The sequence below is a fragment of the Pseudoalteromonas sp. MB41 genome, from assembly GCF_020966275.1.
Taxonomy (GTDB): domain Bacteria; phylum Pseudomonadota; class Gammaproteobacteria; order Enterobacterales; family Alteromonadaceae; genus Pseudoalteromonas; species Pseudoalteromonas lipolytica.
In genome coordinates this window covers 1-115343 of record NZ_JAJJZF010000012.1, presented here as the reverse complement: position 1 = coordinate 115343, position 115343 = coordinate 1, and the positions used below count along the sequence as shown (strand labels likewise).

The window sequence follows — 115343 nt, the reverse complement described above, 5'->3', positions numbered from 1 at the left end:
AGCTTCGTTTATGTCCTGAATATTTTGAGCGCGGAGTTTATTGCTGGGTTTAGTATTAACAGGAATATTAGTTTGAAGACGCATTCTAATGTCTGGGATGACTTTTTCGGCTTCTTCAATGTGCTCATCACAAAGCTCCGTTAAATCTACGTTCTGAAACCATGTTGTAGCTAGTAAAACGGCTGCTGCTTGAAATACTCTCCCATCATTAATTTTTGAAGAGAGAGCTTTTACGGATTCTATTGTCTCAACGAGTAAGTCCATTAGAGACTGGTCTATCATCCAAAAATGCTTAGTACCAATCAAATTATGAACATTGTATGCACTGCAAAGTAGGTTTAGAACCGTGCTATTTTGGTTCGGATGTTCAAGTACTAATTCTTTGGCTAGATCGAGAGCTAGTTCTAACTCGCCAAGTCTTAAAGCACATCTTACATAAGAGCATAACGTTTGCTCTCTAATTCCAACAGTCCCTTTAGATATTTGCTCGTTAAGCTCTTCTATAGGGGCTAGCTTTTCAAAATAAGTTTCCCTAGATAAATTCGTAGCAACCTTACTCGATTTGTATCTCTTTATAGCTCTTTCCGAAGAAGTTTTACTTAAAAAGTGCAAATAAGAAGCTTCAACAATATCTTTAACAAGAGGAGTAGAGCGCTCACTTTCAATTAACTCCAAAAATAGTTCAGGAATTATATCGAAAGAATTGCCTTGAGCCGCGTGAAGTTTAAACTCAAGAACTTTGAGTAAATCTTTACATTCTGAATCTAACTTCTCTACAGTTTTTAAACTTTCTATAAAGTTTAAAGCTTTAGACCAACACCTATGAGTCACTAATCTAGAAAACTCTTTAATAAATGTTTCTAATCCATCTGAAGACAAACTAGTTATATGAAGATTTACAATTTCTACCGAAGAGCCATCTTCAGCAATTATGTTATGCCCTATTTCTGTTTTTTGATTTAGAGACCGCTCTTTAATCAATCAGCTATTTCCTTTATTGGCGACTACATCACCAATTCTTACATTACCACTTCCTGCACTGTAAACATTGTGGCCTGTATTGGTGCTTTGCGTAACATTAACAATATCGCCAGAGTATTCGATAGTTTTAAGAAACTCATTTAACTCTTGATGTTCTGTAATTTTTCGTTCAATGGCGTGAGGTGCTAAGTCTTCGTTAATACCTGCATCAATCAACAACTCCGCAATTTTTTCAATTTCAGAATCATCTATGAGCCAATTTTTTAATTTACGTTTTAATAAATCAAAACAAATAGAAGCGCCTTCCTTTACGCCATCATAAATTAGCCCAGATAGCGTCGAAGCAGTTAAAAATCCCATCTTTTTCCTTAATAAATTCTAGTTATTCTTAGCTTAACTAACTGTTAAGTATACATTACAATACATATGTACCAATTAATCAAATTCAAAAATCAATTATTAATCGACCAGATTACCTTTAAACATTTCCGGGAAGTTTATTCTTGCCTCAACAATTATGTCCATAACCAGTCCTCGCTCAAAACCCTCTAGATTAACTCAGGGTTTTCCTATAATTGGTTAGAATCTACTTCAGCCTTAGCACAAAGCAGAGTGTCACCTAAATCGTTTTGGAGCAAAGGCGAGTTATATTTATAACTCGTCGATGGACAAAAATGAGTTAGAGCCGACCAGTGGCTCTGTGTCATAAGCGTACTTGATACAAAACAAAGGCACCTCATGCATGTATCAAAAAGTGCCTTTTAATTGATTAAAAGTCGTTTTTATTTTTAACCGCTAATACTTGACCGTTTTTTGCAATTTGGAAGTAAAGCTTATCTTCGTTGCTAGCATTAGATGCACTAACTACATAGAAATTGTCTTCAACGCTAGCAATCGAAAGTTGCGACTTATCAATATTTTTCCATGACTCATCTAACTTACCGACTTCAAAGCCAGCGTCTTTAAACGTCATCTTTTGAATATGTGTTGCAGCGATGCTAACAGCTTTCTGACCGCTGATGACACTATGATCTCCATGTGCCTGTACATTACTAGTTAGCAAGGCACCACAAAGCGCAACGATTGATATTAGTTTGTTCATTTTAGTCTCCATTTGGTATGAAATTCGTAAAGTTAAATTCGTTATTGTTTAAGGCCAATAACTTCGTATTGCCCTTTAACCAGTAGCTGTACTGACACAGGTTTATCTGATTTGTTTTTCCAATACCAACCATGAGAACCAGCAAATGGCGTGGTATAGCTGCCTTTCATTTCATTAGTTGTAGCAATAGCATAGCTTTCAAAATATCCCGTTGTGTCACCTTCAGGCTCACCATGTAAATCGAAGTACAATGGAGCACCATCGGTTAACCATTCATAAGACATTTTTTCATGCTGCTTCATATAAAATTTATATTCGATGCCGCGTCCCGCAGGGACTGTCACTTCTATTGTTTGAAACTCATCCGTGCCTTTAGTTGTCTCTAATGACGTTGTTTCCATTTCAACCGCTTGTGCAAGTTCTGTTAAACCTAACTTGTTGCCAATACCTGTCGGATCGATGTTGTACTCTGCTGGTAAGATAAAGGTAACCAGTGCAATAGCCGCGACAACGACTGCTGAAATACTCGCTTTAACGAGTGTTTTGGTACTAACTGTATGTTGCATAAAATTCTCTTTTATTTCTGTATTTCTATAAGTTAAAAATCGATTAAATAGTGAAGTAACCAGTAAGTTGTAAGCCCATCAACATCACACCAGCACTCATTAGTGCAGTATTCGTGACTGTCGAAAAACGTTGAAATGACGGCAGTTTTCTCCATGCATTTATCATGATCAAAATAAGTGCGAGCGCAGCAAATTGACCAAGTTCAACACCTAAGTTAAAAGCAATCAGGTTGGTAATAAGACCTTCATCAGCTAGGCTAAATTCTTGTAATTTGGTAGCTAAACCAAAGCCATGAAACAGACCGAAAATCAGCACCGCCCACTGGGTATTAGGCTGCCAATTAAAGCAACGCTTAAAGCCTCCTAGATTATCGAAGCCCTTATAAATTACGGAAAAACCGATTATGGCATCAATTAAATAAGCGTTGACTTGTATGTCACTTAACACACCAAATAACAGGGTTGTACTATGCCCAATAGTAAACATGGTGACGTACAACAGTACGTCACGGCTACGATATAAAAAGAAGATAACACCGACTAAAAACAGCAAGTGGTCATAGCCCGTTATCATATGCTTAGCGCCTATATATAAAAACGGGATAAACTGTACTCCATTATTTTGCTCTAAAAATGCTCTGGTTTTATCATCGACTCCGTGAGCAAAAGCTTCGATACTGAGAAGCGCTAACAGCGCAATCGTCAGATAGGTCAGTACTTTAATCATGTTACTTGGCATCTTGAGACTCCAATACTTCAACATCAGTCAAAATAGACTCCTTTTCTTTATGTAAAATTCTGTATAAGGCAGGAATGACAAACAGAGTCAAAATCGTTGACGAAATAATGCCACCAATGACTACTGTTGCCAGAGGTCGCTGAACCTCCGATCCTATGCCTGTGTTTAACGCCATAGGAATGAAACCTAATGAAGCAACCAGTGCGGTTGTTAACACAGGGCGAAGACGCGTCATCGCACCATCAAAGATTGCATTATCAAGTGCTAAGCCACCTTTACGCAGCTCTCTAATAAACGACACCATAACCAGTCCATTAAGGATAGCGATGCCCGATAAGGCAATAAAGCCAACTGCTGCCGAAATTGAGAATGGAATATCACGTAATAACAGCGCAGCAATACCACCAGTTAATGCAAGTGGAACACCCGTAAAGATGATCATGGCATCTTTAAATGAGTTAAGCGCGAGGATTAACAAACCAACAATCATGATTAAAGTGACAGGCACAACGATACTCAGACGCTCTGAAGCGGATTGCAGTTTTTGGTAAGTGCCGCCATATTCCACCCAATAACCAGCAGGTACTTCAACGTTTTCATTAATAGCTGCTTGTATGTCTGCAACAAAACTACCTAAGTCCCTACCACGAACATTGGCAGTTACTACCACTCTACGTTTACCATTTTCACGATTTATTTGGTTAGCACCCGATATCAGCTCAATATCAACCAATTCTTTAAGTGGTACTGTATGTCCATCAGCCAAAGTTATCGGTAAATAAGGTATTGAATCGATATCATTACGTTTGGACTCTGTGAGCCTTACTACAATATCTGAGCGCACATCGCCTTGATAAAACTTACCTGCAACTGTACCACCCATAGCTGTTGCCACTTGAGACTGTACTTGGCTAATACTAATACCAAACTGCATCAGTTTTTCACGATTTGGCACAAGATTAAGCATAGGTAACCCTGTCGTTTGCTCAACTTGTATATCTACGGCACCTTCAACTTGAGAAATTGCACCCTCTATCTCACTGCCTAAAGTAGTCAACGTATCAAAGTCATCACCAAACACTTTTATCGCAAGTTCAGCTCTCACCCCAGCTAACAATTCGTTAAAACGCATTTGTATTGGCTGTAAAAACTCATATCGGTTTCCCGGAATTGGCTGTACTAGCGCGGCTAACTCTTCTACAACTTGAGTTTTTGTCTTATCTGGATCAGGCCACAACTCGCGAGGTTTCAGGATAATGAAGTTATCTGCGACACTTGGCGGAACGGCATCTGTTGCAACGTCGGCAGTGCCTATTTTGGCAAAGACGCGTTCAACTTCTGGCATTTGTTTAATTTTATCTTCTAAAGACTCCTGAAGCGCGATTGCTTGAGACAATGACGTACCCGGAATTCGCAGCGCGTGCATGGCAATATCACCTTCATCCAAATTAGGCGCAAATTCACTGCCTAACTTAGTTGCCTGATAACCTGTAAAGCCAACTAATACTGTTGCGACTACAATAACTAACCAGCGGGCTTTTAATACATAGCTCAAAGCGGGCTTGTAAAGAACAGCAGCACCACGAATTATTGGGCTATGTTTTTCTTTCACGGGCTTTTTAAATAACAAGGCAACCATAGCTGGTACAAAGGTAACCGATAACACCATAGCACTAAGTAACGCGATAACCACGGTGATCGCCATCGGGTGGAACATTTTGCCTTCAACGCCTTCTAAGGCAAAAATTGGTAAGTAAACAGCGGTGATAATAAACACGCCAAATAGAGCTGGGCGTATAACTTCTTTTGTTGCTTCGAACACGAGTTCCATGCGTTCTTTTAGCGGCAGAGGATTGTTTCCTGCTTGACTTAGCCTGCGAAGACAATTCTCTACAATGATAATGGCACCATCGACTAACAAGCCAAAATCTAACGCGCCTAAACTCATCAGGTTTGCACTCACGCGAGTTTGTACCATACCTGTCACTGTCATTAACATGGCAAAAGGAATCACTAAAGCCGTTAAGAATGCGGCTCGGAAATTCCCTAATAAGACAAAAAGTACAACGATAACCAGAACCGCCCCTTCGGTCAGGTTAAGCTGAACCGTTTGCAGGGTTTTATCAACTAATTTAGTGCGATCATAAACAGCGGTTGCGACAATCCCTTCTGGTAAAGTGGCGTTAATTTCTTTGAGCTTTTCTCCCACGGCATGGGCAACGGTGCGGCTGTTTTCGCCAATAAGCATAAATACCGTACTCATCACCACTTCACGACCATTTTGTGTAGCAGCACCAGTTCTTAGCCCTTTGCCGTTTTCAATATCGGCTACGTCTTTTATAAAAATTGATGAACCATCAAGCGACTTAAGCGGAATATTACCAATGGCAGTCATATCAGTAATCTGACCGGGCAGCCTTAACAACCACTGTGCGCCATTTTGCTCAATAAAGCCTGCACCTTGGTTTTGGTTGTTTTGCGAAATTGCATCAACCACATCGGCTTGTGACAGCCCAAAAGCAAGTAACTTTTCAGGTTTGAAAGCGACTAATATTTCACGCTCAAATCCGCCTATCGGGTTCACTTCAACTACACCCGGCACCCGCATTAACTGTGGTCTTATTGTCCAGTCATGTACGGTTCGTAAATCCGTTGGTGTAATAGGCGTGCCATCAGCATGCGTAGCATCAGGCTCAGCATCAACGGTGAACATGAATATTTCACCAAGACCTGTCGCAATTGGCCCAAGTTGAGGCTCTAAGCCCAGCGGTAATTCAGCGCGTGCCGCTGATAAACGCTCATTAACAAGCTGACGGGCAAAATAGACATCAGTATCATCACTGAATATTGCAACCACTTGAGATAGACCATAACGAGAAACTGAGCGGGTATAGGTTAACCCCGGTAAACCCGACAACGCGGTCTCTAACGGAAAAGTTACCCTTTGCTCAACTTCTAATGGCGTAAACCCAGCCGCTTCGGTATTGATCATTACCTGTACATTAGTGATATCGGGCACTGCATCAATCGGTAGTTTGGTAAAATTCCATATCCCCAAACCTGACACAGCTAACACCATCACCATAACAAGGAATTTGCGCTTTATTGAAAAGCGTAAAATTGACTCCAACATTTATACGCTCCTAGTGATCGTGTGATGCGCCAGACTTTTCAATGTCGGCTTTTAAAATATAGCTATTGTCGGTCACGTATTCGGTTCCCGCTTTTAGGCCACCTAATACTTCAATCCATTCGCCTCCAGCGCTGCCCAACTCAAGCATACGAACTTCATACTGCTCACCCACTTTGGCGTAAACAACAGTAAAGTCTCTAAAACCTTGTAAGCCAACACGCTTTACAGCCAGTGGCACATCAATGGTTGCAACGTCAATGTCAGCTTTTACAAAACTTCCTTCGGCAAGGTTACTATCTTCTAATTCGACCCAAACAATTCTTGCCTGATCATCTCTCACGCTAGGCTCAATAAATGACACCTTACCTGCAAAGCTTTCCTCATGACCTTCAACGTTTAACGATACTGGCGTTTCCAGTTTAACCTTGGAATAATCCGAAGGATAAACCGCTAATTTGGCAATATGGCGATTAAAATTAGTAATGGTGAGTAAGGTTTTACCATTAGTTTGCTCACCCGCGTTTGCGAATAACTGGGTAATAACACCGTTAATGGGCGCTTTAATAACGTAGGGCTTAAGACTTTCATTACTTTCTACTGTGAATAGCGTTTGCCCTTTTTTAACAATTTCACCGTAATTGACGTGTAATTTGGTGATTTCACCATCGAAACGCGCAGCAATGTTTCGCTTAGCGTCCACAGGTAAACTTAATTTTCCATAAGCGGGTATGGTTTGATGAATTGTCGCAGGGCCTGCGATTTCAGTGTTGATTTCCATTGCATCAGCAACTGCCTGTTCAATTGTGGTGCGACCCTCGAAGTTGTCATATCGCCAATTGTACTTTTTACCCTGATAAGTTGCTTCAATGGCTACAACAAAAGAGTGAGGCTCATAAATCACCATATCACCGCGAAGAAAGTCACCTTGAGCATTGAAGTTAATATCATCAGTGCCATCGCCTAGGCGAATTAATTTTACGTTTAAATCGACATTCTTTGGGTCTATAGGTTGTCCATCATTTGTCGCCCAAACACGAAACTCTGGTGGCACACCAGTTTCAAAAATAGAGAGTTCAATGGCAAAATCACCATCTCGTAACATGCGCCCACGGTGTGGACCTTTCTCTGGTTCAGCTTGCTCTGCCGCAGGTGTTGATGCTGCAATAGCATTAGGTGCGACGACACCTGTGAATGAGATAATAATCGCCAAGCTTAATGACGACAGAATATTTTTATTTTTCATAAGTTTACTCATGGTTTTACTCGCTATCACTAACGGGCACGCCAGTTAGGCGTTGAATTTCAATATGTTGTAAATGCAAAGATTGATAAGCATCAAGTAACTGATTTTGGGCGCTGAGCAGCTCTCTACGTATATCACTCCACTGGTTGTAGCTAAGCTTACCGATATCAAATGCTTGACCGGCTTCCGTCAACGCGTTTTCTAGTACGGGAATTATTTCTAATTGAATCGTTTCAATGACATGATGGGAATGTGCCATTTCTTGCAATAGCACATAGAGCTGCGCATCGAGTTTCTGCATTAGGGCTTGTTGCTGACTTGCCAGAACATCTTGTTTTGCGCGTAAGGCAGCCATTGTTCCTGCATTTCTATTTTCACTTCCCCAAGGAATAGAGACACCCGCCACTAAACCAAAATCATCGGTCGTTTCATATCGTCTTAGTCCAGCAGTGAATTGCCACTGAGGTTTGGCTTCAATACGTGCAAGTTCCATTTGAGACTGGGCGATACGTTGTTCATTAGCGAACTGCTGTATTTGCGGGATTTGCTTAAGCTTGTTTAGCTGGCTTTCTACAGATGGAATTTCCGGCTTAAGCATTAAATTTCCCGTTAACTTAAGTTCAGCCTGAGGCTTACCCCATAAGGATGACAGTTGATAATGGCTGGCTTTTAATTCGTGCTCTAAATCTTCAACAGCTAGATTTCTTCGAACCAACTCAGCTTGAGCCAAGCGCATTTCGACATTAGAACTTTTGCCTGCTTTTACTCTTTTGACAATAGCGTCAACCACTTCCTGTGCCTGAGATACCGCTAATTGATTGAGTTTCAAGCGCTCTTGCTTTATCAAGATTTCAACAAACTGTTTAGCAACAGTCGCAGATAAATCGAGGGCTTTTATTTTTTGCTCTACTATTACTGCATTTGCTTGGCTTTTTGCCGCATTAACTCTGCCATCAATTTGATCTTGTTGAAGCAACCAAGAGTATGTGAGCGTTGATTGCATACTTTGTAATGCGCTATGCTCACCTGTCCCTAACGCATCTTCAATCATTAAACCTATTTGAGGACGCTCTCCAATGCCAGCTTGTTCGATATTACCTTGCCACACAGCTTCTTGAGCTATCAAGGCTTTTAGCTCAGGATGACTTTCTAGAGTCATGGTCACAGCCTTGCTTAAATTTATAACCTGATGTGATGACTGTGATTGCTGCTGGATTTGCGCGTTTGCCAAAGAGGGGGTTGATGTTACTAAACTAACCCCCGTTGTTAAAACTAGACCAACAGCCAAAAACCGATTGCCGATCGGTTTTTTTCTGTTGCTTTTATAAAGATTAAATCTCATTCCATATCCTTAATTAATGGATGAAAAAAGTTTCGATAAAGTGATGAAAACTATCGACAGTGGATGCCGCTAGTACTGGCATAGTTGCCAATAATGCTAGAGTAATGATGATAGTAGTAAGTGACGGTTTATTAATTGGATTCAATAACCCCTCAACACGAAGACTCGTGTAATCATGTCCGAAGTAGCTAACAGACGCCTGATCGCAATCCGTAGGAAGTGCTTTTTGAAGTCTAGCGACATCAATTAATGTCTGTGCGATATCAAGATGGTCGTATTCTTTAGTGACCTCATTGTCGGCTATCTTTTCCGTCATTAAGACATATTGCTCGATTAGGGTTTGTTTTATACGTGACGGATAGAAGCTGGCAAGTGCCGTGAAAAGCACTTTAAATAACGGATCTCTTGCCGTTACATGGGCCAGTTCATGATTAACGATGATATTAAGTTGTTCATCGCTAACTTGGGTTTGTAGTCCGGTTGATACATATATCTTGGGAGATATAAAACCTGTAGTAAAGGCAACAGGCACTTTAACAGGCATCAATAAATATTGATTGCCATTAGTCGTCCTAGCATCTTGTGCATCAGTAAAGCTTAGTAAACTCGACAATGCGATGGACTGTTTGGTTCTAACAAAGGTAGTCTTAGTTACGCGCCAAGCTAAATAGATTAGTGCTAAAAGTAAGGTTAACGCGTGCCAACTTGAAAAGCTAAAAATATCGATATGGTGCCAATGGGCAAAATCTTCGAACCAGCTTATGTTAAAAACTTTATCAAACCCTAACGAGTAAGGCATAAAGTAACCAATACAAGAAAAGGCTATCCACCAAGGTGCACTCACTAGTGACCACAATATAAACTTTTGACTATTAAAACTGACTTGTTTGAGTCTGAACAACACAAAACGAGATACGACAGCAACAGTTGCAATACCGATCACAAATGCAAGCACTGAAACACTGAGCAAATTTAGAACGATTGCCATATCTCCAACTAACATAATTAAGCCCGCTCCTTTCTAAGCTGGCGTTGTTTCTCGATCATTTTTTCTAATGTATCGAGTTGTTCGTCATTAAGCTGTGCCGAAGCAGAACTGAACGCAGCAATTAAGCTATTTTCACCATCATCAACAAAGTCACTGGTAACATTTGAAATAAGTTGAGCAATTAAGCCTTCACGATCGACTCTGGCTGAATAACAATACGCATGGCCTTGTTTAGTGCGTTTAAGTAATTCTTTTTTAAATAACCTATCAAGCGTACTTTGGATAGTATTTAACGAATTACCACGAGCTAACCCCAGTACTTTATGTACTTGCTTTGCATCCGCTTCTTTCACATTCCAGAAATGTTGAAGCACTAACTTTTCTAGTTCACCTAACTGCATAACACTTTACTCTATTTAATTCGTTGGCTATATTGTCACAACAAAAACCGATAGGCAATCGGTTTTTTCATTTAAGGACATTATATGGGTTGGCTAATAACTAAGTATTTGATCACCGCTACGGTCATTGTCGCGGCATCAGAGCTAGCAAAACGAAATGATAAACTAGGCGCACTAATAGTGGCCTTACCGACAGTCACAATTTTAGCCATGATTTGGTTATATGTTGAAAAGCAGCCGTCAGAGAAAATAGCCAATCATGCTTGGTACACTTTTTGGTATGTACTTCCCACATTGCCCATGTTTTTACTTTTCCCCATGCTGATGCAGCGCTACAGTTTTTGGCTATCGTTACTCATCAGCTCATTAATAACTGTAATTTGCTTTTGGCTGTTTTCTTTATTGCTGAAGCAGTTTGGGATTGATTTGCTTCCTTGAGGTTAGCAGCAAGGTCCGTTGTTCGCCCCCACAACTGCCATTAGAGTATTTACGTTAACGCGTAATGGGACAAAGTCGAGTTATATACATAACCCGCCTCTGGACAAAAGCGTTTTAGATCGTCGGCTATTAGGTTAATTTCGCATAAAAGTTTCTGTGGCTTAACGCCGCATTAAGGTGTGAGCGACGCTTGGCTATACTTGAGCGAAGCGAATTGCGAATCACTCTTAAATGCCTTGTTATGTGTTTGATTCCAAGTTTCTGTTTACTTCCTCAACAAGGGCTTGATTTATAGGCGCAAGCTTACCTTCTGGACTGACCCACTCGTTCAAACTTTCGATCGTACCATCGGGAACATCTACTCTATCTGTAAGGCTAAAATTCTTAAGCCTAAACCCTCTCTTTGAGTACATGACAATTTCACCATCACGAACATAGCCAACATTTAGGTACAGTTCATCTATATGAGGAAGGCTTTCTACACACTTTGTCTTTAAATCACTATCTGAATAGTCAAAACTAAACTGCATATAAAACTTAGCGACACTCATTGCTATTTTTGCGTTACTACCGTGGCGATCTTTCGCTAAAGCCTCTGAAGCCTTAATGCTATCAAGCCTGTCTCCCGCATAAAGAAAAGCACTGTATGTACCCCCTTGCTCCCGAACAACACTAAAGGAAATGTTCTCAGATAGGTCAATGACCTTGCCATAATTCCATGCTTTCAACATATTATACGCATCTTTAGCTACGTGCTTATATTTGAAAATGACGACAATACCTAAGCCTTCCATTGTTTCAGTGTTATTTGTTACCCATGAAGTCCCAAGTCTATGAACTAACATGTCATTAGTCGGCATAGGCATTAAATGTAGCACTTTATAACGAAACGCAAACCTATCGAGGATGAGTGGAATGATAGTGATCAGGACTGCCAATGGTAATGATAAAACTAAAGGAAGGCTAAGAAAGGCAGTAGCAATACTTAATATAGGGAATACAACCAACAAAACCTTAACTAACTTTTTATACTTTGAATTTATTTCAATTTTCAAATAACACTCCAAAACCCATAATTGGCATTGTAAGTTGATAAAAACACATAACATTTTAGTATTTATGCGACACGCAGTTTGTGTTGCATAATCGCTTGTTGGACTGAGCCGCTACCTGCTCGGTGTGTCAGAGTTGGTGTTGTATATGCTATGGGAGTTTGCTTTTTGGTGCTCCTCACTTTCTTAGCTAGTGTTATGTAAGCTTTCCCTGCATTGCTCAGCGCTTATTATGTACTCATTACACCTAAATTTGCCTTAATAAGCAATTATATTTTTTAAACGGAAAGAGGACGTTAGCCTAAGGAGTTAAGCAGGTTAACTAATTGATTTTAAGCAGCTACCTAGCTGCTAACTCGTTCGCTCTACTTTAATCGTTGTAATATCTAACTTGAATACGCCAATAAACCGCAAGATACCTGTCTTACAATGCTGGCAAGGCTAATGCGGTACAGTGTTACGTTTTCTGGATTTGTCTTCTCCACTTTACCTGTGTGTGATTATTGTGATCTTATTTATGCTAACGTTCACCACCCGCTGGAGTGATATAACTGTAATTAAGTGTTGATCTTTATTAAGTTAATATTAAATATGATAGACACTGAGACCTCTTTTACTGAATATCTTTTTATCCTAACCTACGCTTAAAGCGTAGGATATGACAATTTTTCGTTATGATGTTGAGCATCGTCTTCCCATATGATGCGAACAACATGTTTACGTTTTGTCTGCGCATGAACAGAGGCAATCAATTCGACTGATTGATGCTTCTCTAGACTTTCCATTGGAAACTTATCATTAAGTTCAGAATCAACAATTACATCATTTCCTTCTGGAAATTCAATTTTTACATTTCTAGCTATAGCAGAGCCTTTGTTCCATATTTTTAAACGATATTTACTGCTGCCCAATTTAATGAAAGATGCCCCTAGGTCTGCTCTTTTTTCTCTTACTGCATCTTCATTTTCTTTTTCCAAAAGTAGGTTATTAAGCTTTTCTTGGCTTTCAACAAGCGTTTTTTGTTTCTTGTTAAAGCTAACTGTTTGCCAAGTAGCATAGCTTGATAACAAAAATGCTAAACCAGCAATAATATCTCCAGCATCAATCGTCAAAGACATTACTTAAACCTTATATTTTTGTTACTAGAGAATGCTTTTCTAAGCGATTTACGAATTTCGTCAGTGAAATCTTTAGTAACTTCTTTCTTTATTTCTGAAAGGTGTTCGTCAATATTTTCACTATTCTCATGGATTAGCTCATCTTTATTAAATGTTCTCTCGCATGAAGCACAAGTCATTATCTGAATTGTTTCGTCTACACCTTCATCATATGAAAAATCAGGACATCCACACGTTGGGCACATTAATCTTATTGTTCTGTTATATTTTTCAGGGTTCATCCAATTCCTCCAATTAAAATAAAGAGCTATCCCAGCGCTACCATCTTAGTTATCGCTATTAGAGCAATCAATGACAAGTAGAACCCCCATACTGAAAAAGATTTACATGCCTCTATTTGCAACTTATTAATATCTCCAGAAGGATTTACTGAAAATAGGTCAGCCTCTTTAAGCTTTTTTTTATGCACTTTTGAAATAAATTCGTTGTAAGAATTTCTAAACGCTTTTTCTAAAGCCAAATAGTAAGCATCCAACGCACCAAATACAAAGGTAGGGAGTAATGCTATCCATGCATATTCTGGCTTTCCTTTATCAGCTACAATTACTAACACTGCTGACACTAGAGTAACGCACCAAGCCTTACAACTGCCACTATTGGCTGACATTCTTTGAATCACATTTTGTATAATATTTAGATGAGCCTGAATTGATACTGATTCTGGTTCTATATTGATATATTCATCAGGCATGTATTAATTCCTTTTATTCGCAATAGCTGAATTTATCCATCCATTAATATTGGCTGCAATATCTGCGTATGCAGTGATAGGATTTGGATCATAACAAGGAATTACAGAAGATAATCGACTTCCATCGTTGAAAGTAAAGTTGTCAAAAGGGTTAGCACCCTTCCTCGATGTCCCACTTCTTGGACATCTAAGATTGTGAATATAAATACCTAGTAATGCTTTGCCATCCTCCCAAGCTTTTTTGATTTCATACTCAACCCAAGGGCGTGTAGATGTATCGGAACCTATCAGAACAATGACACAGCGCTTGTATTTCATGTTATTGTCAATCCAAGCTTTGACTGCACTGTCACCCGTTCTTTTTAATCGCTCCCATTCATTAGGAGTTGTTGGCGAGTTCCCTTCAATGGAGCCTATATTCCTAACTTGCTGAACGCGCATTACGTCATTATTAAAATGAAAACTGTAGAATACTGGTATTTTCGCCATGTTAATTGCTCTTTAAATATATTTTATCCATTTCCCTGAGGCAGTACCTGCATCAAAGACTCCTATAATGTCTCTTCCTGTAAGATTATGCTTACCTTCATCTAAACGCTTATATAATTGAAGATATTCATTCCCATACCAATTGCCATTATCTTCCATTGTGGGGACAATTATTATGTTTTCATAACCCTTTAACTGATCTGCAACTCCAATCTCCCACGGACACCAACGAGAACGTGTTGAGTTGTTAGTTGCTAAAAAGAAAAATAAATCACTTTCATTAATTTTATTTTTTATTTGATCTGCCGTTGCATTGTTCGGTTCGCTGGGCATAGTTGTATCTTCCCAGTCTATGTAAAGATCTAAGCCCTGTTCCTTAAGAAAAATTTGAAGTCCTTTTGCTAATTCTTGATCAAGATGGCTATGGCATAAAAACGCAGTTTTTAACTTATTGTCTAAAGCTTCGTTAAACGATTTTGCAGTAGCAACGATACCTGACCGCTTGGCTGCCTGTTTAAGCTCTCTAATTTTTATTGTCATCGTTTTGTATCCTTTCAATACGAGCCTAAGCTATCACCTCTGCCTGTCTTAATATCCCCTCAACAGCTTCGGCTTGTTGATAAGGCGGATATCCTGTGCGCTTAAGAATTTTTTTAATATTTCTGAGCATTTATGACAAATTGCTTAGCTTTGATCACCTGCTTTATAGTTTTCATAACTACTCATTTATTTATGTCACATATTAAAGTAAATTAGAACTTAAAGTATTCAGTTCAGATTTAAGTTTTTGAATCGCTCTAATCTTATTAAACGACTGATACTTTTCATTATTGTAGCTAGCAGTTGTGCCTGTTGGCTTGTGGGTAATAGATACACCTTTCATAGCACTATCAATAGTGTCATGGGGGGACTCACAAGTATCAAACTGTAAATCCTCTACTTTAAAATTCATTGATTTCAATAAGCTTAAATACTCCATTGTATCGGCATCACAATTAATGTGCTCTTCACAGCGAAAGAAGATAGCTTTTCTGATATGGCCCGGTGCAGAATTCAGTGGTGGTGTGATTATCTCTGTTCTGACATCAATATGTTCCTTATGACAAGCAGAGCATTCTTTACCTAGAATGTTATTAAGACTCATTACTCTGATCCTTTTGCATCTTTTCAATTATTTGTTCAACATTTCCTACTGAATATAGGTCAAGTAATGTGTCAGTTTTATACTTTACATCATGAATATTAATCGATTTGAACATATCTAAAATTTCTTGGATTCTAGCAATTGCATCTGGGAGATTGCTTGTACAAGTCAATCTTAAAACTTGTGATAGCTGCTGATTTTCAGCATAAAGCTTATTAAAAAGTTCACTCCAAGTTTTAGCGTTATTTGTTGTTTTAAGGTAACTTAACGCATCATAATCAGTATCACTGACAGATATATTGGTCTTAGCATTCTTTTTTTTATGCTTCTTTTGTCTTAAGCGCCCAGAGTACGCTTTCCAAACATCCTGTGGGAGTTTAGCAATAGCATTTTGGAACTCTTCAATATCATCATCAGTCACAACGGGTATTCTAGATTTTGTATCTGGAATTATATACTCCGAGTAAAGCTTATCTTCTTCACTATCACTATCTTTAGGAGTAAAGGCTCTTAATACTTCATTTAATTCCTCTTTGGTAGTTAAATGCATTGAGGTCGATTCAGAAGTCATGGCTAACTTCTGGTGAAACTGTTTCAAAAAATCTTGAAACCCTTCAATACAATTATCGGGATAATCATGTTTAAATTGATTCAAATATTCTTCATTGGCATACAAGTCCATAACAATTTCGATAATTCTATTTGCATCAAATTTTCTAGCGGGGCGGCCAAGTTTACTGCTCATATATAATCCTTTTTTAATAACAAAACATTATAGTCGATTATTTATTGTTACCAAGTAACTTTTAAAAACATATTACTGGGTAATAAAAAGCATTTTTATTTGGCAAGTTTGAGGTGGTTCAAGTGAATAAGTTAGAGCAGCTAAAAAAGTGAGTTTAAAATATACCTTAAGCCCGTTTTACGCTTTTCTGTTGCACCTTCCTTATGTATTGCTTTTTCAAAAAAAGACTTAGGTCCAACAAGATGTGCTTCGACTTCAGCTCTTGTTATCGCTGTATATAACCAGTTTCTATCAATTAAGTTAGAGCCATTTAGCGGTATGATAACCCTTCTGAATTGGCTACCTTGAGCCTTATGTAAGCTTATTGAGTAAGCAGGTTCAATTGTATTAAGTAGCTCATGATTTAATTTAATGACATCATCCGATGCATCAATTAAAACTTCACCCAAGTGATTTTTTGTTGCCAATGAGATTAATGTACCCAATGTTCCATTTTGAACGCCTGAATCTATGTTATTTTTCGTAAATATAACCGGGTCTCCTCGCTTGATTGGAAGCTTATGGGTCTGCCCCATCAGAACAAAAGTGAGATGTTCGTTCAAAGAGTTAAGTTCGCCTTGAAGTAATCTATTTAAAGAATCTATACCACCGTATTCTTTCTTATAAACAGCCGATGTAATTCGGCTATCTGAAGTATTTAATTTATAGAGTTCTAAACACTTTTGATTAATTTCATTATCGGCAACACAGTGAAAAGTGATATTTCCTGTTGTTAACGATGGAGGTAGAACTCCATTTGAAATACTTAAACTGTACTCTGGAATCCCCGTATCTTCATCGTGTCTTTTTACAATATCTAACCATGAAATAGCTACCCTATGACTATTTATGATGTCATTTAGAACCAAACCTGAATCAATAGGAGGTAACTGTTTAGGATCTCCAACAAATAATATCCTTGTGTCAGGATGTATATGATTGATTAACTTAAACATCGTTGTTATGTCAATCATAGAGGATTCATCTAAAACCAATGCATTTTGCTTAGAGCTATCAATCAAGTCCGGCTCTATAGGCTTTTTCATAAGCAACCTAGTTATCGTCATACTCACTTGCTCAGTTGACTCTTGAAGCCTTTTAGCAGCCCTCCCCGATAAAGCAGCACAATGAGAAGTAATTCCTAATATTTCATAGCCTGCCAGAATAGCTTTTAAAACAGTTGTCTTCCCTGTTCCTGCTCCACCTGAGACCACACAAACTTTATTTCTCAGTGCTTTGTAAACCGCTCTACATTGCCCAAGTGTTAATTTAAACGAAACGGAACTCAAAGCATGTCTAAAAGCTGCCTTTGCTCTATTTCTTTCATATTCACTCAGTTCTAGATTAACCAAGTATTTAATACGAAGGGCTATTGCTTTTTCTTTTATAAAACATGCTGTAGATTGATAAGTTTCCAGCTCTTTATTGTAAACAAGTACCTTATCTGTTGATGCTTTAAGAACTCGTTGAAATGATTCAGAAGCAAGTGTTTCACTCTTGAGTAACTTTTGTAACTTTGGCTTCAAATCAGCTCTATGGGCCACAGTATGGCCTTGCCTCTCATGTCGTTTCAACGCTTGTTCGAATGCTGATATTATTCTTCTAATGTCATCATTTTCAATCGAGAATCGCTCTTGAGCAATTGAATCTACAGCATTAAACTTCATTCCCAATTTAGTAAGTAAATATGGGTTATCTTTGAGTTGAATGATGGATTCATGATCATGATATTTAATCAACCGTTGCTGAACATGCAGTGGGATTCCAAGTTCAGAAAACCAAGTTGTATACTTTAGATTTGAGTATTGCCTATACCCGCTTACGAGCGTATTTATTTTGGCTTTGCTTAAAATTTCTTTAAGTCTTTCATCATTTCTGTCATCAAGGATCTGATAAATCTCATTACCAAAGGTATCCCATACTTCCTTAGCCTTGCTTTGAGAAATACCTCTAAAACTTGGATTTTTTCCAATAAATAACGCAAAGTGCTCTGCTGTGGTTGGCAATACTATTTCAATTTTTTCAGGCTTTACGTAGTGATCTTGAGTAATCTTGAAGTTATTTTCACTAGTAAACTTTCTAGTTTCAACGTTACCTGTAACTTTCCAGTGTTGACCTAAACTAGGTTCAATTGGCACGCATGAGCTTGGTGTTTTGATGAAAATGATTTTTTTATTCTGTCGATTCTTTTTGGCCTGCACCGATAATGGTACACCACTGAATGAAACATAAGTTTCATCGGATTGGTATACATTGGTAACTCGAATAACTTCAGTTTTAATGATGCTCAAAGTACACCATTAATTTCATTGATTACTTGAATTGTTTCTCTATGACGTTCCGCTGAAGCTTCCGCTTCACCAAGCCTAACTTTAAGTGCTTTTATTTCTGCTCTTAAACTGAAATTCTCTTTTTCTAATTCAGCATTTCTTCTTGAGATCTTATTAACACTTTCACCAGAAGTATTAAAAACGCTTGAACAATCTTGAGTACTCGACTTATTAGAAGCTTCAACACCTTGCAATAATCCAGCTTTAATAAGATCTCCTATAAGCTTCTTTTCAAATTCTTTATAAACTTGAAGTAATACAGGATTCCCATTTACTGGCTTAAGAGCACTGTAGCCAATTCCACTATCCCTAGTTACCAAAGTTTTAACTAATTCCTTTGTTTTAAAATTCACAAACTCGCTTAGTTCAGCAAGTGATTTATCTTTGTGCCAACTTTCGAATTTATCTATATTGGTCTGAGCATCCGACATTATTTCTCATCTCGAATTCTATTAATTGTGGTCCTAGTAACACTATATCTTCTAGCTAACTCGCTAACCGTGCATTCTTTATTCACGATAAGCTTTCGAATTTTCTTTCTATCAGCTTCTGGAATAGTTGCAGGTCTTCCTAGATGCTTACCTGCTCGTTTGGCTGCTTCCCTACCTTCCTGAGTTCTTGACACAATTAAATCACGCTCTAATTGCGCGAAAGTTCCTATCAAATTAACTGTTGCTTTTGCAAAAGGACTTTCGTTTGAGGTATCAATAACACCATCAAGCGTCTTTAATGTGGCTTTCTTTTGATGGATAGCCTCTATAATAGATAAAACAGATTTGAGAGAACGGCCTAGGCGATCAAGTTTTGTCACTATGATCACATCACCTTTACGAATGTAATTTAAGAGTTCGGATAGTTTAGCTTCATTTTCATCTGAAGCACCACTTTGCTTACCAGAAAATATTTCTTCACAGCCAGCGACTTTTAATGCGTTGAGCTGAATTGTTAAATCTTGCTCAATTGTAGAAACTCTGGCAAAGCCTATTTTACTCATTTTAATTTACTCTTAGATTCTCAATCCATTTTTGGTGTACTTAAGTTAAAACTTTAGTACACCCTTATCCAAAAGTAAACTTTAATCTTAGAAATTAATAAAGTACATGTACTTTATTTGATATCAAACTTAAGTTCGTGTGTTCTTAAAATACCAAATAAAAAACTCTGGGCAAGCATCATAAGGTATAACTAATTCTTCATCACCAATAGCAGAAGCTAAATCGTAAATCCCAGTATCCCTAACTTCAAAATCATCAACATGTTCCAGCAGCAGGAGAATCACCCTAAATGATGAATCATCTACTTGAAATTCTTGAACACCATCAATTCTGTTTTCTAATGATAACGTTTTTAAAGACGACACTTGACCAAGCAAGTTAGAAATGGCCTCATTAGCAGTAGTTAGCTTTTGTTCCAACGTATAGTTTTCACTTTCAGCAATCATTAGGTCTTCTTCTAACCTTGCTACTTCAGTTTCTTCAGGAAGAATTTCACCATTGCTGTTTTGGAACTTATCTAGCCTTTTTCGATACTTTTTATTTCTTCTTAAAGTTGATGGAGAAATTACCTCTGAGTATTTTTCTTCAAACTTTTCAGAAACATAATCTGACAATGCAGTTAAATTAATGAAGGAAAGCTTTTTCATTCCCTTTAAAATATCTACTAATCTCGCATCTCTATCATTTACACTTTTCTGCTTAGATTTTTTTAAGGCCAAACCCCGTTGTTCAGACATTTAGTATCTCCAACAATTTCTTATTATCATCTGAAATCAATTTTTCCCTACCGTCTAACAACTCATCCAGTGGTATTTCTTTTATTTCTGAAACCATCTGAAGTGATGTTAATAAAAATGAAACTGGATCATCTTCAACTTCGCCCTCAATAGACTCAAGTATTTCAGCCAATTCAGGAACTACTTTATTTAACTTTCTTACCATTCGATTTGAAATTCTTTTTAATTTATCACTCTGTAAAATTGGAGTATTTGCAGCTTCTTTGAGACGTAGCCACAAGCTATGTTTAAATGTACCCGGCACCATATACTTCATTCGGTTAACAACTTCGTCCTTATCACCAACCGCTATCCCGTACTTATTGATAATGTCTATTCTGACTTTCCAACAACTTGCTTGCTTCAAATTATTAGTGATCTCATAATTTATACTATCTAGGTCAGCACTCGTGACATTAGCCTTGAATTTTTGAGCCGTCAGATCCGCAACATCGTCTAATAGCTTTTTAATTTTAAGTGCTATTGCTGGTGCCTGATGCTTTGTACTGATTGCTTTAGGACAAATATGACAGTTCATTCGCCCAATTGTTCTTACAACCTCATTAGGACAATCATTTCCAAACGGACATAGATGTGTCCAGTTAAGCGAAAGTTCATCTTTAGAACTCAAATCATATAAACCTGAACCAACTTCTTTAGTCATATGTGTAGTAATTGGCCTATATTTTTTAGCAAATTCTCTGTAATCTATCGTTTGTTCAAAATCATCCTCTTTAAATGCAACCGCCTCTGGAGCAACTACACTTTCAATGACTAATTTTTTGTGTTTTACAATTTCTCCTTCAATCTGAGGAGAACTATCTGAATAGTAACCAACGGTCGCTTCAGATTGACCCGTGATCATTCCTATGGCTTCCCGATCACCGATTAGCACATCAAATACCGTAACTAGTTGCTTACGCAAAGAATGGACAGTAATTAAACTTTTATACTCTATTGAGCTGAAAGGAACAAAATCTTCTTTTTGGTTATCACGAATGTAATAACTATAAGATACTGGGACACTTCCCAGCCTTGCAAAGTAATAAAAGTCCTGCGACCGAACATTGACTGGCCCAAATCTAAGTTGACTGACAAATTCGATACCAGAATCAGTCAAACACTTTTCAAAAATCTCCAAAAACAAAGAAAGATTGTAATGGCGAAACGAATTGGAATTTGAGTTTTGTAATAGTGGCTTAAGCTTACCAAATTTACTCTGTTCATTATCTTGATACTTAATTGGATTGACGTAGTTTGGATTTCGGTTTAGACCTCTCAATTTTCTAGCTAACAGAAGCACTTCCATAACTTCTCTTGAGATCAAACTTTCAAATCCTGTAGGCTTACTTTTATCCGTGTGAATCCTGATATCTACCAATGACTCCATCGGTAAATTGTTATCCTGAATATAGTCAGCATCAAAGTTATCAGCATCTAACCAACTCGCATTTGACGCCCTCTGGGCAGCATATGCACTTACTAAAATAGAAGCAAAACTTTGATAGTCTAGATGTTTGCACATCAAACCCATTTCAGTTAACTGAATAGACTTTCTCTTGAACTTACTTAAATCGACATCAAATATTTTTAACGGTCTGTAGCCTTCAACAAGCTCAATAACCTTGCTGATAGGAAGATGACCTTCGACTGGAATACGGTTACTAACCTCTTGTTCACTTAATGATGTCTCAGTTTTATCTATGAAATCTGAAATATCTTCCTTGATAACCTTAATATCAGCAGCAATCTCATTTAATCCATTTTTCTTGCAGTACAGGTAACACTCTTCTGCCGACTTCAACATAGCATGTTTAGTGAGCGTCTTTATAAAAGCTCTAAAGTAAATCCAGTAGTTCAAATCCAACATAGCCTTGTTGCTTTTGGAGTATCTTGAACCGAACTTTTTCTTATTTGCATCTAAGGGATTTGATTGTAGTTTCAAACCATCAATATTGCCGAAGTTGGTAAGTATGTATTCAAAGTACCTGTTGATTGTTGCAAGAGTGTCTCTGAGGGTATTATTGTTATCCGTTGAGTGCAGCTTTCTCATATCAACGAACAAGGATGTGAAATCAATAAATGAGCATGGGTAAATAATTTTTTGCTCTGATTTAAAGGCAACACTCTCCATCACCGATGATGGTTTAATGAATATATAACCTAAGAACTTTTCGGGTGTATCAGGGTATTGGATCACCGTGTCATTCTTGCTGAAAAAGTAAGGTAAATAATCAAACAGATAGGCATTTAAATATCTAAGCGCATTGATTCTTTGATTCTTCGTACTTTTTTCTGGTGAATCATGGCCTACATAATCTTCTTGAGACTTATACCAAAGTGAAGATTTATCTATGGAGCTAATATTATAATTAGCTAAGCTGGAAATATGGAAAGTATATTCACCAATCTTAATATCATTTCTTAAAGCCCTTGGAGCCAATACACATAGGTCTTTGCCCTTTAAGTATGGACTAGAAGACTCCAGCGCCTCCTTTGGGCCAAGGCTCTTAAATTTTGAGTCATCATAATCGAGAGTTGTTTTTTCGTCTTTCTTAATTTCAATCTTAAGCTGCCTACGAGCTAGCTCTTGGGTTTTACTAACTATAGCAGTATCAAACTTATGATCGAAAAATGAAATTGCAGGCAACCATGACATAACCCCTTGGTTACATCTTAAACGATCAACTCGGTAGTTGTTCACTATCTCTGGGGATAACCCTGTTGGCTTCTCAATTCCATAAGCGCAAAACAAGTTAAAAACATCAATTGCAGACTTGTTCCAAGTCTTATAATGATTGAAATTCTCCTCAACACCTGCCCAATCATTTATGAAAGAATGCTTACTTTGCTCAAATCTAGATCGAGTGGCGGTTAAAAGTAGCTCTTTTGCGAATGAAGGAAGTAAGCTAATAAAATAATTATCAGATAAGAACTGCTTATGAGGCTTTGTAAATGGCTTATTAAAATAATAATCCGCTGGAATAACAACTACTTTCTTTTTTGCTATCGAAGCAAATAAACTCGCAAAAATGATCCTTAAGAAGCCCTTCTCTCCATTAGAGCTAATAGCCACTCCTAGAAGTTCAAATATACGGTTTTGCTCTAGTTTCCAAATATTATCATTCTTAGTTGAATGGTAAAAGTCATGTATGTTTTCAGGCGTTACATCATCTAAAAACGTCAATAATTCATAAGAGAAATAGCCATAATAATCATGCCCTTTTCGTGAATCAGGACTAGCTATTGGTTGAAGATCTTCTATAAATGATGCCTTTATAGCTTCAAAGTGCTCACTGATACTATTTAATTCCAAGGATCTTTTCCTCTGCCAAAGTAAGCTGATAATTTATGGCATCTTCAGTCAACTTCTTAACATCGCTTTTATTCTTCATTAGCAGATTGTTTGCGGCTGCCATCATAGACTTTAAAATTACCTTATCAATAATTGCGTAGCCCTTAGTGGACTCTTCACTACTATGTCCCATCAACGATTGAACAGTAGCAGTATTTAAACCAACCTTACCGCCTTCGAGTGGTAAATAATTTCGACAGAAAGTTCCGTAATAATGCCTCAAACTATGCAAAGTATAAGGCTTCTCAATACCTAGTTTTTTTTGAACACGTTTAAATGACTTATTTAAAGACTCATTACTAGCTAGAAAATATGGTTTTCCCTTATTTTCGTGGTCCAGATTTACGAACAGAAACTTATGACTACAACTTGTTTTCCTTCTCTCAATCAAGTATTTCGGTAAAGTATCAAAAAATATTGTCTTAAAAGGCTCTATAAAATATACCGTTTTAATGTTTCTACCTTTCCACTCTAGTTGCGCTTGTTGATCACTGCTCAATGTAACATAAGCCAGAGGACGGTCTTCTGGGTTAATTGTATAAATTATCCGTTTACGTGAGTTCACATCTGCCATTAATAGTTGTAGTCCTTCAGACTGACGTACACCCGTCCCAGCTAATAAAGCCCATAAACAAATATCCCGATAGTTTGATGTTTGGTCTATAAGCTCCTCAGCTAAATCAAGTGGAAAAGCCTTATTATAAAAATCTTGATTACCAGCAGTAGAGCCAACAGTTTTAAACAACGAGCTTTGAACATACTTTGGCCCCCCTGAGAGGACTCCTGCCATCATCGAATTTGCTATTAATGCATTGGCCTGACTTTGGTTTAGCACTCTTCTTGTCGTCAATTCTGAGAACATAATGTCGGCTTCAACGTCGATATTTAGCAACCCACTTTCTTTCATCACAGTAAGTTCTGATTGTAGAATTGCAGAATCCTTTACAAATTGACTAACCGAGCTAAGCATTCTAGAACATGATGTGGCTTTTTTAGGTTCTTGCCCTGTAAGCCTCGCAATCTCACCTATAAAGCCATCAGCATATTCGCCTTCTTTAAGATAAATAGGATACGAAAGTATCAGGTCTGCTAAAACAGTTCTGGATAACAAGCCTGCTTTAAGATTTTTATATTTTTCGCAAACTATAGGAAAAGTGTAAATATACTCGAAGAATGTTTTTAGATCTTGAGCAATAGCTTTGATAGTGTTTGATGGTTCTTGAGCTAGTGCTAGTGCTTCAATGTATTGCTTCGGTTCTTCTAATACTCCAAGCTCCTGATGGAACAAAGCAAATGATGAGAAGCCGTTATGAACTTTATATTCGATTTTGCTGATCATTATGTATGCACTAAGCTCTTTAAGGTTTAACTTAAACCTATTATAGTGCATAAAAGTGCATATAAAAGAAATATCTATAAAATACTTTAAAGTTGTACTTTTGATTTAAATGCTTGATAAATAATTAGTAAAAGAGGGAGTAAGATGGCGTCCGTTCAGGGATTCGAACCCCGGACCGATGCCTTAGAAGGGCATTGCTCGTATGTAAGGCTAATTAAACTTACCAAGTGTTACCATTGTCGTAAACAATGAGTGCATTATAGGACGCCTGAATTTTAATGCAACCCTTTTTTTGATTTTTTTGAGCATTGTATCACCCCCTACTATAATGTTACCATCACTAGCAGTTCAAGAAATAAACTATTTGTATGAATTATCCTCACCCTAAAAATCATATTATCGTTAAACAAAGGCTGGCTCTTGATGGAGGGTCTACCACTATCATTCCTGTTTTGTATCTTTCCGGTGGTGAAACCAAAAGAGTAGAAATCTTGGTTGACTACTTCCTCGATAATATAGGGATGTCTGAGCAATGGATGAGATACAGAGCGAGAGCGATGGGGTTATTCTTTGACTATTGCACATCGTTGCCAAAGGAATCTACATCACCTAGTCACCCTCTTTTTCACAAGAGGTTGGTAAGAGGGTTTTTAATTTCACTACTAAATGGAACGATAGATGAAACAGGTCGTGACAATCTCGGACTATATTGGCCTTCGACTGGAATAGATGTCGTTAAAAGATTATGCACAGCATTGCATGATGTCATTCATTACTCCGAACAAAATGATTTAGTGCCTCAGAACCTATTAAATAGAGAGTCTTATTCAATACCACATTCCGAACAAACCGCAATTTCATTTTTGCATATTGCTAGAAGAATAAAAGGTTACTCTTTTTTAAGCCATGTTATTAATGTACAGCACCTAGCAAGAAAACTTCATAGAAGTAGCGAATCTTCTGGCTATAATCTTCAGAACTCAACGTCTAAGAGTCAGACTGCTCCGAAAAGATTCCCTGAAGAGTTAATCGATCCTCTATTTAAAAGAGGTTTTATGAAAAACGATAAAGCCCCTACTCTAGAAGAACAAGAAGATATAGTGGGGAAAATGTGTTGCCTGCTCTGGCTTTTCGCTGGTTTAAGAAAAGACGAGCCTTTGCATCTATGGGTTACTGACATTGTTTACGTTCAGGGGCATGGATTAAAAGTTGTTCAAAGGCATCCATCAGATTCATCTACACACATTGTAGGTGAAAATATGACAAGAAAAGAGTATTTAAAGAGAATTGGCAGATTACCTCGAAATGAAGATAAGAGTAAGTCTCAGAGAGCTGGGTGGAAAAACTTAGCGCTGGATAAGGATAATCAGGCTTATGTTTACTTTATGCACAAGGGTGCAGAACAGCTTTTTTTGTCGATGTATCACTACTATATAAACAATGTTAGGCCAAAAAGAGTTAAAGCATTGACTGATAGCGGTAAGCCCGATCACCCTTTTCTGTTCGTCTCATCTGGTGTTGATAGAAATTCAGGCAAAAGTTATGTCGGTGAACCATATAGTTCAAAGTCTCTGGATGATTCGTTCAGCTCAGCGCTTAACCGAGTCGAGAAAGATCTAGGGATTCAGATAGTCAAGGGCAAGAAAGGAAATACAAACCCTCATGCTATGAGGCATTTCTACATTGGGAAACTAAAGGACGCAAATGTCGATCCCCTTATAGTGCAGAAGACGGTCAAGCATGGGAGTATCGAATCACAGAACGCCTATGATGCACCAACACAAGAGCGAATTCAGTCTGTTATGGATGATGTGCAATTACAGCTATCTGATACAAGGGTCTTAGAATGAAATCAGGAAAAGAGCAAAGAGCCAAAGCATTTTTAGATGTGCTTTCAACTAGCGTTAATTTACAAGAAGGTGTAAGTCGTCTATTTGATGAAGCTGATAAATTCTTCAATGAACTAAATATTTACGGTAATGCTAAACACAAGGGCTCAATAAGGTCTGTAGAGTCTGGGCTTATGGCGGCACTTAATTCCTTGGAAAAATATACATTTGCTTCTTCGCTGAAGGAAGTCACTATAACTGAATTTAAAGAAGCGCTTGATTTAATCAAAGAACCGTACTTTCAGTACAGTCCAAACATAAGCGAAAGACTTCAAACTGGATTTAGAAAAGCCGCTGTCATACTAGATCACGTTCATGCAGTTAAGGGTTTTAGTAGATACGCTAAAATAAACAGAAAATCCAATACAGAATCTAGTTTTGAAGCACTCATCAAGACTAACACTGAAGGAGATATGATTAAATGGGTTGAACTAGCAAATGAATTCATAGAACAACTTCAAACAAAGAATACCAAAAAAGCTAGAGGTGCAATGGTTCGGCTTCTGAAGTTCTTAGATCAAAAGTACAAAGTCATCCCCCATCCACTTTCATACCTTTCAAAACAAAGGCATAAGAATTTCATTAGTGAATATAAATATTTTAACAAGTCCTATACTTCTGATTTACTGCATTTTTTTAGGTTTTCTGAATATGTTATCGATAACTATATGACAGAAACAGAAGAAGATGAGAGCACACTCTTTGGATATCCTATTGTAACTGAGGCACAAGTATACGGAAAGGAGCATCAGAAAAGTAAACCAAATAAGCCACATACAGACAAGCTACTAATACCATCGAGCCTGCTGTTTATGATGCGTGACATTATTTCTGAGGATGATTTTGCTTTCCCGAAGTCGTTAAGTAATCATTATTTTGATTACACAAATCAAGATGGTGAGATTACTCGTGAATTCAATCCTGTTGCTTCGTATGTATATTTGACTATGCTAGAAATCCCAGTTCGAAAGATTCAAGTGCAAATGCTCGATTCAGGGGAAGGAGATGTGGTCGAGTTTCGAAATGGAAAATGGGAGCCTTGTTCTTCAGAGCACTCAGGATATTGGCAACGCAAAGGCGTTTCAGTGGTCAACAGGGGGGTATTAAGAGAACTGAATGACTCTAAAGGCGCAGGTTTCTATATAAACACCAATAAAACAGCAGATATAAATGTTGGGCATGGGGAGCACTCTGGATACACAATACCTTGGTATAACCAAACACTTGTTTCGTACTTTCAAAAATTAAGAGACTTTCAAACTAAATACAATCCAGTTAAAACAGCTCTGTCCTATAGAGATATTGATAAATCTTTCTTGCATAACGATGGGAGGCCATCTGAAGCAATTTTGCAGCAAATTCCAGATAGGTTTTATCTTTTTAGAAATCCATCGGCATTAGAACCACAATCCCCTATGTCATCAAATGTATTGCATAGATATTTTTTAGATATCATGCAAGAAGCTGAAAAAAGACTACAAGAGCAAGGCGAAGAGATCCAGATAATAACAAAGATTAATGAGCAAACAGGACAACCTGAGCGTGCAATTTACTCACCACATGGCTTAAGAGTGGCTGGCTTGACCGCTATGGCGGAAAATGGAGTACCTATTGAAGTATTAAGTAAAATTATCGCTGGTCACGCATCAATTCTAATGACGCTTCATTACATTGTTTACTCTGATAGAAAAGTGACTGAAGTATTAAATGGAGCAAGAAAAAAAATAGAGACTCAAGCTAAACAAGGCTTGAGAGAATGGCTAAAAGATGCAGCTTTTGAAGATGCTAAGCGATATTTACATGCCAATAATGATGCTGCTATTGCACAATTACTGTCAAATGTAGATGCAGCATTTTTATCTGCTAATTCCTATGGTGTTTGCCCATACGCTGGCACAAGGTGTCACGATGGTGGAGAAGAAATTAAAAAAGCCACCAAAACCACAAAAGCAAAATACGGGCCTGTACGGGGCGGTAAAGAAAACTGTGTTATGTGTCGTCACTTCGTCACTGGAAAGGAGTGGACTATAGAGCTTTGGCTTCATACAAATAGACTGTTTGAAGCAATAAATCATCTATCAGTTAATTTGGATGACTTGAGGGTGCGCAGAAAGGCTCTTTCTAAAGAGAGGTATGAATTCATTAAAAAGCAACAACAACACTTGATTCCAGTTACTTTGGTAGATGAAATTAAAAGTCTAGATTTTATTATTGAAGAAAAATCAGAAACATTAAATGACACAATTTATAGCGCTCATGCTGCTTATAAAATATATAATGGAACCAAAAATATGCTTGGGATAGAAAGCCATAATCACCAAGATAACCTCGGTTCTGTAGCTGTAACACCTAAAGAAGAGCATGACTCTGCTTGTGTAGAAACAAGTAAATTTGCTTCTCAACACCTTTTGGTTGTTGCATCAAGACTTTATCCGCAATTTGAAGACTCAAGGGTTGAATTAGAGCGAAATCATTTCGTTGATCAGATTTACGCCAACTCAGGACTCGTGCCGTTGAGTCTTGCTCCAATGTCTGCTGAAGAAAAAAAGTTGGCTCTAGATGCCGCTTCTGAACACTTATTAACCAAGCTTTCGGATACAGAATTGAAAAACCTTCACGCAGGAGCCGTTAGCATTCAAGAGCTTGGCATACATCAAGAGAAGTTAATCTCACCACTTAAAGAATCGAATAATTTACTAGGCAGCATTAAAGATGACGAATAATAGTATTAGTAAGAAACGAGTGGATAGTGTTTTCTCTACGTTGCAGGAAAAAGCAAAAACCGCATCTGTCAGAACAAAGCTTGCAAGAATACACAATGCTTGTGAGAAGATTTCAGAAAACACTGTAGTCTCTGTAGCAAATGTTGTTAGATACATTGCAGAGGAAGGGGTTAAGCTTTCTAAAAGAACTATTTATAACGATAGAGAGGGCGGAAACCCTTACAAAGAGTTAATTGAAGAGTGGATGAAACATTCTGAGCTTGTGCATTCTGAGAAGAAAAGCAGAGTAAAAAATGTAGATACTGAGACAGCACTTAGCCTTGTTGATGAAGAAGATCTAGCCAAAATCCCTGATATTGCACTTCGTCATAAATTCAGCCTAATGTACGGTGAATTAAGAAGCTTGAGAAACCAAGTTACGATATTAAAAGATGTGAAAGCACTCCCCTCCGTTAGTCAGTCACAGATAGCTTATGAAGCAAACAATGACGATCTGTTGACCTACCAAGGCAACAACAAAGAGCTCTCAGACTATGAAAGAGAAGTTATTAAGGATTTCCTTAGCGCTAAACTGACGCCTCTAGCTTTTGATGAAGACGGAGCTTTAGTTAGCAAATCTGTGATTAAAAGAGACGAGACATTATCTGGTGAGGGTCTTAAAGAAATACTGGAAAAGCTTATACAATAATTGAACTTAATATTCGTAATTAGCTGTGTTTTTCGGCTAAGCTTTATTATCGCCACATTAAAATTAGAATTGTAATGTCAAAATCAACTTTCCAGCTCGACTTTCTCTATGTTGTTACCAACGGTAAGCTGTCCAAATATTCGAGTCCACTTGAAGAAATCAACTATGTAGAAAATGGTGTTAATACAGAGGTTTTACAAGCTATCTCTAAATTATTAAAATGGGAGCTAGATTTAGTAGCAAAAATTATAGGTGTGAAAAAATCTAGCTTGCTCCGCAAGTCCACTAAGCTATTAAACAAAAAAGCTAGTGAGAATGCTATAGAAATCACTAAATTGAGTGAATTTGGTTTAAACTACTTCGGGAATATCGATAATTGGAATCACTGGCTAAATACACCTCATCTCAACTTTGAAGGCCAACCTCCACTTAGAATGATAGATAAAATAAGAGGGCGAGAGCTAATAAGAGGTGTGATTTATGGACTAAAATATGGCTACACGGCCTAAGAATAATAAATGCGCTAAAGATTTATTATTTACTTTAGTAGTGTTAATCTGAGTAAGTTAAAATTGAATAAACCTTAAATTGATCTGCCATATTTGAACTTTAGCGTTGAATCAAGCCTGACTGTGAATAGCCGGTTTGTTCCAGATGCGGACTATCACTGTAAAGCGTCTCTGGACAAATGTGAGTTACGCGTAATCTGGTAAGCCGCTAATATCAGACTAGTAAAAGTATCTTGAAACCTTAAATACTTGTTAGCAGCGTTTTCCAAGTATACGCTTTGCCCTTTCTAACACATGATCAAACGTCATAATAGTCAAGTTGTGGTAACTACTATTTAAAACTCGAAATGCCTGCTGCTGCTCTCGGTTCCAGTCATTTGAGCGACCATATATTAACGTACATCGCGGCTTAATCGTTTTCACATAACCAACCCTTTCCATGAATTTGACACTGTTTGCCTCTAGCTCGATTTCATGTATGTAAGACTGGGATTGTGTGATCGCCTTAATTAAATCAGAGTGCGGGTAATAATTATTATGATCAAGACCTGAAGCCCAGAACTTTAAACCGCCCTCTGGTCGTTTGATTTCAACAATATCGAGGAAGCCGTCATAACTTTCCATTAGAAAGTCTGAAATGTTATGAGTATCTATTGCTCTTTCATCTAACACTTTGACAAAGTCGCTACCTAGAACCCAACTATTGGTTTCAAACCAGTTTTGCCATACGTTTTCAGTAAAGTCAGACTCTAGTAAATATTGAAATTCATCTATTGCACGAGATTTTCGTGCATGCTCTAAGCCTAGTTCTAATTCTTCCGGTATTACGTCTTTGTCCAATAGAAACTGAAGCATCCCTTGCTTGTCTGGTAAATTTAAAAGTTGTTTGATTTGCTCTGCATTTGATGTGTCGTACGGGTTATCTAAAGGTAAAAAAGCTTTCGTACCCTGTCTGAAAGGCTCGTAATTGGTTGAAATAAAATCTATAAGATTACTGAACTTTTCACTATCGAGAGTGAGTTCACTTTTGGGTTTATCTAATTCTAGTGTTTCACCCTCAAGCCAACCCTTTGGCTTATTATACCGACCAAGCTTCAAGAACACTTCGTCTTCAGAAGTGTTATGAGGGATTTTCCAAAATATTGCTCGGGTCAATACTCTAGGTTTATCACGAATAATTTTAACTAATCTATCTTTGATTTTTGTCATGATACCTCTTTATCTCCTCATAGCTGCTAACGCTTTCTATACGGCTTTTAGCCGCTTTTCATACTCCTATCATGCAGTCTTTCCAATTACAGTTCAATTGATAATCAATAGGTTAATGAGAAGGAATGGATATTAGATTGCAAAAAGACGCATATTTTTAAAAAGCTTACGACGACACTCCCTCTGATAACTACAAGTAAGGGAAACTTTCATCCAAAAGAAATTAATTAACTTCAGTGATAACAAACAATGGGGCAAAAACGCGTTAGAGTATTTAATCAGTAACGCTTTAAACAGTGTAAAACGCGAGCGCAGCGAGTGGTTTTCCGCTGTTTTAACTTGTTATGTGCTTTCACTCAAACACTTCCCCCAAGTGGAACACCAGCCCATATTTTATCTCTTATATCTGGGCCAGATGGGCCAAGATTTGATATGTCATGAGTAACCTGAAAGCGTTTACCATTAGCCGAAATAACCTCTAGACTAACTAGTATGTACTTGTTTAATTCTTCATCGTAATCAGGAGCTAGCTCATAATCAACTTCATGAGATAGCATAAATAATTTGATTTCACCCGGCTTGATAACAAATGGGTCGATGTGGTTTGACGGAATAACCAGATAAGAAGATGAATGCTTTAAGTTCCCTAACGGAGATTGCCCTCGTAGCAGTGACACATCTTTAACGAACAACTCTTGGTTTCCAGTATTGCTAAATGTATATCTTAGTTCCCGCTTTGTCTTTTCATTTAGACAGTCAAAAAGTCTGCTATTGAGACAAAGAATAGCCTTAGAACTTTTATGCCAATGTGATAAATAGATAGCTATCACTGATGCAACTAACGCTATGATAGATATAGAAATACTTATGATATCTTTCAATTCCATTGGATTCTCACATGGCTCCACACTTTACTCCCTGCTGGGCACATAACGTTTACAATAAGGTGTACCAACGCTGAACTAGCCAAGCACCAGAACTCCATACCAAAACTGCCGAGTAAAATGCATCACCTTGACTGTTTTGTAATACCCGTGTTTATTTCAGTTGCATTATTGCCACTACTAGAGCCATTAATGCAATTGTTGTCCCTACAAAAAATTGCCAGTATTTATTCACTGCTGTCTTAATCGGATGAGCCAACTCGCTAGCATAGAGAAAACCCTGTTCAGTAAAATTAAATTCCATATCTTTGCGCTCAATATAGCCTAATTTTTCCATACGCAAAATATAACTGGCATATTGAACCTTATGAGGTATAACCGTTTTGTCCACAACCTGCGGCACATCTTGCTCCATGTCTCTGTCGAATCCGTGAAACTTAATGCGCTTTAAATCAATAACAGTCTTTTCTTGCTTGGAGACAACCCTCCGGTATAAAGTTACAAGCACCTGTTTTAGAACACTTTCAGAAACAACATAAGAACCCAAGTTCACTCCTCCATAGGGTATAACGCCTCAAACACCGGCGCAGCTTCGCTGCGCCCGAGTGATTTGACTTGTTAGTTTTTGTTTAAACACAAAAGAACTTTTCATCCTCATCAAGAGATAAGATTACATTTTTGGATATCTTCTTGTAAGTTTCTTCTGATATTTTATCTGATAGCATTGACAGAATCTGTTGACCCGGTAGCTTCTTTGCTTCTTTGAAAATATCTTCAATCTGTTTTTTGTCAATATCCTCGATACTGTCATGAAATATAAAATTTGGTCGATTCAGCTTTAACTCATTAATGGCATGTATATATGCAAAATCAAAAGCAATGACTTCAGCTTTCTTCTTTCCACCCTCAGGGTTAGTTGCTGAGTTATTGAGCTCTATAGAACAAATACCGCTATCCTTATTGAATTCTAAGTCTATGCTGTATTCTTCATCGTGAAGACTTTTTGTAAGAGATCCTAAATGTGAATTGAATTTTTTCTCAAACTCATAAACATTGTCAATCTCTTTGGAAATAGCCTCAAGGATTTTTTGCAATTGAACTTCAGCTTCAGTTTGATCTAATTTTGCCTTGGACTGCTGTTCCATTAGACCTTCTAACTTTCCAAGCTCAACTTTAAGCTCACCAAGGCGTTTCAGATTTTTAGTCACATTGTCTAAGCTTTCCTTGGACCTCATATCAGAAAAAACTTGTAACTTATCTTTCCGTATTGAACTGAGCTCTGCTTGAAGACCTTCAGATTCCTCATTCAATTTAGGCAGGTCAATCGTAAGAAAGTGCCTCTTTTTTTCAACGAGATTTCTATGGAACAAAATAACGTCTTCAAGTTCTTTTAAGGCTCCATCAATTGCTACACCAGAGAAACTATATATAACTTTAAGCTCGTTGATTAAATAACCATCTTTGTCTTTGGATAATAGCTCGATAGTATGATTGATATTGTCTACTTTTCGCTGTATTGATAGAAGCTCTTCGGTATATCGGTCTTCTTTTACTTGTAGTTCTGAAAGCCTTTCTATTGGATTCGAATATTCTGACGAGTATTCGAATGTTAAAAGGTTGCTCTCTAGCTCTTTAGCATCTGCCTTATATTTCTTGATCTCACTTTTTGGCTTTTGCTCTTTCACTAGAGCATTGATTGAAGTGGAATTCCTTTTTCGTCTATTAACCAGATTCGTTGCATCTCTTTTTTCTGTAAGTAGATACGTATTATTGAAACCGAAAAGGTATAAAAAAAGTTCGCTGTAATCTTTTGGTCCTTGTCGTTTATCAAGAAATTTGGTCGTACTTAACATTCTATGACTGTCATTTCTAATGAATTTAGGCGCTACAGCTCGAACAGAAGGCCTTCTAGTAGATATATTAAAGATTTTATCCTGAATAAATGACTCATATCCCTTTTCTTCAACACTTTCACCATTTACCCAGAATTTAGATTCAGATTCACCACCAATACATAGATTTCGAGAAATTTGATTTATTTTATTTGAGAAGTCAAAAAAACTGAGAGAAGCAGTTACAATGTTGTTCTTAAAAAGCGCTTCTATCTCAAGATTTGGCTTTTTGAACTCTTCATCGATGTAAATATTGTCTATACTTCCTAGCATTAGAAAATCAACCACTCTTGATAATGTTGATTTTCCGACGCTGTTCCCTGTACGACCAGAGTTAGGCTTGTTTGTGATGAGGTTAAGGCCTGTCTCAAATTTAACCAATCTTTTTACTTCGCTATTTATCTTTATTTCAAGGCTATCAAGCTTCATTTATAAAAACCTCTGTTCCATTAACCCCAATAGCCTTAATTGCAAACAACCAATCTAATGACAATATAATGTGATCAATCGATACTTTTAGTTCTGAAGAACAGTCAGTGAGTATCGTATCCATGGACGGATTTTCCTCTGCCAATTTCTTTAGAATTTTTGCCCCGATACTCACAACATTTATTTCTGGGTCACAACCATTTTTAGGAATCATAAGTTGGATTTTCCATAATTATGCACTCAATAAAAGCATGAGCGACGACGACATTCACGCCCAATTCTACATGCTCTTTGTAAGCTGGAGTGTTTTTTGATTCAAATACAGTATTTTTTAATCTTTGAATAATAAAATCTAAAATAAACTCTGAATTTTCTCTGATTTTAGCTATGTTTATATCGCAAGTTAGATAGTCGATTTCAACAGAATCTAAAGCAAGATAATATAAATCGTTTAAATTTTGCAGGATTGTATCTTTTCCAAAAGTTATCAGTGAGTCTATCTCGAAATAGGCTTCTTCTACTTTTGAGGAATGATCTAAGTATTGCTTTATGATATGACTTTTAGCTTTAAGATTATTGTGTTGAATCTTTACAACTGTTTCAGAGGACGGGCGCCTTCTGCTTTTCTTAAACGTAAAAGGCTTATTAGCTAATGACTTTAGCAACTCATTTATAGCCGAGCTGATCTCATATTCGGGTGAATCCCCGATTATAATATTTCCAGCATTACGTTCAACTTGAACTGTTTTATTTACAGGGGTGTTACCCCCTTCATTTCCTATGGTCAAGATTCAGTCCTTACATGTCAATTTTCATGCCGCCAGAGTTGTTCTTTGTATATACATTCTTCTGGCCGTTTTGCATAACGCTATCCTGACTATTATCTACTGTTGAATTCTTAGTTATTTCACCAATTTTTATTTCCAACTGTTTATTTTTCTTTGATGTAATCACAGCAAAGAATGTACTTCCTACAGTACATAGCCAAGCCAGCGTGACCCCAATGTCTGATTTTACAAATTCAATGAAAGTATCCATTTCTATCCTTGTTGATAAATGATGATGTTGATGAGAAAACTAACAATTTTACAGTGCGCACGTCGCGCATCTTTCTACCGATGTTACGCTAATGTATTTAATAAGTCCTTCTTAACAAATAACGTAATGTATTGCCAACTATAATTTTTTGTTGATGCTAAAGGGATTCAAAAAAAGAAAGAGTTTACGAAAGAACTTGAGTAACTTGTTATGTTTTACTTGTTGTGCGTTTGAAACGATATACTCTTTTTGTAACTCGACTACCTTTACCACCAACACCAATGGATAAATTTTCTCCATCAGTTTTTAATCCAGCATTACCTTCTACTTCACCTTCGTAATACTCTTCAATTTCAACTTCATCTGCCTCTTCTATTCGCCTTGCAATTGCAACTTCTTGCGCAACTTTAGCCTGCATTTCAGCCATTGATAACTCAATCTTTTGGCGCTGGGCCTCATGATCTAAAATAGTTAAGTCTTGTGATTCTGAAGCACTTTCAGAATCTGAAGCCGCTCTAGACATCGCGGCTAATGAAGGCCCAACAAGTGGTGTTGTTTGTATTAAGGCGTCCAAACCCGCTTGCCAAACTTTTTTACTAGCCATAATACCTCCTTGCTTGAAACACATTACGCCTTACTAATAGGCGCATAAATGCTTGGCTATAATTAGGGATGAAATAACGAAATACAAACATTATGCGTTCTTTTGAGTAACTTGTTTGAAAATCATTGATGCTTTTACTTTTAAACAATTAAAAACTATGTGAAAAGTCTTCCATTTCTATACCATAATTATGCTTTTTAAGAAAAAGATAACTAAGGTGACTAATTTCTATATATGGGTAGTACGAGGAATCATCAGTAGATTGAAAATACCAAGTACCTTCATCATCTTTGGCCAAGTTTAAATAGTAATTGTCTTTTCCTTGTTGCAACACCCCTAGTTCCAGGGCTTTTTTAAGTTGGTTTTTATTTAGCCAAAACAAAGTGCTCTCATAACCATCAAGAGCTAAGTTGTTAGCTGCTTTCTTGTTTTTAAGGTATTCACATTTATTCCTTGATTTAGGGACGTTAAACTGTGAGTGATAATTTTGCTCTGCCCATGAATTCTCTAGCCATTCATCCATTGAGTGAAGAGTTTGAGCATGAGGATTTAAGTTGTTATATATACTAGGTTGCCCAATGAATTCAGGGGCAAAAAGAACTGATGTGAGCACAGGGTTGTTTTGCTGCATTAAATGCGCAAACTCTTCCTTATTTATTGAGATTGAAGCCCGATTCTTAACCACTAATGATGACTTTACCTGAATATTAAATTCGATAGGTTCTTCGCTCAAATATTTTTGCCTAGCTTTATTTGTGACTAATAAATCCACACCAAAATCAGGGTTGTACTTATGAGCTTCAAAACCATGAAAAAAAATTTGGCTAGAGACAATATGCTCGGCACTATTACCACGATAAAAGTTTTCAAAGTTCTCTTCATTTAAAGGCATTTTTACTCCATTACTATAAACATCTATGACAACACTTCATAGAAACACCATAAAAGTTTAATTAAGAATTGCTTCCTCGTAGAGTTATAACATTTTAGTATTTATGCAGCATGTAGTTAATATTTTTTATGCTATGAGAATTTGCTTTTTGGGGTCTACTTTCCTAGCTAAATTAATTAGCAAAGCTAGTTATGTAAGCTTCCCTGCATTGCTCAGCGTTTATTATGTATTCATTACACCTAAACTTGGCCAGATTAGCAATTTTATTTTTACGAATATAGAAGCCGCTAGCTCGTTCAACTTTCGTCGTTGTTACATCTAACTTGAATACATTAATTAGCCGCAAGACACCTACGTTTTCTGTCTTTGGCTTATCTACTTTACCAGTGTGATCCTTGTGGCCTAATTAATGCCTACTTCAGCTTGCGACATGCATTGGCTAAAAAACCATAATGACAAATACCCGCAAACCCTTTTTACAATACATGCTTGTCAATATCTTCGTAAAAACTCATCATCACTCAGTATCATCACTTTATCGCGATTATCACCTGTTTAATCCCGGTATTTAAAGCTTACAAACTATATATTTGCTGATTATAAACGTTAATTAGACATCACACGTTCTCGGGTATAACGTGCTAGGTAACTTATTCGTTTTTCAATGTGTGTTAAACATGCCTAGCTATACACGCATCATTTTGCTGCCATATTTATCTTCACAAATGAAGTATTAAACTCATTAAGAACCGCTAGCATTTTCATTAAAACAACGTTGATAACACTTCAACTGAATATAAACAGCCTTTTTCTATCTCTCCCTTGAGGCCTTATCTTGCGTACCTGCTGAGATTAAACAATGTAAGTGAATATGCTGACTTTAATTTTTAATGTCTATCGAATGTACTGGGGTCCGATTCGAATAAGTTACATTCACTGAAAAAGAATTTAATTAATTCCTTATCAAGCTCATCTGTGTGATCGTAAATACTTTTTGCTATCTCTTTGGCCTCTTCAATGTCAAGAAACTCGCTTAAATTTTTAACATTGAGGCGCTCATTTTTACGTGCAATTCTATCATTACCTGAGTGAGAGTAACTTTTTGTACAAAACCCTTTAAGCAAAAAAAGAATTTTCATTGGTTCTTTACGCAATTGTTCTTTAAGCCACAAGGTTATTTCTTCATTATCAGCCCACCTAGCCCAGTCATATATCAAGTTAACCGAATTATTATTCAGCTCTAGTAGACTGGCATTAACATCAGCCCGAATTCTACTTAATACTATTTGCTCTAACCTTTCTTGATGCTTAAGCTCAATAAGTGAGTCATCACGAACGCCTTTATCATAAGAATATTTACCGTGCTCTTGACCTAGTATTGTTGCTTGGTCAGCCATAGTAACAATACCCTCACCATTTTCAAAAGCAGCCTTTAACACATTGAATCTTTCTGCTTTATCATTAGTTAATTGCTTAATTCCTGAAAACATTAAGCGACCTAAACGTAAGTTATTACCGCCAAAAGCTAGCATACCTTCAGATTCATCATTCTCTATCAGTAACTTATCCCCTATATTAAAAATCATATTGATAATATTGATTACCTGTTGCTTTTCTAAATCTGCTAAATAATCAACTAGGCGCTCTAACACACTACTTAGCTTAGTTCTATTATTAGCAAGTACCTCGATTGAAAGCTTTAATATCACTTTTTCTAAGTCCGACTGTGTACTTGTTGCCTCAACAACAGCTTCCACCTCATTTGAGCTGACAATACTGCTTGGTAATGAAAACTGGAAATAAACATTAAATAGCTCAGGTGCACATATATGCTTACCTTTTCGCCAATATGGTGAATGGTCACTTCCATACATAATATTTCCAGTGATTGAGCTAACTTTAGGGAATATTCTTAGTAGTAGATCTTTTATAACTTTTGAAGGGACTTTTTCAGCCATTTCGAATAATGTGTTTAATTTATTTCTTTTAAGCTCTAGTTGCTTATCATCTCTTGAATAACCATAATTGCTTTCAACGCCTGAAAACAAATACTCATTCCTACGGATAAAGTCATATATTTTCGGTTCAAATACCCTCAGAGTTTCAATAGCCGTAAAATCACAGAAATTAACCTCACCCTCAACACCTTTGTAAGTAATCGACAAAGAGTTTGATAAACGAATAACATCTCTTGGAGTTTTTAAGAAATATTTGATGCCATCATGGTAGATATTTCCGAAATGCGTCTGGTCATGTTCTTTCTCTGGAACATTTCTGAAAATGTAATTTATTTTGGATATAAATAAATTAGTTAAACCACTTGGATCTGGAGGAGGTAATTCAAAAGGTACTTGAACGATTTTCTCAATGTAATCGCTACCATTTACATTGAGTGATTTTTCTATACTGCTAGCAACCACTTTTCTGTCAAATGCAAGTAAATAGGCTATATTTGGAAAATTAGCAACGGCTTTAACCAATTTGAATAATTGCTTAACTTCCTCACCTGTCAACCGATCAATATCATCAATAATCACAACAATTTTTTTTTGCTCTTGTCGGAGTAATAACTCAATCTCTTTTTTAAGTTGATTTAAATCAGTTCCCAATAATTTCTTTATTAATGCATCTACTGCTTTAGCTTCTGCTATTGGAGCTTTAGCAAGTACTTCAGAGATTACCCCTAGCTTTTTTGCGATGCTTTTCCCTTTAGATTGCCAGTTAGAAAAAAGCGCTCTTAATTGTGTGAAAAATGACTTTAATAGTGCATCCTCACCTGAAAACCACCAAGGATTAAAGTGCAATATTTCAATATCAGGTGCTTGATTTTTTATTTCACTTTCAAGAAATGACAAAGTTGTTGACTTACCTGCTCCCCATTCAGCATAGAGAGAAAAAACTATCCCATCATCAAATGTACCAGCAGTAATACATCTTGCTAAATTGGTAGCGAATTTAGAGTATCCCAGTACGTCTTGTTCTATGTCATTTAGTGGCTTATCTGATGATAAGTTATATTCTTCTATTGTCATTAAATTCCCTTTAAATTTATAATTAATAGCCTGTGAATCTATTAATTATCTTATATGAAGTTGATGCTCAACAATTACTAATCACTTACTCTAAAGTTCTAAGCGTTTCACATTTAGTTCCAATCATTTACCGCTTTCAATATGAGCATTCGGTACTTCCATTTTATAAAATGTACTTAACTCAAGTAGCAACTCTTTTTTCTTTTGAAGGCTATTTCTTCTAACTCGTAATAGCTCATCAGTAGACTTAATGATAGCTTTTAAATTGTTACTTTGTTTGCACATTTCATCACACTTCTTCAGTGCCATGTCGTATTCTAATATCTTAAAACTGTACCTTGATATCTCACTTTCACAATCTTTCATAAATTGGACATCTAGTTTAGAATCATTTTTAGCAGAATCGAAATTTGAATGAAAAAGATATGTCTTTCTGTACGTTTTAAATTTTTGCTTTGTTGTTCCCGACACAGACTCTTCAAGAAGCCCCCTCCTTGTCAGTTTTTTTAAATAGACAGATACTTGCTTTTGTATATTCGCAATTTCAAAGTGTTCTGCTTTAGCAAAGCAACAAAAACCAAAACTTATATCTCTAGCAGTAAAATTATCAATATTGTTCAGGCCAATGACTGTATCAAAAAATGATTCTAAATCGTATTCCATAACACCCTTTTATGTATGATCATGCATATAATATGTAACTTAATACATATGACAGCCAATAACAATATGGGATCATTATATTTTTAATCTTTGGATTCTTATTTGATGCGGTCAATTACAAAAATTATTGGTAAGAACATAAAAATAGCTCGCATAAAGAAAGATTGGAGCCAAGCCGAGCTAGCCCACCGTCTTAATGTTGAACAAAGCTATGTTAGCAGGATTGAATCTGGAACAATTACCATATCTTTCCAAAGATTATATGAAATAATAATAATATTAGATTGTGATATTAACGAAATTTTTCCGTCTATTTCGGACATAAAAAAAAGCATCTAAATGCTTTATTCACATACCTTGAGAGGTCAACCGACCAAGAAAAGTTAAGGCTAATAAGAACCCACCGCATTCGCTTAGGGCATTTCAATAAACCAAGAGCAAAAGCCATATTTCGGCCCATTAATTAACCCCCCCCTCTCACGGAATGTGTCTTTAAAGATTCGCGGAAACCAACCAATCACATGGCTTATCATAAAGTTATTAAGAGCGCGAAGTCATATTTTATCAATGCTAAGCCCATCTTCATTGTGTATATAAGGGTCGCTAACGACCTTTAGAGTGATTCTTTTACATCGTCCGATATAAAAACGAAGAATTAATAGCCAAGTTATAATTAGTCTTTAGTTATCTAGATTGCTAACTTATGGATATCTCTTAGCCTCTGCATTAGCTGTATTTATGGAATTTGGAAAATTAAAGCAAAATAGGCATCTAAAGCCACTTACAAATACAAATAAAGATAAATTGCTTGTTGAGATCTCAAATATTGAAGAAAGCTTTACAGGGCGAAGTGACGGCAATATTGCAAACACATTTATTCATGAAGCAAGTTAACTGATAGTCAACAGCTTAACTCTATTCGAACAGGGCTTTTTTGATTGTGCATTCTATTCTCTGAGGCAGTCTTTAGAAATTGCAATGACAATGATGTACGTTAATCACTTTGACTATTTCATGTATGAAGAAAAGCGAAGTTGTTAATTCAATCGTTAAAGATAAGTTTGTTGGCGTTACAAAAGCTGATGAAATATTAGAGCAAGCGCACCTTTTATCTGAAGCTGAGCATGTTGCAGTATGACGATTATCAAGAGCATAGAGATAAGGACGAAAATATTTCCAAAGCACTAGACGCAGTGGATGAGAGAATGTCAAAAATCTCATTTAACATTATAGCAATTCGTAGCAACGGTATTAATGAACAAGCTAAAGCAACGAGTTGTGCTGCTGATATCCAATTCCAAAACGGTAAAAGTCATGATATCGAGTATCAAGCCCAGCTAACTTCGGATGACCAAATTTACGTTGAAGTGTTTGGTTTATAAATGAGTATGCTAGAAATCTATAAATTCGAAAGCATTACACTTCAATGCTTAGCTCTAAACGATGGCAAAATCTGAAAACATACTGGATTTATCCTAGCCGCATGGATGCGGCTACTGCACTCAACCCTACAATTACAAATAACCCATTCCTGCTAAACCAATGAGGTAGACTCAGAGCTTTCTCAGCTTGTTGGAAAAAGTCGCACATAAATGGTTAGGCTAATACAGGGCAAAAATTCATGGATGAATGGTGACTGCCGAATGGATTCGGCATAAAAAAAGCGACATAAAAAGTCGCTTTCTTTGTTTTTATCTTCTCTTAAGTCAAAGAAACTTAAAATAAAGTATGGCGTTCGATGAAGGATTCGAACCTTCGACCCTCTGCTTAGCATACCACTACAGCTTTCACTGCCACCTAACATTCAGGCTTTGTGGTCTGGACTATCCCACTACCATATTCCGAAGAACGTAGGTCGAAGCCGTCTAGTCTCTGCACCTTCCTAGCTTTCACTAGGCTTGGCTCAGGATTGCCATCTGATAATAAACAGGAAGGTTTCCCTGAATTTGACTTCATTCACTTTGAAGGTTTCCCAACAAAGGCTCCTAATTTTGATACTAAGTATCAAGCTTTAAGGCAGATGCTCTATCCAACTGAGCTAATCGAACGAAATTTTTAAAGTTACATACATGAGAAAACAATAATACGTTCAAATCATGCCGTCAAATCACATAAGATATAATGTAATTGTCATTTAATATAACTTACCAAAATATTACGTACTTTGGTAAGCTAAATTTTTAAAATGGTAACGTTACCACCTCTGCAAGCCCCACCCACTCAATTACCCTGTTATTTTGGTAACTAGTTAGGGGGTTATTCTTGCTCTATCCAGCTGAGCTACGGGCGCATCGAAAACTTCAAAAGTTTGCCTGTAAGCAACCGCTTCTTGAAGAAGAAGTGGTCGGCGATGCAGGATTTGAACCTGCGACCCCTTGGACCCAAACCAAGTGCGCTACCAAACTGCGCTAATCGCCGATGCTTACTATTGTTTGCGAGTGACCTCGTTAACAACGGGGTGCATAATAGTGATTTGGCCGAGTCAGGTCAAACATTTTTTTAAGAAAATAATTCAATCGGTCACTTTTAGTTCATAATGGTTAAATATTGCAAATATAAGCTAAAATTTGAACTCTTTTTTATAAATAGACGCTTTATATCATATTGCATCTTGGCGCTATGCAGCTTTTCTGCGAAAATACGCAGCATAATAAAATATGATCAAACAAACGTGTTTGTTATATCCATGCCCCTTATTCGGATGATCATATTTTGATGTATCAGTATCAAGTTAACTAACCCCAATGAAAGGTCACCCATGACGGCAAACATCATCGATGGTAAGGCAATAGCTAAACAAGTACGCAGTAATGTGGCAGAACGAGTTGCAGCGCGTGTTGCAAACGGTTTACGTGCTCCAGGACTCGCAGTCGTGTTAGTTGGTCAAGATCCAGCAAGCCAAGTATATGTAGGTTCAAAACGCAAAGCCTGTGAAGAAGTCGGCTTTGTTTCTAAATCTTACGATTTACCTGGCGACACGACAGAGCAAGACTTACTCGCATTAATTGATCAACTTAATGAAGACAAAGAAGTAGACGGCATTTTAGTTCAACTTCCTTTGCCGCAAGGTCTTGATGCAGAGAAGATTCTTGAACGTATTACCCCTCATAAAGATGTTGATGGTTTCCATCCTTATAACATTGGCCGTTTAGCACAGCGTATGCCAGCACTTCGCCCCTGTACACCTAAAGGGATTATTACCCTACTCGACTCTACGGGTGTGCGTTATAAAGGCATGCATGCGGTTGTGGTTGGTGCATCGAACATTGTTGGTCGTCCTATGTCACTTGAGTTACTGCTTGCCGGTTGTACAACAACGGTGTGTCATAAATTCACGCAGGATTTAGAAACTCATGTGCGTCGTGCAGACTTATTGGTGGTGGCTGTAGGTAAACCCGAATTTATTCCTGGTGACTGGGTTAAAGAAGGCGCTATCGTCATTGATGTAGGTATTAACCGCCTTGAATCTGGCAAACTTGTGGGTGATGTTCAATATGATATTGCCGAACAAAAAGCGCACTTCATCACGCCTGTGCCAGGTGGTGTCGGCCCGATGACTGTTGCAAGCCTCATTGAGAACACCCTTGAAGCATGTGAAAAATATCACAGCTAATAATGATTGATTGTAAAAAGGGTTGCCACATGGCAACCCTTTTTTATTGTGAAACGAATACGTTTACACGCGTTTAAGTTTTAGCATTTGCGGCAACACCGAAAAAATAATCATCGTAAACATAATCAGATACTGCCATGGTTGGTATTGCTCATTTAATAAAATAATTGCACAGATGATCCCTGCAATTGGATTCGCAATCGTGCCAAACGAAAATTCAGCCACACTCATACGCCCAAGTAACCATACATATAAAATATAGGCAATCGCTGTATTGGGCACAATAAGCCAAAATAATGCACTGTATTGTAGCGTTGAAATAGGCTCAAAAACGCTGTGGTAATTTGTTGGATTAATGAAGCTGCCGTCTATAACCGCAGCGAGTAATAAAATAGTACCGCCAATAATTAACTGCCATGTAAGCACCACCCACCAATGAATACTGACTGATAAGGTTTGTACAAGGGTACTGCCAATCACAATCGTCAGTAATGCCCCCAATAAAGCACCGACACCCAGTGCATTTAAAGCGACATAAGCGGGGTCGAACAATAACCATGCAAGCACGACTAATACGGCTGCACTAATAGCTTGAGGCTTTGCAGGTCGCTGTCCTTTTGCTATCCATGCATATAAAAGTGCGACCACGGGGACCGACACCATGCCAACACCTGCAATTGCTGCAGGAAGATTAATCGCCATAATAAAGATAAACGCAAAAAACAGGGCGATGTTTATAGCGCCTAAAACGAGTAAGCTGGGCCATTGACGCGCGCGAGGAAAGCTTGGTTTTATTAATAATAAAAGTAACCCTGCGGGTAATGCGCGTAACGCACCTAATAATAACGGCGGCCAATCAGGGGTCGCATATTTTGTCACCGCATAAGTTGTACCCCATAAAAAAGCGGGGATCATGGCAAGAAAAATATTCAATGTAAGTCCTTATAAATGCACAATAGCGATAAAATAAAACCTCAACTTTTATTGAGGTCAATACTTAAAAATAAAAAACTAAAAACAAAAAAGGCTGCCAATATGGCAACCTTTTGTCGGTTTCAATTTTAGCTTAGTGTTTACGCTTTACGCCACGTTGTTTTTCCAGCAGAGTCTTCAAGCACCACACCTAACGCATTTAGCGCATCACGTGCTTCATCAGCAGCGGCCCAATCTTTGTTAGCGCGGGCTTCATTACGTTGCATGATTAAGGCCTCAATCTGTGCTACTTCGTCATCGTCTTGACCGCCTTGCAGGAAGGCTTCTGGGTCTTGCTGCGCAACACCTAATACTTCGGCAATACTACGAAGCACAAAAGCTAATTTTCCAGCTTGCTCTGCATCGCTGTCTTTCACACGGTTAAGCTCTTTTGCTAATTCAAATAACACAGGTAATGCTTCAGGTGTATTGAAGTCATCGTCCATTGCTTTTCTGAATTTTGTAACGTATTCATTGTCGGCTAATTCACACTCAACAGGTGTTACACCGCGTAATGCCGTGTAAATGCGCTCTAATGAAGAGCGTGCTTGCTCAAGGTTCTCTTGCGAGTAATTAAGTTGGCTGCGGTAATGACCCGAAATTAAGAAATAACGAACCGACTCAGCATCGTACTCTGTTAGTACGTCACGTACGGTAAAGAAGTTGTTCAATGACTTAGACATCTTCTCTTTATTTACCTGCACCATGCCTGTATGGATCCAGGTATTTACGTACTTACCGTTGTTTGCACAGCATGATTGAGCAATTTCGTTTTCGTGGTGTGGGAACTGTAAATCTGATCCTCCCCCATGAATATCAAAATGCTCACCTAAATGTTTAGAGCTCATTGCCGAACACTCAATATGCCAACCAGGACGACCCTCACCCCATGGCGATGACCACGAAGGCTCACCTGGCTTGGCTCTTTTCCAAAGTACGAAATCAAGCGGATCTTGCTTATCTTGCGCAACTTCAACACGCGAACCCGCTTGCAACATAGTTAAGTCTTGCTGTGAAAGTGCGCCGTATTGCTCAAATGTTGATACATCAAACAATACATCGCCGTCAGCTGCTACGTAAGCATGACCTTTCGCTATTAAACGCTCAACCATGGCGATGATTTCATCCATGTGGTTGGTTACCGTTGGCTCAACATCAGGACGAAGCATGTTTAAACTATCAAAGTCTTCGTGCATCGCTTTAGTCATACGGACTGTTAAGTCATTTATAGACTCACCGTTTTCATGAGCACGCTTGATTATTTTGTCATCAACGTCCGTAATATTGCGGACATATTTTAAGTCGTAACCAATATGGCGCAGGTAACGGACAATAACGTCGAAGCCAACAAAAGTACGCGCATGTCCAATGTGACAGTAATCATAAATAGTGATACCACACACATACATGTCGATTTTGCCATCAACAAGGGGTTTAAACTGTTCTTTTTGTCGTGTAAGTGTGTTGTAAATTTGTACCATTTATAAAATGTCCTTAACGGTGTTTCGAGATTCTCTATGGTAACACTTGCAAAGCCACTGCTCTAGCGCTTTATCAATTGAACAAGCACTTTGTTAATCTTCTCAACAAGCACTTTGTTAATCTTAGCTAAGTGCTATAAAATAACGGCATTATTAAACCAGATATAGGAAACCTCATGGTTGTTCTACACACAAACTTTGGTGATATCACCATCAAAATGCACGAAAGCGATGCACCAAACACTGTTAAAAACTTTTTAGAGTATGCAAACGCAGGCTTTTACAACGGCACTATTTTCCACCGTGTAATTGATGGTTTCATGGTTCAAGGCGGTGGTTTTGAGCCAGGTATGGTTCAAAAAGAAGTTAATAACCCTATTCAAAATGAAGCAAACAATGGCCTAGCAAACAAAGTTGGTACATTAGCCATGGCACGTACGCCTGATCCACACTCAGCGACTGCACAGTTCTTCATTAACGTGAACGACAATGATTTCTTAAACTTCAGCAGCGAAACTTCACAAGGCTGGGGCTATTGTGTGTTTGCAGAAGTAGTTGAAGGTATGGACATCGTAAACAAAATCAAAGGTGTTGCGACTGGCAGCGCAGGCTTCCACCAAGACGTACCACTTGAAGATGTAATTATCGAAAAAGTAACTGTTAGCTAAGCTAACGGTGAGTCTTTATAAGCGGGCTTAAGCCCGCTTTTTTGCGAGTGACTATGAAACAGAGCTATTTTATTGCCGACCTCCATTTAACAGAAAACCGCCCTGATATCACCACGGCATTTTTTGATTTTCTTGATGACAAGATTATTAATGATGACGTAGATGCGTTATATATTCTGGGTGATTTTTTTGAAGTTTGGGTTGGTGATGACTATCAAACGACACTTTCAGAACGTGTGGCTGCACACTTAAGACAAGCAGCTGAAAGTGGTACTGAGCTTTTTTTCATACACGGCAATCGAGACTTTATTATGCGTGACGGCTATGCCAACAGCGCCAATATGACGTTGCTGCCTGAACAGGTTGTTATTGATTTATATGGCACGCCGACGGTGCTACTGCATGGCGATGAAATGTGTACTCAAGATATTGAATATCAAAAGTTTCGTAAAAAAAGTCGTGGTTGGTGGTGGCCTAAGCTCATGTTAGCGATGCCACTATGGTACAGAAAGAAAATTGCCCGTAACGCCCGCGAAAAGTCAAAACAAAGCCAAGCAGGTAAAGCACTCGAAATTCTTGATGTAACCGAAGAAGCTGTACTTGCCATGTTCAAAAAGCACCACGTTGCCAATATGATCCACGGTCATACACACCGCCCAAATGTTCATCAATACACTGTTAATGGTAAAACGTTAATTCGTACTGTGTTAGGTGACTGGTATGAACAAGGCTCATATTTAAGAGTAACCCCCAACAATCAAGAACTCGTCCACACCCCCTTTAAATCGTAAGAATTTTAGCTATGCTTGAACAGAGTCTCCGTTTAAAGCGTGCCGTTTTATGATTACACGATTAACATGCCTGTGCTGCTTACTAGTTTGCTTTACACTCAATAGCCAAACTTGGCGGTTAGTCACAGAGCCTTTCCCACCTTTTCTAATCGATAATAGTGAAAAACCGGGTTGGGTTCATGAGGTGGTTATTGCCGCTTTAAAAAGTCAAAATAAAAAAGCCGTCATTGAATATACACAGTGGGCTCGGGCACTTAAATTAGCCAAACGACATAAGCACATTGCTGTTCTAGGTGCTTTTTACTCAGAAGATCGAGCCAAAGTATTTTATTATTCAAAACCTCTCGGCTTTGCCAATGTTGTCTTGTTTAAGCGCCAAGATGCCGTAATTCGTTACAATGGCTCTATTGATTCTCTGAAACCTTATACCATTAGTATGGGGGAAGATTATGTAAGTAGTGAAGAATTTACGAACAACACAACATTAGGTATTACAACCACACGTGATTTAGTTGAAAGCCTTTACTTGCTTCAGCAAGAACGGGTTGACCTCGTAGCAGGTACGCAAGAAGTGGCTGAATACTGGCTCGCACATAATAGTAAATTACAAAACAGCGATGTGGTTATTACCGCGTTAAAACCCAATATTGCGACTCATCAACTTTATATCATTTCAGCTAAAAGCCATCCTCAATCAATTGAATTTCAAAACGAATTAGAAAAAGGCTTGGTCGAAATAATTAACAATGGCCAAGCAGAAATAATCCTTAATCGTTATCATCTAAGTGACAAAGAAAAACAAGCCTTCTACTCACCATTTATTCGCACTGAGATGCCTTAAGCAGGCACCCCACTGTGAAATTTAAAATCGTCATCAGGCGTTGAAATTAACTCAGCTTCAATGTGCGCAAAAAATTCGACACGCTCGCTGATATCGAACTCACAGATCTCTTGCGCAAGTGTTAAATAGTCTTGGTAATGACGCGCTTCTGAGCGCAGCAATGAAATATAAAAATCACCTAAGCGTTTATCAACATGCGGCGCTAATTTGGCAAAACGTTCACACGAGCGTGCTTCAATGTAGGCACCAATAATTAACTTATCAACTAAGGCATCTGGCTCGTAAGTTTTTACGTGGCGCAGCATCCCTTTGGCATAACGACATGGGGTAATACTTTTATACTCAATGCCATATTCATCCATAATCTCAAGCACTTGATAAAAATGATGCAGCTCTTCTTTAATAAGCATGACCATTTTATCAATGAGATCTTGCCCATAAGGTGAATCCGACTTTGGGATCATCGACTTAGTCAGCTTGTTTTTATCGGCAAGCTCACGCCAATCGCCGTCGCGCTTATAAATAAGTGTTTCAAAGGGCTTTAACCATTCAAGTAACGCATCCGCACTTTCTTTATCAACCGCATACTTACGAATTAAAAACATCGCACTCTGTGCCGCTTTTAATTCACAAATTAAGTGATCGATTAATACGATATCTAAGTTTTCTTTTTTGGTTGCCGCAACAATCCACTCATCGGGTGTTTCGCATTGCAAAAATGACTGTATCGGGGCTAATAATGCAGAGTAAGGCACTGATTCTATTCTCATCGTCAAACAAGCGTGCATTTTACCACATAAATATCGTTTCACTCCATGACCCAAATCAGGGCAAAAGTAATTTCTTATATGCACTAAAGAGTTACATCTTAACTGAGTATTCGATTATTTCAGCTTCTTGACAAGATTTAATAAGTGAACCATAACTTAATCAAAGCTGTACAAAAATAAAACAGCTCATATTCCTTTTTTACAGGGGCAACAATTATGATTCTAAACCATCTATGGGGCTTATATGCTCATCCACTCGAAGAGTGGCAAACCATTGATAACCGGCATGAAAGCTTGCGTTACAGCTTATCACATATCTTACTTATCGCGTGTATCCCCTCTATTATGGGGTATTACTCTTCAGTTCATTTGGGTTGGAGCATTGGCTCAGGTGAGGCAGTCTTTTTGACCCATGATAGTGCATTGCTTATCGCGGTTGCGATGTATTTTGCACTAATAGTAGGCGTATTTGCGCTGGCCTACCTTGCGCATTGGATGGCCGTTACGTTTGGAGCAAAACCGACCTTTACACAAACTTTGGAACTTGCTGCGTATACGGCAACACCGGTGTTTATGTCATCGCTTGCTGCATTTCTACCCGAGCTGTGGTTTGTCGTGTGTGTAGGCTTGGTCGCGCTTGCTTACTCGGTATATTTACTCTACACAGGGGTGCCCATTTTAATGCATATCCCTGAGGAGCGAGGTTTTATTTATGCCAGTTCAGTGGTCACATGCGGACTGATTTTATTGGTTATTATTTTAGCTGCAACCGCTATTTTGTGGACTAACGGCATTGTCCATCCTATGTTTACCTAACGAGAATTAAATCCTTTCTTTCCACAAACAAAAAAGGAGCTCGCAAGCTCCTTTTTTATTATTCAAGCGAGTTGCTAATTAATCAGCACCATTCTCTTCTTGATTGTGTAACTCTAAACCTGACGACATTGCATTTTCACGTGTTGATTTCGCTGAATCATTACGTAAGCGGTCAATGCGGTTTAAATAATCCTGATCAATATCACCCGTAATATACTGACCATCAAATACCGATGTTTCAAAACGTGTGATTTCAGGGTTCTCTTGGCTTACTGCCGAGATTAAGTCATCAAGTGACTGATAGATTAGGCCATCTGCACCAATACTTGCATTAATGTCTTCTACTTCACGGCCATGCGCAATCAGCTCAGCAGCCGAAGGCATGTCAATACCGTACACGTTCGGGAAGCGTATTTCAGGCGCTGCTGAAGCAAAGTATACATTTTTAGCACCTGACTCACGTGCCATCTCAACGATTTGCGCTGAGGTAGTACCACGTACAATTGAGTCATCTACAAGCAGTACATTCTTACCTTTGAACTCACGGTCAATCGCATTTAATTTCTGGCGAACTGACTTTTTACGCATTTCTTGGCCAGGCATGATAAATGTACGACCAATATAACGGTTTTTAACGAAACCTTGGCGGTATGGCAAGTTAAGTACAGAAGCAATTTCCAGTGCGACATCACATGATGTTTCAGGAATAGGGATCACAACGTCAATGTCTTTATCGGCCCATTCACGTGCAATTTTTTCACCGAGCTTGGTACCCATGTTGACACGCGTTGCATACACTGACATACGGTCAATGTTTGAATCTGGGCGTGCAAAGTAAACAAACTCAAAAATACAAGGCGAGTAACTCGTTTTTTCAGCACAAGGTTGAGAGAAAAGCTGACCGTCTTCAGTCACATAAATCGCTTCGCCTGGCGCAACATCACGTACAAACTCAAAACCGTCTGTTTTTAATGCGACGCTTTCTGATGCAAACATATATTCTGTGCCGTTTGCCGTTTCACGCTTACCAAATACTAACGGACGAATACCATTCGGGTCACGAAAAGCAACAATACCGTGGCCGATGATCATTGCAATTGTTGCATAGCCACCATTTACTTTATTGATTACTTCAGTGACAGCATCAAAAATGTCTTGTGCTTCAAGCTTTAATTTATTTGGCTTACTTAACTCATGCGCCATGATATTAAGTAAGATTTCAGAGTCTGATGTTGTATTAACATGACGGCGAGCTTCTGAAAATAATTGCTGCTTTAATGCTTCTGCATTTGTTAAGTTACCATTGTGCGCAAGTGCAATACCAAATGGCGAGTTAACATAGAAAGGTTGCGCTTCAGACGAGCTAGATGAACCAGCTGTCGGGTAGCGAACATGGCCAATACCAATCGTTCCTTGTAGACGCTTCATATGACGGGTATGAAATACATCTTTAACTAGGCCATTGGCTTTACGTAAGCTAAACGTGTTGTTTTCAATGGTAATGATGCCAGCTGCATCTTGACCGCGGTGTTGCAAAACAGTTAAGCCATCATATATCGCCTGATTAACAGGAGAAGTTCCGACTATGCCAACGATACCACACATTAAATTTATCCTCGCCGATTAACGGTTTACAGAATTTAAAAAACTTGAGTTGTTTTCGAGGTACGAAAAGAACCACTCAACAACAAAGCCAAATTCTGGAATCAAAATAGAGTTGCCCCACCAATGCGTATTAGGCGCACCGGTAAAAGCATCAAGAAAGAAGAGTAACGCGCTCACGACCAACACGCCTCGAAGCGCACCAAACACTATGCCAAAAACACGGTCGGTGCCAGATAAACCAGTACGTTGTACAAGCTCACCTAAAATATAGTTTAGTAATCCACCTAACAGGAGTGTCGCAAAAAATAATATGGCTATTGCGGCAGCATTTCTTAAAAGGGGTTCTGAAATACTTGTTAGGAAGGATGCTAAATATTGGTAAAACAAGCTAGAGATGATAAATGCGCCAGCCCATACAGCCAATGACATTGCTTCTTTTACAAAGCCACGTATTAAGCCAATGATGGTAGACAGTGCAATGATGCCAAGTATGGCGTAATCAACCCAGATCATAATAACCAACTAGTCGTTAATTTGGGGCGCATTCTATACCCAAACCACCTGTAGATGCAAGATTTCAGCATGATATAAAACGTATTTAGACAAGGCATTGATTGCAGGCAATAGTGATATCTTGGCTAAATCAACAAGGCAGTAAAAACATGTTTTAGCCATGCCCTTTGGCACGTTACAAGGGGGGCTATACGGTGTTGTGGCAACTTAAATGATACTTGAGCTGTATCGCCACCCGTTCGGTGAAAGCCCCCTTGTCGCTGTTACAGGATTCGTTAGGGGGTTAAGGGGTTAAGGGGTTAAGGGGTTATACCAATCCGCAATTAGACTAAATCACTTTAAGGAACTAAATAAGCGCATTGGTATGAAAGCGTGCAACTTAGGTTAGATCACTTTGTTACTTCAAACTGAGTAACTTTGCCATTTAACTTGGTTAGCTGTTTTAACTCGGGCAGTTTACTCTCAAGCTCTTTCTTATTCAGTGACGGACCCACAAAGACTTTTGTTAAAGTGCCATTAGGGGTCTTAATTGGACGAGTGAAGGTTTTAAAGCCGTTTGCTTTTAGCTTTTCTTGCAGTGATTTAACGTTTGGAGCGTGCGAAAAGCTACCGAGTTGAATCACATAAGCCATTTGCGTCAAGTTTTCTTCGGCTTTGCGTGCCGGTTCTGCTGTTTTTTCAGCAGGCTTAGGCTGCGCTTTAACTTGCGTTTTAACTTCCGCTTTAGGCTCTATTTTAGCAATAGTCACGGTGTCGTCTGTCGATGCTTCGACCATTTTGGCGGGTTCATCGATTTGTTTAACGTGGTCTGAAGCAAGCTTTGCGTCATCAGCCTGAATATCTTCTACCTGCGCTGCTAAGGGCTGCTCTGTTGAGGCGACCTTATTATCAATCGCCTCTTGTAAGTCAATCGTCGTGAACTCTGGGCGTTCAGGGATCGCTTTAAAGCCGTCTGTGTAATGAACCTTCTCTCCATCCAAAATATTTGGAATAAAGACAATAGCCGCTACAACCACAATGGTGGTCCCTACTAAGCGATTAATAAACCCTGCGTTCACCGAATTCCTCTCTATTTTTTAAAGTAGTTAATGGCTGCAGCCACAGTGATAAACGAACCAAACACAATCACTAAGGTGTTCGCATCGACTGTTTGCACTATTTTATCCAGCGCAGCTTCTACATTGGGGTAATGCGTGCTGGGTGCTGTCGATGGTGTCTCAGCCAGTGCCTTCGCTAGATTTTCAACTGTGTCTCCACGAAAACAATCTAAGCTCGCTAATGACCACTCATCAACCACATCTGCCACGGCCGACATCGCAGCCACTTTATCTTTATCTGCAAGCATAGCGACTAATGCATGAATTTTAAACCCTTGATCTTTATACACGCTTAATTTGCGCGCTAAATAACGTGCTGACTCAGGATTATGTGCAACATCGGTAAAAACACGTGGTGTGTCGCTTAATTGTTGAAAGCGCCCTTCTACCGTTAAATTTGCCAAGCACTCACGCACCTGCTGCTCACGTGGTAAAAGTGCAAGCTTGCTTAATAACGTCAGTGCAGTTGCAGCGTTTTGACAAGGGATGGCAGGCTTTGCAAAGCGCCAGTTATTTCCCTGATACTGCCAATTAAACCCGTCTGCGTCCTCGGCAAAAGTAAAATCACGGCCAGATAACACCATATCCGCGTTAATTTCATTACCGTAATCGGTAACCGTATGAGGTATATTTAAATCGCCAACAACTGCGGGAGTATTGTTACGAAAAATACCGGCTTTATCGTAACCGACAAGCTCACGTGTATCACCTAGGTATTCTTTATGATCAAGGTCGATGGTAGTAATCACACAGGCATGCGGTGTAACAATATTTGTTGCATCGTATCGTCCACCTAACCCGACTTCTAACAGCACGTAATCAACAGCATGGCGTTTAAAGATAGCTAACGCGCCTAAGGTGCCATATTCAAAATAAGTCAGTGACGTGTCACCTCGGCCTTTTTCGAGCATATCAAACGCATCAACATGAAATTGATCGTCCAGCTCTTGTCCGTTAATACGCACTCGCTCGTTATATCGAATTAAATGAGGAGAAGCATACGTACCAACACTAAAGCCTTGCGCCAGAAGAAGGCTTTCAAGACAACGCGCAGTCGTGCCTTTACCATTCGTACCTGCGATAAGGATAATTTTGCTAGGGCTATTGAGTAAATCGACTTGATTAGCAACGCGTGCAACGCGCTCTAAGCCCATCTCAATATTTGCAGGGTGGATACTTTCTAAATAACAAAGCCAATCATCAAGGCTCGATGATTGGCTAGGAAGGATTTCTGTCATAGCGTGTAATCAGTTAAGCTGAAATTTACGCTACTCTATGCTCTTGTTCGGTAGAAGGCAAGTTCATAAATTTTGCGAGGATGCGAGCAAGGGTGTCACGCATTTCACGGCGGTCAACGATCATGTCAATTGCACCGTGCTCTAACAAGAATTCACTGCGTTGGAAACCTTCAGGAAGCGTTTCACGTACTGTTTGCTCAATAACGCGTGGGCCTGCAAAACCAATTAATGCTTTTGGCTCAGCGACATTAACGTCACCTAACATGGCAAGTGATGCAGATACACCGCCCATCGTTGGGTCTGTTAATACTGAAATAAATGGCAAGCCTTTTTCGCTCATTTTAGCTAAAGCTGCACTTGTTTTAGCCATTTGCATTAATGACATTAATGCTTCTTGCATACGCGCACCGCCCGATGCAGAGAAACAGATAAGCGGCATGTTGTGCTCTAAACATTGGTCAACAGCATCAACAAAGCGTGCACCTACAACCGACGCCATTGAACCACCCATAAATGAGAACTCAAATGCAACAGCAGCGACTGGAATACCTTTTAAACGGCCTTTCATTGCAACAAGTGCGTCTTTTTCACCGCTTACTTTTTGCGCCTGCGTGATACGATCTGAATACTTTTTAGAGTCTTTAAACTTTAAAACGTCCTTTGGCTCATGCTGTGCACCAATTTCTTGGCGGTCAGCGTCATCTAAAAAGTTTTCAAGACGCTTACGACCACTTAAACGCATGTGGTGATCGCATTTAGGGCATACATTGAGTGCTTTTTCTAATTCTGCTTTATATAAAATTGAATCACAGTCTGTACACTTAGCCCAAACCCCTTCAGGGATTTCTTTTCGACCTGACGATTTAGTCGTTTTAGGTAAGATTTTTTCTAACCAACTCATTTGCAACTCTCTTAATACTGTTCTGTGTCGCAGTCTGCTAAAGTGAAATACCACTTAGTAATTTACACAAGAAATAAGCAGACAGATTTTTTCAATTAAAACATGAATTACCCGCAGACGATATAAAAAACTGGTCTTAGTAGTGAGCCATTCGCAGTTAACTATCTGAATCAGGTAAGAACAAAGGTCCTAATGGGGTTTTAGGAATACCAAAATGCTCAGGGTAATCCACGTCCACTAAATACAGTCCCGCCGCTTTTGCAGTGGCACTTGCCTTTGCACGCTCTTTTAAATCAAGTAATTCTTTTAACCACACTGGCTCATGCTTATGTAAGCCAATATCCATTAAACAGCCCGTGATATTTCTCACCATATGGTGCAAAAATGCATTGGCTTTAATGTCAATAACGACATAGTCACCCTGACGTTTTACAGACAAGTGATGAATCGTTCTATTTGCCGTATTCGCTTGGCAATGCAGTGCGCGAAACGAAGTAAAGTCATGCTCACCTATTAAATACTGACAGGCTGCTTGCATTTTAGTTTCATCTAGTGGGTGATGAAAGTGCGTCACCCCTTCGCTCATAATTGCGCCACGATAAGTGTAATTGTAAATCACGTAACGATATCGACGCGCCGTCGCACTAAAGCGAGCATGAAAATCTTCATCAACAGGCTTTGCAAAACGTATCGAAATATCTTTAGGCAGTAAGGTATTCATGCCCATCGTAAACGCGACCATTTCACGTTCTGCGTGTGTATCAAAGTGCACGACTTGCCCAGTGCCATGCACTCCAGCATCAGTTCGGCCAGCACAGACTATTTCAACGGGGTGATTACAAATGCGCGACAACGCAGTTTCTACTTCTTGTTGTACGCTATTAACATGTGACTGGCGCTGCCAACCACTATAACGTGCGCCGTTGTACTCTACTCCAAGTGCTACTCGCATAATGACATATTTACCTAGTGTGCTTAATGACGGGGCATTTTATGCGATCTACGAGCGCAATAAAAGCCACCATCGCAGATCACACAATGCTGTGTGCTCAGATATTAATCGTCTTCAATATTATCTAAGCCCTTCGTGCCTTCTTTAGCCCGTAGCTTATGATGTATTGCCGACTTAATGAGCATGTAGCCACTGATAGGTGCGGTAATTAATAAAAAGATAGAAATTAAAATTTCTTTTACGCTCACGCCATCGTGGGTGTAAGTAAAATAAACCATGGCAGCAATGAGTAACGATGCCATACCTAATGTTGTTGCTTTCGTTGGCCCATGTAAACGCATGAAGAAATCAGGCATTTTAACTAACCCTATTGAGCCTATTAAAATAAAGCAACCACCAATTAATAATAAGATTGATACAATCCACTCACTCATCATCTGTTACCTTATTCAATAATATCGCCGCGTAGCAGGTACTTACATACAGCGACGGTGCTCACAAAGCCCAACATGGCGATAAGTAAAGCCGCTTCAAAATAAAGCCCTGTATCCATGCTCATCCCATACAGAATAATCAATGCGATGGTGTTGATAAACATAGTATCAAGAGCCAAAATGCGATCAGGCACTGATGGCCCTGCAATCAAACGCCACAAGTTAAGCAATAACGATATTGCGATCATGGCGTAAACAATTAAAAAAACCGTGTCTAGCATCGAAAAATCTCCTTAAGCGGTGCTTCGTAGCGCTGCTTAATCGTATTAATTAACACCTGTTCATCTGCTAAGTCCAAGACATGAATTAACAAATAGCGTTGCTGTACTTCTTCCCCTTCCGCAAGTGATTCAGGAATAGGATACACCTCAGCACTTACCGTACCTGGGGTTAGCGACACGGTGCTTGCCAAAATTGTGATTGGCATTTCATGACTTAAATCGAGAGGCACTTTAACAAACCCCGGACGCAACTTTTTAGTTGGTCCCAAAATTAAAAGTGCAACTTGCAAATTGGCTGTGACAATATCGTATAAAACTAACAATAAATGTCTAAATGCCAGCCCCGGTCTTACAATTAACGGTTGCGGGTCACGAAATGGAAAAGTAATCCACGGGATCGTGATAGCAAAGAAAGCAGCCAACAATAGGTGCCCAGGTGACACGCTATTATTTAATAGCAGCCACACAATAAATAATAATACGCTGCGAAATGGCGTAGGTAGCCAACGAAAACGAGCTTCTAACCGCATTTACTGGCCTCCATGTAAAACATCATTGATACCACTGTTTATGTCGAACAGTTGCTCTGAGGTCGCCAACATAAATTCAGACACTGGCCCAGCAAAAATAACCATCAACGGCGAGCAAATTAATAGCGTCATTAATGCAATTACTTTCAGTGGGTGTGCATTGACGCCTTTTATTGCATCGCTGTCTTTGTGTTTATGATCCCAAAACAAGCTTGTACCTGCACGAGAAATAGCCACCAAAACAGCCAAACTCGCTAAAAGGTAAATAGGCCAAAATAACATGGCTTTTTCGCTATCTAGGGTACTCTTTAAAATCCAAATTTTACCCACAAAGCCCGACAGCGGTGGCATACCCACAACTGTAAGTGCGGCTATCACAAAACTAATCCCCAACAAAAACGGCTGAGCGACAGCGCGTCCTGCAACTAAACGGTCTGCAACTTTACCACGCTGAAGCGCGACCAAGTCAGCAAGTAAAAACAATACGGCGCACACGATAGTCGAATGCACTAAGTAATAGAGTAATGCCGCAGTTGCCGCTACATTTTGAAGCGCAACAAGTGCCACTAACGTACCGACTGATACGATGACTAAGTTGGCCACCAGTTTTCTAAAGTCTTGGCTGGCAAGGACACCAATGGCCCCCATTACAATGGTAGCAAGTGCTAAACCCCATAACCACGGTTGAGCCATGTGCGCAAGCTCGCCTGCATTATCACCAAAAATAACGGTGTATACACGCAGCATGGCGTATACACCCACTTTAGTCATAATAGCAAAGAGTGCAGCCACAACCGGTAATGCGCTTGCGTAGGTGTTCGGCAGCCATAGGTGCAGCGGTAATAACGCACCTTTTAACGCAAACACGACAATAAGCAACAAACCACCTACTTTTGCTAAATAAACATCATCCCCTGTAAGCAAAGGCACTTTTTGGGCTAAATCAGCAATATTCAATGTGCCTAGTACACCGTAGAGCACGCCTAATGCTATCAGGAACACGCTTGAACCAATTAAATTTAAAATCACATATTGCAACGCAGCTCGGGTGTTGTGTTTGTCGCCAGCATGCATTAATAATGAGTATGAAGCGATGAGCAATACTTCAAAAAAGACGAACAGGTTAAAGACATCTCCCGTTAAGAACGCGCCATTCACACCTAAGATCAAAAAGTGCACTAATGGGTGGAAAAAACTGCCTTTTTTGTCATCTCCGGCACAGCTATAAAGTACAACAACAGCCCCCAGTAAACTGGTTAAAAGCACTAACAATGTCGCTAATCTGTCGGCCACTAATACAATGCCAAACGGTGCTGACCAATCGCCAATAGCATACACAAGTGGCGTAGTATCATTCACATACACTAATAAACCAGCGCTAATGAGCACGGTGATCACAGCCATAATCACCGACATAACACGGCGAATATAGAGGTTTTTCCCACAGGGCGGCATTAAAAGTATAACGCCTGTTAGCATAGGGATTAAAATAGGCAATGAAGCTAAATGCTGGATCATTTTTGCTCCTTCGACGATTTAACCAGGTGTCCGTCTACATGGTCGTTACCTAAATCTGCGCGACCACGAATAGATAAAATCACCACAAATGCCGTCATTGCAAAGCCAATAACAATGGCCGTTAATACTAACGCTTGCGGTAACGGATCGGCATATTCACTGCCACTGCCAAGCACAGCCGCTTTATTGATTGTTAAACGGCCTGATGAGAATAAAAATAGGTTTACCGCGTACGATAACATGGTTAAACCAAGCACCACCGGAAAGGTTCGTGCTCTTAAAATTAAGTAAATTCCACACGCGACAAGCACGCCCACGCATGATGCGTACAATACTTCCATTAAATATTTACCTCTTGCTTGGGTGTATCAGCAGTGAGTTTTCCTAAACTTGCTAAAATCATCAGCGTTGCACCTACAACAGTTAAATACACACCTAAATCAAACATGATAGCACTGGCAAGTTCTGTCTTGCCGACTAGCGGTATATCAAAATAATCAAACCATGTTGTTAAGAATGGACGCCCAAACACCCAACTTCCTAACCCCGTGAATAAGGCTATGGCAATACCGGAAGCGATAATCTTACGGTAATTCACATCAAAACGTGCCGCAATCCAGTTAGAACCGTTAGCCATATATTGCAAAATAAAGGCAATCGCAGTCACTAACCCCGCTATAAAACCGCCTCCTGGTAAGTTATGACCACGCAAGAAAATGTACGCAGACACCAATAACGCAAGCGGTAATAAGCTTTGTGAAATACTGGCAAGTAAAATGGGGTATCGTTCACGTGCCCAAGGTCGCCCTTCACTGTCACTTGCTGGCATAAATAATGGCAAGTTAATTAATAGTTTATAAATACCCAGTGCAGCGATACCTAACACGGTGATTTCACCTAATGTATCGAATCCCCTAAAATCAACAAGGATCACATTTACAACGTTGGTTCCCCCACCGCCTGTTTTTGCATTTGCCACAAAAAAGTCTGAAATAGACTCAAGCGGTCTAGTTAGGAGTGCATAACAGATACTTGCTATAACAACACCAAATGCAGAGGATATACCTAGGTCACGTAACATGCGTAATGAGCTTGATTCTTTTGGTGTGCGCTGTGGTAAGAAAAACAGCGCAAGCATCAGTAGAATAACAGTCACTACTTCAACCGTTAATTGAGTTAATGCTAAGTCAGGTGCCGAGAATCGAGTAAATGCGACCGATACCATTAAGCCCACGATTGAAATCATGATCAGTGAAATCATACGAGAGCGATGCCAAATAACAGTTGCCAGCGCACCAATAATTAATAAGCCAGCCCCTATCGCATTATGAAAATCAATCGGCGTTAGTTCACTTGCCCCTGCTAGTTGGCGCATTTCAAACAGTGGCCAACCTGCACATAAAAGAACCACCGCAATCATCACAAAAGCATAGCGTTGCAGCGAGCCATTTTCGATACGATTAACTTTCTGTTGCGACCACTTAATAACACTGTACAAGCCAAGGTCGAATCCTTTTTTAGCATTCAGCGTGGGGAGCGATGCTTGGAAATGGAACAGGTGTTTGCGCTGCACATAAATGATGATACCGCAACAGGTCGCAATAAAGCTCATTAACAGCGGAAGGTTTAAACCATGCCAAACAGACAACTTATAGGCTGGCGCCGCATCACCTAAAACGGCAAATGACGCTGAAGCCAAAATATCGCTGACCGCAAAATGCGGGAACATACCGACTAATATGCACACTACGACTAATATTTCGATTGGTACTCGCATATAGCGCGGCGGTTCATGAGGCGTTTTTGGCAAATCAATTGGGTCACCATTAAAAAAGACATCATGAATAAATCGCGCCGAATAAGCGACTGAGAGCGCACCTGCAACGGTCGCTAAAACAGGGATTAACCATGACATTGAACCAAGCACTTGTTGATGCAGTGTTTCTGCAAAAAACATCTCTTTCGATAAAAAGCCGTTCAGTAGTGGCACACCCGCCATTGCCGCTGCTGCGACCATTGCTAATGTGGCGGTATATGGCATAAAACGCCACATACCATTGAGTTTACGCATATCGCGTGTGCCCGTTTCATGGTCAATAATACCGGTGGCCATAAATAAAGACGCTTTAAATGTCGCATGGTTAATAATATGAAAAATAGCGGCCACAGTCGCAAGCTCTGTATCTAAACCAAGCAATAAGGTAATAAGGCCCAAATGACTAATTGTTGAGTAGGCAAGCAGCCCTTTTAGATCATGCTTAAAGAGCGCAACGTAAGCACCAACAAGCAACGTTGATAACCCTGTCATAGCAACCAAAATAAACCACGTATCGGTTCCTGATAAGGCAGGATAAAAACGGGCGAGTAAAAAGATCCCTGCTTTAACCATGGTTGCCGAGTGTAAATACGCACTCACAGGTGTTGGCGCTGCCATGGCATGCGGTAACCAAAAATGGAATGGGAATTGCGCCGATTTAGTAAACGCCCCCAACAGCACAAGTACCAATGCCACTTCATATAAATCATGCGATTGAATCAGTGTCTTACTGGCTAAAATAACATCTAAATTATAACTACCAACAATATCGCCGATGAGTAATAAACCCGCTAATAACGCTAAACCACCTGCACCAGTAATTGCCAATGCCATGCGCGCACCTTTACGTGCTTCTGACTTATCCCACCAATAGCTAATTAGTAAAAACGAGCTAATGCTGGTTAGCTCCCAAAATAGCCATAATTGAATCACGTTATTTGACATGACAATGCCAACCATGGCTGTCATGAATAGCATTAGATAGCAGTACAACTTCGGTAAAGAGTCATCTTTGCTCAGGTAATAGCGAGCATAGAATATGACCAAGACACCAATGCCTAATATCATATACAGAAACAGCAAGGTTAGGCCGTCAAGCCTAAATGAAACTTGCATGTTGAGTAGCGGGATCCAGTCCGCGCTATAACGGATTATTTCGCCAGAAAAAACCGCAGGCGTAAACGAGAATACAATTCCAAGGGCAATCAAAGGCGCTAACATGGTCAAAGCCGTACTTTGATTTCGCGTTAGTTTTGAAGTGCAGGATGAAATAACACTGCCGATTAAGGATAACAGGGGTATCCAGAGCAAAGTCATAATAAGGAGCCTTTTTGTGTCATAAGAATATCAATACCGCTGCTAGTTATAGTTAGGTGCGTACTGTTCATTTGGATGGTTAAAAGTTGGCTTCAAAAAAAGCTTACAGTGCGTATAGTTATACTGATCAGGTGCTATTTTGTCTATAGGAGAGCAGCCTATTTGCACATTTTTTAACCGCTTTGTGTGTTAAAATAGCAATAATTCTACGATTAGTCAGAAAATTTATCCAAGCTTGAAGTTGTTGTTATCGTTGGCTTTACACCTAAAAACGTGAAGTAATCAAGAAACCTTATCGGCTTTGTTAAGGGCTGGTTAATTTGTTTTTGCCAAAGTTGTCTGTATTGCTGTGATAACGCCATTGTTTGGTATTGCATAATTGACCAATTAGGACTGGGTTTATACGCCATTGAATTCTTGCATGCGCGGCTCTTCTGCCAACCACTTGGTGGCAATACATCATTGGCAATGAATAAATTAGGCGCCACTTTACCCTGCTGTTTACACAACCACTGCTGTTTTTTCTCTGGAAGTGGGTATTCATCCTCAAAACCATTAAAGTGCATTAGCTCATGCAAAAACACTTGATAGCTCTGTTGAGAATTAATATGCATAATCCCCCCAACCACATTTGCCGCGCCCGACTCTGACATCATTACGATAAAGTCAAAGCCTGCAGGCCAATTGTATGCAACAGCGTTTTCCCAATTACACTGAACTGCCATATCATGATTACGGCAAGAAAACTGATCGCCAACGTAGACAATTTCGCTAAAGCAAAAACTATTCTTCTCTGGCTCTGGTTTAGCTTGGTAAAAACGTTTAAATGATTTCAGTGCATTAATTCCTGCATGATGATCAGTCAACATCAACACATTAAATTTACACTGTGACATGACACTCACTGTGTGTAATGACAGTGAAAAATTGTGACGTTTTGCAAAATCGGCCTTTATATACTCTGCATCCGAGCGCTGGCGTAACAACCAAGCTTGCCTCGCATCGCCTTGTGGCAAACGATTCGTTTGCCACAACCATTCAATTGACTGCCACTGCTGCTGAGCAATCAAGTTGTCTGCTAAGGCTTGTTGCTGGTCCACAGCATAATTATCAAACTCGGATTGCCACCACAGCTTAGCTGCCGCAGGGTTACCTTGTTGTAGAAAGCGTAATGCGAGTTGGTAATGAGCATCTAACTCACCTAGTTCAGCGAGTTGCCGTAATTGAACATTATCAACAAGGGTAAGGTTTGAACTCACAACAGTGGGAGCCAAATAGAAAATGGCCACAGCACGTGTTGGATTTTTATTAAAATAATAAAGATACGAAGGCGTGAAGTCAGATACTGAGCTTGAGAGAGTGCTCAAGCTCAGTAATAACCCGCCTATCAGGTAAACATTAGCTCGCGTCTTCACCAGCCATTAACTCAAGCTCTAGACGCGCATATTTATATTCAACAAACTCATGCACATTTGTTGCAAGGGCAAGCCTAAAATAATCAGCCGCAATGTAATCATTACCTGCTGCTTGATGTAATTTAGCTAAATAGAAATACGCCTCGCATAAACGATGCGCATACTCTTGCTCAGAAGTAACCCCTTCAATAATACCTGATAAGAATTCAAACTCACTGATTTCGCCTAAATACAATGCAAGTAATTGATAACCCCATTGGGATTCGTCAACCCCTTGTGAATTGGCTTTTAAATCAATCAGCGCTTGCTGCTTGTCAGCGTCTGCTTGTGCTAGGTAAAGCCATAAAACACGATAAGGGTCACTGGGTGAGCGGTCTAAAAACTGCTGTAAGTCGTCTTGTGCTAATAATGGACGATTTCCATAATACAACGCAATTCCGCGGTTTAAGTAAGCATATTCATGCTGTTCATTGAGTTCCAGCGCCGAGTCAAAAAGCTCATACGCCTGCTCATACTGTTGCATAAGCGTGTGATGAATACCTAAAAAGTTATACACTTCTGCTAAATCAGGCTTTAGTTTAATGGCCCGATTAAAGTCTATACGCGCTAATGTCGACATGCCCAAACTGTCAAATAACACACCGCGATCATAATAAAGTTTTGCTTGTTGTTCTGCACTTAAATCGGTGCGATTAAGCAGCTCTGAATAACGGGCTATGGTAATTTCATTTCGAAAATCAGACGCTAATGGTGCGGTGAACGGCACATTAACAATAGGGACTGACTCAGGCTGAGAAGTTGTTTGACATGCACTTAAAGAAAAAATAGCCACAGCTGTCAATGCTAAGTGTTTAAAAATCATTAAAGTCCTTAATACCTGAATTCTCTGTAGACAAAGTTGAAGCGATTGAGTTTCATTAAAGCATAAAAAAAGGGGCTAAACAGCCCCTTTTTCTTGTATCCAGTAAATTACTGGAAAATCAAACCTTATTCAGCGTCTTTAGGCGCTTCTGCTGTTTCTTCAGCAGCCGGTGCCATCGCTTCTTTGATACTTAAACGTACGCGACCTTGGCGGTCAACCTCAAGTACTTTTACTTGTACTTCTTGGCCTTCGCTTAAGTGATCAGTAACGTTGTTTACGCGCTCAGTGCTGATTTGAGAAATATGCACTAGGCCATCTTTACCCGGAAGGATATTAACGAATGCACCAAAATCAACGATACGAACAACTTTACCTGTGTAGATTGTGCCTACTTCAAGTTCTGCTGTTAATTGCTCAATGCGCTTGATTGCATTATTTGCGCTAATGCCGTCAGTTGCTGCAATTTTGATTGTACCATCGTCTTCGATTTCAATCGTTGTGCCTGTTTCTTCAGTAAGTTGACGAATCGTTGCGCCACCTTTACCAATTACTTCAGCAATTTTCTTCGCCGGAATTTGCATCGTGTAGATACGTGGAGCGAACTGAGATAACTCTTCAGAAGGAGCAGAAATCGCTTCGTCCATTACACCTAAGATGTGTAAACGTGCAGCTTTTGCTTGTTTAAGCGCGATTTGCATGATTTCTTGTGTGATACCTTCGATTTTGATATCCATTTGAAGTGCAGTGATACCGTCTGAAGTACCCGCAACTTTAAAGTCCATGTCACCTAAGTGATCTTCATCACCTAAGATGTCAGAAAGAACAACAAAGTTTTCTTCTTCTTTAACAAGACCCATCGCAATACCTGCAACAGAGGCTTTAATAGGCACACCCGCGTTCATTAACGCAAGAGAAGTACCACATACAGACGCCATTGAAGATGAACCGTTAGACTCGGTGATCTCAGATACAACACGGATTGAGTAAGGGAACTCAGTTAGTGTTGGCATTACAGCTTGGATACCACGCTTAGCTAGGTTACCGTGGCCGATTTCACGACGCTTAGGTGAACCAACAAAACCTGTTTCACCTACGCAGAACGGAGGGAAATTGTAGTTAAGCATGAAGTGGTTTTTGTGCGTGCCCGTTAAATCATCAATTAACTGTGAATCACGTTCTGTACCAAGCGTTGCAGTAACAAGTGCTTGTGTTTCACCACGTGTGAAGATAGCAGAACCGTGAGTACGCGGTAATACACCCGTCATTACGTCTAGTGCACGGATCATATCTGGTTCACGACCATCGATACGTTTTTCACCGGCAGTGATACGGCCACGAACAATTTTCTTTTCTAAAGAACCAAATACTTTACTTACTTCTTGAGTATCAAGTGTTTCGTCTTCAGCAAGCTCAGCAGAAAGCGCTTCAATAACAGCGTCTTTAGCTGCGCCTAACGCTTCTTTACGCGCTACTTTGTCAGTGATGCGGTATGCTTCACCCACTTTATCAGCAGCAAGTTCAGTCACTTTCTCTTCAAGTGCAACGTTCTTTTCTGGTGCAGTCCAATCCCATGTAGGCTTGCCCGCTTCTGCTTTGAACTCATTGATTGCGTTGATGATAGCCTGAGATTGCTCATGACCATATACAACAGCGCCTAACATAACATCTTCAGATAGCACGTTCGCTTCAGACTCAACCATTAATACCGCGTTGTCTGTGCCCGCAACCACTAAATCAAGTTGGCTTTCTTCAAGCTCTTTTAACGTTGGGTTTAGAACGTATTCGCCGTTGATGAAACCAACACGTGATGCACCGATAGGACCATTAAATGGAATACCAGAAATTGCAAGCGCTGCTGATGTACCAATCATTGCAACCATATCAGGTTGGATTTCAGGGTTTACAGAAACAACTGTCGCGATAACTTGTACTTCATTTACGAAGCCATTCGGGAAAAGTGGACGAATTGGACGGTCAATTAAACGTGCAATAAGTGTTTCGCCATCGTTAGGACGACCTTCACGCTTAAGGAAACCACCAGGGATACGACCCGCAGCGTACATACGCTCTTGGTAGTTAACTGTTAGTGGGAAAAAGTCTTGACCTGGTTGTGCATCACGCTTACCAACAACAGTAACAAGTACTGAAGTGTCGCCAATGCTTGCAAGTACAGCGCCGTCAGCTTGACGAGCGATAGCACCTGTTTCTAGTGTCACAGTGTGTTGACCTAGTTGAAATTCTTTAATAATTGCTTGCACTTAAAAATGTCCTTTAAATGTAGAAGCAACTCAGAAAAATTAGCCCGTAGGCTGCATCTCTGAATTGGTAAAAATAGTCCATCAAAGTACCAATTACAGTACTTAATTAACCTTAAGTAAAATCAATTAAGTACTACAATTGGCAATGATGATTTTTCAAACACTTAGCAACCTGTGCTACTAAGTTGTGCGCTAGTATACCTTTCATACGCGCACAAAAAAAGGGGCTATATAGCCCCTTTTCTCGTAATCTAGTTCTTAGCGACGTAGGCCAAGCTCTTGGATTAACGCAGTGTAACGTGCAATGTCTTTACCTTTAAGGTAATCAAGCAGTTTACGGCGTTGGCTTACTTTGCGAAGAAGACCACGACGTGAGTGGAAATCGTGCTTGTGATCAGCAAAGTGACCTTGAAGCTTGTTGATATCGAACGTTAGAAGTGCAACTTGTACTTCAGGTGAACCAGTGTCGCCTTCAGCGCGTGCAAATTTAGCAATGATTTCAACTTTTTCTTGATTGCTTAGTGACATAGTAACTCCAAAAATTAATTTAAATTGTGTCTTAGCCGATCACTAATTCAGCCAAAACGATTGAGCGGGCGTATTCTACCAGCTTTAGCAATAACTACAAGGTAATCTTTACTCAGGCAGTTGATTCGATAAACCACGCTTTGATTTTAGGTGACCGTCTTTATGACGCTCGCCTGTGCCAATGAATATACCATCAGCCATTACTTTCACCACACCATCAGGCACGGGCTTACCAATCACCACGGTTTGACCATGGCTAAATGCCATACCTTGTTCTTTACTAATTTCAATCACAGGTAAGTCAACCAACGCGGTATCCATGGGTAACAAAAGCGCATCTAAATAAGTAGACGGTGCAACGTCATCGGCTTTGGCTTGTTGCAATTTTTCTTCAAGTTGCTCAAGCGTCACCATTTTATCACTCGGATAATGGCCAACAGCACTTCGGTGCAACATAATAACGTGTGCGCCACACCCTAACTTTTCACCAAGGTCATCCACAATAGTGCGAATATACGTCCCTTTCGATACATGGGCGGTCATTTGCACTTCGTTATTTGCTTCATCAAACTCATCAAGCGTTAAACTAAACACATTAATTTTTCGGCATTTACGCGGTACCTCAATGCCCTCGCGTGCATATTTATATAAAGGCTGGCCTTGATATTTTAATGCTGAGTACATTGATGGGTATTGGTCCGACTCACCTAAAAAACTTGCGATCTCTTGCTCGAGTTGAGCACGAGTTACCACTACTGGACGCGTTTCAACAACTTCGCCATCCGAATCTGAGGTGGTTGTACGTTCCCCAAGTTTAGCGCGTACGACATACGTTTTGTCCGTGTCTAACAAAAACTGGGTAAACTTAGTTGCTTCACCAAAACAAATCGGCAGCATGCCTGTTGCAAGCGGATCGAGCGCGCCGGTGTGCCCGGCCTTCTGTGCAAAGTAAATGCCCTTTGCTTGCTGCAATGCTTTATTAGACGAGATACCTTGCGGCTTGTTAAGTAATAAAATGCCGTCAATTGCACGGCCTTTACTGCGTCTAGCCATTAGTCTTTAGTGCCTTCTTCGCTATCATCTTCGTTGACATGCTTTGCATTATCTTCACGAATAACCGAGTCCACTAAATTTGAAATACGCATACCTTCCATCAGTGAGTTATCAATGACAAAACGTAACTCTGGCATAATGCGCGCACGAATGCGTTTACCTAATAAAGAACGAATATAACCCGTTGCTTCATTCAGGATTTTAGCGCTCTGCTTGGCTTTATCTTCATCATCAGTATTGAATACTGTAATAAATACTTTTGCGTACGAAAGATCGCGAGATACCTCAACTGCAGACACCGTTACCATACCTAAGCGCGGGTCTTTAATTTCGCGTTGAAGAATAACAGCAATCTCTTTTTGAATTTGCTGTGCAACACGATCAGTGCGAGAAAATTCTCTCATTATACTTCACTCTAAAATTATAACTTATTGATGTATATAAATAAGTTAATTTAATTACGAATACACAAATGGGGGCTTAGCCCCCATTTATAATAGTGACTTAGACGAAATTAAAGTGAACGTTGTACTTCAACCGTCTCGAACACCTCGATTTGGTCGCCAACTTTAACATCGTTATAGTTCTTAACGCCGATACCACATTCCATACCGTTACGAACTTCAGCTACGTCATCTTTAAAGCGACGTAATGATTCAAGCTCACCTTCATAGATAACCACGTTATCACGAAGTACACGGATAGGTGCGCTACGCTTAACGATACCTTCGGTCACCATACAACCTGCGATAGCACCAATCTTAGGTGACTTAAACACGTCACGAACTTCAGCAAGACCAATGATCTCTTGCTTAAATTCTGGTGCAAGCATACCAGACATGGCTTGTTTAACTTCTTCGATCAGGCTGTAGATTACGCTGTAGTAACGTAGGTCTAGGTTTTCTGATTCAATCACTTTACGTGCTGATGCATCGGCACGAACGTTAAAGCCTACAACGATTGCATTAGAGGCTGCTGCAAGTGTTGCGTCAGTTTCGGTGATACCACCTACGCCTGAACCAACAATCTTCACTTTAACTTCATCAGTAGATAGTTTAGTTAATGAATCAGCAATTGCTTCAATTGAACCTTGTACGTCCGCTTTAAGTACCACGTTAACTTCAGAAACATCGCCTTCAGTCATGTTAGTAAACATGTTTTCAAGCTTCGCTTTTTGTTGACGCGCTAGTTTCACTTCACGGAACTTACCTTGACGATATAAAGCAACTTCACGGGCTTTACGCTCGTCTTTAACCACCGTTGCTTCATCACCTGCAGCAGGGATACCAGAAAGACCTAGAATCTCTACAGGAATAGATGGGCCAGCAGACTTAATGTCTTTACCGTTCTCATCTTTCATTGCACGTACACGGCCGTATTCAAGGCCACATAGTACGATATCGCCTTGGTTAAGCGTACCAGACTGAACTAAAATAGATGCAACTGGACCACGGCCTTTATCTAAGCGTGATTCGATTACAACACCCGCAGCCATCCCTTCTGATGGTGCAGTTAGTTCTAAGATCTCAGCTTGCATTAATACCGCTTCAAGTAAGTCATCAATGCCTAAACCTGTTTTTGCAGAGATATGGACGAATTGCGTGTCGCCACCCCACTCTTCAGGAATAACGTCTAGCTGTGCTAATTCGTTTTTAACGCGATCTGGATCTGCGCCTTCTTTGTCCATTTTGTTTACAGCGATGATTAGAGGCACGCCAGCTGCACGCGCATGCTGAACCGCTTCTTTAGTTTGTGGCATTACGCCATCATCTGCTGCAACAACAAGGATTACGATATCAGTGGCTTTTGCACCACGAGCACGCATTGAGGTAAATGCGGCGTGACCTGGTGTGTCTAAGAACGTGATCATGTTGCCATTTGTTTCAACATGATAAGCACCAATGTGCTGAGTGATACCACCCGCTTCACCTGATGCTACTTTCGCTGAACGAATGTAGTCAAGTGTTGACGTTTTACCATGGTCAACGTGACCCATTACTGTCACAACCGGCGCACGAGGAAGCGCTTTGCCTTCTTCGTTACGGTCGTTTAGCACTTTCTCTTCTAATTCATTTTCTTTAACAATGATAACCTTATGTCCCATTTCTTCAGCAACAAGCTGTGCTGTTTCTTGGTCGATCACTTGGTTGATGGTAACCATGTCACCCATTTTCATCATTGTTTTAACAACTTCGGCACCTTTAACAGCCATACGCGATGCAAGTTCAGCAACAGTGATAGTTTCACTGATACGAACTTCATTTTTAACGTCTGCGGTTGGTTTTTGGAAACCATGCTGTAACGATGTAGGCGCTTTAAGCTTGCCTTTTTTACCTTTAGGTGCAACAAATTTTTCTTTTGCTGGACCTTTTTTCTTTTTCTTAGCACGGCGAGCTGTTTGCTCTTCACGAGCATCAGACTCATCTTCTGCTTCACGTGCATAAGTTGAAGTCGTAAGGTGGTGATCAGCACTTTCTTCACGCTGCTTACGCTCTTCTTCTTCTTTCTTCCAGCGAGCTTCATTTTCTTCAGCTAGCTTTCTTGCCTCTTCTGCTTGACGTTTCGCTTCTTCTTCAGCTTTTCTCAATGCGGCCTCTTCTGCTTCTTTTTGCAGACGCTCAGCTTCGGCGCGATCTTTTTCAGACTTAGCACTTTGTTCTGGGGTCATCTGCTTCTGTTTCGCTTTACGCTCAGCTTCAGCTTTGCGTTTAGCCTCTTCTTTGGCTTTACGCTCAGCTTCTTCTTTCGCTTTACGTTCTGCCTCTTGTTTCGCTTTTAGCTCCTCAGCTTCTTGCTGGGCTTTAAGCTCTGCTGCTTTACGTGCAGCTTCTTCTGCAGCTAAACGCTCTTCTTCTTGCTGTTGCTCAATGGCGCTTTTCTTAACATAAGTACGTGTTTTACGTACTTCTACTTGTACAGACTTTGCTTTACCTGTAGAGCCAGTCACACTCAGTGTGCTCTTGCTTTTACGTTGCAAAGTCATGCGAGCAGGGCCTTCCGAGCCCGTGCCGCCATGCTGCTTGCTAAGGTGGTCAAGTAACGTTGACTTTTCAGCCTCGCTCACCATATCACCTGCTTTTTTAGAAATACCGGCTTGCTCAAGCTGCTGTAGTAACTTATCAACAGTTGTACCAATATCTCCGGCTAGTTTTTCAACATTTACTTCTGCCATAGTGTGTAATACCTCCGTTAATAAATTACTCGTCTGCGAACCAACAAATGTTACGCGCAGCCATAATTAGTTTGCCAGCTTCTTCTTCTGAAAGCTCAGTGATATCAACTAACTCGTCGATACCTTGCTCGGCTAAATCTTCTAATGTTATAACACCTTTACTTGCCATAACGAATGCAAGGTGACGCTCTAAACCTTCAAGGGCTAATAAGTCCTCTGCAGGTTCTGCACCTTCTAGGCTTTCTTCAGTTTTAAGTGCTTTGGTTGTCAGTGCGTCTTTCGCACGTGAACGTAAAACATCAACTGTTTCTTCGTCTAAGCCATCAATTTCTAAAAACTCTGATGCTGGTACGTAAGCAACTTCTTCAAGGGTTGAGAAACCTTCGTTGATTAGTAATGTTGCAAACTCATCATCGATATCTAGGTACTCAGTAAATAAGTTGATTAACTTGTCTGACTCAGCTTCATTTTTCGCACGCATTTCATCAATCGTCATTACGTTTAATTCCCAGCCAGTTAACTGGCTAGCAAGACGAACGTTTTGACCATTTCGACCAATTGCTTGCGCTAGGTTATCAGCTTCAACAGCGATATCCATTGAGTGCGTGTCTTCGTCCATCACGATAGATGCTACCTCAGCAGGTGCCATCGCGTTAATAACGAATTGCGCTGGGTTATCATCGTAAAGTACGATATCAACACGCTCGCCACCAAGTTCAGTAGACACCGCTTGAACACGCGCACCACGCATACCTACACAGGCACCTACTGGGTCAATACGTTTGTCATTTGACTTAACAGCGATTTTCGCACGTGAACCTGGATCACGCGCTGCTGCACGTAATTCAATCATTTCTTCACCAATTTCTGGCACCTCAATGCGGAATAGCTCCATGAGCATTTCAGGCTTAGAACGCGTTACGAATAACTGTGCGCCACGCGCTTCAGGTTTAACTTCATAAAGAAGACCACGAATACGGTCGCCCGGACGGAAGTTTTCACGCGGTAGCATGTCGTCACGGTAAATAACCGCTTCTGCATTGTTACCAAGGTCAAGTACGATAGCATCACGCGTTGCTTTTTTAACAACACCCGTTACTAACTCACCTTGTTGGTCTTTGTATTCTTCAACAACAAGTGCACGCTCAGCTTCACGTACTTTTTGTACGATAACTTGCTTAGCCATTTGTGTTGTAATACGGTCAAACTTAATTGACTCAATTTGTTCTTCTACGTAATCACCCATTTGCAATTCAGGGTCTTCAACTTGTGCCGCTTCAAGCGTGATTTCGCTATACGGGTGCTCAAGTGAACCATCTTCTTGCACAGGAGCGATTTTCCAGCGACGGAATGTATCGTAATTACCTGTTTTACGGTCAATTGATACGCGAACGTCAATTTCACCATCGTGTTTTTTCTTTGTTGCAGTCGCTAATGCGAACTCTAACGCTTCAAAAATCTTTTCTTTTGGAACCGCTTTCTCATTGGAGACGGCTTCAGCAACCAATAATATTTCTTTTGCCATGGGTTATGCCTCGCTTGCCCTATTCCTTCGCACTCGAATTAAAACTTTGCGATGATGTTCGCACGTTCAATGTTACTTAGCATAATCATATGCTCAGTCCCATCTGCTGAAAGTGTGATCATATCACTGCTAACTGATACTAAATCGCCTTTAAAATTACGGCGACCATCTTGTGGAAGCTTAGTACGCACGCGTACTTCTTCTCCTTGTGCCTTCTCGTAGTGATCTTGTTTGAATAATGGACGATCAACACCAGGAGACGACACTTCCAAATCGTATTCGTTTGTAATTGGGTCTTCGACATCTAAGATTGCGCTAACTTGACGACTTACGTCGGCACAATTGTCTACCGTGATCCCTGCATCATGATCGATGTAAACACGTAATGTAGAGTGGCGACCAGCTTGCACAAACTCAAGACCATGTAACTCAAAGCCTAACATTTCAACGGCTGGTGAGAGCATGGCTACTAAATCTTGCTCAAGTTTTGTCACGAAAATCCTCCATACAAACAAAAAAAGGGCATATAGCCCTGAAATACTGAGTTTAATAATGATTCATAAAATCATGCTAGATCAGATACAACAACGCCCCGAACCAAGCGGGGCGTCACACCTAAAGCATAAAACTGTGTGGCCTAGGGCCAAGCTTGGTTGCGGTCAATTACCTGACTAAATTAAACTAAATAGCCTAAACGCAAAACGCGCATTACCCAGAATGCGCGACTTCATACAGTAAAAAATTACTGTGCATGTTAAAGACAGCTTACGATGTTTTAACATGAATTTGGTTGCGGGAGCCGGATTTGAACCGACGACCTTCGGGTTATGAGCCCGACGAGCTACCAGGCTGCTCCATCCCGCGCCAATGGATATCAAGTAAATTACTTAATATCGTTTGCTTGAGTGGCAAGCACATCAAGTCAATGGCGGCTATTATAAGCATGTAGCGCTCAATTAGCAACCTTCGGGCATGAATTAGTTGGACAATTTTTTACGAAAAAAAATAATGACAACCTTGTCATAAAATTTCCTATTTCCGAAAAAATAGGTCTATAGTTAACACTATAAGAAGAACAAACTATAGTGTTGGCTATTAAGCGATTTTCCTATGAGTCTATCTATTTTTCAAAAAAGGCTTTTACAACAGAATGTTGAATTGCTAAAACCTGATTTCCATCAATTTACGCACACCTTTTACCACAATTTGAGCCAGCGTAATCTAACAATGACGATGCCAAGCGAAGAGAGTGTTAGCAAACGAAGCTATATACTATTTTGTGCGCTTAACAAGGTTGTGTCACACCTTGATGACTTACCTTTGGTGATGCCTTTCATTCAATATATAGCAAATAACCTAAGCTTTTTGAATGTATCAAGTCACGATATAGACCATTTGTGTGACGCATTTTTCGACACGCTGGAGTCCCAGCAAAGAGGCTTAAACAGCCACCTAAAACAAGCGTGGTCACAGGCAATTCGTATATTTTCCAACATTGTTAAAAGCTATTTGTTTGCTTACAGTAATGTAATTTCAATCAATACACGTTGCGCTACTCGGCTTAGTTCGTAGTTGAGGGCTGACACTAATTAATGTTGAGTAAGTTCATTATTCAGTCTATCGATTTGGCGCTGCTCAATAGCAATGAGTGTATTAAATTTACTGGTCACCGCAGACATTTTGTCTGATAAAGCCTGGTCGCTACTCGCATCGACTAGATTAGCCGGTCTGGTAGAGGCTTGTTGTTCAAGGCGCTTAATTTGTTGATTTAGCTCAACATGATAACGGTCAATTTTGTCTTTGTGCTCTGCGATTTCACGTTTAATCTGTTCACTACGAATAAAATGGTCAATTTCATTCTTTTCTGTTTCGTTACTTTGCAAAACTAACTGGCTTTTTTCTGTGCTTAACCTGTCTATATTACGCTGCTCATTGTTGATCAATAAATTATAACGTTCTGAAACGGCAGACATCTGTTTAGCTATGGCGGCTTCTTTTTTTGCTCCGACCAAATTGTGCAGTTGCGCGTCGGCTTGACTGCTTAATGCCGCAATTTCATTGTTCATCCGTTCTGAGTAAGAGTCTATTTTATTATTGTGTTCTGCAATTTTGGCGTCTATTTGCTTTAATCGAATATAGTTATCAATCTCTGCTGTTACATCGCTTGATTCAGAAACAGGTTTTGGCGAGCCTAATAATGTGGGGTTTTGCTCTTTAACGGTGATCAACTTTGCATCTTTGCCGCAAGGTTGTTGGCTAAACTCAACAATGCCATTTTTTTCACATTGATAAATTGCCGCGTTGGCCGCCTTGCTCAAAGTGACCCCTAAACAAACCAGTGTAAATAAAGTAAAGAAGCGTGGTTTCATAATATCGTCCCTGTTGTTTATCCTGTGTTTCTGTAAGCATGTTGTGGGCCAACACGATCTAAATTCAGCGGTATTACGTAGTAATTTAAATCAATTATCATGGGTTTACTATTGTGCATTACTCTACTTTGCGATTTATTTTTGGCGATCAACTCAATGCTAGCCACAGCTGGTATAAAGACGAAGATCAGCACACCACTCTCTATGTCATCGCTGAGCTAAAACAAGAAACCGATTACGTAAAACATCATACACAAAAAATTGCCGCCTTTTTCTTAGCAATGGAACACTTTGCAAAGGCGCTCAAAAGCGCGGGGTTTAATGTGCTACATCTTACCTTAGATGACACAAAAGATGACGAATCATTACCCGCCCTTCTTACTCGTTTAGCGAAACACTACCAATGTAAACGCATTGAATACCAGTATCCCGATGAATACCGACTCAAACAGCAATTACAGGCATTCTCAGAAAACAGTGAATGTGCGATTAACGCATACGACACAGAGCATTTTTTACTTCCCTTTAATGATATATGCCAACACTTTAAAAAAGACAAGCATGTAAAAATGGAATTCTTTTATCGCGCAATGCGTAAACGATTCAATATATTAATGGACGAAAATAATGAACCGGTCGGAGGCAAGTGGAACTTTGATCAACAAAATAGAAACAAGTTAAAACAACATGATCTCAACGCAATTCCTGAACCACTGTGCTTTGGGCACGATGTTAAGGACATTCTTTCACGCATAAAAAAACATAACATAACGACATTTGGAGAGTCCAATCATTCGATACTTTGGCCAACAACACGTTATGAAGCAAAGCAGCTTCTTGATTTTTTTTGCGATCATTTGTTAGTTCACTTTGGGCAATTTCAAGATGCGATGACCTGTCAATCTGAGCACCAATGGTCGTTATATCACAGCCGCTTGTCGTTTGCTCTCAACACTAAAATGCTGCACCCAATGCAGGTTATTAAGCGCGTGATTGAGGCTTTTGAACAACAACAGCAAAAAATTGATATTGCCCAAGTTGAAGGGTTCATTAGACAAATTCTGGGCTGGCGCGAATATGTGCGTGGTATTTACTGGCAAAATATGCCTGACTACGCCAACAAAAATGCCCTTGAAGCAAAGCGTGCCCTGCCCGACTATTTTTGGCACGCAAACACTAAAATGAAATGTATGCACCATGCAATTAAGCAAAGTTTAGACACCGCCTATGCTCATCATATTCAACGTTTGATGATAACGGGTAACTTTTGTTTGCTTACAGCCATAAACCCAAATGAAGTCGATGCTTGGTATTTAGGTATTTATATTGATGCTATCGAATGGGTTGAAATGCCCAACACTCGCGGCATGAGTCAATTTGCAGACGGCGGCTTAATTGCCACTAAACCGTATGCCGCAAGTGGTAATTACATTAATAAAATGAGTGACTATTGTAAGGATTGCCATTACAACGTGAAAGAAAAAGCCACCGATGATGCGTGCCCTTTCAATAGTTTATATTGGAACTTCATGTTAGAGCACGAACAATTGCTTAGCAAAAATCCGCGTATAGGCATGATTTATAACACCTGGTATAAACAAGACGAATCGAAGCAACAAGCCACTCTCAAACGCGCAAAGTGGTGCGTCGATAATTTAGATAAATTATAAAAAAGGCCGCCTCAAATGAGGCGGCCTACTTCTAACAAATAACAAGGGGAAACAATGCTGATTACAGCTTAATTACTTATTCTCAAGCAATTTACCACTGCCAATTTCAATTTTACGTGGTTTGAGTGCTTCAGGAATTTCACGCTGTAAATCAATGCTTAAAAGTCCATTTTCAAGGTCTGCACCGAGTACTTTAACGTGGTCACCTAGTTGGAACTTACGTTCAAAGTTGCGCTCAGCAATTCCTTGATGGATAAACTTACGCTCTGCATTGTCTTCTTTGTCAGCTTTTGTGCCGCTGACTTTTAATGTATTGTTTTCTGACTCAATGGTCAGTTCACTTTCACTAAAACCGGCAACGGCCATAGTGATACGGTATTTGTCTTTATCTAATGCTTCGATGTTGTATGGAGGAAAACTTGGCTGCTTGTCTGTGCGTGCTGCCGCATCCATTAATGATGCTAAATGATCGAAGCCAATGAATGAACGATAAAGTGGTGATAAGTCTACTGTACGCATAATAATATCCTCATATTTAAGCGATATTTTGTTAGTACTCTTCTTTTGAACAAGTGCTAACAAAGTTAAATTAATTATATAAATTTCAATTACTTTGGTTTGTTTGGGACCCATCAGGCGTCCTCACTAAACGATTTATGGGCAAGCAAAATCTTTTCAAGATTTTTTACAAAAAAAATTGCAATTTTTTTCTCTTTTTGAAATTTATTGAGGCTTATTCTGGTCTGAATAAGTTGATTTTAAAGGGCTAAGCACGTACAAAATAAAAATGAAAAAAATACCCTCAGTTTTAAAAAAAATAGTCGCTTTGACTAAAAACTTGCTGTTGATGGCTATCATCTTGTATGCCGTTACGCTATTTCAGCAACGAAATTTATTACCAACAGACCACACTCCCGCCCCCTATTTCAATTTAGCGACACTCGACAATCCACAGCAACGCGTCACCATTGCCGATTTAAAAGGCACAAACACAGTGCTGTATTTTTTTGCCCCTTGGTGCAGTATTTGTCGCTACAGTATGCCTAATCTCGAAAAAGCCTATCAACAAGGCGAACTGAATGCGATTGCCATTGCCCTTGATTATGAAAATATTGACGAGATAACGCAGTTTACAGATTCACTAGACTTAACGATGCCCGTTTTATTAGGGACACGGTATACAGGACAAGATTACAAAGTCAGTGCCTACCCAACGTATTATGTTATTAATGAGCAACTCGCGATTACAGCTCATTCTATGGGGTATTCCACAGAATTTGGGCTGCGCATACGAACACGTAAGTGACTTAAGAGGCACTCAGAGAAAAAACAGAATAGAGTAATCGATTTTATGCACTGTTTTTATGAATCTAATTCGTTAATATGATAACTAGACCAACACACTTACATCGAGGAGAGCGATATGTTGACTGTAATTTTTGGCCGTGAGGGCTGTCCATACTGTGTACGCGCAAAAGACGTAGCAGAAAAACTAGCGAACGAGCGTGAGGATTTTAAATTTCGCTATATCGATATCATTAAAGAAGGTATCAGCAAAGCAGATTTAGAAAAGTCTGCTGGCAAACCTTGCCCAACCGTTCCACAAATTTTTATTGACCAAACTCACATTGGTGGCTTCACAGAATTCGAAGCATACGCTAAAGAAAATTTAGGGTTATATCAATAAATTGTAAACATGGTTGATTTTGGTAAATTACAACTGATTAAATTATGACCAACATCAACCACATACAAATTAGTTGTAATTTATACAAGCAATTGCATTGTATTTCCTATACAATGCGCGCCTCTTTAAATTCGTTGAGGCGTATTAATGTCAGAACCAGTCACGTTTGAATCTTTAAATCTTTCTCCTGCAATTTTAAAAGCAGTTGAAGAGCTAGGTTACAAGACTCCATCTGAAATCCAAGCTCAATGTATACCGTTATTGCTAGAAAGAAAGGACGTACTGGGACTAGCGCAAACGGGTACAGGTAAAACAGCAGCATTTGCACTGCCATTACTAAATAATATTGACCCGTCTGTGAAACAGCCACAGATCCTTGTTCTAACGCCTACGCGTGAACTTGCGATCCAAGTAGCTGAGGCATTCGAACAATATGCTAAGCATACTCGTGGTGTAGAAGTTTTAGCCCTTTATGGTGGCCAAAGCTACAGCATCCAATTAAGTGCACTTCGTCGTGGCGCGCAAATCATTGTTGCAACGCCAGGCCGCTTAATCGACCACATTAACCGTGGCACAATCAAATTCGAGAGCTTACAAGCCCTTGTTCTTGATGAAGCGGACGAAATGTTACGCATGGGTTTCATTGATGATGTAGAAAGCATCATGGAAAAAACACCGCGTGAAAAGCAAACATGTCTTTTCTCTGCAACCATGCCTAAGCAAATCCAAAATATCAGCAGCAAATACATGAACGAGCCTGAGCAAGTTCATATTTCAGCGCGTAACTCAACAGTATCGACTGTTGAGCAAGTATTTTGGAATGCACACGTACACAAAAACAAAGCGATCGTGCGCTTCTTAGAAGCTGAAGAATACGATGGTGCGATTGTTTTCGTACGTACACGTAATGACACAGTACAATTAGCTGAATTACTTGAGCGCGAAGGTTTCTCTGCCGCACCACTTAATGGTGACATGAACCAACAAGCACGTGAACGCACTGTAGAGCGTTTGAAAAGTGGTTTACTTGATATCGTAATTGCAACCGACGTTGCAGCGCGTGGTCTAGATGTCGACCGTTTAAGCTTGGTAATTAACTACGATATTCCACAAGACTCTGAAGCCTACGTTCACCGTATTGGCCGTACAGGTCGTGCGGGTCGTTCAGGTAAAGCGATTCTTTTCGTAAAACACAACGAGCGTTATTTACTTAAAAATATCATTCGTCATACGAAGTCTGAAATTGCACAAGTAGATTTACCAACAGCGAAAGTTGTTGAAGAAAAACGCATCAAAGCATTGCAAGACAAGTTGACTATTGCACTTGAAAATAAAGACATCACGTTCTTTAACCAAGTAGCGGCCAACATGGCTGAAAAGCTTGAACTAAGCTTCGAAGACTTAGCAGGTGCCTTACTGTGTTTAGCGCAGCAACAATCACCAATCAAGGTTGAAGAAGTTAAAGTTCAACCGCGTGGCGAACGTACAGAACGCGGTGGTGATCGCCGTCGTAACGAACGTGCTGACCGTGGTGATCGCCCTGCTCGCGAACGTAAACCGCGTGAGCCGCGTGAACGTAACAGCCGCAGCATGGGTCCTATGGATACATACCGTATCGAAGTAGGTCGTGAGCACGGTGTACAAGTTAAAAATATCGTTGGTGCGATTGCTAACGAAGCAGATATCTCAAGCAAGTTTATTGGTGACATTCGTCTGCACGACAGTCACAGTACGGTACAATTACCGCAAAACATGCCTAAAGATGTGCTTGATCACTTCCAAAAAGTGTTTATTTGTAAACGCCCAATGGGAATGACACTCACCAAAGCTGAAGCCGCTTCTGAGCGCCCAGAGCGCAGCGAACGCCCAGCAGGTGAGCGCAGTGATAAAAAGCGTAGCTTCAAAGACAAAGACCGTGGTGAAAAACGTAGTGGCCCTCGTAAAGAGCGTCGTCCAGTAAGCTTCACAGCAAACTAAGCGTTTAAAGCTAACGACTAAAAAAACCTTGTCATGAGAGTGACAAGGTTTTTTTGTGTCTGAAGTAAAGCTGTCAGCCTAAACTTTCAGTCTTAAGTTAATAAACACCTAGAAACTTTTGGACATCATTAAAGAAAAATTCATCAACATTAAAATATTGAATAAAACTATCTTTGCACCCTTGCTCCTTATATAAGAAAACTACATAACATATTAATTTTGCTGCTAGCTTGATTATGTCGTCCCTATGTAATTTACTAGCATTAGGCTCATAAATGTAGCGGCTTGATTTAAAAGATTCTCTATATTTTTCTAGAATTTCAAGCTCATTTTTATTAACTAAAAATTTTGCGATATCAAGAGGTAATGAGTGATATAGAATAATTAAATCATGTGGATCAGACTTCTTTGGTAAACTTTTTCTATCGAAGATATATGTTTCATTTGGCTTACTTATATTACCTACAGCAAGAGCATTAAAACTTTTAAATAGTATTTCGATAGATAAAACCGATAAAACACTTTGAAGCCCCATTCTCTGATGCGACGCAGTTTTAGCTACCATATAATAATCATATGCACATTCAATCATATATGGTCGAAACTCAACTTGAGGTAATGATTTAATATCTATTTTAAGTTTCAATTATATTTCCCATATGAAATCTAAATAAATAGAAATTGAAAAAGCCTCAGCATGGCTGAGGCTTTATTATTTTTATGGTTATGAACCCGCTGGGTACACGTAGCTTGACTGTAGGCCGAGTGGGATGCCTAAGCCCCAATATGCTAGTAAGAAGATACTCCAGCCGATTAGGAACGCGATAGAGTACGGCAGCATCATGGCAATTAAGGTGCCGATACCGGTGCCTTTAACATACTTCTGGCAGTACACGACAACCAATGGGAAGTAAGGCATTAACGGGGTGATAATGTTTGAGCTTGAATCACCCACACGGTACGCTGCTTGGGTTAAGTCTGGCGATATGCCTAATTGCATTAACATAGGCACAAAAATAGGCCCAAGTAATGCCCATTTTGCCGAGCTTGAACCCACAAACAAGTTTACGAACGCAGTTAAGAAAATAATACCAATCACGGTTACAGAACTGGGTAATTGCATGGCTTTTAACAGCTGTGCGCCTTCAATAGCCAGTAATGCCCCTAAGTTAGATTTACTAAAGGCCGCGATAAATAACGCACAGAAAAACGCCATAACAATATAATACGCCATGCCGCCCATTGCTTTACTCATGGCATCAATCATGTCTTTAGAGCTTTTGAACGTGCCAACCACAAAGCCATAAACTGCACCAGGTATCCAAAACAGTAGGAAAATTAGTGGCACGATAGACTGCATCAAAGGTGAACGGAAGTTAGTCAGCGAGCCATCGGGGCTGCGCATAGCTGAGTCTGCGGGAGCGGATACAAACCAAAGTAAAGTAAGGCCTGCTACCATCACTGTGCTTGCAATATAAAACGCACGCTTTTCATCGCTACGCGCTTCATCAAAAGCGGGTAAGTCTTCGGTGTCACCATCAAGTGGGGTATTTTGTAAGCGTGGTTCAATAATTTTATCGGTAATGTACCAGCCTAATAAAATAATGAATAAGCTTGATGCCGAGGTGAAAAACCAGTTATTTAACGGGTTAATCGCCATATCAGGATTAATAATTTGGGCTGCACTTTGGGTAAAGCTTTGCAGTAATGGATCGATACCTGATGGAATGAAATTGGCACTAAAGCCCCCACTCACGCCCGCAAAAGCCGCAGCAATACCCGCAAGAGGATGACGACCCATCGCATAAAAAATAACCCCCGCAAGCGGGATAACTAACACGTAGCCAGCATCAGTTGCGGTGTGGCTAACAATCGCCACTAAAATAATAGACGGGGTCAATAGCTGCTTAGGAGTGACTTTTAGCATTAGCTTTAAGCCCGTATTGATAAAGCCTGAATGCTCAGCAACCCCAACACCTAACATTGCAACAAGCACAACACCTAAAGGAGCAAAGCCTGTAAAGGTTTTTACCATCGACGATAAAAAGGTGGCTAAGGAATCACCCGCCAACAAATTATGGACAACAATGGCCTCGCCTGTTCGTGGGTCTATGGCGTCAAATGTCATGCCCGAAAAAAGCCACGACAGCAGCCAAATAAGTAACATGGCCACTAAAAAGATAATGGCCGGATCAGGAAGCTTATTGCCTACCCTTTCAATGGTATTTAAAAAACGTGCGATTGCTCCGCTTGGTGCCTGCACATCATTGTTATTATTCATTTTCGAATTCCCTAGAAAAATTTCTTGCTTACCTTATCGCATCCGCGTTAAGAGGTAAATTTTAAGTTAACTAAGCTATCTGATTTGGGTACTTAAACTATATAAAAAAAGCGGCCAAAGCCGCTTATTTAAATAACATCAACACCGATTAGGCTAATGCTTTTACTTCATCCCATAAACGAACCACTAATGCTTTATCATCTTCGTTAAGCTCCCCATTACGGTATGCTTTAACCAGGCTCGACTCGACTTGGTTATTAAGCTCGTCGGTTGATAAGTTTAATTCTTCAACTTGCGCATACCCTACCGCCAAATCAAAATGGCCTCGTAAATAGCCACCAGCAAATAACTCATCATCGGTTGCTTTATCAACTAAATCATCAAAATATTGCTGCGCTGCATCAATATAATTTACTAAACTCATGGTTATCTCTCCTCTGGGTGCAGCCCATCTTGATGACCTACTGCATACATTATATGGTCATTAAAACCTGTGGTTACTCGAATATAACCACTTAATTCATCGTCTAACTCACTGTCGCCAGTATCGGCAATCAATGGGCGGCCATTCAAGGCCTGTAATTTTGTTTTGGTTGCGACCACAATAATATTATCGCGACCGATAGCACGAATAAGTGCTGGACTGAGCTGTTGATTTCCACGACCAAAAATATGGCCCTGACCACCGATCAGGGTGATCACTAATTTAGTCGGTTTACCGTGTGTTAGATCCAGTAATTGCTGTGCAGTTAAATCCTGAGCAATCAGCGCTTGGTCTGCCACTAAATCAACACCGAGTAAGGTATTCTCTAGGCCCATTTCTTCCATAATGGCAGCAACTGTTGAGCCACTGCCCATGACGTATAAAGTCTCTTCATCCATGTCAGACACCACATAAGCTGCAATATCAGCAAGCACTAACTCGTCGGTTTCTTTACCACCATTTTTAACCGCTTGCACGTAACGTACTTCGCTCGGCACTTGCATTTCACCATACCGTTTTGCTTTTACGGTGCCTTCGCGAAATGCGGCTTCGTCGATATCCATCACGTCTGCATCGCCTAAGCTCACCAACTCACCTTTTACAAGCATTTCAACCACTCGGCCCGCAGCTTTTGGGGTAATAGCATACACACCTGAATGAATTTTACAGCCTGCGGGAATGCCCAACACAGGTGTAGTGTCGCCAACAGCATGACAAATATTTCGGGCTGTTCCGTCACCGCCTGCAAATAAAATAAGGTCTACGCCTTGTTCTACGAGACGCTTTGCAGCTTGCTCGGTGTCATCCGGCGTCGTAACGTCGCCACTGTGATAAATAACCTGGGTATTAAAGCCTAATTGGGTGGCTGTTCGCTCCCCCATTTCACCATTAACGGTGTATATAATGAGCGAGTCTTGATACGCAAGTAATACTTCAAGTGCTGCACGGGTGCGTAAATTTGCTTTGGGTTCTGCGCCGAGTGCCATGGCTTTCGCTGCTGTATCAGCACCATCACTGCCTTTAAGAGCTACACTGCCACCAAGCCCTGCAACAGGGTTTACAATTAAACCTAACTTAAACTGCATCAGATAACTCTCCTGGATGTTGCCATACAAATTGTGCACTTGTCAGTGGCCACGGGGTCTTATAAAAATCACTGAGTGCTTTTAGTAGTGCGTAAGTTCGTTGATTAAAACCAGACGCTAGTAAACTTAATAGGTGCTGGTGAACACGCTGCTGAAAAGCAAAACGACACGTTTGTTCGCCATTTAAATTATCGACCGAAACATTAAAGTCAAAGCCTGCCGCAGCGCTAAGCGCCCATTCTATTGCTTGGGGTTTAACTTCTACCGCTTCAAACTCAGCTTGCTGATGTTTATCACGACCATCAGGACAATACCAATAGCCATAATCTTCCAGTAAGCGGCGTTTTTCACCTGCCACCAGCCAATGGGCAATTTCGTGGAGTGCACTGGCGTAAAAACCATGCGCAAAGACAATTTGATGATAAGTCGTTTGCTCATCTGCAGGCAGGTAAATAGGCTCGTCAGCACCTTTAATTAAGCGCGTGTTATGGCTTTGATAAAAAGTGCTGTCAAAAATAGCGATTAAATCGGCAATCTGATGCATACTGGCTTACATTCATCTCGTTAAAAGCGTTACAACAACGCACCAAAAACGAGGCGAATTGTACGGACTTTTCAGCCTAAAGTAAAAACAACCCCTCTCGGTTAGAGGTATTTTGCGATATCGACGTTATCTATTTGTTCAGGGCTCAAATAGCGTTTTGCGTATTCAAGGTAAATGCCTGAACTTAAAAACAGTTTAAATACGTCACGATCAATATGATCGTCATCGACCATTTTAGCTAAAATATCAATAGCAACACTCAATGGTTTGGCCTTTTTATATGGCCTATCTGCTGCAGTGAGTGCTTCAAAAATATCAGCAAGTACTAACACTCGTTCAGGTATCGATAAGTCATCCGCTGATAATTTACGCGGATACCCCGTGCCTTTTAAGGTTTCGTGGTGGGTCGATGCATAGCGCGGCACACGGGCTAGCTCTTCAGGGAATGGCACATTATTAAGCATACGAATCGTGCTGATAACGTGTTCATTAATTTTAAATCGGTCTTCTGCGGTAAGTGTTCCACTTCTAATTTGTAAGTTATATAACTCACCTAAATTATACTTGTATTCAGGAACCGACATTTTTATACCTAAATTAGCATCGTATTCCACAGCCTTGTGGTGCGTAATTAGGTCACTGGGTTTATCACTTAACAGCGTTTCTTCAACAGGTAAAGATTGCCCCTTTAAATCTGCAAAGCGCATTTCTTCTAGAGGCGATAAACCAAGCGTTGCATCGAAATGCCGATGCCACTTAATACACGCAACGTCTTTTAAGCGTGCAAGCTGCTCATCATCCATAAATTCACTTCCCACATTGCAAGTAGCAATGAAAGCAAAGTCAGCATGTAATTTGTCTGTTTCAGCGTCTAACTGCTGTTGCAGTGTCTCCTCGTGTGTTGGGTTTTCAAGCAGCTTTTCGTAGTAGTTTATTTTAGCGTCGCGCAGCAACACTTCAAAACGTGTACGGATTTCATGAATACGATTATAAATGGTTTCTAGTTTGGTGCCTTTGTCTACAATGTGTTCTGGCGTGGTAATTTTACCACAGTCATGTAACCACGCTGCCAGTCTAAACTCACGTTTTTCATCTTCGTTTTCAAATGCAAACTCTGCAAAGGCGGGATCTGTTGAATCAGATGCAGCATTTGCAAGCCAAATGCCAAGCTCAGGGACACGTTCGCAATGCCCTGCTGTATAAGGTGATTTATCATCAATCGCTTGGGCTATAAGTTCAACAAACGATTCCATGAGTGCTTTTTGTGAGTTTTCGTGTTTCTCTATAGAGCGGCTCATATCAACCATTGAATTGGCTAAATAATGAATTTCGAGAATGCTACTTGACAGAGTAGACACATTTTTATACTCGCGCTGCTGAATTTTTTTGTTCTCACCAACAAGCTTTAAAATTGGATTCACAATTGATGATGCAAAAAACCACGATATTGGCAGTAGCAGTAATAAACATAAACTCGTTATTAAAATAGAAATCCGAATTTTCTCGCGAATGACCGCAAGTACATCTTCTTTTGCTACCAATACAGTGAAGAAATCGTCATTGTCAGCTTGCATGTCACCGCTTAATGGTAAGGGCACGACAAACATGTATTTTTCTATCCCATTTTCATGTACATCCAGCATTTTGCCAAACTGATGACGCTTATTTGCAAGGCCTGTTTTTTTGTCATCAAGCTTAATAAGCGCTGATAAATCATCAAAGGTATGCTGATGGCTTTGCGTTCTACTGCTGGCAATAATGTCACCACTGCCCTGATAGACATACATTTCGGCGGAAACCAAAAACTGCATTTTAGTCTGTTGCTCAGTTAAATACGCACTTAAACTCGAACTTGCTATATCCACCGCAAGCACATCGCCGGTATCATCTGACTTAATCGAATAGGTATAACCCGGTACGTGGTAAACATTAAACATGTACGGTTCAGATTTGGTAACAACCCCACTTTCTGCGTCTTGAAACCATATTCGCGTTCGTGGATCAAAATCGGTTTGTTGTTCTTCTGCTTTACGGACTGTCAGTTGTGAGTCTAAAAATAACATCGACTTACGACGCTCTTCACCTTCCCCCGATACTTTAATGACCAGCCATTTATACTCATCTTTTATATTCAAGCTGGCGGGTAAATTTGCATACCCTTTTAGATTAATAACTTGGAGAAAATCACCATTCGCACGCCCTAAAATAAGTGAATAAAAATCTGTGTGGCGACTAAGCACCTCTATGAGTACATTTCGAAAAATCTCATAGTTACCTTGGCTTTGTGAAAATAGGCGTGTGTCATGAACCATCACGCTGAGGGTGTTATCTGCACGCTGATTTATACGTGTGATATGATCAGCAATCTGCTGGCTTGTTTGCTTAAATTGCTGAGCTTTGGTGTGCAATACTAACTTTTCGCTGAAGTAATAATGCAAGCTAATCGCCACAATTCCCGTTAAAAGACTGGCAAGCGCAAAGACTAAGAGAACACTCGCTCTAATTGATATTTTATAGCCTTTTTTATGGCGTGATAGCATTATGCATCTCCTTGCATGCTCTCTTTATTGAATGAATATAAGAAAAAAGAAGTACAGATAATATATACAAGTATCTTTGGATAATTACAATTTATTGACTAAATTAAACGCACCTTGGTATCGATTAAATTTTAATAACCAATTGATTTCTTCCGCCTTCCTTAGCTTGATACAAAGCCAAATCAGCTCGTGATATCACTGATTTTTGCTGCTCCTCACGCATGATGGTCAGACCAAAACTTGCTTGTATCGATAAAGAGCAACTACCTAATTTAAACTCCTCGGCATTTAACCTTGCTATCATGCCGTTTATAAGCGCAGTGGCATCTTTTAATGAACAAAGCGGCAGTACAATGACAAACTCTTCACCACCAAATCGATAGACATCATCAGCACTGCGCAGAGAGTTCGTTAAAAAAGTCGAAAAGTGCTTAAGCACGGTATCCCCCATTTCATGTCCATGGGTATCGTTTACGCGTTTAAAGTAATCAATATCAGCTAAAACGACACACACATGTTTCGTTTTATTTTGCTGCTTAATTAATTTTTGATATCCCTCATAATTATTATCAAACGCACGCCGGTTAGGCAGCTGTGTGAGCGCATCTTTAAATGCCTGTCTTTTCATTTCATCTGCAAGTTGACTTAGCTGAGTGTTACGAACAAAAAGCTGCCGACGCATTAAATGCTCATGAGCCGACATAACGACCCCTGCAAAATTAGCGGATACATGTGCCAACCCAACCATATAAAAAGTATGGCTACTTACATCTTTATTAAAATAAATAACGGTAATTGCAAATGCACTGTAAGACACACCGATTAAGGTGGCATTCTTTAATGACAATAAAGTAGAGAAATACATAGTGATCAAAATAATCACATCAAAAAACATATGCAGGACATAATGGCGCTCAAAGGTGAACACCATAAATTGCATACTAAAAAATAAGAATGTCATAAACGCAGCCACCGCCTGCGATAATTGCTGTGGCGTCCGGATATAGCACACCCCAAGTGCAGTGATCACACAAACTGCAACAGAAATAGTCCGGCTAAATAATGCAATACCGGGCCAAAAGCTGGGTTGAATTATCATTTTATCGGAATAGGTCACCAGCATAATCATAATGGCGGTGATACAGGCAAGAAACTGTGCAGTTTTTTTATCTTGCTCAAGCTTACTTTGAGTAAATGCTTGCTCAACTTGCATAGAGTTGAACCGACAAAAGTAGCGTGCAATTGACATATCTTGATTTAATAACTTTGCACCGAATGTGCTCATAATTATATACCTACGCAGGAACGGAAAAAGGCGAGTAATGAGGTGTTTAAATAAAGAGCAACCGTTCCATTATAGAGTGAAGAGCTTACAATTAAACTCGTTCTTTTGTATATAAATTACACACATGCACCAACACAAAGTTGCGAAAATGGCACAAAGCATAAAATTATCGCTTTGTGCGCGGTGATTAAATAATATCCTCTCCTGCCTCATCACTTGTAACAATATCTGTTTCTTGCAGTGCATGTGCAATCCAATTATTCAAAACAGGACACGATAGTACCTGGTCACAATAAGCTTGTGCAGGGCTTGATAATGTTACTTGGTAAGTTTTAAAGCGCAGTACCACGGGCGCAAACATCGCATCAACAATTGAAAACTCACCATACAGCCATGTATTGGACGACGATTGTGGTCGCATCGAAAATATCTCATCAATGCGCGCAATGTCTTTCTTTGCGTGTTCTGACAGCTCAACATGTCTTTTAGCTCGAATATTCATGGGCATTTCATTTCTGAGTGCGAGAAAGCCACTATGCATTTCTGCAGCCACACTTCTTGCGTGAGCTCTTTTATTTAAGTTTTCAGGCCATGCTCTGCCATTTAGATAAGCATCGTTGATGTATTCACAAATCGCGAGTGAATCCCACACTGCTAAATCACCGTCGATTAATGCAGGGACTTTTTGTACAGGAAATTTCGTTTTTAATCTGTCATAAAAGTCTGGGGTATCTAAAACAAGTTGCTGCTCGGTAAATGATATATTGAATTTACTTAATAAATACCACGTTCTTAATGACCAACTCGAATAATTTTTATTACCAATAAATAATTGCATTTTTCATCCCTTAACGATTAGATTAATACCACTATAGAGCAGCAAAAGGCGAATTACTCGCCAATTGTTTTTATACAACCCATAAGAGAAACTGATACATCATGGATATTGATGCCTTACGAACTTTTTGTGCTTTTGTAGACACGGGCAGTTTTACCCGCGCAGCCGCACAGATTTGCCGAACCCAATCTGCGGTAAGTATGCAGATGAAAAAACTAGAACAAGACACAGGGAGTTCTTTATTTGAGAAGCAAGGACGACAGTTAGTGCTTACCCAACAAGGTCATCAATTAGCAAGTTATGCAAAGCAGTTAATCAATCTTCACGATGAGGCCTTTAAGCAACTTCAAGCAGGCACTGGAAACCGTCGAATTCGTATTGGCTGCCCTGATGATTACGCCCATTCAATTTTACCGCGACTCGTGAATTCACTGCGCATGTTAAATACTGCGCTGGATATACAAATTAGCTGCGCACCTAGCAGTGAATTAAGGGCTAAGCTTGACCAAGGTCAACTTGATTTAGTGATTGCGACCCGTTCACCAAACTCAGAGGAAGGTTACCTAATACAATCAAGCCAAGGAGTGTGGGTGAAAAGTCCGTCTTTTAAATTAAACCCTGCAACCCCCTTGCCACTGGCCTTATTTCAACGCGACTGTAAATTTCACCAAGCCAGCATCGAAGGTCTACTGAAAGCAGAGCGACACTTTAATATTATCGCCTGCTGCGGCTCTGTGGGGGCTTTACATGGTTTAATTGAGCAAAATCTCGCAATAGGGAGCATGGCACGCATTAGTATGCAAAAGAGCGTAGAAGAAATTACCGATGAAACACTCCCCCTCTTACCAGTGATTGATATAGTGCTTTTGCATGGTAATCATGCTCATAACCCCGTCAGCCTTGAGCAACTTAAGTCTCTGATAGAACATATTAAAGTAGTTTGACTAATTTGCGCGTACGTTTAGGGTCGGTTAAGTATAAAAACTCATTCAAATCGTGTGACGCATTAATCAGCATATGCTGTTTTGGGGCTGTTAATTGCCAACTTTCGCTATCAGATGAAACTAAATCAATCGTTTGATATTTGATACTATGCGGCTGTTCTAAGGTGATAGCTAATTGCTGCTTTTCAACTGCAATTCCAATAATTTCATCTTGTTGAGACTGCCATATTAACTCAATATCACCGTCAGAATTTACGCGAAAAACTTCATTACTATTTGAAAAATAAATCTGGTCTTTATCATCTAAGTCCATACCGTAGCAACTCAAGCGTTTACCAGAACCAGAAAATGGCGTCAGCGATAGATCATTTAAATCAAATTTAGCTGGGTGAAATGTAACCCCATCTTTTGCGCGGTAAGAGACTAAAATGGATTCTTCATTATGATACATTTCGCGTAAATAAAATGAGTGATGAGGATGTGGAATAGCTTCATAGGTCCCACTGACAATATCAATTTTATATAAGGTATCTTTGCTTGCAGTGAATACTTGCTGACCATTTTTATGCCATACAGTACCAAACAGCTCTTCGTTATCTGGATTTGCGAAGACTAATTTCTGTTTTTCATTTTCATACAAAAATAATTGTTTTAGTCCAAAGCGATGTGACTCAAATACAAATTTTGTTGAATCCGGTGAAAACACTGGCAGAAAGTCAACCGAGGAAGTATCCACCCGCTTTGTAAGTGTATTTGGATCTGTTCGTGTTTGACTGACAATATCAACATCCACATTCACTAATTCCATTAAAATTGACTCAGCAGATGAAGTGTACTGGGCATCGCGAATTATTTGATAATTATTAAACGGAATAAGCTGCAGCTCACCTTCAAGATCTAAACTTATAAGTTGGTTACGTTGGCTTATTAATAACGCTTGATTGTTTGGATGCCAACTCAAACCTTGAATACCGTTTTCTATTACTGCAATGGTTTTCACTGTATTACTAGCAAGCTCAAGCACATCGATACGGTATTTATTTTGTCCTGCTTCAAAACCTAACGCGACTTTACTACCATCATTTGATAACGCATGAACAAGTAACCAATCTTGCTCAGAAGCCGCTAGTAATCGCTTTTTTTGTTTACTGTTTATATCCAGTGAAACCAGTTGGGTGTCATTACTTTGTTTATTTTTCTCGATAAAATAGAGTACTTCTCCAGCTCCCCAATAAATATGATGGCTCGTCAGTGTCGTCTCGGTAAAGCGATTGACAGTCGTTTTCTCACGTGCCACAAATGACGATAAATCAAGCGATAAAGTTTGGAGTGACTGATTATGCTCACTCGCTTCGACAAACGCCAACGCATTGTCTTGTGAAGACCACCCTAAGGCAAAATAACTTGCAGCAAACTTCGTGAGCCTAGCTTCTCGACCTGTGGCTAATTCCTTTAACCAGATATGTTGGTTGCCTTTATCACCTCGAACAAAGGCTAAGTGGTTACCATTATGCGATAAAGATAAATTAGATTCATTCAGTTCGCTTGACGTCAGTGGCATTAATTGACTAAAACTTGGATGCGCTTGCTTATCAGCAATCATTTGCCAAACTACAACGCCTGTAAAAACGAGTACCACGAGTAGCAACGGCAACCATTGCGTTTTTGCTTTAGTTGCTTTAGTTGATTGGCTCAATTCAACCTGCTCCAAGCTATAACCCCGTTTTGGATGAGTAATTATAAATTGAGGGTTCTTGGCATCTTCTTTTAAGGCTTTTCGTAATAACGCAATACAACGCTGTACTGAGCTTGGATTAAATATTGAATTAGGCCAAACCGCAGCGAAGATCATTTCTTGGCTTACGACCTTCCCCTGATGAATATAAAGGGTATGTAATACATCCATGACTTTGGGCTCGACAACTTGCTCATATTCTTGCGATGAAATTAAACATCTGCTTTCATCAATCACAAATTTACCGATTCGATAACTCGCCACTTACTGCTCCAATAAATATTGACGAATCAAAGGTTAAGGTTTTCTTAAGAGAAACTCAAGCATTACTCCATTGTGGCTTTACTCAAACTCGTAGATTGTTTTTTCATCTTTCAATAGGTAACAAAAACAATGTATAAACTTTTATCAATCGCCACTATTTTCATCAGTGCTTTTTTACTTTTTCAAATTCAGCCTCTGCTCTCAAAGCAACTTTTACCTCACTTTGGTGGAGGTGCCTCTGTCTGGTCAGCCAGCTTAGTGTTTTATCAAACAATGCTATTGCTTGGTTATTTTTATGCACACTATATCAGTCGGTACACGATTACATTACAAGTAGTTACTCACCTGTTATTGGTTATCATTGCAACACTGGTTATTTACTTACAAAACGAAATTTTTCACTTCACTGATTGGCCTCCAACTCTCGCTGTATTTGTGCATTTATTGCGAGAAATAGGCCCTATTTTTATGCTACTTAGCGCAACCAGTGTGCTTTTACAGCGTTGGTATATCCAAGTCTTTGCAAGACATGTTCCGTACCATTGGTATTCTATTTCAAACCTAGGCTCTTTAATGGCGTTAATGAGTTACCCATTTATATTTGAATTACTGTTTTCGCTAGAGCAGCAAAAGTCATATTGGCTTTTTGGGCTACTCTGCTACTGTGCCTTATTACTATTAATAATGGCGTTTTTGCTAAAAAAAGACCTTAAAGTAGCCCGAAAACCTCAGTTAGCGAATAGTGCAAAGCTATCACAAGGAAAATCAATCTGGATTATTTTGAGTGCCTTAAGTACCGCGATGTTAGTGTCAACAACACATATGATCAGTACTAATATTCCACCAATGCCATTACTTTGGTCCTTGCCACTGGTGATTTACCTACTCACTTTTAGTTATACGTTTGCCAATAAAGTAAATTATCAGCGTTATGTGTGGGCGTATACGTTTGTATTTGCAGTGTTTGCTGGACTGTTAATGTTTTATTTTGGCAGCCAATTTAGCGCACTAGCTCAACTCATTATGTATTGCGCTATCTTATTAACCGCCTGCATGGTGTGTCATGGTGAACTAAGAAGTACAGCCCCTGATAACGCTCAATTAACCACTTTTTACTTTTATATTGCCCTAGGAGGTGTGCTAGGTTCACTTAGCAGTACCATGATTGCTCCTTTACTTTTCGTGCAACTTGATGAGTATCTACTGGGGTTAGCTGTTATTTTTAGCTTTATTTGCTATTGCCAATTTAAAACCCAAACAGGTAATAAACACATTAAGTACACCCTCGTTGCAACCGCTGTTGTATGGCTCTCATGCTATTGTTTCTTAGCCGTAAACTTTAATCAGTATAATGTTGCTACGAGCCGCAATTTTTACGGTTACCTCACAGTAAAAGATATTAATACCAATACAATAAAAGAAAGGCGCTTAATAGATGGCACAACCATCCATGGCGCAGAGCCACTTGATAATAATCAATTCCTTGGTCAAAGTTATTATCATCAACATACGGGTGTTGCTAAATCTCTCACGATTTTAAAACAACAGGGCGCATTAAACATAGGTGTCATTGGTTTAGGAGCTGGTGTACTCGCAAAGTTTGTGGGTCAAGGTGACCGCCTCCATTTTTTTGAACTCAATCCTGCAGTGCATGACATGGCAAAGAATTATTTTTCTTATTTAAATAGCAGTAAAGCCAATGTGAGAGTAACCATAGGTGATGGTCGAATTGCGCTTCAAAAAAATCATCAAGAAACATTTGATGTGTTAATCATTGATGCTTTTTCAAGTGATGTTATTCCCGCGCACTTACTCACTCGAGAAGCTATGTCGCTCTATTGGCAAAGACTCAATGAAAATGGCGTGCTGATCGTGCATATTTCCAATAACCACATCGATTTATTGCCCGTATTACAAGCACACAGCCAGCATTTTGATAAAACGTTAATAAAGTACAGTTATCAAGGGCGTGGCTTAAAATCTCTGGGCTCTGACTGGGTGGTATTAACCAGTAATCACACTTTTTTAAATGATGTTTCTATTAGTGACTTATCGCCTATAAAGCACTACGGGAATTATCAACTTGCAGAATGGACTGATCAAAAAAACAGCTTGTTGCCTCTGTTAAAATTTTAAATTAAAACACAAAAAAGCGCGATGGCTTGAAAGCTATCGCGCTCATTACTTTTTCTAAATAGATACTTTTAGATTGAGCCTTTGATTGGCCCATGCTCGTGGCTAACATGGGGGTTTTGGCCACGCTGGCGTAATAAATGGTCCATTAAGGTAATCGCCATCATCGCCTCGGCGATGGGGATTGCACGAATACCCACACACGGGTCGTGACGACCTTTGGTGATCATTTCAACGGCTTCGTTGCTGGTATTTATACTGTTACCCGGAATCGTAATGCTTGACGTTGGTTTTAGCGCGATAGACGCAATAATATCTTGTCCTGTCGAGATACCCGCAAGCACTCCCCCCGCGTGATTTGATGTAAAACCATCTGGGGTCAGCTCATCACGGTGCTCTGAGCCTTTTTGCTCAACGACATCAAAGCCATCACCAATCTCAACACCTTTTACCGCGTTGATGCTCATAAGTGAGTGCGCAAGCTCAGCATCAAGACGATCAAATACTGGCTCACCTAAGCCAACAGGCACATTCTTAGCGACTACTTTCACTTTAGCGCCTACCGAATCACCCTGCTTTTTAAGCTCACGCATGTACTCATCAAGCGCGTCTAATTTACTGGTATCGGGGAAGAAAAACGCATTGTTTTCTACTTCATCCCAGTTATAGTTTTCGGCTTTAATAGGCCCAAGCTGACTTAAACATGCACGTACTTCAATACCATGAAATTGCTTTAAATATTTTTTAGCAATCGCTCCTGCCGCCACACGAATCGCGGTTTCTCGAGCTGATGAGCGACCACCGCCACGATAATCGCGGATACCGTATTTATGCCAGTAGGTGTAATCACCATGACCTGGGCGAAATACGTCAGCGATTTTACCGTAGTCTTTTGAACGTTGATCGGTGTTTTCAATCAGTAAACCAATACTTGTGCCTGTGGTTTTACCTTCAAATACACCTGAAAGAATTTTGACTTCGTCACTTTCACGGCGCTGTGTTGTATAACGACTTTGCCCTGGTTTACGACGATCTAAGTCAATTTGTAAATCGGCCTCACTAATTTCAAGGCCTGCTGGTGTGCCATCAACAACGCCGCCTAATGCAACGCCGTGGCTCTCACCAAAGGTGGACACCTTAAATAACTGCCCTATGCTATTACCTGCCATTAACTTTCCTCATTCCTGGCTACTGAGACCGAGCCCTAAGGCTCGGCTTTTAAATTCGCTATTAATCGGCGAAATAATTAACAAGCTGTTGTTTGCTTATCACAAATACGCCTAAGCCACCTTGTTCGAATTCAATCCATTCAAACGGCGCGCCTGGGTACAGTGCATCCATATGTACCATAGAGTTACCAACTTCGACAAATAACAAACCGTTATCAGTTAGATGCTCTGCTGCTTCAGCTAAAATGGTACGAGTGACGTCAAGTCCATCATGGCCCGATGCTAAACCAAGCTCTGGCTCATGGTGGAATTCGCGCGGTAAGTCGGCCATGTCTTCAGCATCAACATAAGGCGGGTTAGCAACGATCAGGTCATATTTTTGTCCTGGCACACCGCTAAATACGTCTGACTGAATAGGTAATACACGCTCATTAAGCATGTAATCACTAATATTAATATCAGCAACTTCTAAGGCTTCATACGAAATATCGACTGCATCAACTTGCGCGTCTTCAAAAGCTTGTGCAAGCGCAATGGCGATACATGCAGAGCCTGTGCATAAATCAAGAATGCGGGTTACCGACTCAGGCTCTTCAAGCCAAGGAGCAAACCGGTTGTTAATTAGCTCAGCAAAAGGTGAACGCGGAATCAATACACGCTCATCAACATAAAATGGCATGCCGGCAAACCAGGCAATATTTGTTAAATAAGGCACTGGCGTGCAATCGTTAATACGTTCAGCGATTAATGCTGCTAAACGATTTTTTTCAGTGCTCGTTAAACGCGCATGCATTAGCTCTTTAGGTGCATCAACAGGTAAACTTAGTGCTGGTAGCAATAAGCTGACCGCTTCATCCCATGCGTTATCTGTGCCGTGGCCAAAGAAAATACCACTGCTCGCGAATTGACTGGTTGTCCAACGTAACCAATCGTGCAACGTTGAAAGTTCAGCAATTGCCTCGTCTAAAATTGCGTCTTCTATTTGGAAATGGTTCATGTATGTTCCTTAACTTTCAAAGTCTGTTCTGACGCGTATTGTACCGTCTTTTCAATTGCTTTTTACTCGATTTTTAGCGTTTTTTTGTTTAGACTGCCGCCATGAAAAAAGATCCCCACGACAACAATCACATCAGCACTGACGATATAGACTTATTTCGTCAGAGTATCAGTGGTGCCAAAGCATTTAAACAAGACACTATCCGATTTACTAACAAGCCTAAAGTGTCACAAGCGAAGCAATTTTCCCAGCAAAAAAAGCAACATCAGTCAGAATTTTTCTTTTCAGACGAATATGTGCCAGATATTGATACGCACGGCACTGTAAGCTATGTCAAACCAGGGCATGATTCCTACTTGGCAAAACAACTGCGTCGTGGTGACTACGTACCTGAGCTAACCCTTGATTTACATGGGTTAAATAAAGAACTTGCCAAAGATGAGCTTGCAGGACTGATTCACGAATGTAAAAAACAACATTACTACTGCGCGTGTATCGTGCATGGGATTGGTGAGCGTATTTTAAAACACAAAGTACCGCAGTATTTAGTGCAACATCCCGATGTTATTGCTATGCACCAAGCCCCGCTTGAATTTGGCGGTAAAGGCGCAGTACTTATTTTAATTAACCTTCCGCAAAGTGACGAATTCCGACGTTAACGTCACTTTAATAAGGCCACAAGTGCATATTTTTTCGATCATCTTTCCACTGATTTTTATCGTGCTAAGTGGCTACATTAGTAGTCGTAGCCGATTTTTATCGAAAGAACACATCGCAGGCCTCAGTAAATTTACTTTTTATATTAGCGTTCCGGCATTTTTATTTGTCAATATGGCGCAAGCAGATTTACATAGTAGCGTTAGTATTGCTGGATTTTTAAGCTTTTATATTCCGGTATTAGCAATCTACGCACTCGGGTATTTACTTGATCGCTATGTAATTTATAAGCAATCAGCCGCATCTCGCCATGCCGTGTTTGCGCTGGGTAGTAGCTACTCTAATACCGTACTAGTCGGGCTACCAATTATTATCGCCGCACTTGGGCAGCAAATGGTTGGGATTGTGTTTATGATCATTACCTTTCACAGCGCTTTACTGTTTACACTGACTTTTCTATTGAGTGCAAAATCGCAGCAAACCTTTTCATGGCGAGCCTTCGCGAAAAATATGTTACTGAATCCTGTGGTTCTAAGTATAAGCAGCGGCCTTGCGATTAACTTATTGGGTGTAACGCTTTATCACGATTTGGTGAATGGTTTGAGCTTACTTGCCAAGCCAGCTATTGCCTGCGCACTGTTTGTGTTAGGCGCAAATTTAGCGTTTTATAAGGTGGCAGATAACTGGCAAGCATCCCTTATCGCAACCATCATTAAGCTCGTAGTCTTACCATGTAGTGTGTACTTTTTTGCAACTCAGGTTTTCAACCTTGAACACTCTTTGATGACTGTACTGGTATTGCTCAGTGCGTCGCCATTAGGAGTGAATGCGTATTTAATAGCTAACCAAATAAAACAACATCAAGCAACGCTCGCAAGTGCTGTCGTCATATCAACCACACTGAGCGTTATAAGTTTTACTGTTTGGTTAAGCATTTTACTTTAAGTCTTACAGCCCACCAGATACATCCACAAAACTGCCTGTGGTAAACGATGCATGCTCTGAGGCCAAAAAATAAATGGCTTTGGCGACCTCATCAGCCTCACCGCCTCGCCCGAGTGGTAATTTACTTTTTAAGCGGTCTACGCGATTAGCTTCACCACCATCACGGTGCATGTCGGTATAAATTAAGCCGGGCCTTACAGCATTAACACGAATTCCCATACTGGCGATTTCTTTTGCAAGGCCTATGGTAAAGGTATCAAGTGCGCCTTTTGAGGCAGCATAATCTAAATACTCATTCGCTGAACCTGTCCGTGAAGCCCCCGATGACACATTAACAATACTGCCTTTGTGCATTCGCTTTATAGCTTCTCGCGCACATAAAAATGCCCCTGTCACATTACAGCTCAAAATAGCATTAATACGCGCCGCGTCCATTTCTAAAAGTGACATTTGTGGCTTCATCATCGCAGCATTGTTAACCAGTATATCTAAGCGTGACACCGTGCTATCAAGTGCAGCAAACATAGCCATTACTTGTTGCTCATCTGCCTGAAAGGTGTGCGCTTTAACCCCTTGCTTTTCGATTTCTTTGGCAACTTGTTCGGCGCTTTGTTGGTCTGATTTATAGTTAATGCACACATCATAGCCATGCTTGGCAAATAGTTTAGCTGTTGCTGCGCCAATACCACGCCCACCACCAGTAATAAGCACAACGGGATTTGAACTCATGATGACTCCTTAAAAACTAACTGAAATTGCTCGCACACTAAGGGCATCTCAGGATGACGTGAATAAGCTGTGCCGTGTAATTCTCGCTGGTAGTATGGCCAATGCACTTGTTGCCAATAACGAAGACTTTTATCGCCCTCGCCTTCTAACGCGGCATACGCTTCGGTAATTTGATTATAAGGGGTGATAACAACAGAGGTGGTTTCAATAATGCCAAGCGGCCGCCCTTGCCAGTTCGTAAAAATAGCCAAGTCACCAACCCAAGGGAGCGCCTCGTTATTAGCTTCAAACCAATACAGTGATGAGGTGGTCGCTCGCTTGACTCCTTGCAGAACAAGGTCAGCGCATTCATTGGCATCCACCTCATTATCGCAAAAATGCCAAGCAGGCAAAGTACTAATTTGACGAGATGACTGCTGGTTAAAATCAGCAATCATCTTGTTAATTCGTTGCTCGTTACTTAACGGCTGCAACAACTGAAATCTCAACAAGTAGCGCGTCACGCGCCATTTTAGCTTCAACACAGGCACGCGCGGGGGCATGGCCTTCAGGTACCCATGCATCCCACACTGCATTCATATCGGCAAAGTATTCCATGCTTTTAAGATAGAGGGTGGCGCTTAACATATGCTCTTTGCTGCTACCGGCTTCAATTAGCAGAGTTTCAACTTTATCGAGCATAGTTTGCGTTTGTTCAGCAATGCCTTTTTCTGCATCAGCGCACACCTGCCCACATAAGTACACCGTGCCGTTATGCTTAACGATGCGGCTCATTCGCGCACCTGTTTGTAATCGTTCAATTGTCATAGTATGTATTAAATAGTTAACAGTGACAGTAATTTAACAGACATACTGCTATATTTCGACGTTATTTGGCGAGTGAATACTTAAGTAGTGGCTTCGCTGTTTCGTTTCATCATATTCAATGACTGCTACAGCACCCGTATTAAAAATAGGCATATTACCAGGGCTCAATTGATCAACTAAATAACTCACGATCGGCATATGAGCGACGACTAGCCAAGTATTACACTGTGGATGCATCGCGATTAACGTTTCTAAATAATCAGTAGCCACTTGTGGTACACCGTCGGGAGTAATGTCGCGACACGTTTCTTTGTAGAGTAACGGAATATTGTGTGTTGCATTCTCAGCCGTTTGCTGGGCACGTAAGTACGGACTTACCAACAAAGCGTCTGGTTTATAATGACATGCTAACCACTTCCCCATCCTACTGGCTTCTTGTTGACCCGTTGGCGTCAATTGTCTTGCTGCATCATCTGCTTGCATAGGCGTTGCTTCGCCATGGCGCATGATTAAGATTGTTTTCATAAAAAATCAACCAATTAAAGAATATAAAACAGTAGCCAGTTTGCTTGATTGTTAGCTATATTAGAATATCATCACAAGATAGATTAAACATCCGCTTATGATATTCAGGTAGATTTTCGTTGCTGTGCCTTTAGCGTTCCTGAGATTATCATCTGTTGTTAGGACATTAACGCATTCTTTCAGGAGAATCTTTTGAATATCAGCCGCAATGATAACAGAACATACCAGCCCCTAACACTGGACAATGGTCTAAAAGTGCTTTTAGTGCAAGACCTAGAGTCAACAAAATCAGCGGCTTCTATGGCTGTTAATGCGGGTCACTTCGACGATCCCCTTGATAGACAAGGTCTGGCTCATTTTTTAGAGCATATGCTTTTTTTAGGGACTGATTTATATCCCGAGTCTGGTGCCTTTTCGAACTTTGTTTCACAATCAGGTGGCAGCACGAACGCCTGGACTGGCACCGAGCATTCTTGCTACTTTTTTGACATCAATAATCAACAGTTTTCAGATGCACTCGCGCAATTTAGTCGTTTTTTTATTGCCCCCTTACTCAGTCCAAAAGAAACCACCAAAGAGCGCAATGCAATTGACGCTGAATTTAAATTAAAAATTAAAGACGACGGACGCCGTATTTATCAAGCGCATAAAGAAACGGTAAACCCAGCACACCCTTTTGCTAAGTTTTCGGTGGGTAATCAACACACATTAGCAGACCGTGAGGGCTGTATTAGCGAAGAACTGCGCGCATTTTTCAACCGTCATTACCAAGCACAATGGATGACTTTAGTTATTTGCAGTAACGCCGATATTGCCACGATGACTGACTGGGTTAAGCAGTATTTTAGCGATATTAAAGGGCAAGCAAAGAGTAAAGAGATCATCGAGCCTCCCCTTTATCGCAAACAAGATTTGGGCAAAGTTTTACACATTGAACCGCACAAACATATGCAAAAGCTCATCATCAGTTTTGCTATGCCCAACATTGACGATTTTTATCGCCATAAAACGGTTAGTTTTATTGCTCACTTGCTTGGCTATGAGGGCAAGGGCTCGTTGTATTCAATTTTAAAAGAACAAGGTTGGATCAATGCTCTTTCTGCTGGTGGCGGTATTAATGGCAGTAACTTTAAAGATTTTAATATCAGCGTAGCTCTTACAGATGAAGGTATTGAATACTATGAAGATATTGTCGAAATGGTATTCGAGTATATCTGTTTAATTAATCAAAACTGCGCCAAACTTCCCAGGCTTTATCAAGATAAAAAGAACCTGTTACAAATTGCCTTTGATAACCAAGAAAAAGCACGCCTCATCGACTGGGTTAGTAATTTAAGCATTAACATGCAGCATTACGATGAAGAAAATTACGTACAAGGCGATTATTTAATGGAAGGCTTTAATCGTTGCGCCCATGAAATTGCGATGCAATGGTTAACCCCAGATAATATGCGATTGGTGCTCATTCACCCCGATGTTGAGCCAGAACATACTACCGCTTGGTACAATACACCTTATAAAATCGAAGATATATCGCCATGCTGGTTAGAAGCATTAAGTGAAATAAACACGCCCTTACCTGAAATGTGTCTGCCTTGCGCTAACCCTTATTTAACCAAAGAGGTTGAACTGTTACCGCTAGACACTCCCAAAAAAGCGCCTGAACTACTTGTGAAACAAGAAGGGTTTGATTTTTGGTTTAAGCAAGACGCGACTTTCCGCGTTGCTAAAGGGCATTTTTATTTAGCGATGGATTCTCACTACGCAATTAAAGACGTAAAACACATGGCGCTAACGCGCCTGTTTGCAGACCTTTTTATGGACAGTGTGGCAGAGCAGTTTTATCCAGCCGAACTGGCTGGGCTGAGCTATCATTTAACCTCGCATCAGGGAGGGCTTACACTGCACACAGCCGGTTTATCTTCAAGTCAGCTCACTTTAGTCAACGAATTACTCGAAGCACTGTTTAATGTCGATATTTGCGCAAAGCGCTTTGCCGAGTATAAAAAACAGCTTGTTAGGCATTGGCGTAACAGTAATCAAAACAAACCCGTCAGTGAGCTATTCAGTATTTTAGGGGCGCAAATTATGCCGTGGAACCCTGAGCCCAATGCACTTGCTCAGGCGCTAAAAGATACCAGTTTCCACCAATTCAACTGCTTTAGAACTGAGTTTTTTAAAGCCTTGCATGTTGAGTCATTTTTACATGGCAATTGGCAGCGCAGCGATGCACTTAAATTTCAAAAGCAAATCGTTGATCACCTCGCTGGCAGTACCACTATTATCGATTTAACACGGCCACTAAACGATGTTACCGAAGTAGAACACCAACGTATCACACTCAATTGCAACGACCACGCGATGGTGCTTTATTACCAAGCATTAACCGATGACACCACAGAAAAAGTTAAAATGATGGTGCTTAATCACCTTATCAATCAAGACTACTTTAACGAGCTAAGAACAAAACAGCAGCTTGGCTATTTAGTGGGTGCTGGTTATGCCCCATTCAACACACGCGCTGGCATTGCGTTTTATGTGCAATCGCCTAAACACAACGCTGATGAGATACTCAAACGCCACCAGCAATTTATTAGTAATTTTGTCGCACAGATCCCCACTGTTGATGAGCAGCAATGGCTTCAAACAAAAGCGGGACTCGTCACACATATTGCAGAAAAAGACAAAAACTTACGACTTCGCTCACAACGTTTATGGCTGGCAATTGGTAACCGCGATACTGAGTTTAATATGCAACAACAACTGATCGCTGAGCTTGATGCGCTGAGTCTTGAGGATATGCAGCAATATATTATTGAGATCTTTTCTGAAAACCGGCCTAGAATCGAACTTTTAAGTGAGCCAAAGCTCAAAAAACCAGCAAAAGCCAACCTTTCTTCTCATTCTCTTTGACTCGTTCGTGAGCTTAGATTAAATTATCTGGTGCGAATTAAGGTATTTCATTAATGATAAAAATAATAAAAATGATTTCTACTTTTTTAATAATGAGTATGGCGGATGTTTTTTCTGCTTCTGCAAGCCCGATAGAGCTTGAGCAAAGTACACTGTTGCTGATCCCAAGCACAATTATGATGCTCTTGCTGCCATATTTGCTATTTGTCATTTACAAACTAAAGCGTTCTCGACATCAGCTGCGAATCTCTGAACATCGACTAAAAAGTACCGTAGAAGGCAGTGGTGATACCCTATGGGACTGGAACATAAAAACGGGCGAAGTAATACGTATCAACGATAAATACACCACAGATACGAATAACGCCAACGGCTTCCCTCCTAATCGAGACCTTATTCACCCACATGATTTACCACACGTTGAAAATGCACTCAAAAGACATTTTGCAGAACACACTGCATTTTTCGAAGCAAGTTACCGAATTAAAGATAGTTTTGATCGCTGGCACTGGGTATTAGACCGTGGAAAAATTATCGAAAAAGATACCAACCTAAACCCCTTACGAATGACAGGCACTGTCAGAGATATTTCACAGCTAAAATCAACAGAAGCCCGTTTAAACCTATTTGCTAAATGTGTTGAATCGCTGACTGATGCAATTGCTATCTACGACAAAAACTTTAAGCTTGTTGATTTAAACCCGAGCTTTTTAACTCTGTTTGGCGGCAGCCGTGAACAGTATTTAAAGAAAGATTTTGCACTGCTTGGCTACGACCAAAGTTATGTCGACGAAATTAAAGCCACCGTAAAAGCCACCGAACATTGGCAACAAGAAGTCAAACTTAAAAATGCTCAACGTCAATTATTACCCATTGAAATTTCAATTGATGAAATTAAAAATGAGCATAATCAAATTTGTAATTACGTGGTTGTCTATTCTGATCAAACCGAGCGTAAAAAAGCGGAGTCTCAATTACATAACCTATCAAACAGAGACCGGACGACCGGCTTGCCTAACCGAAACTTATTTTTCACCAATTTAAAAAAACTCGCAAAGCAAGACAATCACCATGCTCTTTTAGTGTTTGACCTAGACAACTTTAAAAAAATTAATGACTCATTAGGTCATCAACTAGGTGACAGTCTCCTAGCTAAACTGGCAATGCGTTTAAATAAACTCACTCGCGAGAAAGATGTGTTTTATCGATTGGGTGGTGATGAATTTGCACTGGTTATGTCGGGCACTAACGACATTCATACCATCACACGGATGGCTAAACTATTTTTAGCCGCAATTGCCACCCCTTTTAATATGGCAGGCCATGAGCTGGTAATTACCTCAAGTGTCGGAATCGTGCTGTTTCCAGAAGACGGTAATACCCCCGAGCTATTGCTAAAAAATGCCGATACTGCGATGTATCACGCAAAGAAAAAAGGCAACAGCTACTTATTCTTTAATGACACAATGAACCGTGAGGCGGTAAAGCGCTTACAAATTGAAAACTTAATGCGCTACGGATTAAAAGAGGATCATTTCGAAGTCTATTACCAACCGAAAATGAATATTCACACCGGTAAACTCGATGGCATGGAAGCACTCGTCCGCTTTATCACTCCTAAAAAGGGGATTATAAGCCCGGGCGTCTTTATTCCGATTGCCGAAGAAACAGGGCAAATTATTGAAATTGGTGAAGTGGTCTTAAATAAAGCCTGTCGCGATGTGAAAAACTGGATAGATCAAGGCCTCTTTAATGGCCGTGTTGCGGTGAACTTATCCGCTAAGCAATTTAGTTTACCCGACTTAACCACTCGCATTGATTTAATATTACAAAAGAACGAGTTGCCCTCTTATTTTCTCGAACTCGAAATTACCGAAGGCACCGTAATGGATGACCCGCAAGAAGCCATTGCAGTCATGCGCTCATTAAGTGCTAGAGGCATTCACTTAGCGATGGATGACTTTGGCACCGGTTATTCATCCCTCGCCTATCTAAAACAGTTTCCACTAAACACGCTTAAAGTTGATAAAGCATTTATTGATGATATGCAGACTGAGCGGGGCCGGAACATGGTTGACTCAATCGTTACCATCGCACACAACCTAGAGTTACATGTTGTTGCCGAAGGGGTTGAACAAGCTAAACAAGTAGAGATGTTAAAAGAATTAAAGTGTCAAACGGTGCAAGGTTATTATTACTCAAAACCATTGTCACACCCTGAATTTACCGCATTTTTGAAAAGCCAACTCACTAAATCAGCTCCAAGTTTAATCAGGAGTGTAAACGTTAATTAAGGGCGCCAACCACATGCCTGACGGCCAACATGGCGAACAAAAGCACGGCGGTAGTGCACATTAAACAAACACCAAGCAATGGGCCCAAGCACGCCCCCTAAAAACATCCAACGTTTTACAGGCATTCCCTTCGAAAGCGACTCTAAATACATCACCAATACAAATAAACAACTCAGTAGAATTAGCAGCACACAGCACCTCATTAAAAACAGCGCGCAGTGTATATAATTTAAGCACAGGTTTAAACCATGAAGCTGTAATAGCCACTATAAAGACGGGTTATATTCTATTACTATCAATTGCAAAGCGTTAAAAAATGCGTGAAATGATATACAGAATAAAGTCGAGGATATAATATAGGAACGTGCCTGTGGCACCTAAGGAAAAAACAATAAAATATGAGGATATATAATGTCTAATGAAACCAGCAATCTATACCAAGCGCCCGAAGCTACCCTAACAGATGCAAACAGCAGTGGTAATAAACCAATCTTAAACTTTGATCGTTTCTCTGCCTGGGGCGTGTTCTTTTTAAGTGTTTTTACACTGGGCATTTACAGTGTTTATTGGCTAGTAAATCGCACAAATCTTGCAAATTCACTCGCTAAACATCAAGTTAGCCAAGGTATAATTTACGGCTATGTTGGTTTATACGCGGTGAATATTATTTTATCGATTGCGGGAGTTAGCCCCGAACTTGGGGGTGTTGTGTCGCTTATTTCTTTTGTTGTCGCGATCATTCTTATCTTTTCACTGCGTACTTCTTTAACTGAGTTAATCAACGAAAGCAGTGATGAACCTGTCAAACTAAATGGTATTTTAACCTTTTTCTTCAACGTGATTTACTTTCAATATAAAATCAACGAAGCAATAGACAAGCAAAAATAATCGTTACAAACGTAAAAAAGGCATTGAATTCAATGCCTTTTTTATTCCTGCTAGAGAGCACCTGAGTGCTTCACATTTAAATACGTATTCAACACATGTGGCAGTAGTTGCACAGGCTTACAATCAATAGCGATGACACCTTGCTTTTTAAGCTTTGCCATATTGGCTTTGTGTGCATTAAGTAAAGCAAGTGCCGCACAATAACTAGTTGCATCTTCATACTTCTCGATTGGCTCATCGAGTACCTCAGCCACTGCACGGTTATTTATATTGATAAGCGCTACAAGGTGGTGCTTTTGCAGCATTTTTATGGCTGGGAGCAATTCATCAATACTCTGCTCATCTAACGTTGTCACCAAGAGCACTAAAGAGCGTTTAGTTCGCTTAGCAATAAGTTGATTAACCGCAACTAAATAGTCACTGCTGCTATTATCGGGGTATAAATCATAAAAATGATTCATCACCCGCGAGACATTCTGCGCCCCTTTAACATCTGGTAACCAACGCAAGGCTTGATTGAAACTTTGCATACTAAACCAGTCACCTTGTTTTAACACAGTGTGAGCGAGCAATAAAAGTGCATTTAATGCATGATCAAAGTGAGTGCCTTCGTTTGCTTCAATCGCCATTTTTTTAGATGCATCAAGCATCACAATCACATGCTGATTCTGCTCTTCTTGGTATTCACGAGAAATTAATTTACGACGTTTACTGGTCGCTTGCCAGTCAATTTGCCTAACACTATCACCTTGCCGGTATTCCCTTAATTGATGAAACTCAATACCTTCACCCCGCTTTTTGGTTAACTTTAAGCCATTAATTGGCTTATTGGTTACGCCATTAAGGTGTTGCTTTGAGGTTACACGACTAAAATCAGGGTACACTTTTAACCGAGTCTCTTGCTTGACTAACCAGCTAGATTGCCACAGCCCAAAAGACGAGCCAACTCTGAGTTCAATAGCGGTTATGTCAGCGTCACCGCGTTTATGAGCACGAATATTAAAGCTCAGCTGTGCTTGCTGCATCGCTGTTAAAAATACCGTCTGTTGCGGCTCAGCAAGCTCTATGGCCTGACTTAAATGCAGACTGGCATCGAGAAGCAGAGGCTGCTTAGCGGTGTTATTGATAGTAAGCTGAACTGGCTGCCAACGATACAATGCCATATTTTGGCTCGTCGACAATTCTGTTGATAACAGCGGCTGCGACTTTGACAACATTAAGTCAATCCATGTAATCACGACAGGCACCAATAATAACGCCGTCATTATTACGCTACCAAGCTCAGCTATAGCACAGACAAGCACCATCAGCACGACTGCACATAGCAGTAAAACAAGGCGTTTGGCAGGTCTAAGCTTAATTCGAATCATGAGCGAGGTGCTTCAACACTGGCTAATATGGCATTGATAACTTCGTCGTACGACACCCCTTCTAACTCTAAATCAGCCGATAAGATCAAACGGTGTCTTAAAATATTAGGGGCGACTGATTTTACATCATCTGGGATCACAAAATCGCGCCCATTCATCAATGCGATTACTTTTGCAGCCTTAATCAGGTTTATTGATGCTCGTAAACCTGCGCCGTGCAATACACCTTGCCAAGTTCGTGAATTACGAACAATATCGACAGCATAATTAAGAATTTTTTCGTCAACTAGCCTATCTGCACATAGCTGCTTAATTTCACTAATACGCGCGGCATCAAGTACTGCTGGCAGTTGCTCAACCGTTGATTCATTCGACACCACTTTGGTGTTAAGTTTTAACAACTCAACTTCCGCTTCATGCGAAGGAAAACCCAATTCAACTTTCATCATAAATCGGTCTAATTCCGCTTCAGGCAACGGGTAAGTCCCTTCTTGATCGAGCGGGTTTTGTGTTGCTAAAACCATAAAAGGAGAATCGATAGAAAGCGATTCACCATCAATCGTTATTTGTTGCTCCTGCATCACTTCAAGTAATGAGGACTGGGTTTTTGCGGGTGCACGGTTAATTTCGTCTGCCAATAAAATATTGGTAAAGGCGGGTCCTTTTTTAATATTGAATTCACCCGACTTCATATCATATAAGCTATGACCAACAACATCTGATGGCATTAAATCAGGCGTAAACTGTACGCGCGAAAAATCCACGTTTAAGCTTTTTGCCAATGCCCTAACCAGTAACGTTTTGCCAAGCCCTGGCACACCTTCAAGCAGTACGTGACCACCTGCAAATAAAACGGTTAGCACATCTTCAACAATGGCATCTTGACCAACGAGGACACGTGAAATGTTTTGCTTTACTTGTTTTACAGCCTCCGCTGCATCTATCAAGCTCATGCGTTTATTTTCCAGTTCCGTGCTCATAATGCATTCCTTAATTGTTTAAATCGTTTGATATATTCTAATCGTTGCTCGCGTGATGTGGGTAATTCACTTACAAGCAGCTGGGTCACTTGTTGTTTGTCGAAGTGCGTTAAATTAGCAATAATTTGTGCCTGTTTATCATCACTTAACATTTTAAAATTAGGGACTCGCATCTCTACTTTGGCATTAAAGTCTTTACGAAGCGCTGTCCATAAATACGCTTCGTGTCCGTGTTGCATGTAGAAATTAGCCACTGCACGAATATGCGCATTAAAACTGGTTTTAATATCGAAGTCAGGGGCATAGGCTCGACCAATTCGACTACTGATATGCCACACTGTAAACACAACCAATAATAAAAGGCTCACAACAAACTGCCAGCTCCAGTGCCATATTTTTGCCAGCCAATTAGGGTATGTTAAATAAGGAACATACGTCACTTTATCAGCCCCTTTGCTAAGCCAAAGTAGGAGGCTGCCATGGTCAAGGTGGCGTAATCGATAGTTTGTAAATGGTGCCAATGACGGCATTACAATAACGCGGCCTTGCCCAAAAGCGAGGTCACACATAACAGTATCGCCCTGTTCTGTGTTTGTGCTGACACCTGGGCAATGTTCAATCGTAAATGCACGGCTTAGTTCAAGCGCTAACACGGTGTCTTCATTTATAGCCAAGGTGCTGTTTTTAGACCCTTCTTTAAGCATTGCAAAGTCATAGTCAAAGGCACTGTCTTTCGCTGAAACGGTGATCCCTAGTTGATTAAAAAACAATGTATTATCAAGTGCCAACTCATCGCGCTGTCGATTTAATACATACACCAATCGCCCACCTTCAGCCACCCATTCAGCGAGCTGCTGATCTAATTGATACGAATCGGCAAGCACCGCTTCATCGACAATTAAAATAGTGTGTGGGTCAATGCGTATTTGTTCGCTATCGGCATGTGCAGCAAGGTGTTTATCTTTAAGCCATTTAATGCCATTTGCGTTTAACAATCGCTGCGCCATGGTGAAATTATCTTTAGCCACATCAGAGTGAAAACCTATTTCGAATTCTTTTTTCTCCCACTCCAGCGACGCAACCCCCGCAACAATAATAAAACCAAGCAATACCAAACCAGCAATCAGTACATATTTAAGCTTCATGAGTACTTTCCTCCTTGCTGGCTGTCATTGCTTTTATTTCCTCTGTAAGAGCAATAAAATCAAGATCGGGTGTTTGGTGCCCCCAAGCAACACTCACCCACGCTGTAAACAAGCGCGTAAAAATATCGTGTATATGCGTCGGTACTTTGGCATCTATCGCACGCTTACATTCACGCTCAGTCATTGAGCGATGTAATCTCACTTGATGTTGCTGCTGCGCCCAACTAAGCGAGTAATGTAACAAATAAGCCAGCGCTAAACGGTGTTGCCCTGCATTAAAACAACGCAATGCCGAGGCAATTATATCTGCGGGTAAATCCTGTGCTTTAATTTCAGCAAACAAACTGGGGATCACGGGCTCTTCTTTATGTCTGGCACGTTCAGGCAGGCTTAAATTGGCAAAGAAACCACGTTTTTTCATTAAGTAATAGACTAACCAAATGACTAATAACGCCACTAACACCCATCCCAATACACCAAAAACCTGCCCTATGGCTTTAAAAATATTAAATAACCATGATAAGTCACTCGATGAGGCTTCTTTGGGTTCAAAAATAGGCGTCCACGTTGTTTCTGTCTCTATCACATTAGGTTCATTATAAAGCGCTGTGACTTGCTCTTTTACCTGTTGTTTATCAATTTCATCGGCGTAACTGGCGGACGGTGCAATAGTAACACTGGATAAGAAAAGCAGTGCCAGTGAACACAATACACCGCTTAGACGTGCGCGAATATTTTTAAAAGCAAGCTCAATATCCCACCCTTCAAGCTCAACTCGACGATGTAAATAAGCTAAAAAGCCCCCCGTGACAAATAAAGGCGCAACGAGTGCAATACTTACTATATATAAAGTATTAAAGGCAATTTCTAACCATTCAGGGGCCTCAAAAATCTGATACATCGCTTCTTCAGCTGTAAATGAATACGGCACTAATGCAATCGTTAATGCAGAAAACCCCATCAACAAAATAAATTCAAAGTGGACACAAAATAGCATCCAAAGTGTTTGTTTGGGTTTCGTTGAAGCGAACAACAGCTGTTTACGCTTCGCTTTTCGTTCTTTAGACAGTTGCTCTAGTTGTTCAACTGGCGCTAAGAAAGCACGATTAGGACTGAACCTTAAGACACTTAAATGCACTAGCATCTCTGCCAACTTTAATTGCTTTAACGACTTTAAACTGTGGCTAATCGAGACCGGTTGATTAAAAACCGCCTTTGACATGTAATCGAGTATCGGGCGCTCGAATAAAGGTTTAAGCCACCATATTAAAAAGGCACTCCAGCTCCAATTAAGTAACACGCCCACAATTATAAATAGTGGTAAGGCCATGCATAAATACATAAAAAACAAAGAAAAAAAGTGCGATTTAACTAATAACACTGTTAAATCAAAGGTTTCGTAAGCATCACGTTTACGAGGGTTAAAACTCAGGCGATTAAGCTCCATAACGCATTCCCTTATAGAGACGATACAGCACATACGCCCAACACCCACTGCCCACTGTATATTTTATTTCATTCGCAATATCGCGCGGGGACCAAAACGCTTCTATGAAAGCAGCTATCACCAGCATTAAAAAGGCCCCTACAATTAAGGGCAAAGCTTTTTGTGCGGCTTGTTTTATGGCATAAGCACGCGTGAATTGGCCTGGGTTAAGGAGTGCGTAGCCAATTCGGCACCCTGCTGCAGAGGCAATGATAATCGCTGTCAGTTCAAAAGAGCCATGGGTGATAACAAACGAGAAAAACGGTCCTTCAAACCCAACATTTACAATATGTGCGGCAATGGCACCGAAATAAAAACTGTTGAATAACAAGAAAAATGCAGCTCCTACACAAAACAACACTCCCCCTGCAAACATTTGAAATGCGATCCCTATATTGTTGTAGATATACACCCCAAACATTAATAAATCTTGTGATGCTCCCCGCTCAGCAGATTGCACACTTCCACTTGGGTCATACATTTTTTCTATGTTTAGCAACGTACCTTGCCCTAGAAAAGTATACGCTGCATCTGGGTCCAGTCTTACCCAAATAAAGGCAATTAAAGCTAAGCCCCAAAAAGCCAGCAAATTAACAGCTAACATCACACGGTTTTCATACAGAGCCCGAGGAAACGCTGTTCGTGCGACATGCCATAGCTCAGAAAACTGATTGCTACGAGACAAATACAAACGTTTTTGGCCTAACTGCACTAAACAATTTATTTGTTCAACGAGTATGGGGCTGTATTGACGGCTTTGAGCGATGGCTAAATCATTACAGATCTTGCGATACAGATTTGGAAAATGAATGGGCAACGACTCTGAACGTTCCATTTCACATAACGCTTTGAATTCATCCCAGCTTTGTGTGTTCGATTTTACAAATTGGGTTTGTTTCATTGCTGACTCTCCACGTGTGGGTGGTCATGATTATCGTGTAGTTGCCCAGCAAAATAACGGGCATAACTGGCTAATTGCTCCTCAATATCGGTTTCATTACTGGCTAAAGGCTCAGCAAGTATAGTGGCAATCTCTAGGTGTCTGGCAGCGGATAACTCATTGTGTCGTTCAGCAAAAGCAAGCACCGCTAATTGCTCTTCGGTCGTCAAGCTGACAGCAGGAATGCTTACATCACCTTTAGGCAGTAATGGGCGCTCTTGCAGCTCATCATCATAAATAACTAAGGTGCCTGCTGCCCAATCGCCGATCCGTTTAAATCGCGTATTAAACATCATCACGATAAGTCCTAAAAAATAACCAATAGGCAGCATATCTGCGGGACGTAATAAGTTGCGTACCACTATTTGCGAAAAGCTCGCTGGCAAACCGTTGTCTTGTACTACACGTATTTTGAGGCGTTTTTTACCGGGGGTCTGACCATTTTCCATTTCAAAAAGGATGTTGTATCCCCAAGATATAAGAAAGTAGGCAATAAGAACAAGGCCTTCGCCTGCGTCTCCAAAAAAAGAAAAGAGCGTTGCTATGGCAAGCAGGATCAAGCCACGAATAATAAGATCGATAATATAAGCGTAACTACGCGCCACAACACCTGCTGGTGTTATAGCAATATCAACACCTTCTGGGAGTTTAATGTACTCTCTGTTTTCCAATCCGTGGTTTAACATGCAATCTACTACTAGTCGTTATTATCGTCTTTGCTTATTAGGGCAGAACCTTAAAAAGCAATAAGTTAAGTAAACCATGATGCGCGTTTTCCTGTCTTTTTTCAATGCCTTTTAGCCTAAAAAAAGGAACATAGGCTGATGTTTAAAGTGAACTTAGCCCTAATTTTAACTTAACAAAAAAGCCGACATAAATTGAAGTGACCCCATAAAGTTGGACTCATTTTTAAGCGGCTGCCAAGGCCTGATTTCGATACTGTATCGGACTCAGGCCTTTTAGTTTCAGCTTAATACGCTCGTTGTTGTAATAGTGGATATATTCTTTGATGTTTTCAATAAGCTCATTCACGTCTTTAAACGTTTCGTTGTGGTACATCTCACTCTTCAATATGCCGAAGAAGTTCTCAGCAACCGCATTATCTAAACAATTTCCTTTTCTAGACATACTTTGTTGCAACCCTTTTTCCTTGAGATGATTTTGATATTGTTTGTTT

Annotated in this window: 109 protein-coding genes and 2 tRNA genes (1 of these 111 running past the window's edge); 24 read left to right on the top strand and 87 right to left on the bottom strand. The window is 40.0% G+C overall.

Features of this window, described 5'->3' with window-relative positions:
- The 10 genes from LPA49_RS13080 to LPA49_RS13035 all read right to left on the bottom strand — a co-directional run.
- On the bottom strand, positions 1–981 hold the start of the coding sequence (locus tag LPA49_RS13080) for a hypothetical protein (RefSeq protein ID WP_230236737.1). It extends 2292 nt beyond the left edge of the window; only the first 981 of its 3273 coding nucleotides appear in the window; the start codon lies at positions 979–981; its stop codon lies beyond the left edge, outside the window.
- Entirely contained in the window at positions 982–1341 is a 360-nt protein-coding gene (locus tag LPA49_RS13075; RefSeq protein WP_230236735.1) for a hypothetical protein, read from the bottom strand.
- Positions 1342–1750: 409 nt separating this feature from the next.
- The gene (locus LPA49_RS13070) at positions 1751–2083 is read right to left on the bottom strand and encodes a DUF6488 family protein (RefSeq protein WP_230236733.1); all 333 of its coding nucleotides are present in this window, start codon (positions 2081–2083) and stop codon (positions 1751–1753) included.
- Between the two features lie 41 nt (positions 2084–2124).
- Complete coding sequence (locus tag LPA49_RS13065; protein ID WP_063704080.1) at positions 2125–2649, bottom strand: hypothetical protein; 525 nt, start codon at positions 2647–2649, stop codon at positions 2125–2127.
- A gap of 43 nt (positions 2650–2692) precedes the next feature.
- Entirely contained in the window at positions 2693–3388 is a 696-nt protein-coding gene (locus LPA49_RS13060; protein WP_062566916.1) for a HupE/UreJ family protein, read from the bottom strand.
- Positions 3378–6521 (bottom strand): efflux RND transporter permease subunit, encoded by a 3144-nt coding sequence (locus LPA49_RS13055; RefSeq protein WP_230236731.1) that lies wholly within the window; start codon positions 6519–6521, stop codon positions 3378–3380. Before LPA49_RS13055 ends, LPA49_RS13060 begins: the two co-directional genes overlap by 11 nt.
- Positions 6522–6531: 10 nt before the next feature.
- Entirely contained in the window at positions 6532–7764 is a 1233-nt protein-coding gene (locus LPA49_RS13050) for an efflux RND transporter periplasmic adaptor subunit (protein WP_230236729.1), read from the bottom strand.
- Positions 7765–7780: 16 nt separating this feature from the next.
- The gene (locus LPA49_RS13045) at positions 7781–9106 is read right to left on the bottom strand and encodes a TolC family protein (RefSeq protein ID WP_230236727.1); all 1326 of its coding nucleotides are present in this window, start codon (positions 9104–9106) and stop codon (positions 7781–7783) included.
- A 13-nt stretch (positions 9107–9119) separates the two neighbouring features.
- The gene (locus tag LPA49_RS13040) at positions 9120–10109 is read right to left on the bottom strand and encodes a M56 family metallopeptidase (protein ID WP_118845622.1); all 990 of its coding nucleotides are present in this window, start codon (positions 10107–10109) and stop codon (positions 9120–9122) included.
- A gap of 2 nt (positions 10110–10111) precedes the next feature.
- The gene (locus LPA49_RS13035) at positions 10112–10495 is read right to left on the bottom strand and encodes a BlaI/MecI/CopY family transcriptional regulator (RefSeq protein ID WP_028834938.1); all 384 of its coding nucleotides are present in this window, start codon (positions 10493–10495) and stop codon (positions 10112–10114) included.
- An 84-nt stretch (positions 10496–10579) separates the two neighbouring features.
- Here LPA49_RS13035 and LPA49_RS13030 point away from each other — a divergent pair, with 84 nt between their 5' ends.
- Positions 10580–10933: a DUF3147 family protein gene (locus LPA49_RS13030; protein ID WP_028834937.1), complete on the top strand. Its 354-nt coding sequence runs from the start codon at positions 10580–10582 to the stop codon at positions 10931–10933.
- Between the two features lie 239 nt (positions 10934–11172).
- Here LPA49_RS13030 and LPA49_RS13025 read toward each other — a convergent pair whose 3' ends face one another.
- The 15 genes from LPA49_RS13025 to LPA49_RS12960 form a co-directional block, all read right to left on the bottom strand.
- Positions 11173–11988, bottom strand: a complete 816-nt coding sequence (locus LPA49_RS13025) for a hypothetical protein (protein ID WP_230236726.1) — start codon at positions 11986–11988, stop codon at positions 11173–11175.
- A gap of 641 nt (positions 11989–12629) precedes the next feature.
- A complete protein-coding gene (locus tag LPA49_RS13020) occupies positions 12630–13103 on the bottom strand; it encodes a hypothetical protein (RefSeq protein WP_230236724.1) in 474 nt (157 codons plus the stop codon).
- Positions 13103–13384 carry a hypothetical protein gene (locus tag LPA49_RS13015; protein WP_230236721.1) on the bottom strand — a complete coding sequence of 94 codons (282 nt, stop codon included), beginning with the start codon at positions 13382–13384 and terminating at the stop codon, positions 13103–13105. The genes LPA49_RS13020 and LPA49_RS13015 overlap by 1 nt, the downstream gene beginning before the upstream one ends.
- 26 nt (positions 13385–13410) lie before the next feature.
- Positions 13411–13854, bottom strand: coding sequence for a hypothetical protein (locus tag LPA49_RS13010; RefSeq protein ID WP_095730050.1), 444 nt, complete (start codon positions 13852–13854; stop codon positions 13411–13413).
- Between the two features lie 3 nt (positions 13855–13857).
- Positions 13858–14343, bottom strand: coding sequence for a TIR domain-containing protein (locus LPA49_RS13005; protein WP_230236719.1), 486 nt, complete (start codon positions 14341–14343; stop codon positions 13858–13860).
- Positions 14344–14355: 12 nt separating this feature from the next.
- A complete protein-coding gene (locus LPA49_RS13000) occupies positions 14356–14883 on the bottom strand; it encodes a toll/interleukin-1 receptor domain-containing protein (protein ID WP_230236716.1) in 528 nt (175 codons plus the stop codon).
- 25 nt (positions 14884–14908) lie between these two features.
- Positions 14909–15013 (bottom strand): type I restriction enzyme endonuclease domain-containing protein, encoded by a 105-nt coding sequence (locus LPA49_RS22395; protein WP_369123128.1) that lies wholly within the window; start codon positions 15011–15013, stop codon positions 14909–14911.
- 72 nt (positions 15014–15085) lie between these two features.
- The gene (locus LPA49_RS12995; RefSeq protein ID WP_230236714.1) at positions 15086–15487 is read right to left on the bottom strand and encodes a peptide chain release factor-like protein; all 402 of its coding nucleotides are present in this window, start codon (positions 15485–15487) and stop codon (positions 15086–15088) included.
- Entirely contained in the window at positions 15477–16232 is a 756-nt protein-coding gene (locus tag LPA49_RS12990) for a hypothetical protein (protein ID WP_230236712.1), read from the bottom strand. Before LPA49_RS12990 ends, LPA49_RS12995 begins: the two co-directional genes overlap by 11 nt.
- Positions 16233–16372: 140 nt before the next feature.
- Positions 16373–18562, bottom strand: coding sequence for an AAA family ATPase (locus LPA49_RS12985; RefSeq protein ID WP_230236710.1), 2190 nt, complete (start codon positions 18560–18562; stop codon positions 16373–16375).
- Positions 18559–19032: a hypothetical protein gene (locus tag LPA49_RS12980; RefSeq protein ID WP_230236708.1), complete on the bottom strand. Its 474-nt coding sequence runs from the start codon at positions 19030–19032 to the stop codon at positions 18559–18561. The genes LPA49_RS12985 and LPA49_RS12980 overlap by 4 nt, the downstream gene beginning before the upstream one ends.
- Positions 19032–19595, bottom strand: coding sequence for a recombinase family protein (locus LPA49_RS12975; protein WP_230236706.1), 564 nt, complete (start codon positions 19593–19595; stop codon positions 19032–19034). Before LPA49_RS12975 ends, LPA49_RS12980 begins: the two co-directional genes overlap by 1 nt.
- 129 nt (positions 19596–19724) lie before the next feature.
- Positions 19725–20333, bottom strand: coding sequence for a hypothetical protein (locus LPA49_RS12970; protein ID WP_230236704.1), 609 nt, complete (start codon positions 20331–20333; stop codon positions 19725–19727).
- The gene (locus LPA49_RS12965) at positions 20326–23688 is read right to left on the bottom strand and encodes a hypothetical protein (protein ID WP_230236702.1); all 3363 of its coding nucleotides are present in this window, start codon (positions 23686–23688) and stop codon (positions 20326–20328) included. Before LPA49_RS12965 ends, LPA49_RS12970 begins: the two co-directional genes overlap by 8 nt.
- Entirely contained in the window at positions 23675–25066 is a 1392-nt protein-coding gene (locus LPA49_RS12960; protein ID WP_230236700.1) for a tyrosine-type recombinase/integrase, read from the bottom strand. Before LPA49_RS12960 ends, LPA49_RS12965 begins: the two co-directional genes overlap by 14 nt.
- Positions 25067–25434: 368 nt before the next feature.
- On the opposite strand from LPA49_RS12960, the gene LPA49_RS12955 reads away from it, so the two are divergent.
- The 4 genes from LPA49_RS12955 to LPA49_RS12940 all read left to right on the top strand — a co-directional run bounded on the left by LPA49_RS12955 (position 25435) and on the right by LPA49_RS12940 (position 30875).
- Positions 25435–26916 (top strand): hypothetical protein, encoded by a 1482-nt coding sequence (locus tag LPA49_RS12955; RefSeq protein ID WP_199525857.1) that lies wholly within the window; start codon positions 25435–25437, stop codon positions 26914–26916.
- On the top strand, positions 26913–29678 hold the full coding sequence (locus tag LPA49_RS12950) for a VPA1269 family protein (protein ID WP_199525855.1): 2766 nt from the start codon (positions 26913–26915) through the stop codon (positions 29676–29678). Before LPA49_RS12955 ends, LPA49_RS12950 begins: the two co-directional genes overlap by 4 nt.
- Positions 29668–30366, top strand: coding sequence for a gamma-mobile-trio protein GmtX (gmtX, locus tag LPA49_RS12945; protein WP_199525853.1), 699 nt, complete (start codon positions 29668–29670; stop codon positions 30364–30366). The genes LPA49_RS12950 and gmtX overlap by 11 nt, the downstream gene beginning before the upstream one ends.
- A gap of 74 nt (positions 30367–30440) precedes the next feature.
- A complete protein-coding gene (locus LPA49_RS12940) occupies positions 30441–30875 on the top strand; it encodes an antitoxin Xre/MbcA/ParS toxin-binding domain-containing protein (RefSeq protein WP_199525851.1) in 435 nt (144 codons plus the stop codon).
- 252 nt (positions 30876–31127) lie between these two features.
- On the opposite strand, the gene LPA49_RS12935 is transcribed toward LPA49_RS12940, so the two are convergent.
- The 11 genes from LPA49_RS12935 to LPA49_RS12885 all read right to left on the bottom strand — a co-directional run bounded on the left by LPA49_RS12935 (position 31128) and on the right by LPA49_RS12885 (position 41518).
- Entirely contained in the window at positions 31128–32084 is a 957-nt protein-coding gene (locus LPA49_RS12935; protein ID WP_230236698.1) for a Shedu anti-phage system protein SduA domain-containing protein, read from the bottom strand.
- Positions 32085–32440: 356 nt separating this feature from the next.
- Positions 32441–32971, bottom strand: a complete 531-nt coding sequence (locus LPA49_RS12930) for a hypothetical protein (RefSeq protein WP_206769233.1) — start codon at positions 32969–32971, stop codon at positions 32441–32443.
- A 151-nt stretch (positions 32972–33122) separates the two neighbouring features.
- The gene (locus tag LPA49_RS12925; RefSeq protein WP_199527829.1) at positions 33123–33515 is read right to left on the bottom strand and encodes a hypothetical protein; all 393 of its coding nucleotides are present in this window, start codon (positions 33513–33515) and stop codon (positions 33123–33125) included.
- Positions 33516–33597: 82 nt separating this feature from the next.
- The gene (locus tag LPA49_RS12920; RefSeq protein ID WP_199527830.1) at positions 33598–35289 is read right to left on the bottom strand and encodes a DUF2326 domain-containing protein; all 1692 of its coding nucleotides are present in this window, start codon (positions 35287–35289) and stop codon (positions 33598–33600) included.
- Positions 35279–35503, bottom strand: coding sequence for an ABC-three component system middle component 6 (locus LPA49_RS12915; RefSeq protein ID WP_199527831.1), 225 nt, complete (start codon positions 35501–35503; stop codon positions 35279–35281). Before LPA49_RS12915 ends, LPA49_RS12920 begins: the two co-directional genes overlap by 11 nt.
- The gene (locus LPA49_RS12910) at positions 35493–36077 is read right to left on the bottom strand and encodes an ABC-three component system protein (protein WP_199527832.1); all 585 of its coding nucleotides are present in this window, start codon (positions 36075–36077) and stop codon (positions 35493–35495) included. Before LPA49_RS12910 ends, LPA49_RS12915 begins: the two co-directional genes overlap by 11 nt.
- Positions 36078–36087: 10 nt before the next feature.
- Positions 36088–36327 (bottom strand): hypothetical protein, encoded by a 240-nt coding sequence (locus LPA49_RS12905; RefSeq protein ID WP_199527833.1) that lies wholly within the window; start codon positions 36325–36327, stop codon positions 36088–36090.
- A 208-nt stretch (positions 36328–36535) separates the two neighbouring features.
- Positions 36536–36931 carry a hypothetical protein gene (locus LPA49_RS12900; protein ID WP_199527834.1) on the bottom strand — a complete coding sequence of 132 codons (396 nt, stop codon included), beginning with the start codon at positions 36929–36931 and terminating at the stop codon, positions 36536–36538.
- Between the two features lie 148 nt (positions 36932–37079).
- Complete coding sequence (locus LPA49_RS12895; protein ID WP_199527835.1) at positions 37080–37823, bottom strand: hypothetical protein; 744 nt, start codon at positions 37821–37823, stop codon at positions 37080–37082.
- Between the two features lie 887 nt (positions 37824–38710).
- Positions 38711–40855: a P-loop NTPase fold protein gene (locus tag LPA49_RS12890; RefSeq protein ID WP_199527836.1), complete on the bottom strand. Its 2145-nt coding sequence runs from the start codon at positions 40853–40855 to the stop codon at positions 38711–38713.
- Between the two features lie 123 nt (positions 40856–40978).
- Complete coding sequence (locus tag LPA49_RS12885; protein WP_199527837.1) at positions 40979–41518, bottom strand: hypothetical protein; 540 nt, start codon at positions 41516–41518, stop codon at positions 40979–40981.
- A 105-nt stretch (positions 41519–41623) separates the two neighbouring features.
- On the opposite strand from LPA49_RS12885, the gene LPA49_RS12880 reads away from it, so the two are divergent.
- The 3 genes from LPA49_RS12880 (at position 41624) to LPA49_RS12870 (ending at position 42900) form a co-directional block, all read left to right on the top strand.
- Positions 41624–41857, top strand: coding sequence for a helix-turn-helix domain-containing protein (locus LPA49_RS12880; RefSeq protein ID WP_138558777.1), 234 nt, complete (start codon positions 41624–41626; stop codon positions 41855–41857).
- A gap of 399 nt (positions 41858–42256) precedes the next feature.
- Positions 42257–42412 carry a hypothetical protein gene (locus tag LPA49_RS12875; RefSeq protein ID WP_199527838.1) on the top strand — a complete coding sequence of 52 codons (156 nt, stop codon included), beginning with the start codon at positions 42257–42259 and terminating at the stop codon, positions 42410–42412.
- Between the two features lie 311 nt (positions 42413–42723).
- Complete coding sequence (locus LPA49_RS12870) at positions 42724–42900, top strand: hypothetical protein (RefSeq protein WP_199527839.1); 177 nt, start codon at positions 42724–42726, stop codon at positions 42898–42900.
- A gap of 959 nt (positions 42901–43859) precedes the next feature.
- Here the strand turns inward: LPA49_RS12870 and LPA49_RS12865 are convergent.
- A tRNA-Pro gene (locus LPA49_RS12865) sits at positions 43860–43936 on the bottom strand.
- Positions 43937–44276: 340 nt separating this feature from the next.
- Here LPA49_RS12865 and folD point away from each other — a divergent pair.
- The gene (gene folD, locus LPA49_RS12860; RefSeq protein WP_036969836.1) at positions 44277–45131 is read left to right on the top strand and encodes a bifunctional methylenetetrahydrofolate dehydrogenase/methenyltetrahydrofolate cyclohydrolase FolD; all 855 of its coding nucleotides are present in this window, start codon (positions 44277–44279) and stop codon (positions 45129–45131) included.
- Between the two features lie 63 nt (positions 45132–45194).
- Here the strand turns inward: folD and LPA49_RS12855 are convergent, their stop codons facing one another.
- Positions 45195–46064, bottom strand: coding sequence for a DMT family transporter (locus LPA49_RS12855; protein ID WP_036969839.1), 870 nt, complete (start codon positions 46062–46064; stop codon positions 45195–45197).
- 140 nt (positions 46065–46204) lie between these two features.
- Complete coding sequence (cysS, locus tag LPA49_RS12850; protein ID WP_036969840.1) at positions 46205–47584, bottom strand: cysteine--tRNA ligase; 1380 nt, start codon at positions 47582–47584, stop codon at positions 46205–46207.
- Between the two features lie 176 nt (positions 47585–47760).
- On the opposite strand from cysS, the gene LPA49_RS12845 reads away from it, so the two are divergent.
- From LPA49_RS12845 to LPA49_RS12835, 3 genes are read left to right on the top strand one after another with little or no spacing between them, the layout of a single operon-like run.
- A complete protein-coding gene (locus LPA49_RS12845) occupies positions 47761–48252 on the top strand; it encodes a peptidylprolyl isomerase (protein WP_036969841.1) in 492 nt (163 codons plus the stop codon).
- A gap of 53 nt (positions 48253–48305) precedes the next feature.
- Complete coding sequence (locus LPA49_RS12840; RefSeq protein WP_036969843.1) at positions 48306–49043, top strand: UDP-2,3-diacylglucosamine diphosphatase; 738 nt, start codon at positions 48306–48308, stop codon at positions 49041–49043.
- Between the two features lie 49 nt (positions 49044–49092).
- Entirely contained in the window at positions 49093–49884 is a 792-nt protein-coding gene (locus tag LPA49_RS12835) for an ABC transporter substrate-binding protein (protein WP_230236695.1), read from the top strand.
- Here the strand turns inward: LPA49_RS12835 and miaE are convergent.
- Entirely contained in the window at positions 49881–50639 is a 759-nt protein-coding gene (miaE, locus tag LPA49_RS12830; RefSeq protein ID WP_074988700.1) for a tRNA isopentenyl-2-thiomethyl-A-37 hydroxylase MiaE, read from the bottom strand. The genes LPA49_RS12835 and miaE overlap by 4 nt on opposite strands.
- A gap of 231 nt (positions 50640–50870) precedes the next feature.
- Between miaE and LPA49_RS12825 the strand changes: the two genes are divergently transcribed.
- Positions 50871–51470, top strand: a complete 600-nt coding sequence (locus tag LPA49_RS12825) for a Yip1 family protein (protein ID WP_036969848.1) — start codon at positions 50871–50873, stop codon at positions 51468–51470.
- Between the two features lie 78 nt (positions 51471–51548).
- Here LPA49_RS12825 and purF read toward each other — a convergent pair whose 3' ends face one another.
- The 23 genes from purF to LPA49_RS12710 form a co-directional block, all read right to left on the bottom strand.
- Positions 51549–53075: an amidophosphoribosyltransferase gene (purF, locus tag LPA49_RS12820; protein ID WP_065978800.1), complete on the bottom strand. Its 1527-nt coding sequence runs from the start codon at positions 53073–53075 to the stop codon at positions 51549–51551.
- An 18-nt stretch (positions 53076–53093) separates the two neighbouring features.
- Positions 53094–53588, bottom strand: a complete 495-nt coding sequence (locus LPA49_RS12815) for a CvpA family protein (RefSeq protein ID WP_036969851.1) — start codon at positions 53586–53588, stop codon at positions 53094–53096.
- 389 nt (positions 53589–53977) lie between these two features.
- On the bottom strand, positions 53978–54646 hold the full coding sequence (locus LPA49_RS12810; protein WP_036969853.1) for an SPOR domain-containing protein: 669 nt from the start codon (positions 54644–54646) through the stop codon (positions 53978–53980).
- Between the two features lie 11 nt (positions 54647–54657).
- A complete protein-coding gene (gene folC, locus LPA49_RS12805; RefSeq protein ID WP_065978798.1) occupies positions 54658–55923 on the bottom strand; it encodes a bifunctional tetrahydrofolate synthase/dihydrofolate synthase in 1266 nt (421 codons plus the stop codon).
- 25 nt (positions 55924–55948) lie between these two features.
- Positions 55949–56824 (bottom strand): acetyl-CoA carboxylase, carboxyltransferase subunit beta, encoded by an 876-nt coding sequence (gene accD / locus LPA49_RS12800; protein ID WP_036969857.1) that lies wholly within the window; start codon positions 56822–56824, stop codon positions 55949–55951.
- 157 nt (positions 56825–56981) lie between these two features.
- Positions 56982–57776: a tRNA pseudouridine(38-40) synthase TruA gene (truA, locus tag LPA49_RS12795; protein ID WP_036969860.1), complete on the bottom strand. Its 795-nt coding sequence runs from the start codon at positions 57774–57776 to the stop codon at positions 56982–56984.
- A 104-nt stretch (positions 57777–57880) separates the two neighbouring features.
- Positions 57881–58213 carry a Na+/H+ antiporter subunit G gene (locus LPA49_RS12790; protein ID WP_036969868.1) on the bottom strand — a complete coding sequence of 111 codons (333 nt, stop codon included), beginning with the start codon at positions 58211–58213 and terminating at the stop codon, positions 57881–57883.
- An 8-nt stretch (positions 58214–58221) separates the two neighbouring features.
- Positions 58222–58491, bottom strand: a complete 270-nt coding sequence (locus tag LPA49_RS12785) for a K+/H+ antiporter subunit F (RefSeq protein ID WP_036969869.1) — start codon at positions 58489–58491, stop codon at positions 58222–58224.
- Positions 58485–59021: a Na+/H+ antiporter subunit E gene (locus tag LPA49_RS12780; RefSeq protein ID WP_036969871.1), complete on the bottom strand. Its 537-nt coding sequence runs from the start codon at positions 59019–59021 to the stop codon at positions 58485–58487. Before LPA49_RS12780 ends, LPA49_RS12785 begins: the two co-directional genes overlap by 7 nt.
- On the bottom strand, positions 59022–60539 hold the full coding sequence (locus LPA49_RS12775) for a monovalent cation/H+ antiporter subunit D (protein WP_118844120.1): 1518 nt from the start codon (positions 60537–60539) through the stop codon (positions 59022–59024).
- On the bottom strand, positions 60536–60880 hold the full coding sequence (locus LPA49_RS12770; protein WP_036969879.1) for a Na+/H+ antiporter subunit C: 345 nt from the start codon (positions 60878–60880) through the stop codon (positions 60536–60538). The genes LPA49_RS12775 and LPA49_RS12770 overlap by 4 nt, the downstream gene beginning before the upstream one ends.
- The gene (locus LPA49_RS12765; RefSeq protein ID WP_036969881.1) at positions 60880–63672 is read right to left on the bottom strand and encodes a monovalent cation/H+ antiporter subunit A; all 2793 of its coding nucleotides are present in this window, start codon (positions 63670–63672) and stop codon (positions 60880–60882) included. The genes LPA49_RS12770 and LPA49_RS12765 overlap by 1 nt, the downstream gene beginning before the upstream one ends.
- Before the next feature lie 212 nt (positions 63673–63884).
- Positions 63885–65039 carry a hypothetical protein gene (locus tag LPA49_RS12760; RefSeq protein WP_051501804.1) on the bottom strand — a complete coding sequence of 385 codons (1155 nt, stop codon included), beginning with the start codon at positions 65037–65039 and terminating at the stop codon, positions 63885–63887.
- 31 nt (positions 65040–65070) lie between these two features.
- Positions 65071–65949 (bottom strand): lipoprotein NlpI, encoded by an 879-nt coding sequence (gene nlpI, locus LPA49_RS12755; protein WP_036969883.1) that lies wholly within the window; start codon positions 65947–65949, stop codon positions 65071–65073.
- Positions 65950–66074: 125 nt separating this feature from the next.
- Positions 66075–68207, bottom strand: coding sequence for a polyribonucleotide nucleotidyltransferase (gene pnp / locus LPA49_RS12750; protein ID WP_230236693.1), 2133 nt, complete (start codon positions 68205–68207; stop codon positions 66075–66077).
- Positions 68208–68465: 258 nt separating this feature from the next.
- On the bottom strand, positions 68466–68735 hold the full coding sequence (gene rpsO, locus LPA49_RS12745; RefSeq protein WP_036969894.1) for a 30S ribosomal protein S15: 270 nt from the start codon (positions 68733–68735) through the stop codon (positions 68466–68468).
- A gap of 108 nt (positions 68736–68843) precedes the next feature.
- Positions 68844–69788: a tRNA pseudouridine(55) synthase TruB gene (truB, locus tag LPA49_RS12740; protein ID WP_230236691.1), complete on the bottom strand. Its 945-nt coding sequence runs from the start codon at positions 69786–69788 to the stop codon at positions 68844–68846.
- Positions 69788–70192, bottom strand: coding sequence for a 30S ribosome-binding factor RbfA (gene rbfA, locus LPA49_RS12735; protein ID WP_036969898.1), 405 nt, complete (start codon positions 70190–70192; stop codon positions 69788–69790). The genes truB and rbfA overlap by 1 nt, the downstream gene beginning before the upstream one ends.
- Positions 70193–70302: 110 nt before the next feature.
- On the bottom strand, positions 70303–72960 hold the full coding sequence (gene infB, locus LPA49_RS12730) for a translation initiation factor IF-2 (protein ID WP_065978793.1): 2658 nt from the start codon (positions 72958–72960) through the stop codon (positions 70303–70305).
- Positions 72961–72985: 25 nt separating this feature from the next.
- A complete protein-coding gene (nusA, locus tag LPA49_RS12725; RefSeq protein ID WP_036969904.1) occupies positions 72986–74485 on the bottom strand; it encodes a transcription termination factor NusA in 1500 nt (499 codons plus the stop codon).
- A gap of 38 nt (positions 74486–74523) precedes the next feature.
- The gene (rimP, locus tag LPA49_RS12720) at positions 74524–74979 is read right to left on the bottom strand and encodes a ribosome maturation factor RimP (RefSeq protein ID WP_036969905.1); all 456 of its coding nucleotides are present in this window, start codon (positions 74977–74979) and stop codon (positions 74524–74526) included.
- 293 nt (positions 74980–75272) lie between these two features.
- Positions 75273–75349: transfer RNA gene (locus LPA49_RS12715), tRNA-Met, on the bottom strand.
- 725 nt (positions 75350–76074) lie between these two features.
- Positions 76075–76854, bottom strand: coding sequence for a DUF4124 domain-containing protein (locus tag LPA49_RS12710; RefSeq protein ID WP_036969907.1), 780 nt, complete (start codon positions 76852–76854; stop codon positions 76075–76077).
- A gap of 110 nt (positions 76855–76964) precedes the next feature.
- On the opposite strand from LPA49_RS12710, the gene LPA49_RS12705 reads away from it, so the two are divergent.
- Positions 76965–78524, top strand: coding sequence for a cryptochrome/photolyase family protein (locus tag LPA49_RS12705; protein ID WP_036969908.1), 1560 nt, complete (start codon positions 76965–76967; stop codon positions 78522–78524).
- A gap of 72 nt (positions 78525–78596) precedes the next feature.
- Here the strand turns inward: LPA49_RS12705 and LPA49_RS12700 are convergent, their stop codons facing one another.
- Positions 78597–79043, bottom strand: a complete 447-nt coding sequence (locus LPA49_RS12700; RefSeq protein ID WP_036971655.1) for an Hsp20 family protein — start codon at positions 79041–79043, stop codon at positions 78597–78599.
- Between the two features lie 307 nt (positions 79044–79350).
- Here LPA49_RS12700 and LPA49_RS12695 point away from each other — a divergent pair, with 307 nt between their 5' ends.
- The 3 genes from LPA49_RS12695 to LPA49_RS12685 all read left to right on the top strand — a co-directional run bounded on the left by LPA49_RS12695 (position 79351) and on the right by LPA49_RS12685 (position 82188).
- The gene (locus tag LPA49_RS12695; protein WP_230236689.1) at positions 79351–79830 is read left to right on the top strand and encodes a TlpA disulfide reductase family protein; all 480 of its coding nucleotides are present in this window, start codon (positions 79351–79353) and stop codon (positions 79828–79830) included.
- A gap of 117 nt (positions 79831–79947) precedes the next feature.
- Positions 79948–80211 carry a GrxA family glutaredoxin gene (locus LPA49_RS12690; protein ID WP_036969909.1) on the top strand — a complete coding sequence of 88 codons (264 nt, stop codon included), beginning with the start codon at positions 79948–79950 and terminating at the stop codon, positions 80209–80211.
- Between the two features lie 147 nt (positions 80212–80358).
- Positions 80359–82188: a DEAD/DEAH box helicase gene (locus tag LPA49_RS12685; protein WP_036969910.1), complete on the top strand. Its 1830-nt coding sequence runs from the start codon at positions 80359–80361 to the stop codon at positions 82186–82188.
- Between the two features lie 97 nt (positions 82189–82285).
- On the opposite strand, the gene LPA49_RS12680 is transcribed toward LPA49_RS12685, so the two are convergent.
- The 8 genes from LPA49_RS12680 to LPA49_RS12645 form a co-directional block, all read right to left on the bottom strand.
- The gene (locus tag LPA49_RS12680; protein ID WP_075593889.1) at positions 82286–82834 is read right to left on the bottom strand and encodes a hypothetical protein; all 549 of its coding nucleotides are present in this window, start codon (positions 82832–82834) and stop codon (positions 82286–82288) included.
- Between the two features lie 78 nt (positions 82835–82912).
- Complete coding sequence (locus LPA49_RS12675) at positions 82913–84469, bottom strand: AbgT family transporter (RefSeq protein ID WP_230236687.1); 1557 nt, start codon at positions 84467–84469, stop codon at positions 82913–82915.
- Positions 84470–84617: 148 nt separating this feature from the next.
- Positions 84618–84893, bottom strand: a complete 276-nt coding sequence (locus LPA49_RS12670) for a YfcL family protein (RefSeq protein WP_036969913.1) — start codon at positions 84891–84893, stop codon at positions 84618–84620.
- A gap of 2 nt (positions 84894–84895) precedes the next feature.
- Entirely contained in the window at positions 84896–86038 is a 1143-nt protein-coding gene (locus tag LPA49_RS12665) for an ATP-NAD kinase family protein (RefSeq protein ID WP_230236685.1), read from the bottom strand.
- The gene (locus LPA49_RS12660; RefSeq protein WP_036969921.1) at positions 86028–86582 is read right to left on the bottom strand and encodes an elongation factor P hydroxylase; all 555 of its coding nucleotides are present in this window, start codon (positions 86580–86582) and stop codon (positions 86028–86030) included. The genes LPA49_RS12665 and LPA49_RS12660 overlap by 11 nt, the downstream gene beginning before the upstream one ends.
- Positions 86583–86683: 101 nt before the next feature.
- Complete coding sequence (locus LPA49_RS12655; RefSeq protein WP_230236683.1) at positions 86684–89122, bottom strand: HD-GYP domain-containing protein; 2439 nt, start codon at positions 89120–89122, stop codon at positions 86684–86686.
- A 124-nt stretch (positions 89123–89246) separates the two neighbouring features.
- Positions 89247–90407 carry a GGDEF domain-containing protein gene (locus tag LPA49_RS12650; protein WP_051501806.1) on the bottom strand — a complete coding sequence of 387 codons (1161 nt, stop codon included), beginning with the start codon at positions 90405–90407 and terminating at the stop codon, positions 89247–89249.
- Between the two features lie 187 nt (positions 90408–90594).
- Positions 90595–91245 (bottom strand): glutathione S-transferase family protein, encoded by a 651-nt coding sequence (locus tag LPA49_RS12645; RefSeq protein WP_075593887.1) that lies wholly within the window; start codon positions 91243–91245, stop codon positions 90595–90597.
- A gap of 101 nt (positions 91246–91346) precedes the next feature.
- Between LPA49_RS12645 and LPA49_RS12640 the strand changes: the two genes are divergently transcribed.
- On the top strand, positions 91347–92189 hold the full coding sequence (locus tag LPA49_RS12640) for a LysR family transcriptional regulator (protein ID WP_036969929.1): 843 nt from the start codon (positions 91347–91349) through the stop codon (positions 92187–92189).
- Here the strand turns inward: LPA49_RS12640 and LPA49_RS12635 are convergent.
- A complete protein-coding gene (locus LPA49_RS12635) occupies positions 92176–94188 on the bottom strand; it encodes a winged helix-turn-helix domain-containing protein (protein WP_036969931.1) in 2013 nt (670 codons plus the stop codon). The two genes, LPA49_RS12640 and LPA49_RS12635, sit on opposite strands and share 14 nt — an antisense overlap.
- A 129-nt stretch (positions 94189–94317) precedes the next feature.
- Between LPA49_RS12635 and LPA49_RS12630 the strand changes: the two genes are divergently transcribed.
- Complete coding sequence (locus tag LPA49_RS12630) at positions 94318–96324, top strand: fused MFS/spermidine synthase (protein WP_075593886.1); 2007 nt, start codon at positions 94318–94320, stop codon at positions 96322–96324.
- A gap of 68 nt (positions 96325–96392) precedes the next feature.
- On the opposite strand, the gene aroC is transcribed toward LPA49_RS12630, so the two are convergent.
- Positions 96393–97490, bottom strand: a complete 1098-nt coding sequence (aroC, locus tag LPA49_RS12625; protein WP_036969935.1) for a chorismate synthase — start codon at positions 97488–97490, stop codon at positions 96393–96395.
- A gap of 61 nt (positions 97491–97551) precedes the next feature.
- Positions 97552–98487 (bottom strand): 50S ribosomal protein L3 N(5)-glutamine methyltransferase, encoded by a 936-nt coding sequence (gene prmB / locus LPA49_RS12620; RefSeq protein ID WP_065978781.1) that lies wholly within the window; start codon positions 98485–98487, stop codon positions 97552–97554.
- 101 nt (positions 98488–98588) lie between these two features.
- Between prmB and smrB the strand changes: the two genes are divergently transcribed.
- Together smrB and LPA49_RS12610 are read left to right on the top strand one after the other, a co-directional pair.
- Entirely contained in the window at positions 98589–99146 is a 558-nt protein-coding gene (gene smrB, locus LPA49_RS12615; protein ID WP_036969939.1) for an endonuclease SmrB, read from the top strand.
- 22 nt (positions 99147–99168) lie between these two features.
- Entirely contained in the window at positions 99169–100089 is a 921-nt protein-coding gene (locus tag LPA49_RS12610) for an AEC family transporter (protein ID WP_065978780.1), read from the top strand.
- Positions 100090–100092: 3 nt separating this feature from the next.
- Here LPA49_RS12610 and LPA49_RS12605 read toward each other — a convergent pair whose 3' ends face one another.
- The 4 genes from LPA49_RS12605 to sixA are packed head-to-tail and all read right to left on the bottom strand — an operon-like array spanning position 100093 to position 102150.
- The gene (locus LPA49_RS12605; protein WP_230236681.1) at positions 100093–100818 is read right to left on the bottom strand and encodes an SDR family oxidoreductase; all 726 of its coding nucleotides are present in this window, start codon (positions 100816–100818) and stop codon (positions 100093–100095) included.
- On the bottom strand, positions 100815–101255 hold the full coding sequence (locus LPA49_RS12600) for an ASCH domain-containing protein (protein WP_230236679.1): 441 nt from the start codon (positions 101253–101255) through the stop codon (positions 100815–100817). The genes LPA49_RS12605 and LPA49_RS12600 overlap by 4 nt, the downstream gene beginning before the upstream one ends.
- A 19-nt stretch (positions 101256–101274) precedes the next feature.
- Complete coding sequence (locus tag LPA49_RS12595; RefSeq protein WP_065978777.1) at positions 101275–101625, bottom strand: RidA family protein; 351 nt, start codon at positions 101623–101625, stop codon at positions 101275–101277.
- A 48-nt stretch (positions 101626–101673) separates the two neighbouring features.
- Positions 101674–102150 (bottom strand): phosphohistidine phosphatase SixA, encoded by a 477-nt coding sequence (sixA, locus tag LPA49_RS12590; protein ID WP_036969950.1) that lies wholly within the window; start codon positions 102148–102150, stop codon positions 101674–101676.
- A 192-nt stretch (positions 102151–102342) separates the two neighbouring features.
- Between sixA and LPA49_RS12585 the strand changes: the two genes are divergently transcribed.
- On the top strand, positions 102343–105063 hold the full coding sequence (locus tag LPA49_RS12585; RefSeq protein WP_118844107.1) for an insulinase family protein: 2721 nt from the start codon (positions 102343–102345) through the stop codon (positions 105061–105063).
- A gap of 53 nt (positions 105064–105116) precedes the next feature.
- On the top strand, positions 105117–107357 hold the full coding sequence (locus LPA49_RS12580) for a bifunctional diguanylate cyclase/phosphodiesterase (protein WP_036969954.1): 2241 nt from the start codon (positions 105117–105119) through the stop codon (positions 107355–107357).
- Here LPA49_RS12580 and LPA49_RS12575 read toward each other — a convergent pair.
- Positions 107354–107548: a hypothetical protein gene (locus tag LPA49_RS12575; protein ID WP_036969956.1), complete on the bottom strand. Its 195-nt coding sequence runs from the start codon at positions 107546–107548 to the stop codon at positions 107354–107356. The genes LPA49_RS12580 and LPA49_RS12575 overlap by 4 nt on opposite strands.
- Before the next feature lie 220 nt (positions 107549–107768).
- Here LPA49_RS12575 and LPA49_RS12570 point away from each other — a divergent pair, with 220 nt between their 5' ends.
- The gene (locus tag LPA49_RS12570; protein WP_036969958.1) at positions 107769–108245 is read left to right on the top strand and encodes a DUF4234 domain-containing protein; all 477 of its coding nucleotides are present in this window, start codon (positions 107769–107771) and stop codon (positions 108243–108245) included.
- 50 nt (positions 108246–108295) lie between these two features.
- On the opposite strand, the gene LPA49_RS12565 is transcribed toward LPA49_RS12570, so the two are convergent.
- The 7 genes from LPA49_RS12565 to LPA49_RS12535 form a co-directional block, all read right to left on the bottom strand.
- Positions 108296–109615: a DUF58 domain-containing protein gene (locus tag LPA49_RS12565; protein ID WP_180311440.1), complete on the bottom strand. Its 1320-nt coding sequence runs from the start codon at positions 109613–109615 to the stop codon at positions 108296–108298.
- Complete coding sequence (locus tag LPA49_RS12560) at positions 109612–110595, bottom strand: MoxR family ATPase (RefSeq protein ID WP_036969962.1); 984 nt, start codon at positions 110593–110595, stop codon at positions 109612–109614. The genes LPA49_RS12565 and LPA49_RS12560 overlap by 4 nt, the downstream gene beginning before the upstream one ends.
- Entirely contained in the window at positions 110592–111740 is a 1149-nt protein-coding gene (locus LPA49_RS12555) for a DUF4350 domain-containing protein (RefSeq protein WP_182396196.1), read from the bottom strand. Before LPA49_RS12555 ends, LPA49_RS12560 begins: the two co-directional genes overlap by 4 nt.
- On the bottom strand, positions 111730–113187 hold the full coding sequence (locus tag LPA49_RS12550) for a hypothetical protein (protein ID WP_036969966.1): 1458 nt from the start codon (positions 113185–113187) through the stop codon (positions 111730–111732). The genes LPA49_RS12555 and LPA49_RS12550 overlap by 11 nt, the downstream gene beginning before the upstream one ends.
- A complete protein-coding gene (locus LPA49_RS12545; RefSeq protein ID WP_036969968.1) occupies positions 113177–114127 on the bottom strand; it encodes a stage II sporulation protein M in 951 nt (316 codons plus the stop codon). Before LPA49_RS12545 ends, LPA49_RS12550 begins: the two co-directional genes overlap by 11 nt.
- A complete protein-coding gene (locus LPA49_RS12540) occupies positions 114124–114852 on the bottom strand; it encodes an RDD family protein (RefSeq protein WP_051501807.1) in 729 nt (242 codons plus the stop codon). The genes LPA49_RS12545 and LPA49_RS12540 overlap by 4 nt, the downstream gene beginning before the upstream one ends.
- Before the next feature lie 223 nt (positions 114853–115075).
- Positions 115076–115343, bottom strand: a 268-nt coding sequence (locus LPA49_RS12535; protein ID WP_143474491.1) for an IS3 family transposase, incomplete at its 5' end; no start/stop codon positions are given.

Coding starts and splice junctions, on each gene's coding strand:
- LPA49_RS13075 (WP_230236735.1), bottom strand. CDS start 1,341: ATGGGATTTTTAACTGCTTCGACGCTATCTGGGCTAATTTATGATGGC.
- LPA49_RS13070 (WP_230236733.1), bottom strand. CDS start 2,083: ATGAACAAACTAATATCAATCGTTGCGCTTTGTGGTGCCTTGCTAACT.
- LPA49_RS13065 (WP_063704080.1), bottom strand. CDS start 2,649: ATGCAACATACAGTTAGTACCAAAACACTCGTTAAAGCGAGTATTTCA.
- LPA49_RS13060 (WP_062566916.1), bottom strand. CDS start 3,388: ATGCCAAGTAACATGATTAAAGTACTGACCTATCTGACGATTGCGCTG.
- LPA49_RS13055 (WP_230236731.1), bottom strand. CDS start 6,521: ATGTTGGAGTCAATTTTACGCTTTTCAATAAAGCGCAAATTCCTTGTT.
- LPA49_RS13050 (WP_230236729.1), bottom strand. CDS start 7,764: ATGAAAAATAAAAATATTCTGTCGTCATTAAGCTTGGCGATTATTATC.
- LPA49_RS13045 (WP_230236727.1), bottom strand. CDS start 9,106: ATGAGATTTAATCTTTATAAAAGCAACAGAAAAAAACCGATCGGCAAT.
- LPA49_RS13040 (WP_118845622.1), bottom strand. CDS start 10,109: ATGTTAGTTGGAGATATGGCAATCGTTCTAAATTTGCTCAGTGTTTCA.
- LPA49_RS13035 (WP_028834938.1), bottom strand. CDS start 10,495: ATGCAGTTAGGTGAACTAGAAAAGTTAGTGCTTCAACATTTCTGGAAT.
- LPA49_RS13030 (WP_028834937.1), top strand. CDS start 10,580: ATGGGTTGGCTAATAACTAAGTATTTGATCACCGCTACGGTCATTGTC.
- LPA49_RS13020 (WP_230236724.1), bottom strand. CDS start 13,103: ATGTCTTTGACGATTGATGCTGGAGATATTATTGCTGGTTTAGCATTT.
- LPA49_RS13015 (WP_230236721.1), bottom strand. CDS start 13,384: ATGAACCCTGAAAAATATAACAGAACAATAAGATTAATGTGCCCAACG.
- LPA49_RS13010 (WP_095730050.1), bottom strand. CDS start 13,854: ATGCCTGATGAATATATCAATATAGAACCAGAATCAGTATCAATTCAG.
- LPA49_RS13005 (WP_230236719.1), bottom strand. CDS start 14,343: ATGGCGAAAATACCAGTATTCTACAGTTTTCATTTTAATAATGACGTA.
- LPA49_RS13000 (WP_230236716.1), bottom strand. CDS start 14,883: ATGACAATAAAAATTAGAGAGCTTAAACAGGCAGCCAAGCGGTCAGGT.
- LPA49_RS22395 (WP_369123128.1), bottom strand. CDS start 15,013: ATGCTCAGAAATATTAAAAAAATTCTTAAGCGCACAGGATATCCGCCT.
- LPA49_RS12995 (WP_230236714.1), bottom strand. CDS start 15,487: ATGAGTCTTAATAACATTCTAGGTAAAGAATGCTCTGCTTGTCATAAG.
- LPA49_RS12990 (WP_230236712.1), bottom strand. CDS start 16,232: ATGAGCAGTAAACTTGGCCGCCCCGCTAGAAAATTTGATGCAAATAGA.
- LPA49_RS12980 (WP_230236708.1), bottom strand. CDS start 19,032: ATGTCGGATGCTCAGACCAATATAGATAAATTCGAAAGTTGGCACAAA.
- LPA49_RS12975 (WP_230236706.1), bottom strand. CDS start 19,595: ATGAGTAAAATAGGCTTTGCCAGAGTTTCTACAATTGAGCAAGATTTA.
- LPA49_RS12970 (WP_230236704.1), bottom strand. CDS start 20,333: ATGTCTGAACAACGGGGTTTGGCCTTAAAAAAATCTAAGCAGAAAAGT.
- LPA49_RS12960 (WP_230236700.1), bottom strand. CDS start 25,066: ATGATCAGCAAAATCGAATATAAAGTTCATAACGGCTTCTCATCATTT.
- LPA49_RS12955 (WP_199525857.1), top strand. CDS start 25,435: ATGAATTATCCTCACCCTAAAAATCATATTATCGTTAAACAAAGGCTG.
- LPA49_RS12950 (WP_199525855.1), top strand. CDS start 26,913: ATGAAATCAGGAAAAGAGCAAAGAGCCAAAGCATTTTTAGATGTGCTT.
- gmtX (WP_199525853.1), top strand. CDS start 29,668: ATGACGAATAATAGTATTAGTAAGAAACGAGTGGATAGTGTTTTCTCT.
- LPA49_RS12940 (WP_199525851.1), top strand. CDS start 30,441: ATGTCAAAATCAACTTTCCAGCTCGACTTTCTCTATGTTGTTACCAAC.
- LPA49_RS12935 (WP_230236698.1), bottom strand. CDS start 32,084: ATGACAAAAATCAAAGATAGATTAGTTAAAATTATTCGTGATAAACCT.
- LPA49_RS12930 (WP_206769233.1), bottom strand. CDS start 32,971: ATGGAATTGAAAGATATCATAAGTATTTCTATATCTATCATAGCGTTA.
- LPA49_RS12920 (WP_199527830.1), bottom strand. CDS start 35,289: ATGAAGCTTGATAGCCTTGAAATAAAGATAAATAGCGAAGTAAAAAGA.
- LPA49_RS12915 (WP_199527831.1), bottom strand. CDS start 35,503: ATGATTCCTAAAAATGGTTGTGACCCAGAAATAAATGTTGTGAGTATC.
- LPA49_RS12905 (WP_199527833.1), bottom strand. CDS start 36,327: ATGGATACTTTCATTGAATTTGTAAAATCAGACATTGGGGTCACGCTG.
- LPA49_RS12900 (WP_199527834.1), bottom strand. CDS start 36,931: ATGGCTAGTAAAAAAGTTTGGCAAGCGGGTTTGGACGCCTTAATACAA.
- LPA49_RS12895 (WP_199527835.1), bottom strand. CDS start 37,823: ATGCCTTTAAATGAAGAGAACTTTGAAAACTTTTATCGTGGTAATAGT.
- LPA49_RS12890 (WP_199527836.1), bottom strand. CDS start 40,855: ATGACAATAGAAGAATATAACTTATCATCAGATAAGCCACTAAATGAC.
- LPA49_RS12885 (WP_199527837.1), bottom strand. CDS start 41,518: ATGGAATACGATTTAGAATCATTTTTTGATACAGTCATTGGCCTGAAC.
- LPA49_RS12880 (WP_138558777.1), top strand. CDS start 41,624: ATGCGGTCAATTACAAAAATTATTGGTAAGAACATAAAAATAGCTCGC.
- LPA49_RS12875 (WP_199527838.1), top strand. CDS start 42,257: ATGGAATTTGGAAAATTAAAGCAAAATAGGCATCTAAAGCCACTTACA.
- LPA49_RS12870 (WP_199527839.1), top strand. CDS start 42,724: ATGTCAAAAATCTCATTTAACATTATAGCAATTCGTAGCAACGGTATT.
- folD (WP_036969836.1), top strand. CDS start 44,277: ATGACGGCAAACATCATCGATGGTAAGGCAATAGCTAAACAAGTACGC.
- cysS (WP_036969840.1), bottom strand. CDS start 47,584: ATGGTACAAATTTACAACACACTTACACGACAAAAAGAACAGTTTAAA.
- LPA49_RS12845 (WP_036969841.1), top strand. CDS start 47,761: ATGGTTGTTCTACACACAAACTTTGGTGATATCACCATCAAAATGCAC.
- LPA49_RS12840 (WP_036969843.1), top strand. CDS start 48,306: ATGAAACAGAGCTATTTTATTGCCGACCTCCATTTAACAGAAAACCGC.
- LPA49_RS12835 (WP_230236695.1), top strand. CDS start 49,093: ATGATTACACGATTAACATGCCTGTGCTGCTTACTAGTTTGCTTTACA.
- LPA49_RS12825 (WP_036969848.1), top strand. CDS start 50,871: ATGATTCTAAACCATCTATGGGGCTTATATGCTCATCCACTCGAAGAG.
- purF (WP_065978800.1), bottom strand. CDS start 53,075: ATGTGTGGTATCGTTGGCATAGTCGGAACTTCTCCTGTTAATCAGGCG.
- LPA49_RS12815 (WP_036969851.1), bottom strand. CDS start 53,588: ATGATCTGGGTTGATTACGCCATACTTGGCATCATTGCACTGTCTACC.
- folC (WP_065978798.1), bottom strand. CDS start 55,923: ATGACAGAAATCCTTCCTAGCCAATCATCGAGCCTTGATGATTGGCTT.
- accD (WP_036969857.1), bottom strand. CDS start 56,824: ATGAGTTGGTTAGAAAAAATCTTACCTAAAACGACTAAATCGTCAGGT.
- truA (WP_036969860.1), bottom strand. CDS start 57,776: ATGCGAGTAGCACTTGGAGTAGAGTACAACGGCGCACGTTATAGTGGT.
- LPA49_RS12790 (WP_036969868.1), bottom strand. CDS start 58,213: ATGATGAGTGAGTGGATTGTATCAATCTTATTATTAATTGGTGGTTGC.
- LPA49_RS12785 (WP_036969869.1), bottom strand. CDS start 58,491: ATGCTAGACACGGTTTTTTTAATTGTTTACGCCATGATCGCAATATCG.
- LPA49_RS12780 (WP_036969871.1), bottom strand. CDS start 59,021: ATGCGGTTAGAAGCTCGTTTTCGTTGGCTACCTACGCCATTTCGCAGC.
- LPA49_RS12775 (WP_118844120.1), bottom strand. CDS start 60,539: ATGATCCAGCATTTAGCTTCATTGCCTATTTTAATCCCTATGCTAACA.
- LPA49_RS12770 (WP_036969879.1), bottom strand. CDS start 60,880: ATGGAAGTATTGTACGCATCATGCGTGGGCGTGCTTGTCGCGTGTGGA.
- LPA49_RS12765 (WP_036969881.1), bottom strand. CDS start 63,672: ATGACTTTGCTCTGGATACCCCTGTTATCCTTAATCGGCAGTGTTATT.
- nlpI (WP_036969883.1), bottom strand. CDS start 65,949: ATGATTTTTAAACACTTAGCATTGACAGCTGTGGCTATTTTTTCTTTA.
- rpsO (WP_036969894.1), bottom strand. CDS start 68,735: ATGTCACTAAGCAATCAAGAAAAAGTTGAAATCATTGCTAAATTTGCA.
- truB (WP_230236691.1), bottom strand. CDS start 69,788: ATGGCTAGACGCAGTAAAGGCCGTGCAATTGACGGCATTTTATTACTT.
- rbfA (WP_036969898.1), bottom strand. CDS start 70,192: ATGAGAGAATTTTCTCGCACTGATCGTGTTGCACAGCAAATTCAAAAA.
- infB (WP_065978793.1), bottom strand. CDS start 72,960: ATGGCAGAAGTAAATGTTGAAAAACTAGCCGGAGATATTGGTACAACT.
- nusA (WP_036969904.1), bottom strand. CDS start 74,485: ATGGCAAAAGAAATATTATTGGTTGCTGAAGCCGTCTCCAATGAGAAA.
- LPA49_RS12710 (WP_036969907.1), bottom strand. CDS start 76,854: ATGAAACCACGCTTCTTTACTTTATTTACACTGGTTTGTTTAGGGGTC.
- LPA49_RS12700 (WP_036971655.1), bottom strand. CDS start 79,043: ATGCGTACAGTAGACTTATCACCACTTTATCGTTCATTCATTGGCTTC.
- LPA49_RS12690 (WP_036969909.1), top strand. CDS start 79,948: ATGTTGACTGTAATTTTTGGCCGTGAGGGCTGTCCATACTGTGTACGC.
- LPA49_RS12685 (WP_036969910.1), top strand. CDS start 80,359: ATGTCAGAACCAGTCACGTTTGAATCTTTAAATCTTTCTCCTGCAATT.
- LPA49_RS12675 (WP_230236687.1), bottom strand. CDS start 84,469: ATGAATAATAACAATGATGTGCAGGCACCAAGCGGAGCAATCGCACGT.
- LPA49_RS12670 (WP_036969913.1), bottom strand. CDS start 84,893: ATGAGTTTAGTAAATTATATTGATGCAGCGCAGCAATATTTTGATGAT.
- LPA49_RS12665 (WP_230236685.1), bottom strand. CDS start 86,038: ATGCAGTTTAAGTTAGGTTTAATTGTAAACCCTGTTGCAGGGCTTGGT.
- LPA49_RS12660 (WP_036969921.1), bottom strand. CDS start 86,582: ATGCATCAGATTGCCGATTTAATCGCTATTTTTGACAGCACTTTTTAT.
- LPA49_RS12655 (WP_230236683.1), bottom strand. CDS start 89,122: ATGCTATCACGCCATAAAAAAGGCTATAAAATATCAATTAGAGCGAGT.
- LPA49_RS12650 (WP_051501806.1), bottom strand. CDS start 90,407: ATGAGCACATTCGGTGCAAAGTTATTAAATCAAGATATGTCAATTGCA.
- LPA49_RS12645 (WP_075593887.1), bottom strand. CDS start 91,245: ATGCAATTATTTATTGGTAATAAAAATTATTCGAGTTGGTCATTAAGA.
- LPA49_RS12640 (WP_036969929.1), top strand. CDS start 91,347: ATGGATATTGATGCCTTACGAACTTTTTGTGCTTTTGTAGACACGGGC.
- LPA49_RS12630 (WP_075593886.1), top strand. CDS start 94,318: ATGTATAAACTTTTATCAATCGCCACTATTTTCATCAGTGCTTTTTTA.
- aroC (WP_036969935.1), bottom strand. CDS start 97,490: ATGGCAGGTAATAGCATAGGGCAGTTATTTAAGGTGTCCACCTTTGGT.
- prmB (WP_065978781.1), bottom strand. CDS start 98,487: ATGAACCATTTCCAAATAGAAGACGCAATTTTAGACGAGGCAATTGCT.
- smrB (WP_036969939.1), top strand. CDS start 98,589: ATGAAAAAAGATCCCCACGACAACAATCACATCAGCACTGACGATATA.
- LPA49_RS12605 (WP_230236681.1), bottom strand. CDS start 100,818: ATGAGTTCAAATCCCGTTGTGCTTATTACTGGTGGTGGGCGTGGTATT.
- LPA49_RS12600 (WP_230236679.1), bottom strand. CDS start 101,255: ATGATTGCTGATTTTAACCAGCAGTCATCTCGTCAAATTAGTACTTTG.
- LPA49_RS12595 (WP_065978777.1), bottom strand. CDS start 101,625: ATGACAATTGAACGATTACAAACAGGTGCGCGAATGAGCCGCATCGTT.
- sixA (WP_036969950.1), bottom strand. CDS start 102,150: ATGAAAACAATCTTAATCATGCGCCATGGCGAAGCAACGCCTATGCAA.
- LPA49_RS12580 (WP_036969954.1), top strand. CDS start 105,117: ATGATAAAAATAATAAAAATGATTTCTACTTTTTTAATAATGAGTATG.
- LPA49_RS12570 (WP_036969958.1), top strand. CDS start 107,769: ATGTCTAATGAAACCAGCAATCTATACCAAGCGCCCGAAGCTACCCTA.
- LPA49_RS12565 (WP_180311440.1), bottom strand. CDS start 109,615: ATGATTCGAATTAAGCTTAGACCTGCCAAACGCCTTGTTTTACTGCTA.
- LPA49_RS12560 (WP_036969962.1), bottom strand. CDS start 110,595: ATGAGCACGGAACTGGAAAATAAACGCATGAGCTTGATAGATGCAGCG.
- LPA49_RS12555 (WP_182396196.1), bottom strand. CDS start 111,740: ATGAAGCTTAAATATGTACTGATTGCTGGTTTGGTATTGCTTGGTTTT.
- LPA49_RS12550 (WP_036969966.1), bottom strand. CDS start 113,187: ATGGAGCTTAATCGCCTGAGTTTTAACCCTCGTAAACGTGATGCTTAC.
- LPA49_RS12545 (WP_036969968.1), bottom strand. CDS start 114,127: ATGAAACAAACCCAATTTGTAAAATCGAACACACAAAGCTGGGATGAA.
- LPA49_RS12540 (WP_051501807.1), bottom strand. CDS start 114,852: ATGTTAAACCACGGATTGGAAAACAGAGAGTACATTAAACTCCCAGAA.